Source organism: Polycladidibacter hongkongensis, from assembly GCF_001561995.1.
In the GTDB taxonomy this organism is placed as follows: domain Bacteria; phylum Pseudomonadota; class Alphaproteobacteria; order Rhizobiales; family Stappiaceae; genus Pseudovibrio; species Pseudovibrio hongkongensis.
This window is the reverse complement of the sequence record NZ_LLWC01000010.1, coordinates 1-115,343: the sequence shown is the minus strand read 5'-3', so window position 1 is coordinate 115,343 and position 115,343 is coordinate 1. Positions and strand designations below refer to the sequence as shown.

Below are 115,343 nucleotides of genomic sequence, written 5' to 3'. Positions count from 1 at the left end.
TCAAACACCGCTTGCTCGCTGTCCGCTTCTGCGCGGGGCTCCAACGCTCCCAAGCGCATCACCAGCTCGCCATTGGCCTCTAGTACCGCGGTAACCTCCGCAACCTTGTCTGCACGAACAGCGACAACCATGCCAACACCGCAGTTAAAGGTGCGCAGCATTTCGCTTTGCGCGACACCGCCTGCTTGAGCCAGCCAGCCAAACACTGGCGGGCAAGAGATCTGGGCAAGGTCGATCCGCGCTTGCAATCCCTCGGGCAGCACACGGGGCAAGTTTTCAGGCAGGCCGCCGCCGGTGATGTGCGCCAGCGCCTTAACTGCTCCGGTTTCGCGGATCGCCGCCAGCAATGGCTTGACGTAAATTCGGGTCGGCGTCATTAGCGCTGCACCCAAAGTTGTCTCGCTTGCAAACGGCGCTTTGCAGTCAAACCCAAGGCCTGCATGCTCGATAATCTTACGCACCAAGGAAAAGCCGTTGGAATGCACGCCGCTGGATGCAAGACCAAGCAGTACATCCCCTTCGCTCAGTGCCGCACTTGGCAGGAGTTCGCCCCGTTCTGCCGCGCCAACGGCAAAACCGGCCAGATCATAATCACCCTTGGCATACATGCCCGGCATCTCGGCGGTTTCCCCGCCAATCAGTGCACATCCGGAAATTTGACAGCCTTCAGCGATGCCAGAAACAACGGATGTTGCTTCCTCCACATCCAGCGCACCGCAGGCGTAGTAATCGAGGAAGAACAGCGGTTCCGCCCCTTGCACAACCAGATCATTGACGCACATGGCCACCAGATCGATGCCCACGCCGCCGTGTACACCGGTTTCGATCGCGATTTTTAGCTTGGTGCCAACGCCGTCATTGGCGGCCACTAGAATAGGGTCTTTAAAGCCGGCACCTTTCAAATCAAACAGCCCGCCAAAGCCGCCAATCTCGCTGTCAGCACCCGGACGACGGGTGGCTTTCACCAAAGGGCTGATGTTCTTCACAAGCGCGTTGCCCGCATCAATATCAACACCGGCCGCAGCATAGGTCAGGCCGTTTTGGTTTTGCTCGCTCATGAGGGGGGAAACTCCTGTCCGCTGATCGCCAACCGGCTTGCATGCCCAAAATGGTTCCGCCGGATTTGTCGGCATAGAACCCAAAACCCCTGTAAAAAGCAAGCGTGACTGCTCACAAATACCAAGGTTTTCATTGGGATATAGAGAATTCGTCTTGCGCAATACCAAAACAATCAGATGAGATACCCAAAAGACAACATTTAACCTATAAACATACTCAGAGCTTGCATTTTTTTTCGCCATTACCTCGTGCAAAAGACAACTCCGCCGTGCTTTCTTGATATTGGCAACTTCCTTCGCTCGTCGCCGCTGCTATAAAGGGCAAAACACCCCCCAAAGCAGGAGAATATGGGGCTAGAGCGCTTCGTATTATCTCCGCTAAACTCCGGGGCAATCGATCATTCACCTGCAAAAGCTGCGTAGGAGCCCATGACTTTACAGCGACGTATTTCCTTCTGGTTGATTTCATTTGCCGTTTTTGTCGCGTTCCTGTTCCTGTTTCGCGACATCTTGCTGCCCTTTGTAGCTGGCATGGCACTGGCTTATCTACTGGATCCTATTGCCGACCGCTTGGAGGCAATGGGGCTGAACCGGCTGCTGTCTACAGTAACCATTCTGCTGTTGTTCCTGATTCTCTTTGTCGCGGCCCTCCTGGTGTTGATACCGGTTTTGTCCAGCCAATTGCGCTCGCTCATTGTAGAGCTGCCTACCTATGTCGGCTCCTTGCAAACCATCTTGATAGAGTTCATTTCGCCGCATCTGGATAAAGTCGGGGTGCAAGGCATCGATTTAAAAGGCAACCTTGGTGACTTGATGGGACAAGCTGCCGGCTGGGCCGGAACGTTGCTCACCTCGATTTGGAATGGGGGACAGGCACTGGTCTCAATTGCCTCTTTGATGGTGGTGACCCCCGTGGTTGCGTTCTACATGCTGCTCGATTGGGACAACATGACCGCCAAAATCGACAGTTGGTTGCCGCGCCAGCAACGGCCAACGATTCACCGGCTCGCGTCTGAAATGGACGCCGCCGTTGCCGGATTTGTGCGCGGACAGGTGATGATGTGCCTTGTTCTTAGTATTTATTACGCAGCTACCCTGTTGATTGTGGGGCTAAAATTCGGATTATTGATTGGTATAGTAGCGGGCTTGATTAGTTTTATACCATATGTAGGCGCCTTAGTTGGCTTCTTCCTCTCCATTGGGGTCGCTGTTGTGCAGTTTTGGCCGGATCCGGTCATGATCGGCATTGTCCTTGCCATTTTCGCGCTGGGGCAGTTCCTAGAGGGCAACGTTCTGCAGCCTAAACTGGTGGGCAAAAGCGTTGGTCTGCATCCGGTTTGGTTGATGTTCGCGCTGTTTGCGTTTGCCAGTCTGCTGGGTTTTGTCGGAATGCTGATTGCGATCCCCGCCGCTGCCGTTGTTGGTGTGTTGGCTCGCTTTGCTTTGCAACAGTATTTGGGCAGCCAGATCTACTGCACTGGCGACTTCGACGCGGAAGATGACGACTAGATCATTTGGGTACTCCCGGCCATTTATGGCTGGCAAAGCGATTAGAACAACAGGAAGTGTGGCATGAATTCACCGGCGCAGCCGCAACAGTTACCTCTGGTGCTGCCCCATGAAGAGGCACTGGGGGCCGATGATTATCTGGTCAGCCAGACCAACAAGGCTGCCTTCCTGCTTGTCAACCAATGGCCGGAATGGCCTTCACCCGTCATTGTTCTAACCGGCCCGCAAGGCGCGGGCAAAACCCACCTTGTCAATGCATGGCACGAGCGCTCCGGCGCTGCAATCTGCAAGGCAAAAGATCTTACCGAGGCCAAAGTTGCGGAATTGGTGGCAAATGGCCCGGTAGCAATCGAGGACCTGCACCATGGGTTTGACGAGCGTGCGGTGTTTCATCTGTTTAACGCGGTGCGCCAGATTGGCAGCTTCATGCTGATGACCACCCGCACGCCGCCCGCAAGCTTTGAGCTGCAAGTGCCCGACCTTGTCTCCCGTTTTCGCGCTGCAACCCCTGTAGAGGTGCAGGAGCCGGACGATATGCTGCTTCGCCTTGTAATGACCAAGCTGTTTGCTGACCGGCAGGTGGTGGTCGATCCAACCTTGATCGACTTTCTCGTGGTGCGCATCGAACGCTCACTCAGCGCGGTACAAAATGTGGTGGAAGCGCTGGACAGACAGGCTCTGGCCAACGGCACCAAGATTTCCCGCGTCATGGCCGCTCGCCTATTAGAAAACTTGGGTGAATAATTCTCAGTGTGTTATGGTTGTGAAACAACAAGGGACGACTACATCTATTAACTCCAATCAGATATTTCTAAAAAGGATTTTGGAGCTGAACCTTTAAGGAGAGGGCGCCGATGAATGACGTGATAGCAGACAACTCCAGTGAAGCGGCCGACGAACTGGACGCTATTCGCCGGCAGGGCGCGGCCCTCATGAGCAAACCCGAACGTTTCGTCAATCGCGAGTTGTCTTGGTTGCAGTTCAATCGGAGGGTTCTGGAAGAATCTATGAACCCGGCCCACCCCCTGCTCGAACGTCTGCGCTTCTTGTCGATCTCCGCCAATAACCTCGACGAGTTTTTCATGGTCCGCGTGGCTGGCCTGCGCGCCCAGCACCGCGCCAATGTGAGCAAACTTTCCGCAGATGGCTTAACCCCCGCAGAGCAGCTGGAGAAAATCTCCCTTGCAGTAAGCCGCTTGCAAACCGAGCAACAAGCCATCTTTCGCCAGTTACGCGGCGAGCTGACCGAAGTTGGTATCGCCATCACCTCACTTGATGAGCTGAGCGCTGCTGAGCGTGAATGGCTGGAAGGCTATTTCCTCAATCATATTTTCCCGGTGCTTACCCCACTTGCCATCGATCCGGCGCATCCGTTTCCGTTTATTCCGAATTTCGGCTTCTCGCTGATTCTCGATATGGTGCCTGCGTCCGGCGGTCCCGGTCTGACTGCACTGCTGCGCCTGCCCAGCCAGATTGGCCGGTTTGTGGTGTTGCCACGTCCAAAGGGCAGCGACAGAAACAACACCCGCTTTATCCCGATCGAAGTCATCGTATCTATGTTTATTGGCCGCTTGTTTCCCGGCTATAAAGTGCGAGGCTCGGGGGCGTTCCGGGTACTGCGCGATTCAGACCTTGAGATCGAGGAGGAAGCGGAAGATCTGGTGCGCGAATTTGAAACCGCGCTGAAGCGCCGCCGCCGTGGTCAGGTTATCCGCTTGGAAATCGAACAGGAAACACCGGAGCTTCTGCGCGAGTTGGTCGCCGGTGAATTGGAAGTGGAAGAGGATGAAATATTTCTCGTTAATGGCCTGCTCGCCCTGAATGATCTTTCCCAAGCCGTCGGGCTGGACCGGCCAGAGCTGAAGTTCAGCCGCTATGCCCCGCGCTATCCAGAGCGCGTGCGAGAGCATTCCGGCGACTGCTTTGCTGCCATCCAGCAAAAAGACATTCTTGTTCACCATCCCTATGAGAGCTTTGATGTTGTGGTGCAGTTCCTGCGCCAAGCCGCGCAAGATCCGGACGTGGTCGCCATCAAGCAGACCCTGTACCGCACCTCCAACAACTCGCCCATTGTCACCGCACTGGCCGAAGCTGCCGAGGCTGGTAAATCCGTCACCGCGCTGGTCGAGCTTAAGGCACGGTTCGACGAAGAGGCCAACATCCGTTGGGCCCGCGATCTGGAACGGGCAGGGGTGCAGGTGGTCTTTGGCTTCATGGAACTAAAAACCCACGCCAAAGTGTCGATGGTTGTGCGCCGCGAGCAAAAGGGCCTGCGCACTTACTGCCACTTTGGCACCGGCAACTACCACCCCATTACAGCCAAAATCTACACCGACCTTTCCTACTTCACCGCTGATCCAGCCTACGCCCGTGATGCCACCAAAATCTTTAATTATATAACGGGTTATGCTGAGCCCGGAGAGCTGGAAAAGCTATCCATATCACCCACGTCACTGCGCAAGCGCATCCTGAAATGCACCGAGGAAGAAATCGCCCATGCCAAAGCAGGGCGGCCGGCGCAGATCTGGTTGAAGATGAACTCGCTCGTTGATCCGGGAATCATTGATGCTCTCTACCGCGCCTCGCAAACCGGTGTGCAGATTGATCTGGTGGTGCGCGGGATTTGTTGTTTGCGCCCTGGTGTGCCGGGGCTGTCCGACAACATTCGCGTGAAATCAATTGTGGGCCGTTTTCTCGAACACAGCCGCATTTACTGCTTTGGCAATGGTCAGGGCTTGCCCTCACCAGAGGCAAAAGTCTATATCTCCTCTGCCGATTTGATGCCAAGAAATCTGGATCGTCGTGTTGAAACGCTGGTGCCTGTCGAGACACCCTCTGTGCACGCGCAGATCTTGGATCAGATAATGGTCGCAAACTTGGAAGACAACCAACAGAGCTGGCGTCTGCTCCCAGATGGCTCGCATGAAAGAATAATCGCAGCACCGGACGAGGATCCCTTCAACGTGCATCAGTATTTCATGACAAACCCATCGCTCTCCGGCCGCGGCGACGCGTTGCAGATAGACAGCCCGACACTTTTTGTGGATCGCTCGGATAGTGCCTGACTTACTAAGTGGTAACGAGCCCCGTGGACGCTTCACCGCGGACGGGGCTTTTGCAGTCATCGATATTGGTTCCAACTCCGTACGCCTTGTGGTGTACGAGCGCGAGGCGCGCGCTCCAACCGCGCTGTTCAACGAGAAAGTTCTCGCAGGCCTTGGGCGAGGTTTGGCCGAAACCGGCCGTTTGTGCGATGAAAATGTAAAGCGCGCACTTGCCGCGTTACACCGCTTTCGCGCCATCTGCGATCATATCGGGGTTGGCAAAATTGCTATTCTCGCCACCGCCGCCGCTCGCGAAGCGGAAAACGGGCCGGAATTTATTGCCCACGTTGAGGAGATTTGCCGCGAACAGGTAAAAATCCTCTCCGGTGCGGACGAGGCCTACTACTCGGCAATGGGGGTCATCTCCGGATTTTGGCAACCCGATGGCTTGGTGGGCGACCTTGGCGGCGGCTCATTGGAGCTGGTTGATCTTAAGAACGCCCAGCTGGGCGAGGGGCACACTTTCCCCCTTGGCGGCATTCGCCTGCAGGAGGCTTCAAGGCGTAACCTGCAAGAAGCAATGCACATTGCCTCTGATTCCCTTGCCACGGCAGATTGGCTAACCGGCGCTGAAGGGCGCAAGTTCTACGCCATTGGCGGCACATGGCGTTCGCTTGGCCGTCTACACCTGTTTCAAGAGCGTTACCCGCTCCACGTCATGCATGAATACACGATCCCGGCAGAGGTCGCGCTGGAGTTTTGCGAGCGTGTTGCCCGCGGCGAGATAACCGACCAACCCAAAATCGGCGTTGTTTCCAAGGCCCGCCGTTCGTTGCTGCCCTACGGTGCTGTGGTTATGCGCGAGGTTATCCATCGCTCCAAAGTGGACCAGGTGGTGTTCTCATCGCTCGGTGTGCGCGAGGGGTTGCTCTACTCCATTCTTTCTCCGCAGCGCCAGCAAAAAGACCCGCTCCTCACCGCTTCGCGTGAGCTTGGCCTGCTACGGGCTCGCTGCCCCGCTTATTCTGATGAGCTGGCGCAGTGGAGCGGTAAAGCACTCTCTGACTTGGGGATTGTTGAGAACCCGCAGGAAGAGCGTCTCCGTCTCGCCGCCTGCAACCTTGCCGACATCGGCTGGCGAGCCCACCCTGATTATCGCGGCAAACAATCGCTGAATGTCATTTCCAACATGGGGTTCGTCGGTGTTGATCACGCCGGGCGCGCCTATCTCGCTTTAACGGTGTTCTATCGCCATGAGGGCTTGATAGATGATGCGGTCTCTCCAAAGATTCGCAGCTTGTGCAGTCCGCGGTTGATGCAACTGGCCCGTGCGCTCGGCGCTGTTATGCGGCTTGCCAGCCTAATCAGCGCGTCGATCTCCGGCATGTTGCCGCGTACAAGGCTTGAGGTTTCATCCAGCGCAATCATCCTGCACTTGCCAGAGGACGTCGCAGCAATCGACGGTGAGCGCTTGCGCAAACGCCTCAATCAACTTGGAAAACTGTTCTCACGTACTGTTGAATTGCGGATCGAGGACTAGGGCGCCCATTCCAGAAACGATTGCAATAAAAAACCCGGCCGAGTTGCCGGGTTTCCATTTATCTTTTTGGGGGAAGGTACGCTAACCAAGCTCTTTATTAGGGCGGCGGCTGCGGCCTCTGCGCGGCGCGCGCTCCACTGGCTCACCTTGGTTGCAGACAACCACCTTCTTCCCATCGAACGCCAGCGAAACCTCGCCGCGTTTCAGCTTCAATGCCGTTTCGCCAAACAACTCGCGGCGCCAGCCTTGTAGCGCAGCCACGTCCGCCTCATCATCCGCTGCAATCTTCTCCAGATCATCAACGGTCGCAATGAGTTTGGCTGCAACACCTGTAGTCTCGCTTGTCAGCTTTAGCAGCACCTTGAGCAGATCCACCGCTGCCCCCGCGCCATCTGGGGCAGGGCGCCCTTTGGGAACGACGGGCAAATCTTCCTTGGGAATTTGCAGTGCGCTATTCACCGCTGCAAGAATGCCTTCTGCCGCTTTCGAACGCTCAAAACCACGCGGGATCGTGCGCAAATGCCCCAGAGCTTGTGCGCTCGTTGGTTGCTGCATGCTGATCTCGTAAATGGCATCGTCCTTCAGCACCCGGCTGCGCGGTGTGTTGCGCTCTTGCGCCTCTCGTTCTCGCCAAGCGCTGACCTGCTGCAGTACCGCCAGCTCGATCGGCTTGCGTACCCGCAATTTCATCCGTTGCCATGCTTTTTCTGGGTCCGCCCGGTAAGTGTCTTCCGAGCGCAGCGTGTTCATCTCGTCCTCAACCCAGTGTGTGCGCTGCTTCTGCGCCAACTGTTCCCGCAGGAACTCGTAGACATCACGCAAATGCGTCACGTCGGCCAGCGCATAACTGAGCTGCTTGTCGGAAAGTGGGCGACGCGACCAATCCGTAAAACGCGAACTTTTGTCCAAGCGTTGTCCGGTTACCTTGCTGACCAATTGATCATAGGAAACAGAATCGCCAAAGCCACACACCATGGCTGCCACTTGCGAGTCGAACAAGGGCGCTGGGACAAATCCGCCCAAATGATAGACAATCTCGATATCCTGCCTAGCCGCATGGAAAACTTTCAACACAGCGGGGTTGCGCATCAGCTCAAAGAACGGCTCCAGCGAGAGCCCCTCCGCGAGCGCATCCACCAGCACCGCATCCTCGCGCGAAGCGATCTGGATAACGCAGAGCTTGGGCCAAAAAGTGGTTTCCCGCAGGAACTCGGTGTCGACGGTGACATAGTCGTGTTGCGCCAGCCGCGCACAGGCGTGCGCCAACGCTTCAGTTGTTTCAATCATCTTCATGGTGGCAAAGCTATAGCCCAGCCAGCGCCAGTTGTCTTGCAAAAAACGCCGCTTTCCTTGCGGCAAAACCACCAAATAGGCACGCGTTGATTAGTGTGTGCGGTGCATTTGAATGCAGATAACAGCTTTTGCCCCGGAACCTTATCATCATGCGGCTTTCTCAAAGCGCGCGCTTGAGCGCCGCGACAAGAGGAAGAGGCATGGCCGCGCGCGGCGGCAGGCGCCAGCTTGTGCCGCGCTGAACAACTTGGGGAACACCCTTGCCACAACGCAGCGAAACTGGCAAAAGGCTGCCTGTTAACAGGAATTGCCTGCAAAGCCTGCGGTTTATTGCGCGCACAAGAGCATGCTTGCTTGACAATGCGCGCTGCCCATGGCTTTTGCAGCAAGTTCGCCTTTTTTACTTGGGGTGCACCGCCTTTTTCGGCGCGTTTGCAACCGGTGACGAGGCGCCACATGACAACAGAACAATTGCTTTTTGACACTACCAAGGCTGAGGACGCTATGCATCGCTATCGGAGCCACACCTGCGGAGAATTGCGGGCAACAAATGAAGGTGAAACAGCACGCCTGTCCGGTTGGGTACATCGTGTACGCGATCATGGCGGTTTGCTCTTTATCGACCTGCGGGATCACTATGGCATGACCCAATGTGTGGTTGACCCTGATTCCCCGGCGTTTAAACTCGCTGAAACCGTGCGCGCCGAATGGTGCTTGCGCATTGATGGCGAAGTAAAGCCGCGCTCTGCTGAAACCAAAAACGAAAACCTTGATACCGGCGACATCGAGGTTTTTATCCGCGATCTGGAAGTGCTGGGTTCTTCCAAAGAACTGCCGCTGCCGATTTTTGGCGAGCCGGAATATCCTGAGGATATCCGCCTTAAATACCGCTTCCTGGATCTGCGCCGCGAGACGCTGCACAACAACCTGGTAAAGCGCACTAAGATCATTAACTCCATGCGCCAGCGCATGAACACCATCGGGTTTAATGAATTCCAGACCCCGATCCTGACCGCATCTTCCCCAGAAGGTGCCCGTGACTTTTTGGTGCCATCGCGTATCCATCCTGGTAAATTCTATGCATTGCCGCAGGCGCCACAGCAATTCAAGCAGTTGCTGATGATGTCCGGTTTTGATCGCTATTTTCAGATCGCCCCTTGCTTCCGTGATGAAGACCCACGTGCTGATCGCCTGCCGGGCGAATTCTACCAGCTCGACGTGGAAATGAGCTTCGTCACCCAAGAAGACGTGCTGGAGACCATGGAGCCGGTTATTCGCGGCGTATTCGAAGAGTTCGCAGAAGGCAAAGCTGTCACCAAAGAATTCCCGCGCATCGCCTATGCTGACGCCATCCGCAAATACGGCTCCGACAAGCCGGATCTGCGTAACCCGATTGAAATGCAGGCTGTAACCGAGCATTTCGCCGGTTCCGGCTTTAAAGTCTTCGCCCGCATGATCGAGAGCGACCCGAAAGTTGAAGTCTGGGCAATACCGGCTCCAAAGGGTGGTTCACGTGCGTTCTGTGATCGCATGAACTCTTGGGCGCAGAGCGAAGGCCAGCCGGGCATGGGCTACATCTTCTTCCGTGAAGAAGAAGGCGCTACAGTTGGCGCTGGCCCTGTTGCTAAAAATATCGGCGCTGAGCGCACCGAGGCATTGCGTATCCAGCTGGGGCTGGAGCAGGGCGATGCGGTCTTCTTTGCCGCAGGCGATCCGAAGAAATTCGCCGACTTTGCCGGTAAAGCCCGCACCCGCGTTGGTGAAGAGCTGAACCTCATCAACGAAGACGCTTTCGAGCTTTGCTGGATTGTCGACTTCCCGATGTTTGAATGGGACGAGGAAGAAAAGAAGGTCGACTTCTGCCACAACCCGTTCTCCATGCCTGAAGGTGGTCTGGAAGGCCTGAATACCAAAGACCCGCTGGAGCTGAATGCCTACCAGTATGATGTGGTTTGTAACGGCTTTGAAATCGGTTCCGGTGCGATCCGTAACCACTCTCCAGAGGTCATGAAAAAAGCCTTTGAGATTGCAGGCTACGAAATGGAAACGCTGGAAGAGAAATTCGGCGGCATGCTGCGCGCATTTGAATATGGCGCACCACCGCACGGCGGCATGGCAGCTGGTGTGGATCGTATCGTAATGCTGCTCGTTGGCGCGAAAAACCTGCGCGAAGTGACCTTGTTCCCGATGAACCAGCAGGCACAGGATCTCCTCATGGGTGCGCCAAGCGATGTCTTCCCGGCACAACTGCGCGATCTGCATGTCCGCTTGAACCTGCCCGAAGCATAAGGCTTGGGTTTACCCGCTGTAGCTGCACAATGCGCATGCTGACAAGGTATCGCCAAGTTGCGCAAACACATTAAAGCAATTAAACAGGCGGTCATGGTGCATGGCCGCCTGTTTTGCGTTGATCTTGCGTTGCTATCCACGGCGCAAGGTTGCTCACATGCCTCGTTAGTCAAGGACTTCACGTGCTTAAATTCTTGAAGAAGCGTTTCCTGTCCGACCCGGATGCGGCGCTCTCGCTCATCGTGCGATTGTTAAAAGAAAACTTCGCCAATTATCGCGTCCAATATGCCCTGGCGTTCTTGCTCATGGCATGTGCTGCGGGCGCCAGTGCGGCCAGTGCCAAGATCATGAAGGATATCATCAACGAGGTGTTTATCGCCAAGGATGCACAGATGGTCTATATCATCTCAGCAAGTGTCCTTGCGATTTTTACGATCAAGGGACTGGCAACCTACGGGCAAATGGTCATCTTGTCCCGCGTGGGCAATGCCATTGTGGCCAAGCTGCAAAAGCGTATGTTCGACAAGGTCTTGCGCCTTGGGATTGATTACTTTGACCGCACAAGCTTTGGGGATCTAGCCACCCGTTTTGGCCAGAATACCAGCGCGGCTCGCGCGGTGATGGATTTGGTTATTCTTACCCTCGGGCGCGATATCATGACCATCATTGGTCTTGTCTCTGTAATGATCTATCAAAGCCCAATGCTGAGTTTCTTTGCGTTTTTTATCATGCCGCCGGCAGTTTTCGCAGTGGCGCAACTGGTGCGCCGCGTCAAACGCATCGCAAAATCGCAATTTGTCTCGCAAACCAAGATCTTGTCGCAAGTCAAGGAAATGGCGCAGGGCATTCGCATTATTAAAGCCTTCTCCTACGAAAAGCACATGTCCGACCAGATGCGTACGGCAATTTCTGAGGTTGAGGGCCATGCCAACAACATCGCCCGCCTCACGGCGCGAACCTCGCCGCTGATGGAAAGCCTCGGCGGTGTTGCCATTGCACTCATCATTCTCTACGGCGGCTATTCTGTCATCAATCTGGATCAGGATCCCGGCTCGTTTTTCTCGTTCATTACCGCCTTGTTGCTTGCCTACGACCCAATCAAACGCTTGGCACGCCTGCAGGTAAACTTGAACACCCAGTTGGTTGGCGTGCGTTTGATGTACGAATTGCTCGATACAAAAGAGCCGAGCGACGAAGCCACCAACTTACCACCGCTAAAGGTCAAGGGCGGTGATATTCGCTTTGATCATGTGTCCTTCGCCTATGCCGATAAACCGGCATTGAACGGCCTAAGCCTGCACGCCAAGCAAGGCGAGATGACAGCCCTTGTCGGGGCATCAGGCGCCGGCAAGTCGACCTTGTTCTCCCTTCTGGAGCGCTTCTACGAGATCAGCAGTGGTACCATCACCATTGATGGACAGGATGTTGCCAAGCACGACACGGCCTCGCTGCGAAAACAAATCGCCATCGTGACCCAAGATACCTATTTGTTTGACCGCTCAATCGCGCAAAACATTGCACTTTCAAATCCCGATGCCGACCGCGAGGCAATCATTAATGCGGCCAAACAGGCACATGCCCATCAGTTCATTGAGGAGCTGCCGCAGGGCTATGATACGCTCGTGGGTGAAGGCGGCGGGCGGCTCTCGGGTGGTCAGCGCCAGCGGATCGCTATTGCCAGAGCCATGCTTGCCAATGCGCCAATCCTGCTCCTCGATGAAGCAACATCTGCATTAGATGCCGCGTCCGAAGCGCATGTGCAAGCCGCGCTTGCCAATCTGATGCAGGGTCGCACCACATTGGTTATTGCCCATCGCCTCTCGACAGTACGCGATGCGGCGCAAATCATCGTAATGGACAAGGGCAGGGTGGTTGAAACGGGTACCCATCAACAGCTCTATCAAGCCGATGGCACCTATCGTCGTCTGTGTGAGCTACAGTTCACCAGTGACACGTGACCGGATCCTGCGAGCAAGCGGACAAAGAAAAAGGCGGGATCATTTGATTCCGCCTTTTCTTTGACTTTGTCACGAGCGATGGGGGCAAAGCCCCCACGCCGATAAAATCGCGCGGGGCATTAGCTAGGCAGGCAAAAGAACCATTCACCCGCCAAGCTGTTGAAGTGCCTACTGCCCCACAGCGACCGAGCCGCCTGTCACGCTCTGCAATTGATCTGGAGCAACCATTGCGGTGGTTGCCAGCTGGATCAAAGGCAGCGGCTGCGCTGGAGAGAACTTCAGTTCGAACTGGTCTGGAACCTGCGCAAAATCCGTAAGCGCGGCAACCACATCCTTGCCAAACTGCGTTTGCCCAAGCGGCCCCATAGAAGCGCTCAGCCCGGCGGCAACCTCATCAACATAAGCTTCAAAGCTTACACCACGATCCTTGGCACCGTTCTCCAGCATCTCACGCAGCATAGGCGCATCTTTGAGTCGCAAATAACCGCCGTCAAAAGTCGCAAGCATCAGCTTGTCACCGGCCCCATCAGGATCAACCAGCAACTCGGCAGGAACCGACCCGAGGGTGAATGATACTTCCGCAAACAAACCATCGGCAATCTCAAAATCAAGATTGGTCAATGTAATCTGCCCGGCAGCAACGTCCCAGCTCACATCCAGATTGTGCTGGAAGGTTTCCGTATCCAGCGAAACCGAACCAAACGGCGTGTCATAGCTGGCTATGCCGAGCATCGGCATGTTGACTGACAGGTTCTTCAGCGCGGTGCTAAGCTGTGTCGGAATGGCCTCTTGATAATTTGCTGCTTTGCTTTCCATGCTCTCCAGCGTAACCAGCGGTGCGGTGCCGCCGGAATAGTCCACCAGAAGGTCCACAAGCCGTAGGACACCGACCTGCGGCATCAGCTTGCGTTGCTTTTCGTCTTCGCTCAAACTGTCGTCTTCCATCGTGGCGATGAGTTTGGTCAGCGAAGGCCAGACAATATCCTGAAGCGCAAAAGCGCCCATTTCCACCTCAGGGCTTTGCGGTGTCGCAGCCACATAGAACTCGTTGAGCTGGATGTCACCAAGCCCCGTGTTCGTCAGTGCATTCATCTCAAATCCGCCAAGGCGAGCGTTGATCTCCGGCACGGTTGCATCCAGCCCCGACAAGCCTTCATGCACTTTCACCGAGATATCGTTGATCTGCAGTTTATCAACGGTAAAGTCTGCCTGTTCGCTTGCGATCGCCGTAGGATCGACGCCCTGCAAAGCGGTTTCCTCGTTTTCCAACACCAACTTATCGAGCAAGGCAAGTAGGTTGGCCGCATTGCCGCCTTGTAGGCGCACACCTGATACCGACTGCTCGCCAATCGAAAAGTCGGCGATTTGTTTTTCAGCGTCGCCTTCAGCGCCTTTAGCTCTAGCGATGACTTCGATAGTGACTGCGCCAGCTTCGCTAGAGTTCAACAAAAGCCCACTCGGGCTTTGTGTTCCCGTCAAATAAGCTCGCAAAGGTCGCAGATCCAGCCCCGTAAGCGAGCTTGGTCCTTGCTCGATACGTGCCTCCAAATCCGCGTCTATTGCAAATGCGCCCTGCGTATCTTCAGGGCTGATAAACGTAACGCCTTTGCCCGCACCATACTCAACAAATTCGGTGACACCGCCTCTGGAATTTTTCGCAAGCGTGGAGCTAACTTCACTCCAGCTGGTCCTTACGCCATCTTCAAAGTTAAGCGTAGAGAGCGGGCCAGCACTGGCTTTGTCATAACCAACTTCAAGCAATTGCAAAACCAGTGGCACATAGCGGCTTACCGGCTGCTTTGTTTTGTCTGCAAGCTCCGGAGCGGTTGGGATGTGCAGCGCATCGATAACAGTGTTTTTGCTGATGAGTTCATAGCGAAAATCATCTTCGCCTTTACCATCATCCAGCACCATCACAATTTTTTGCTGCGGGGCTTCAAGTTTTGCAAAACGGTAGCCTTCGGCATTTTCCGAATAACCCGAAAGAACAAGCTCATCAAAAGATACAGTTAGGTCAACTTTGGTGGTCTCGTGATCGATCTTGAATTCATCGCCAAAATGAAATGAGTAGTCCCGCAAAACAACAGCATCGCCGCGCTCTTCAACTGAGCCGACTTGCACCTTGTCAAAGCCGGAAGCCTCCAGATAGGCGTTGAAACGCAGCACAGCGTCTTTTTCTGCTCCCGCAAGTGCAGGGCTGGCAACGCCAAGAAAAAGGGCACCTGCAGTCCACAGTGCAACAGTCTTAAATTGAATCATATCCTCACCAATGAATAGAGGGGTAAAACGTGGGTAGGTAGCGCAGAACGCGCTTCTTTACCCAAGGTAGTATGCCTTTGTGAATTTGCCCATAACATGACTAAAAAGAAAAGCTCCCCAGAAATGGGGAGCTTCAAATGCGTTATTCACTCTTGCCCTTAGAAGCCCTCTGGCTTCAACGTGGATTCAGAGTACGCAGCTTGTGCAATGCGAATGTCATCCTGATCCGGAAGCGAAGATTCGTTGCCCAGATGCTGAATCGCATGTGCAGAAGCAGCGCGCGCCAGCTTAAAATGGTCTTCCCAGTCGCCAGCTGGATTCGCCAGATAAGCGTAGACATATGCACCGTGGAACGTGTCACCGGCACCGTTGGTGTCCAGAACTTTTTCCTTTGGAATGTTGAGCGCTGGCAGGTGGCGGGTTGGGCCGAAATTATCGTACCACAAGACACCATACTCACCCTTGGTGATTGCGCCCACTTTTACGCCTTTGTCGCGCAAATACTGCAAGGTTCCCTCTTCGCCAAGGCCGAGCTGCTCGCAGAACAGGTCAGAGACCACAGCGACGTCGATGTAGTTAAGAACTTCTTCGGTGTTCTCACGCACAGCGCCGCCATCAAGCGAGGTCATGATACCAGCTTCACGGCAAGCTTTGGCATAATGCAAGGCTGCATCTGGAATGTGGCCATCGATATGCAATGCCTGACATCCATCAAGGTTAAGCGAGGGGAACGGATGCAGGAAGTTGTTGTCACGACAGCGCACAATCGCACGCTTGCCATCTTTAGGCATAATAAAGGAAAGCGAGCTTTCCGCCACCTTACGGCTATGGATTGGAATAGAGTACTTGGCTGCCATATCACGGAACATCCGCGCCAGCCAGTCATCCGCCATGGTGCAAAGCAAATCAGGGGCGATACCCAACTTGGCACAGGCAAAAGCCGCTGTCACCGCGTTGCCACCAAAGCTAACGGCGTAATCGTTTGCAATGGTTTTGTCGTCGCCCGTTGGCATGCTGTCGGCCAGAAAAGTGACATCGATGTAAGTTTGCCCGATAAATAGTGCTTTCAATTTCATACACTCCCTGTTCACTTCTTACTTCAATAGTATGACTTGAATAACTTGACAAGATGAGGCGAGCAGGGTTTGCCTGCGACGAATTAGTATACTATCAATAGTTTACGTGGACGCCGCCACGCAGCTGTGTCACTCTGTCTCAAAAATAAGCACATCAAAGCACTCAGGTTATTACGTTGTCTCATCGTTATGCGTTGTTTCTAAAAGCGGTATGTGTCGCTTTGATAATGGCACTGGGCCCTTTGGTCACAGCCAATGTCGTTTTGAACAACTTTGCCGAGCATCGTGCCCGCTCTGATTTGCAAGCCACCACACAGCAGTATATTTCCCGTGCAGAAACCGTCTTGAATGATGCAGTCGCCCTGCTACGGCACTTGGCCAATCGGGGAATTTCCTCCTGTGCTATGGATAGTCGCCGACAATTCGGCAAAATGCTGGTGGCAAATGGCAAATATGTGCAGATCGGCGTCGCAGATGCGCAAGGTTTCCCCATGTGCTTGGTACCCGAGCGCCCGTTGATAGGAGTGCCGATCCTGCCAAAACTGGAGACCGTGTCTCCGCGTATCGCCATTTCCCTAGCTCCGCAGATTGATCAGGGCGTGCGTAGCGCACTTGTGAGTTGGCGCTTGTCCGATGACCGTCGCCTTTTTGTCCAGCTTAGCCCGGCAGTTATGGAGCTGGGTGCTGGCGCTCATTACTTGGCCAAAGACAGCCGCATCGAACTTGCTCTATCTGGACAAGAATTATGGGTGGAAAAGGGGAGGTTACAGATCTCAAAAGGTGCCAGTGTGCCTTTGCCCTCGCAAAGCACGCGAAACATGAGCGATACGCTGATCGAGCAACTGGATTCTGGTTTTTATCCGCTCTCTGTAACTGTAACCACCTCAAGAAATGCCGTAAATGCGCTGGTGGCAGAGCTTAAGGTCGTTGCCGCCATCGCCTGTGCCATCGGCGCGATCGTCATGGTTGGAATTGGCATCTGGTTCGCTTGGCGCCCCGCCAGTGAGGCGGAAGACGAATTTGTCAAAGCGATTAAGAATGACGAGTTTATTCCCTATTATCAGCCGGTAATCGACATTTTTTCGGGCGAACTAAAAGGCTGCGAAGTACTGATGCGCTGGCGTCAGGCCGATGGTTCCATGGTGCCACCTGGCCAATTCATGACCTATGCAGAAGCATCCGGCCATATTTTCGAGATGACCCGGCGTATGATGCGCCTTGTTGCTTCAGAAGTTGCCGATTTATACAGCTCCAATCCGGATCTTAAGCTCTCCATCAACCTGTTTGCTGGTCACTTTAAGGATGATAAAATCCTGAAAGATGTGCTTGAGGTGTTTGAACCAAGCAAAATAGAGCTTTCGCAGGTTGTGCTTGAGGTGACTGAGCGGCAACCACTCGAAGACATCGACCTGGCGCGCAAGCTCATAGCGTCATTCCAAGCACGTAATATCCGTGTTGCACTGGATGATGTGGGTACCGGCCATGGTGGCTTGGCTTACCTGCAAAAGCTGGGCATGGACATTTTGAAAATCGATAAGATGTTTATCGATCCTATGGGCTCCGATGACAATACAGCCGGGATCGTCGACATTATCGTCGAGTTAGGTGACAACCTTGGCATGGGAATCATCGCTGAAGGTGTTGAGAACTACAATCAGATCCTCTACCTGCGTAACTTAGGTGTAACCTCGGCGCAGGGCTATGTGTTCTCCCGGCCTATACCTGCCTCTGAATTCATCCAGTATGCGCGCGATATTGAGACCGGGATCATGAATCCGATTAAGCATCTCGACGAGAAATACGCCCCGGAATCTGCCGGTAACAAAGACGCAGAGCAGGGCGCCGCCTAACACCATTCTCCGCAAATTTACATCGACATGCACAGCATTGGCACGCCATGGCGCCAGCTGCGTCGCGCGCTTTATCCCCCTCCAGTCATTTGCTGCAATGATGAGATCGTGCAAGTGCATAGTTTCAAATAATTCATAATAATTCCATAACTACTTAGGAGGATAACATTTCGCTATTCGGCTCAAGTGGCGGGTAATTCAAAAACCAATCTTTCTCCCATCTATATCCCTGCATCGAAGCAAAAGAGCTGCGATCTACGCGAAAGGTGAGGGCGCTTGCGGTGCCAAACCACTCTAAAAGCTGGGGCTGCGACCTATTGTCGTAGCTATCAAAGAAAACACTTAAATATCGAGCTTTTCTAAAAAAACGGCCCGTTAGCCAGTTTCATTCCGAGCTTTTCTAATAGTTGTCTTAGGCTTAGAATGAATTTCCCCAAACCCTTAGATGCACATAAGTGCAGGGTCTGGCAATTTTTGTCGCTTGCGTTAAAACCTGTTCCAACATCAAACCATGTCGCGACGTTGGAGTTGCAATCTATGAATGTCCCTATGAAAGGCGAGGAAGTGGCCGACGCCATCCCTGCAAATGTTTTTGCCGAAAAGGTAACTGAGGTTCAGCACTATACTGACCGTCTTTTCCGTTTTCGCATCACCCGCCCATCGAGCTTCCGGTTCCGCTCTGGCGAATTCGTCATGATCGGCTTGATGATCAACGGTAAGCCGCTTTACCGCGCTTACTCCATTGCAAGTCCCTCATGGGACGAAGAAATCGAGTTCTTCTCTATCAAAGTACCGGATGGGCCGCTTACCCAGCATCTGCAAAAGATCGAAGTTGGCGACACGGTGCTGATGAAGAAGAAACCAACCGGCACATTGGTGCATGACGCCTTGCTGCCCGGCAAACGGCTTTACATGTTCTCCACCGGCACCGGCATCGCCCCGTTCGCCTCGATCATTCGTGATCCGGAGACCTACGAAAAGTTTGATGACGTCATCCTCACGCACACGTGCCGCGAGGTTGCGGAGTTGCAATATGGTGAAGACCTTGTGGCGCAGATCAAAGATGACCCGCTCATTGGCGAAATTGCAGCTGGAAAACTGCGTTTGTTTAATTCTGTAACGCGTGAAGACTACCCCCGCCAAGGTCGGATTACCGATCTGATCGAAAGCGGCGAGCTCTTCAAGCACCTTGGGGTTGAGCCTCTGAACCCGGAAGTAGACCGCGGCATGATTTGTGGTTCCATGCAGATGATCAACGACACCAAAGACCTGCTCGAAAAGGCCGGTCTGCGCGAGGGGGCAAACAATAAGCCGCTCGAATTTGTCGTAGAGCGCGCCTTCGTTGGCTAAACCGTCACGTAGTTGGCAATTTAGAGTGTAAGAAAGAGCAGCGTGGCGCGAAAAATAACGAGTGACTATCTGTTTCGCGCCGCGCTGTTCTACTTAGAGCGTTATGCTTCTTCGCGTCGTAATCTAGAACGGGTGCTGACCCGCAAAATACGCCGAAGAGCCGCCGAGAACGACGTTCTCGCAGAGGACTATTTTCATCTTATCCCTGAAGCAATCGCCAGCTGCGCTGAGCTTGGCTTGCTCGATGATGAAAGCTACAGCCGCCTAAAGCTGCGTTCTGGCGAGCGCAAAGGTCAATCACGGCGTAAAGTCGGGGCGTTGCTTTCAAGCAAAGGCGTAGATAGCGTCACGCAGGCAACCGCTGAAGCTGAACAGGGTTATAACGAGCACAAAGCCATTGCTATCTATATGCGCAAACGCCGCCTAGGCGCCTTCCGCTTACAAGCCAAACGTGGCCTCAGCCCGCAAGAGCAACGCCTCAAGGACCTTCAGTCTTTGGCAAGGGCAGGGTTTCCCCAGTCGCTTGCCCGCTCTGCCTTGGGCGCGAGCATTGAAGAGTTGGAAGCGCTCATCTATGGCCAAAGCGAGAGCCTTTAAGCTGCCAGAACCGCTAAAATCCGGCGGATTATCCTAAGCCTTTTCGCAAGCTTCCCGACTATAACCAGTGCAATGCCTTTTTGGAGGATCACGTTGCGCTGCAAAATAACATTGTGCTTTGATTTCGCACGGCAAGCAAGGATTGCACGGCGGACAATAAAAAACTCTGCCCAGCGCGCTCTGCAAGGCGCGGTGTTGATGCTCTGCGTGGTTTTCCCTATCAGCGGCGCGGCACTTTCGCAAACCGCGCCAAGCCTGGCCAAGTCTCCCATACCTCCAAACTGTACCCCACTGCGCGATGATTTCACGAGTTTTCCAAACTACGAGGTCTGGGACAAACCCAGATTGCAAGGGCAAACGGCGTACCATACCGAGGACAAAGTGGTCCGCGAAGGCACGCGCGCATTGGCCATAACTGTTAGTGGTGGCGATGAGCTGGACGTTGAAGGCAACCTCAAGCACGAGCTTTGGGAAAACCGCCATAAATGGTGCCGTTTTGGCGAGGAAGTTTATTATGCTTTTTCCTTCCGCATACACTCAAATACGCGCCCGGCAGGCAGCACCCGTTGGGTAATCGGGCAGTGGAAGGAGCAATCCGGCGGCAGTCCGTTTCTTGCGCAGCGCTTTGATAATGGTGTCTTTCATATCACGGTTCAGCACAATGACACGCGTTTGCTGGTTGCGAAAGCCAGCGGCGATTACCAGCGAGACTTCAAACAGTTCGTCAATGAGCTTAAACAGCTTTTATTGCTTGATCAGCATGGCTTTCGCCGCCGTGATGACAATAAACGCAACTCAGACGAAGCGCTCACACCAGGTCTCACTTTGAATGAGCTAAAAGAGGCAATCGCCAAGCAAGACACCAACAAGTTTCCGTTTTTGACCGAACCGCAGAGTTTTGCTGCCACCGAAGCGGTTAAAATTGAGCTATCCGATACACCAGACCTACCAAACCCGGCGAAAGGCTGGGTCGATATGGTCTACCGTATTCGCGGGGGCACGGATGGCAGTGGCCTCATCGAGATTTGGGCCAACGGTGTCTTTATCGCTCGGGTTAGCGGAGCAATCGGCAATGTGGCGAAAGATGGTGTGCGCCAGTACTTCAAATTTGGCCATTACCGCGATTTTGATCGCAAAGATCTGGATGCAACCCTCTACCTAGATCGTTTTCGCCGCACGACCGACCCCACAGAGCTGTTTGTGAAACCCACCGCGCCCTGACAGCATTTGCTTTCCATATTTCTCTGGAGTGCATAAGGTGCAGTTTCTGTCTACCTGCGAATCTTTCTGGTCTTTATGAGCATTCTTTCCCAAACCTATATTTATGAAATAGCAGCGCTATTGGCTGCCACGTGCTGGGCCTTCGGCGGGCTTGTCTCTTCAGCTCCTTCGGCTGCGCTCGGCGCCATAGGTTTTAACTGTGTGCGTATGTGGTGCGTCTCCGCCATGTTTTTCCTTTATGTGATGCTCACCGGTACGTGGTCGACATTGGACGTGGCACAAGCCCCGGCATTGTTCATCTCCGGCTTTATTGGTATTTTCCTTGGAGATACCGCGCTGTTTCTCACGCTGAACCGAATGGGGCCGCGCCGCACCGCAATCCTGTTTTCCCTAAATGCTCCAGCTTCCGTATTGCTTGGCTGGCTCTTTCTGGGCGAAGAACTGGCGCTGATCCAAGTGCTTGGAGTTTCCTTGACGTTTGCCGGGGTGCTGCTGGCAATTGCATTTGGCAAGCGTAAAACACAGCTGCACCACTGGGAAAACGTTAAGGGCGCGCTTTGGCTTGGCGTTCTGCTCGGTCTTGTTGCGGCGCTGAGCCAGTCGGTTGGCTCCATCTTTATTCGCCCAGTAATGCAGGCAGGGGCAGACCCCGTTGCCGTCGCGCTGGTGCGCTGCTCCATTGCGGCGCTAAGCCTGACCGCACTTTTGCAATTGCCACATAAGCAATTCAGCTTTGCCTCGCCCCTTTCTGGCAAAACGATCGCCCAATCTGCATTCTCAGCATTTCTGGGCATGGGCGTTGGCATGACCCTGTTGTTGTTTGCCTTGCGCGGTGGGGAAGTGGGGATCGTCTCGACGCTTTCGGCAACCACACCGGCTATTCTGCTGCCGCTGCTATGGTGGCGAACCAAAGAAATTCCTGCGCTGGGAGCTTGGGCCGGCGCTTGTCTTGTGGTTATTGGCTGCGCCCTCATTTTCGCCAGTTAGGCAGCTAAGCGGAAAATTTCTGTCACAGGACAGAAATTTACTTTTTTCCCCTGCCTGTCAGACGCGGCTTTGCGCGCTGAACGGCAGGGTTAACGCCCCGTAGAGCAGTAAAAACGCTAGAGAAAAAGCAGCTGTGTGGAAAATACAAAAAACTAGTTGCATCCCCCCCGTGAAATCCTTAGAAGACCTCTCACAGGCGCTGCAATACAGCGCCTCTTCTCTTGAAAGAGAAGAGCCCGTAGCTCAGCTGGTAGAGCAACTGACTTTTAATCAGTAGGTCCACGGTTCGAACCCGTGCGGGCTCACCACTTTCCTCATGGTGTAAAAATGAGGTTCAAAGGCCCCATTATGGGGCTTTTTTGCTTTTAGCGCGTTAAGCTCGTGTTGTCGCCTGCCTTCAATTCAACAACCCTTGCGATCTTTACCAAGTGAATTGCTGCGCCTGCACCTTGTCTTTTGTGGGTGCATTCGCGTTCGGCATTGTAAGCTCAATAAAAAGCCGGGAAGAGGCTTCCCGGCTCATGACAGTGGCTCAATGAGAGAAGAACGCGCTAACCAACGTCAGCGCGCGCTTAGAAGTGTAAGGAGCCTCTGCCCCTAGAAATGCACCGAGCGGCTATCCAGCGGCTTTTGCAATGGCGGGGCAAACTTGGTCAGGTCAATGCCCTTCACCGCAGCCTTGTACTCTTCAAGAGTTGGTGTGCGCCCAAGGATGGCCGAGAGCACCACAACAGGTGTGGATGCGAGCAGTGACTCGCCTTTTTTCTGCGCGGAATCCTCCACGACGCGGCCTTTAAACAGACGCGTTGAAGTGGCAAGCACTGTGTCACCCTTCGCGGCTTTCTCTTGGTTGCCCATGCATAGGTTACATCCCGGACGCTCCAGATAGAGAATGTTCTCGTATTCGGTGCGCGCGGTGTTTTTCGGGGCAGCATCGTCGAATTCGAAGCCGGAGTACTTCTGCAAGATGCTCCAGTCGCCTTCTTCCTTCAGCTCGTCAATGATGTTGTAGGTTGGCGCTGCAACGACGAGCGGGGCCTTGAACTCCACCTTGTCGGTTTGCTCTTCCAGATTTTTCAGCATTTGGGCCACAATTTTCATGTCGCCTTTGTGCACCATGCAAGAGCCAACAAAGCCCAGATCAACCTTCTTGTCGCCGCCATAGTAGGAAACCGGACGGATGGTATCGTGGGTGTACCGCTTGGACACGTCGTCATTGTTGACATCCGGATCGGCGATCATCGGTTCATCAATCTGATCCAGATCCACCACAACCTCGGCGAAGTACTTGGCATTATCATCCGGGGTGAGGGCGGATTTCTCGCCAGATTTGATTTCAGCAATGCGCCTGTCGGCTTTGGCGATCAGGCCAGCCAGCACCTTGGCGTCATTGTCCATGCCTTTGTCGATCATGATCTGGATGCGGCTTTTGGCCAGCAGCAGGGAACCGATAAGCGCATCATCATTGGAAATACAGATGGAGGCCTTGGCCTTCATTTCTGCCGTCCAGTCGGTGAAGGTAAAGGCTTGGTCGGCCAGCAGGGTGCCGATATGCACTTCGATGATTCGGCCTTGGAAGACGTTATCACCGTGCTGCTGCAGCATTTGCGCCTGGGTTGCGTGCACCACATCGCGGAAATCCATATGGTCTTTCATGGTGCCTTTAAAGGTCACCTTGACGGACTCTGGAATTGGCATGGTGGCTTCGCCAGTGGCCAGTGCCAGCGCAACGGTGCCGGAATCAGCACCAAAGGCCACACCTTTTGACATGCGGGTGTGACTGTCACCGCCGATGATGATGTCCCAATCATCCACAGTGATGTCGTTAAGCACCTTGTGGATCACGTCGGTCATGGCGTGATAGACGCCTTTTGGATCACGCGCGGTGATCAGACCGAACTTGTTCATAAACTTCATCAGTTTCGGAATGTTGGCCTGCGCCTTCAAATCCCAAACAGATGCGGTGTGACAGCCAGACTGGTAAGCGCCATCAACAGTTGGAGAGATGACAGTAGCCGCCATGGACTCCAGCTCTTGCGAGGTCATTAGGCCAGTGGTGTCCTGCGAACCGACAATGTTGACCTTAACGCGCACATCAGAGCCGGCGTGCAGCGTTGCACCCGGCGTGGTGCCAACTGCGTTGCGGTTGAAGATCTTCTCGACAGCGGTCAAGCCCTGACCATCAATGGAGATCTCTTTGGAAGGCGCAAAAGCGGATTTCAGCTCAATGCCCAGAGTTTCAGAGGCAAATGTCTGCAGCTTCTTGCCAAACACCACAGCATAGGAGCCGCCAGCTTTCATGAACTCAACTTTTTGAGGAGTGAAAGCAGAGGCGACATCAACAAGCTCTGTGTCACCGTCATACAGCTTTTTAGTCTTGGTGTTGATGGTCAAAATCTTGCCGGTTTCAACGGAGTAGGCTTGTTCCAGCTCAGGATCGCCATTCTCGTCCAGCACCGGATTGCCCTCTGCATCCAGCTTCTTGACCCAGTTTTTCAGATCAAGGCCGATACCGCCGGTCACACCAACAGTTGTCAGGAAGATTGGCGAAATGCCGTTGGTGCCTGCAACAACCGGTGCAATATTGACAAAAGGAACGTAGGGGCTGGCCTGTTTGCCGGCCCAAAGGGCAACGTTGTTCACGCCGGACATGCGCGAAGAGCCAACACCCATGGTGCCTTTTTCTGCAATCAGCATCACGCGGGCATCTGGGTTTGCTTTTTGCAGCTCCTGAATTTCTGCTTGTGCTTCAGGCGAAATCATGCACTTGCCGTGTAGCTCGCGGTCAGAGCGGGAATGCGCCTGATTGCCCGGAGAAAGCAGGTCGGTAGAGATATCACCTTCACCAGCGATGAAGGTAACAACCTTAATCTCTTCTTCTACGTCTGGAAGCTTGGTGAAGAACTCGGCTTTTGCGTAACTTTCCAAAATGTCTTTGGCAACTGCGTTGCCTGCTTTAAACGCCGCAGCAAGACGATCCGTGTCAGCATCGTACAAGAACACTTGCGTCTTCAATACGTCAGCAGCCTTGGCAGCAATCGCGGCATCATCTCCAAGCGCCAGATCAAGTAGAACCTCAACAGATGGACCACCCTTCATGTGTGAAAGCAATTCTAAAGCAAAATCAGCGGTGATTTCGCTTAGGTTAGCTTGACCCAAAATGATCTCTTTAAGGAACTGCGCCTTCACGCCTGCAGCGCTGGTGGTGCCGGGCAGGGTGTTGTAGATAAAAAAGTTTAGCGAGCTTTCGCGGTGCTCATTGCCCGTATCTTTAATCTGCGCAATCAGTTCACCAACCAACGCCCCATCTTCAATTGGTTTCGGGTGCAGGCCATCTGCCTTGCGGGTTTCGATTTCTTCTAGGTAGTCTGTATATAAGCTCATGATTTACCTGGCGATTTTGTGTTGTATGCAGCTGTTTGACCTGCAACGCAATACATTCAAACATTGCAGGTCTTGTTTGTTGTATGCGGTTGTATACCAAACGGCATCGACTCGCAAGATTTTTTAAAACAAGGGATTGCGGCTTGTGCTGAAATCAGGTGCAGTGTCCAGTATAACTCATTGGAATAAGGCTGGAAAACAAAAAGCCGCTTGGCAACGCCGCGCGCTAAAAAACGCCCGTAAAATCTGGCAGCAAAAAGTAGGTGACAGTGAAACGGCAAAACCCCGGGCCAAAGCCCCGGGGCTTTTCATTATTAGCGCCCCTGACGAGCGCCCCTGAAGAGCGCGCCCTTGCAGTGGCGCTGCTCTTGGGGCGAGGAGTGGGCTTAGCTGCAGCCGCTGGTGGAGCCGCAGGTGTCGCATTTTAGGCAGGTGCCATTGCGCACCATGGTGAAGTTGCCGCACTCCGAGCAGCTCTCACCCTCATAGCCCTTCATCCTTGCCTGTGCGACCTGGGTCGACACAGATTGTTTGGCTACAACTTCGGCGCTGCCCATTTGTACCACTGTGTCTTGTGGGGCAGCGGCTGAATGACTACCTGCCTGAGCACGAACCTCGCCAGCCACCAGCGAGACCTCATTATCTGCAACCACTCGGAAGCGCTCGGTTTGGCCGCGCACCAAGCCGTGCGACACCATTGCCGGCCCCTCGTTGGAACCATCCTCAGCTGGAGCGCGCGCGGGGGAAGTTGACGTGGTGTTACCAAGTGCCTCTGGAGGAACATGCGCAAGATCATGGCGTCCAAGATAGGAAACAGCTAGCTCGCGGAAGATGTAATCAAGAATGGACGTGGCGTTCTTGATGGCATCATTGCCCATAACCATGCCAGCTGGCTCAAAGCGGGTGAATGTGAAGGCATCCACATACTCTTCCAGTGGCACGCCATATTGCAGGCCAAGGGAAATGGCGATGGCAAAGTTGTTCATCAACGAACGGAAAGCCGCGCCTTCCTTGTGCATATCAATGAAAATTTCGCCGATGCGGCCATCCTGATATTCGCCGGTGGTCAGATACACCTTGTGGCCACCAACAGATGCTTTTTGCGTGTAGCCTTTGCGCCGGTTAGGCAGTTTTTCGCGAGTGCGAATTGCGCGCTCCACCACCCGTTCCACAATGCGCTCCGCTACAGCTTCCGCACGCGCGGCCTGTGGCTGCGCGGCCAGCGTCTCGGCAGCGCTATCCAGCTCGCCATCGTCTTCATCTTCAAGCAGCTGTGCATTCAATGGCTGCGAGAGTTTGGAGCCATCACGGTAAAGCGCATTAGCTTTCAGGCCGAGTTTCCAAGACAGCATATAAGCGTCTTTACAATCTTCGGTGCTGGCATCATTCGGCATATTGATAGTTTTGGATATCGCACCGGAGATAAACGGCTGAGCTGCCGCCATCATGCGGATGTGGCTGTCAACAGACAGATACCGCTTGCCAAGGCGGCCACACGGGTTGGCGCAGTCAAACACCGGATAGTGTTCTTCTTTTAAGTGTGGTGCGCCTTCCAGTGTCATCGCACCGCAAACATGGGTGTTGGCAGCCTCGATCTCACCTTTGCTAAAGCCCAGATGGGCCAGCAGGTTAAACTCCATATCTTCCAGCTGTTCGGCAGAAACACCGAGCTTCTCGGTAAGCAGCGCATCGCCAAGGGTCCAGCGGTTGAACACAAACTTGATATCAAAAGCAGAGCCCAAGCTGGCTTTCAGTTTAGCGAAGGCCTCATCATCCAAGCCTTTCGCCCGCAAAGAGCCGGGATTGATCGCCGGAGCCTGATCTAGCGAGCCGTGACCCACCGCATAAGCCTCGATCTCCGCAATCTCACTAGCGCTATAGCCAAGCTTTTCCAAGGCTTCAGGTACGGCGCGGTTGATGATTTTGAAGTAACCGCCGCCCGCCAGCTTTTTGAATTTCACCAGCGCAAAATCAGGCTCGATGCCGGTGGTGTCGCAGTCCATCACCAGCCCGATGGTGCCAGTTGGCGCAATCACGCTTACCTGCGCATTGCGATAGCCATGTTGTTCACCAAGGCTGAGCGCGGCATCCCATGCAGTACGCGCCCGTTCAACGAGAATGGGCTCTGGGCAATTGTCAGCATCCAAGGCAACCGGCAGGGTAGAGAGGGCTTCATAGCCCTCGCGTTCACTGCGAGCAGCGCGGCGGTGATTGCGGATCACCCGCAGCATATGCGCTGCGTTTTCCTCATATAGCGGGAAGGGGCCAAGCTCGCCGGCCATCTCAGCCGATGTGGCATAGCAAACACCGGTCATAATTGCGGTAATGGCACCACAAAGGGCGCGACCCTCGTCGCTATCATAGGAGATACCAGAGGTCATCAGTAAGCCTCCAATATTGGCATAGCCAAGGCCCAAGGTGCGGTAATCGTAGGAGCGCTGTGCGATCTGCTTGGAAGGGAACTGCGCCATCAGCACCGAGATTTCCAGCACCACCGTCCATAGGCGAGTGGCGTGCTCGAAGCGCTCGAAATCGAAGCTCTTGTCGTCATTGCGGAACTGCAACAGATTAAGGGAAGCAAGATTACACGCCGTATCATCAAGGAACATGTATTCCGAACAAGGGTTGGAGGCGCGGATTTCGCCCCCTTCCGGGCAGGTGTGCCAATCGTTGATGGTGGTGTGATACTGCAAGCCCGGATCGGCAGAGGCCCACGCGGCATACCCGATCTGCTCCCACAAATCGCGGGCCTTGACGGTTTTTGCCGTTTTCCCAGTGGTGCGGGCAATCAAATCCCAGTCACTGTCATTGCTGACTGCTTCCAAGAAGCCATCGGTGACACGAACGGAGTTGTTAGAGTTTTGGCCGGCGACAGTAATGTAAGCCTCAGAATCCCAATCAGTATTATAGACGGGGAACTCGATGCTCTTGTATCCTTGACGGGCAAACTGCACAACGCGCTGGATGTAATTGTCGGGAATAAGAGCCTTTTTCGCCGTGCGCATTTCGCGCTTGAGCGCCGGGTTTTTCGTGGGATCGAAGCAATCATCACCAGAGCCTTCGCAATTGACACAGGCCTTCATCACCGCCTGCAAATGCTTCTGGCAAATCTTCGAGCCGGTCACCAGCGCCGCAACCTTTTGCTCCTCGGTCACTTTCCAAGTGACAAATTCTTCAACGTCCGGATGGTCGATATCAACCACCACCATTTTAGCAGCGCGGCGGGTGGTGCCGCCGGATTTAATCGCACCGGCTGCCCGGTCACCAATTTTCAAGAAGCTCATCAGGCCGGAGGATTTGCCGCCGCCCGCCAAACGCTCGCCCGAGGCGCGCAAAGAAGAAAAGTTGGTGCCCGTACCCGAACCGTACTTGAACAGACGGGCTTCGCGCACCCACAAGTCCATAATGCCGTTGTCGTTTACCAGATCATCATCGACCGACTGAATAAAGCAGGCATGTGGCTGCGGGTGGGTGTAGGCGGTGGCAGAGCGCACCAGTTCACCGCTTTCAAAATCGACATAATAATGCCCCTGACCGGGGCCGTCGATGCCATAGGCCCAGTTGAGACCGGTGTTGAACCATTGTGGTGAGTTAGGCGCAACTTTTTGTGTCGCCAACATGTAGCGAAGTTCGTCAAAGAAAGCTCTGGCGTCTTCCTCGCCGTCAAAATAGCCACCTTTCCAGCCCCAGTAGGTCCAAGTGCCAGCCAGACGATCAAAAACTTGGCGCGAGTCATCCTCGGAGCCGAAGCGTTCGCTTTCATCCATGTCAGCTAAGGCTGCATCATCTGGAACCGAGCGCCAGAGCCAGCTGGGAACGCTGTTTTCTTCTACCGGCTTTAGTTTGGCAGGGACGCCCGCCTTGCGGAAGTACTTTTGTGCCAGAATATCAGAGGCAACTTGGGAAAACTGCTTTGGGGCCGCAAAATCCTCAAGACGAAACACAACAGAGCCATCCGGATTGCGAATCTCGCTGGTCCGGCGGTTAAACTCGATGTCTGCGTAGGGGGATTGCCCCTCGCTGGTGTAACGCCGTTCGAATTTCATCGTCAATGCCCCCTTCGCATCTGGGTGGGGCCGGGCCCCATAGAAGAATAACCTGCGCAAACAGCATAGGGGAACCGGCGCCGCCGCAGCGCCAGAACCTGAATGTTTACACGAGGATCGCGTCGTCTATTGCATGGCTTCAACTTCATCACAATAGCACCAAACCATCAAGATTTGGTATATCTGCACTCTTGCAACACCATATATAGGACCATAAGGCCGAAAAAAAAGCGCTGCCGCAACAATGCATGGTGCAAAGTACGGACATACGCATTACAAATATGGGTTTGTTACGTGACGAGAGTGGAAGCAGTCTGCTTGCCAAGCGCAATGCGCCGCGAACGAGCTCAAACTAGTGTGAATCGCAGGTGCCCGTCAAGCGCATGAACTGCTACAAATTGGTTCTGTGAATACCGAAACCCCACCAAATGTAGTGGGTCTGAAGCGCTCGGCACCCCACAAATTGAAGGGGTGAGCGCTGCTGCTGCCACGATATTGCCGGAATTGCGCCAATGGCACGGTTTTTGCGCCACATCTTGCCTGAGCGGGATTAATTGATTTCCTGCCTCTGGGTTCCTGTGAAAAGCAGGGATGATATGCTTTTTTTTGATAAACCTGTGTGTATCTCGTCGACGCTTAGTAAGTCTCCCCTAGGGCTTTTCCCGTGAAAGTGGTAGAACATATGAACTCAGCTTACGAAAACAAGAAAAACAGATCCCCCGTGTCTGGTGCGAGCGTGGCCAAACTTTGGTTCCATGATCGCAACAAGTGCTGAGTCGCAAAGCCTTTGTCGAGCGGGCAGGAGAGCGTAGTACCGTGAATCACGTTGCCCTTGGGAAACAGGTCAGTGAACTGGATGTGGTTGTCGTTGAAGACTCGCGCGCCGTCCAGTCCATCATGCGCACATTGCTAAATTCGCTCGGTGTGAAACGGGTGCGGGTGTTCGATGGCCCAGAACCTGCAATCACTGCTATGATGAGCGAAGCGCCGGATTTAATTCTGTCCGATTGGGAGATGTCTCCTTTGAGCGGGCTTGACATGATCCATGCAATTCGAACCACTAAGATGGCTCCGCTTTGCTATGTGCCCGTGGTATTTGTGACCGCTCATGGCACACGCGAGAATGTCACTAAGGCAATGCGGGCAGGGGCGCACCATCTGCTGGTAAAACCGATTTCTGCTGTAGCGCTAAAAAAATGTTTGGATTGGGTCTGCTTGGATCGCCGTGAAATGGTGATGAATGCAACCGGCTCGCTAGTGCTGGAGGGCATCGAGCGACGCTTGCAGCAAAATGAATCCAAATACAATGCGATAAAAAAGGCCGAGCTGATGAGTAGCGAGTCGCGTCGCCGTCTTGACGAGATAGCTGATCGCGCCAGTTCCCCCAAAGAGCGCGCAAACTCTCCCGCTTATCCCGATTCAAAAGCCTCGCAGATCCAGCATCCAACTAAAGTAACTAAAACGACAGAATTTGAGGCTCAGCCCGCAAAAGCGGAAGTTCTGGTTGGTAAATCTCAACGGCCCTACGGCTACACCCGCGGCTATAACAAGGACACTAAGGATGCGCCTCGCACTCCACTTGAAGCGGCGTTTGAACTACGGCGCAGCTTGAAAACGAAAAAGCGCTAGGCGGTTAAAGGGTAGTGTGCGGCAGCAATCCGCACAATTTCATAGAAAAGGGCTGGACACTGCGGCGCGATGTCGCCATATTCCCGCCCAATTACCGATTAAGCGATAGGGCGAAGGAGCGGTCCCGATGAAAAACTTTGTTCTGCAACTTTTTACATGGTGGAACAGCCAGACTCTCGGTACGCGTTTTTTCACATGGCGCAAGGGCGAGAAGGTCGGCGAAGACCAGTTTGGCAATGTCTACTATCAGGAAAAAGGTGGCAAGCGCCGCTGGGTGATCTACAAAGATTTAACCGAGGCCTCGCTTATTCCTGCTGGCTGGCACGGCTGGATGCACCATCGCACTGATGAAGTGCCCGCTGCCGGAAACCCCGCACACTACGAGTGGGAAAAGCCATTCCAGCCCAATTATACCGGCACTGATATGGCCTACCGCCCGAAAGGCTCGCTCTTGGCAGATGGCCAGCGCCCGCAAGTCACCGGAGATTATGAGGCATGGTCTCCGACCGACTAGGTTAAAAAACTCAGCAAAACAAAAAGCCCGGCAACTACGCCGGGCTTTTTTAATGCATTTATCACACCGTCGACTACTCGCTTGGCGGCAGCATCCCAAGACGCTTGTCCAGATAACCGGCGCAATTGTCGATCAGGCCATCCACGTTGTTTTCAAAGAAGTGGTTGGCACCTGGCATCACTTCATGATCGATAACGATGCCCTTTTGGGTTTTCAGCTTGTCCACCAGTGCCTGCACATCCTTTTGCGGGACAACTTTGTCTTGATCCCCGTGAATAATCAGGCCCGAAGACGGGCAGGGGGCGAGGAAGGAAAAGTCATGCAGGTTTGCAGGTGGCGCAATGGAGATGAAGCCCTCCACTTCAGGCCGGCGCATCAACAGCTGCATGCCGATCCATGCGCCAAAGGAAAATCCGGCGATCCAGCAAGAGCGTGCATCGGGATGAATGGATTGTACCCAGTCAAGTGCAGCTGCTGCATCCGACAGCTCGCCTTGCCCATGGTCAAACTGCCCTTGCGAGCGGCCCACACCGCGGAAGTTGAAGCGAAGCACCGCAAATCCACGCTGCGCAAACATATAATACATCTGGTAGATGATCTGGTTGTTCATCGTGCCGCCAAATTGCGGGTGCAGGTGCAGCAGCAGCGCAATCGGTGCATTACGCTTTTTGGCAGGATGGAAGCGGCCTTCCAGTCGGCCCGCCGGGCCGTTAAAGATCACCTCAGGCATAAGCGATCGCAATCCTTTTCTATCTGTGATATTTCCTGGCTATGCCTAGGGGAAATACCTAGTATGCGTAGAATCAAACTTGACTGCGCATAGCAAGTTTTATAAAACCCAGTTTAGAATTATTCGAAACAGCTTGCTCCAAATCGGGCAAAGACGGCGGTTTTTATGCCGATGCCACGCTATTTGGACAGGCGATTCTCGAATTTCAAGTGCTCCTTATCGTCACTACAGTGGAAAATAGCAAGGTTTGCATTTCAACTGGTGAAGGATTAGGGCAAAAAATAACCGCAAGTTTCAGTGTTACACCATGACCATCGGCGCAAAAACAACATATCTAGATTATAATGCCAGCGCCCCACTGCGTCCGCAGGCACGTACGGTCTTGCTTGAAGCACTCGAGTGCGAGGGCAATGCGTCCTCTATTCACGCCTTTGGTCGCAAAGCCAGCGGCGTTATAGAGGCCGCACGCAAAGATATTGCGGCGCTCGTTGATGCGCTGCCTGCAAATGTTGCCTTTACCAGCGGCGGCACCGAGGCGAATGTCACCGCGCTGTCGCCAATCTGGCTTAGAAACGGTCAGCCGTTTACCCTTTCCAAACTGTTTGTTAGCGCCGTTGAGCACCCTTCTGTGCTGGCTGGTGGTCGTTTTTCCGCCGAGCAGGTGGAGCAGTTGCCGGTCGATGCAAATGGCCTGCTAAACCTTGAGATACTGCGCGAAAAACTTGGCGCTTTGCCTGAAGGCGAGACCGCACTTGTCGCTGTTATGGCCGCAAACAGCGAAACCGGCGTTTTGCAGCCGCTGCAGGAAATTGGCGTCATCGTGGAAGATGCCGGCCATCTGCTGCATGTGGATGCGGTGCAGGCCGCCGGACGTATTGCCTTGTCACAGCCTATGATTGCGTCGCACAGCATGGCGGTCTCCTCCCATAAAATTGGCGGCCCGCAAGGGGTGGGCGCCCTTATTATGGGTAAGGGCGATCTGCGCCCCGCACCGCTGCTCACCGGCGGCGGGCAGGAGAGCTGGCGCCGCGCCGGCACGCATAACACCGCAGGCATTGCCGCATTTGCCGCTGCCGCGCGGGCGGCTCTGGCAGAAATCCCAAGTTTGGAAACTCAGGCGCTACGTGATCAACTGGAGCAGGAATTGCGCCTTGAACAGCCCGATTTGGTGGTCTTTGGCGCAGATGCGCCGCGCTTGCCCGGCACAACATGTCTGACCGTACCCGGCGTGGTCGCCGAAACAGCCTTGATTGCCTTTGATCTTGCAGGTATTGCGGTGTCGTCAGGGTCCGCCTGTTCATCAGGCAAGGTTGGTGCGTCCCATGTGTTGCTTGCCATGGGCTGCGAAGAAGATCTGGCGCGCGGTGCCCTACGTATATCAATGGGATGGAACACCAGCGCAGACGAGATGCAAAAGTTCAAGCGCGAGTTTCTGCGTATCGCCGCAAGGCTTCAAAAAAAGGATAGGGCCCGGGCAGCCAGCTAGCGCAAGCCGCCCAGTTTCAACCGAATTTCCCACAATGGCGAAGAGCTTTGCGGGAGTAGCGGGGCGCCAAGCCCCATCGCGGCGAGCCAATCGCCAATGGAGAAAACAAAATGGCTGCAGTGCAGGAGACGATCGATCAGGTGAAATCGATCGACGTGGATCAATATAAATACGGTTTTGTTACCGATATTGAATCCGAACTGGCGCCCAAAGGGCTGAACGAAGACATTATCCGCTTCATCTCCGCCAAGAAAGATGAGCCGGAGTGGATGTTGAATTGGCGTCTGGATGCATTCCAGCGCTGGAAAACCATGGAAGAGCCAGAGTGGGCCCGTGTCGATTATCCAAAAATCGACTTTGAAGACCTGCACTACTACGCAGCCCCGAAAACCCAAGAGGGGCCAAAGAGCCTTGATGAGGTCGATCCGGAACTGCTGGAAACCTACAAGAAACTTGGTATTCCGCTGTCCGAGCAGGAAGTTCTTGCCGGTATCGCGCCCGAAAACCGTGTCGCCGTTGATGCGGTGTTCGACAGTGTTTCCGTTGCCACAACCTTTAAAGAGGAACTGGCCAAGGCTGGCGTGATCTTCTGCCCGATTTCCGAGGCAATCCGCGAGCACCCAGAGCTGGTGCAAAAGTACCTCGGCTCCGTTGTGCCGGTTTCTGACAACTTTTATGCCACGCTGAATTCGGCGGTATTTTCTGACGGATCGTTTGTTTACATCCCTGAAGGGGTGCGCTGCCCGATGGAGCTGTCTACCTACTTCCGCATTAACGAGCGCAACACCGGCCAGTTCGAGCGGACGCTGATTATTGCCGAAAAAGGCTCTTACGTGTCTTATCTGGAAGGCTGTACCGCGCCGCAGCGTGATGAAAACCAGCTACACGCCGCTGTGGTGGAACTGGTGGCCCACGAGGACGCGGAGATCAAATACTCCACCGTGCAAAACTGGTTCCCCGGTGACAGCGAAGGCAAAGGCGGTATCTACAACTTCGTCACCAAGCGCGGCGATTGCCGCGGTGCCAATTCCAAAATCGCATGGACGCAGGTTGAAACCGGCTCGGCGATCACATGGAAATACCCAAGCTGCATCTTGCGCGGAGACAATTCCGTGGGCGAGTTCTACTCCATCGCCATTTCCAATGGCCACCAGCAGGTGGACAGCGGTACCAAGATGATCCACCTTGGCAAGAACACCTCCTCACGTATCATCTCCAAAGGCATTTCCGCTGGTGTGTCGCAAAACACCTACCGCGGTCAGGTCTCGGCGCATCGCAAGGCGAAAAATGCCCGTAACTTCACCCAGTGTGACAGTTTGTTGATCGGCGACAAATGCGGCGCTCACACCGTGCCTTATATCGAGAGCAAGAACGCCACGGCCGTTTTCGAGCACGAGGCGACAACCTCGAAGATTTCGGATGATCAAATGTTCTATTGCCAAGCACGCGGGTTGGACGAAGAAGCGGCCGTCGCCCTTATCGTCAATGGCTTTGTGCGTGATGTCATTCAGCAATTGCCAATGGAATTCGCGGTAGAAGCGCAAAAACTGATCAATATCTCGCTGGAAGGCTCTGTGGGCTAATTCTCCACCCTTTGAGCTAGGAAACAGCACCAAGCGGCCAGCTAACAGAGCTGGCGCAAGACACGAATTTAAGGACGACATCTCATGCTTGAGATCAAAAATCTGCACGCCGAAGTGGAAGGCAACAAAATCCTGCGCGGTATCGATCTAACCGTGAAGCCGGGTGAAATTCACGCCATCATGGGCCCCAATGGTTCTGGTAAATCTACGCTCTCCTACATTCTTGCGGGCAAGGAAGACTACGAGATCACTGAAGGCTCGATCACCTATAACGGCGAAGATATGCTGGAGCTGGGCGCGGACGAGCGCGCGGCGGCGGGGATGTTCCTTGCGTTCCAATACCCGATCGAGATTCCAGGTGTTGCCACCATGACCTTCTTGAAAACCGCTTTGAATGCGCAGCGTGCGGCTCGCGGTGAGGAAGAGCTCTCCACCCCGGACTTTATGAAGCTGGTGCGCGAGAAAGCCGCTGATCTGAAGGTCACCCCTGAAATGCTACGCCGTCCGCTCAATGTGGGCTTCTCCGGTGGTGAGAAGAAGCGTGCCGAAATCCTGCAGATGGCTCTGCTGGAGCCAACCCTTTGTATTCTTGATGAGACCGACAGTGGCCTTGATATCGATGCGCTTCGCATAGTCTCCGAAGGCGTTAACAAGCTGCGCTCTCCTGAGCGGGGCATGATTGTTATTACCCACTACCAGCGCTTGCTGGATCACATTGTTCCTGATGTGGTGCATGTGCTTTCCAAAGGTAAAATTGTCAAGACCGGCGGCAAAGAGCTGGCACTTGAACTGGAAGCAAACGGCTATGCCGATTATGTAGGTGAAGAAGCGTAGGGCACGCTGGTAAGGGGAGTGAACTCTATGACCGCACAAAACCAGCGGGTGCTGAGTGCCGCAGAAACAGGGTTTGAGGAGGCGTTTGCCGCCACTCACGGTAAGCAAAGCGACGGCCTTGGTGAGGCGCGCCGCGCCGCCATGGCTCGCTTTGAAGCAACCGGCCTGCCGCACCGCCGCATTGAAGAATACCACTACACTGATTTGAAGGCCAAGCTGCGCAGCGCCTTCGCGCTTTCTGCAAAGGCTGAGATTGTAGCCCCTGGCGCTGTGGGCGAGGTGGAGACACAAGGCCGTCTTGTTTTTGTCAATGGCCGGTTTGATGCCGCCCTGTCAAATGTTGAGGCGCTGGCGGGCAAGATCAGCGTATCTGCATGGGCAGAAGAGATGGGGGCAGAAAAGGCGGAGGTGCAAGCCCATGGCGCGGCTGCCTTCCCGCGTGCTGATGCACTGGTTGATCTGAACACGGCGTTTGTCCAAGGCGGGGCAACCATCACGGTTGCTGGTGGCGAAAAGCTTGAAAAAGCGCTGGAAATCGTGCATGTGGCCAAGGGTGAGGGCGCCAGCTTCTCGCGCATTGATCTGGTGGTCGAGGCCGGTGCTGATGTTTTGGTGCTGGAGAGCTATCAGGGCGACAGCGGCGCTTACCTGCGCAATACACTGACCACACTTGAGGTGGGCGATAATGCCAAGCTTACTTGGGTCAAGTTGCAAGAGGAAGCGGAAAGCGCGACCCATCTGGCCTCTGCTACGGCAAATCTTGGCAAGGGTGCTGAGCTGAGCCAGTTCCTGCTAGACGCGGGCAGCGGGTTGTCTCGCAGCCAGTTTGCCGTTGCCTTCAACGGTGAGGGCTCTAACGCTGCACTGCGCGGGGTTTCGCTGCTTAAGGGCGACAGCCACGCGGATATCACGCTGAGCGTTGATCACAAGGTGCCGGAATGCAATTCCCGCGAATACTTCAAGGCGATTGTCGATGACAAGGCGCGCTCTGTATTTCAGGGGCAAATTCTTGTGAAGCCGGATGCGCAGAAAACCGATGGCCAGATGATGGTGCAGTCTTTACTGCTCTCGGAAAGCGCCGAGGTTAATGTGAAACCGGAGCTGGAGATTTTCGCCGATGACGTGCAGTGTGCCCACGGCTCGACCACGGGCGAGATCGACGAAGACTTGCTGTTCTACCTGCGAGCCCGCGGTATTCCGGAAAAGGAAGCGCGCAAGATTCTTATTCTTGCTTTCCTTGGCGAAGTCATTGACGAGCTGGATGACGAGCGCGTTGGCCCCTTGCTTACCAGCCGTATCAGCAACTGGTTGCACGTTTAGCACCTAGAAGGAGTACGCCATGACCCTGCCTGCTACAGAGGTGCAGCCTCAAAGCCAGTCTTTTGATGTGGCGGCCGTGCGCAAGGAGTTTCCCATCCTGTCGCGGCAGGTCCACGGCAAACCGCTGGTGTTTCTGGATAGCGGCGCGTCGGCGCAAAAGCCGCAAGCGGTAATTGATGCGGTGAACGCGGCGTATAGCGGCGAATACGCCAATGTGCACCGCGGCTTGCATTATCTCTCCAACGCCACCACCGACAAGTTCGAGGGCGCGCGGGAGAGTGTGCGCAAGTTTCTTGGAGCGCCAAGTGCGGAGCAGATCGTCTTTACCCGCTCGACAACAGAGGCCATTAATTTGGTCTCCTACGGGCTGGAAGAGCAGATCGAACCGGGCGATGAAATCATCATTTCCATTTTGGAGCACCACTCCAACATTGTTCCGTGGCACTTTCTGCGCGAGCGCAAGGGCGCGGTGATAAAGTGGGCGCCGGTGGCCGAGGATGGCTCTTTCTTGTTGGAAGAGTTTGAAAAGCTGCTTAGCCCGCGTACCAAGCTGGTTGCCATGACGCAGATGTCCAACGTGACAGGCACTGTGGTGCCGGTTGCAGAGGTAACGCGCAAGGCGCATGCGGTCGGGGCGAAGGTGCTGATTGATGGTTCGCAAGGTGCGGTACATATGCCCGTCGATGTGCAGGCTATTGATGCTGATTACTACGTCTTTACCGGGCACAAGCTTTATGGTCCCTCCGGTATTGGCGTGCTTTATGGCAAAGCGGCGGCTCTAGAGGAATTGCGCCCGTTTAACGGCGGCGGCGAGATGATCAAGGATGTAACACTGGATGGTGTGACCTATGCCGATATCCCGCATCGCTTTGAGGCGGGCACTCCGCCAATCGTGCAGGCCATTGGCCTTGGAGCGGCGCTGGAGTTTGTCATGCAGCTGGGCCGTGATAATATCGCGGTGCATGAAGCGGCCCTGCGTGATTATGCGCAAACCCGCCTTGGGGATATGGATGGCCTGCGCCTTATTGGCACTGCCAAAGGCAAGGGGGCAATCTTCTCCTTCGAGATGGAGGGCATCCACGCCCACGATGTTTCGATGATTATTGATCGCGAGGGCGTTGCTGTGCGGGCAGGCACCCACTGTGCCCAGCCTCTGTTGCAGCGCTTTGGTGTTACCAGCACCTGCCGTGCCAGCTTTGCCATGTACAACTGCGTGGAAGAAGTAGACGCTCTCGTAGCGGCTCTCGAAAAAGCCCGCAAGATGTTTGGATAGTCCTATGAGCGAGAATGTAAACCGTAGCGAATTCTCCGGTGAGGAGATCGCAGAGACGCAGATTAACCAGAGCTCTGCAATCCCGCAGGAAGAGCTGGAACAGCTCACATCTGATATCATTGCGGCCCTGAAAACCGTTTATGACCCCGAAATTCCGGTAGATATTTATGAGCTTGGTCTCATTTATAAGGTTGATATCGAAGATGACCGCACCGTTAAAGTTGACATGACGCTAACCGCGCCTGGTTGCCCGGTGGCCGGGGAAATGCCGATCTGGGTGCAAAACGCCATCGGTTCGGTGCAAGGCGTTGGTCATGTGGAAGTTGAAATGGTGTTTGATCCGCCATGGGATACATCGCGCATGTCGGACGAGGCGCGCGTTGCGCTTAACTTTTTCTAGGGCGGGCGGCTTTAAACAAGGAGACAGGAAATGACATCACGTTTTGCCCCTGTGTCTGTGACGCAAGAAGCAGCGGACTACATTGCCGCGTTGCTTGCTGCTCAGGAGGAGCCAGCGCTTGGCCTGCGTATCTCTATCAAGAAAGGTGGGTGCGCAGGTATGGAATATGCCATGGAGCTGGCCAGCGAGGAAAAGCCCGGAGACGATATGGTCGAAGCTCATGGCGTACGTGTCTATATTGATCCTTCGGCCATGCTCTATCTTTTGGGTACAGAAATCGGCTTTGAAACCACCAAGTTTCGCTCCGGTTTTACCTTCAAGAACCCAAATGAACTTTCGGCATGTGGCTGCGGCGAAAGCGTAGAGCTTGGCCGCGCAGATCTCGAAAACTTTCTTAAAGGGGCCCCTGAGGGCGACACCCCGCAGGAAGCTTAAATAGTCATTGATGTTGTAATCGGGGAGGGCGCTTGCTCTCCCCTTTCATGTTTTCAGGTGCAGTTTTTCTGCCGAGGAGGAATATCTTGCGTTTTTTTGAAAAACTAAAACAGGCATGCACAGAGGATTGGCACGCCTACACTCACCATGCATTTACCGAGGGCATGGGTGACGGTTCTTTGCCATTGCCAGCCTTCAAAAACTATCTGGTACAGGATTACCTGTTTCTTATCGAGTTTGCCCGCGCTTACGCTCTTGCCATTTACAAGGGCGAAAACCTATCCGATATGCGCAAAGCCCTTGCCTCGGTGCAAGGAATTCTAGATGTGGAGATGGATCTGCATACCAAGCTGTGCGCGCAATGGGGCCTATCGCTTGAGCAAATGGAGGCAACGCCAGAGGCATCGCAAACACTGGCTTACACTCGCTACGTGTTGGATACTGGTATGCGCGGCAACCTCCTGGAGCTGAAAATCGCTCTGGCGCCATGTGTTATTGGTTATGCGGAGATTGGCGCGCGTCTTGCAGCCAGTGCAAGCGGCCTTGCAGAAGATAACCCCTACAAGGTCTGGATCTCTGAATATGCAGGGGAAGAGTATCAACAATTGGCCGAGGCGGCCATTGAAGAGCTTGATGATCTTTATAATCGTTATGGTTCGCAGCAGGGCTTTGATCGCTATGCGCAAATTTTTGCCAATGCGACAAAGCTAGAGGCCGATTTCTGGCAGATGTCGCTTTAACATGCCCTAAAGAACGATGCGGGCGCAGCCCGCATCGTTCTTTAGGTTAGTCTTAAGTGTAAAGCATGTTTGGTAGGTTACATTCATATCGCATGCTTATTATACTAAAAACATGGGAATTAATATTCATGCACCATAAAATTATATAGACACATAACTATAGGTAGAGGATAGAAATAGGCAATTACCCCTAGTTAGTAAAACAGGGGTGCCCAGCTTCTTATTCGGAGTATCCCTGTGCCTTCGGTCTTTGCCCATATAACAGGTCAAGTTGTGTTGCTGATCTGTATTTTAGTTTCATCAAATATTTCGAATGCGCAGGCACAAGACCTCGCAGCGCTTAAGGAACTATATAAGCGTCCGTTGGAAATTCCATTTCCCAGCAATGCAGTATACACCCCCCAGCGCGCCACACTGGGTAAGATGTTGTTCTTCGATCCGCGCCTGTCAGGTGCAAAGAACATGAATTGCGTCAGTTGCCACAACCCCTCGTTTGGCTATGAGGTGCCCGTAGAAACCGCCGTCGGCAGTGCCAATGTTGCCTTGAAGCGACAAGCTCCCACAGTGCTGAACGCGGCTTGGGTGACTACGATGTTCTGGGATGGGCGCGCTGCGACACTGGAGGAGCAGGCAGAAGGGCCTATTACTGCACCAGTGGAAATGAACGGCAAGTTTGAGGACATCATCGGCATTCTGGAGGAAATCCCGGAATATGCTGAGTGGTTTGCAGCCGCGTTCCCGACTAAGGGTATCACCAAGTCCACAATTCTCACAGCGATCGCCACCTATGAGCGCACCGTCGTAAGCGGTTGGGCGCCATTTGATCGCTGGGTCGAGGGGCAGGACCGCGCCATTTCGCAGTCTGCCATTCGCGGGTTTAAACTGTTTAACGGCAAGGCAAAATGCGATAAGTGTCACACAGGCTGGAACTTCACAGACAACAAATTCCATGATGTTGGATTGTTCGGTGATGATCTTGGGCGCGGTGCATTGGAGCCTGATAACTCCAAGATGCAATTTGCCTTTAAAACCCCCGGCCTTCGTAACCTCAGCTATCGTGCCCCGTTCATGCATGACGGCAGCCTGCCAGACTTGGACGCCGTGATGGCGCATTACAATTCCGGCGGCATGGAGCGCCCCTCTCGTTCTGAACACGTTCATCCTCTGGAGTTAAACAACGAAGAGCTGGAGGATCTTAAAGCCTTCATGCTCTCGTTAACAGCCGAGCAAACACAAACCCCTATGCCGACTTTGCCAAACTGAGGCTCCAATGAACATCACCAGTAAAATTCTTGCACCCGTTGTGGTGTTACTTGCCTTGGCTGTGGCGCTCATCAGTGCGCTCGTGTGGCAAGAAGCGCAAAAGCGCCAACAGATGGAAGAGATTGCCTTGCGTGCTTTGGCCGCGCAGCGTAACGCGTTTGCTCTGGTTAACGAGCTGCACTCTGCCGAGCAGTTGGTTGCCCGTGCTTTGGACATGACCCAGTTTACCACGCAGCAGGAATACAAGCGCTTGTTCTCCCAAGTAGAGACAAACCTTGGCGGGCGCTTACATCAGACGCTCGAACTGTCACTTGATGAAAGCATGACCAAAGCGATCAAGGCCGCGCAAGCCTCGTACACCGCTTGGCACAACGACACAGCCATTCTTTTAGGGCTCGCTCCGGCACCGGCCATACCAACCAAAGAGAAGATGTCGCGTCGCAACGCGGCATTGAACAGTTCGATCGCCGCCATCGCACGCACCACACAAAACGAAAGCAAGAGAGTTCTGCACGACAAAATCGAGCAGGCCAAAGCGGCGGACATCATCGCCCTTACCGTTTTGTCCGTATTTGGCATTGTCGGCGTGCTGGCCTCCCTTTGGACGGCAAAAAGCGTCGCCCGCCCATTGGTTGCTCTTTCCGGGCGCATGAACGCTTTGGCCCGCGGTGAATTGGGAGAGCCGCTTGTGCTGCGCGCACGCGGCGACGAGATTGGCCAAATGCAGCAATCAGTTGTTGTCTTTCGTGAAAACGCCATCACCAAGCGGCAGCTTGAAGCGCAAACCAACGAGCAGCGCCAGCAAGAGCAAGAAACACAGGCGCGCAAGCAAGCCGCAATTGATGCTTTCCGCAGTGCAGTTGCCCAAGAAATGGCAGAGTTGTCCAACCAATCCTCAGGAATGCAAAGCTCAGCGGAAAGCTTGCACCACTTGGCAGACAGCGCCAAGCGAGAGGCTGGCAATGCCGGTGAAGCGGCCAACAATGCCTGCGACAACGTTCAGCGTGTCGCCAGCGCTGCCGAACAATTGTCAGTCGCGATCAGTTCAATCAGCAGTCAATCAAGGCGGGCAAATGAGTTGGTGAGCGCAACGGTTGAGACCGCGGCGCAAACAGATGTAAAGGTTGCGGATCTTTCGCTAGCGGCGGAGAAAATCGGCGAGGTCCTCAATCTTATTCGCGACATTGCTGAAAAAACCAACCTTCTTGCGCTCAATGCCACCATTGAAGCCGCGCGGGCCGGCGAGATGGGGCGTGGATTTGCGGTCGTCGCCACCGAGGTTAAGTCGCTCGCCGGACAAACCGCAGCAGCAACAGAAGAGATTACCGATCATATCGCCGAGGTGCAGCGCTCAACCACCGGAACCGTTGAGGCAATTTCCACAATTAGCAATGCGGTACTAGAGGTCAGCCAGCTCACCATTGCAATCGGTGAAGGCGTTGGCGAGCAGCAGGCGGCAACCAGCGATATCGCCGGCGCGGCGCAAGCTGCCTTTGCCCAATCACAAAACGCTCTGCAAAGCTCGGCAGCAGCGACAACCGCCATCGAGCAAACCTCCAATGAAGCCGGTGCGGTTAACAGCTCTTCCCAAAAGCTCACTAAAGTGACAGCAAGCCTCACAGGAGAGGTGGACCAATTCCTGCGCAGTGTTTCGCACTCATAGTGGGTATGGGCAATTTACATAGCTGGCAACTCACACCTTTTCGGTGCGTGCTCGGCAGTATAGCTCCGGCCTAACCCACTTCAATCGTAGCTATTAAGAATGTAAGGCAGTGGATCCGCATCCAATCCCGTACTCTGATATTGGTATCGAAGATTTAAGCTCTAGCAACCCTAGTAGGATTGGTGAGGGCGCCTTGAGGCCTCGGTAACAGCAGAGGGTGGTAACGGTTTGGATGTTTACCAGCCAACGCGTAAGGGGTTAGGTCAATACAATTCCATGCTGGAACCGCGTGAGCTGCGGTGACAAGTGAACCGCTGCAATGAACAGATTGGTGTGTTGACATCAAAGGCGATGTGCAGGAAAGGTGACTGCGCACACCTCCAACGCACTTTAAGGAACCTTGGTCATGGCAGGATTACTGGATCACGGCAGCCTCAAGTTCCTTGACTTGCTCAGCCCAAAGAGCAAAGCGGCTTTTGCTGCTGCTGAGCATCGTCACACCTATCAAGATGGCCGTACGATCTTCTCACCCGGCGATGATGGGGATCGCCTGCTCATTGTGCGCTCAGGGGCGGTTAAAATGGGGCGCTTTAGCCCAAGCGGCAGAGAAACGATTCTCGCCGTACTTGGTGAGGGGCACTTCATTGGCATCATGGGTGTTCTAACTGATCGCAAACGCTCGCAAAATGCAGTTGCAGTTGGCAAAACGACAATTGGTTATGTTCACAAAGCAGATATACTCGCGCTAATGGACAGTTGCCCCGAAATCGCCCAGGCGATTTTGCCAGCAACATTGAGCCGTTTAAATGTAGCGCTGAACATGTTGGACGATCTCCGCTTGCTACCCTTGCCTGCTTATACAGCAGTGTTTTTGCAAAATATGCTCGAAGCCTCAGAAGTGCCGGGGTTGCTTAACTGGAACCAGTCGGAGTTGGCGGTCGCTGTAGGCACCTCACGTGTTTCCATGGGTAAAGCGCTCAAACAGCTGGAAAAAAATGGACTAATCGTCTTGAAATACGGCGCAATCGCTATTCCTGACAAGCAAGCGCTGTCGGATTGGATTGACGCAGCGAGAGCCGAGCATATTTCTTTTTGATGTGTAAGCAGCTCCGCCAGCTGCACTAATATAAGTAAATGTTGAAATTGCTAAATTCTTAGCATTCTTTACGCGACTGTCTACGTACAATTCCTCGGTAAAACTAACCAATAAAATATCAGGTGTCGGCATGTTGACTGCTGCCACAGGTATTCAAGTGCGCTCTGGCGATTGGCTAGGAAGCGTAATCTGTAGCAGCGTTGCTTTGAGGGGGGCTTCATACATGCAAACAAAACAACTTCGAGCCAGCCAGAGACTGCCTATTTGATAGGTGGCATGAAGTCCGGGCGCTATTCGCTGTATGGCGCGGTGCGCCCGCTTGCATCTGCGTTTTGTATGTTGGTGATGAAGAAGCGTCTGAGAACGGAAGCGTTCTCCTCAACGCAAACTATCCCAATTCTCCACGGCTCGATGCTTTAGGTTCAGGAGCTTATTGCCGCTCAACCAACGCCTCGTTGAGGAGTGCATTTTGCTTTGGGCTGACCAGCACTCACTTAGAATATGTGTAGATTGAGGAATTGAATGTTCCAAAATGATTTTGGTTTGCAGGCTTTTCGAAAGAGAGAAAGGCCGTTTCCAGCGTTGCGTTTTCCTGTGAACGCTTTTCTGGCCTTAAACTTGGCAGCCGTCAGCCGGTCTGTTCTGGCGATGCCCATAGCGAGCCTCTCTTTCCGATCCGGTGACAGGGGCCTAGGTGCCTCGCAAAAGCCAGATCCATGTCGACCCTCAACTGGTTGTGACCTCAATCCTACTTTTCCGCATCCGCCATTAATTGCGCAGTTGCGCCGCCAGCAAACACGACGGACTTGGACTGCTGTCTGATCCCACTTTGGTTTTGCTTTTCCGATTTTTTTACTCTTCAGGGATAAACGCAGATGCGACGCTTGATCTTTGCATACAAAAACACATCAGCCTTAGTTTCGCATAGGCTTGCCATACTAGTCATTGCAGGCGCACTAACGGCAACGCCCCAGATTAGTCAGGCAGATGTTGTCTTTACCGGTAAAAAACGCGGCTCTTTTGGTGGTAGTTATTTGTACTTAGGCTATGGGGGAGTTGGAACACTTACAATCTCAGGCGAAGACGACGAAGGCGTAAAAGAAGATAAAACTATTGTCGGCGATTTGAATCTTGGCTACCGCAGTTCTATCGATAGCGGGATTGCCCGCGGTGAGCTTAACGTGCTTGACGGCGCGCACGTGACTGTAAACCGCGATATAGCTCTTGGTCATTATTTCCATAGCACGCCAACACCTGCAGAAGGAGGTCGTATTCTTGTTTCGGGTAAAGGGTCTATACTATCAACTTTAAGCCAACTAGATTTCCGATATGGAACGAGCGTACTCACCGTTGCGAATGGCGGTACTTTTTCCGCACCCTATTGGATCAGGTTTGGTGACGCTGTTGGAATGGGCAAGTATAGCCGTTTTTCCCTCAATATCGGTGCCGCGAAAGATGAAGCTGCGCAGGCCCCGGGCATACTGGATATTCCAAGCATCTATTTTCGGTATGCCAAGAGCGAGCTGAATTTCAATCACACGGATGATGCTTATATTTTTGATGTCGACATCGGATCGGTATTAGCCTCTGCGGGATCTAACCACACAATCAATCATTTGGCAGGCACAACGATCTGGACCGGCGGTGTGGGTACATTCTTTGGCTATAGCCAAAGATTTGCTGGCACGACGAATATCACTGGCGGTGCGTTGATCGTCAATGGCGAGTTGCCTGGGCAGATCAAATTGACGGGTGGCGCGCTGGGGGGCACGGGCACTGTCGGCAATGTCGAGGCGACAGATGGTACGCTCTCTCCAGGCCAGAAGGGAACCGGCAGTTTAACGATCGGCGGCAATCTCGTGTTGGGCGAAAGCACGAAGCTCGCTTTTGGCCTTGGCGCGCCCGATGGCACTTCGGGAGTAGATAGCGACCTGATCACCGTTGGCGGCGACCTGACGTTGGATGGTACAATTGATGTTACCGACGCTGGAGCGTTTGGTGCAGGCGTATATTCATTAATCACCTATGGCGGCACCCTGACAGATAATGGCCTCACACTCGGGCTTTCCCCGCTTGGTTATGACTATGCCCTGAGCACCACTGCAACGCCCGGTACGGTGTCGCTCTTGGCCTCGGAGCAGGATTTATTGTTTTGGAACGGCACCTCGGCCGCCGACGGCACCGTACATGGCGGCACAGGCACATGGAATACGACAAGCCAGAACTGGACCAATTCCGCCAGCTTCACAGATCTTGCCTATGATCCTAACAGCTCTCTTGTTTTTCAAGGCACTGGTGGGACTGTCACCGTGGATAGCGTCGGGATCTCGGTTTCATCTGGCCTACAGTTTGCCGCAGATGGCTATCAAGTCACAGGTGGCGATCTTAACCTCAACGGTGCGACCTCGGTCCGTGTTGGTGAAGGATCAAATGCTGGAGCGGACTTCTCTGCGACCATCGCCTCTGACATAAGAGGAGCAGGCTCTCTGAATAAAACCGATTTGGGCACACTTATTCTCAACGGCAACAATAGCTATTCAGGTGGCACAACCCTGACAGCGGGTAAGCTGCTTGTTAATGGCTCCATTGGTGATGTCACAGTCCATGGCGGCAGCCTTGGAGGTTCAGGTGCTGTCAGGGCTGCCGCGTTGAATTCAGGTGCTGTGGTAACGCCTGGAAACTCCATCGGGACATTGAACGCGGCTTCTCTTGTTTTCAATAGTGGGTCAACCTATGAGGTTGAGTTGAACGATGGCGGCGATGTGGCGGGCACCAACAACGACCTGCTTGCCGCCAGCGGTGCGGCGACGATCAATGGTGGTACGGTGCACGTTAAGCCGGAGAATGAAACCGATAACGGGTCAACCTATACCGCCGGCACAGTTTATACGATTATCAGTGCTGCTGGGGGCGTCTCCGGTACATTTGATGGATCAACCCCGACGGATGACTTCGCCTTTCTTGACTTTGAGCTCTCTTATGATGCCAACAGTGTTTATCTAGGTTCCAAATCGGTATCGAGCACGTTCTGTTTGGATGGTATGAGCGCTAACCAATGTGCGACGGGGGAGGGCGTTTACTCAACCGGCAGCGGAAGCCTATTCGCTGCTACTCAAAATCTTTCCAACGCGGCAGCCCCGACTGCTCTTGACCAGCTTTCAGGCGAAGCCCACGCCTCAATGAAAACCGCTCTGATTGAAGATAGCCATTTTACCCGCGAGGCGGTACTCAACCGAATGCGCACTGTACTGGATGCAGATGCCGATAGTGATCAGCAACAAGCGACGAAGCACGTCAGCGACAGCTTAACGTTTTGGGGGCAGGGCTTTGGTGCCTTCGGAAGCTGGGAGCACAGTCACAATGCAGCCGGAATGGACCGTAAAACCGCCGGTTTCCTTTTAGGAGGGGACGTTAGCATCGCGGAAAGTTCCCGCATCGGTATGTTTGGCGGCTACAGCAATTCTAATATGGATATTGATGGTAGATCATCCTTTGCGTCGCTGGGGGCGCTGCATCTTGGTGCCTATGGCGCAACAGAGCTAGGCCCGGTAGGGCTGCGCGCCGGAGCGAGCTATACATGGCATGATATCGACAAAACCCGTTCCGTTACCTTTACCGGCCTTGCTGAGACCTTGTCAGGGTCCTATACGGCGCAAACCGCTCAGCTTTTTGGTGAGGCAGGCTATCGTTTTGACTTTGGCGTCAGCAGTCTGGAGCCTTTTGCCAATTTGACTTACCTCCACCTAACCAGTGGCGCCTATTCAGAGGTCGGTGGAACAGCGGCATTGACAGCGGTGCAGCAAGGTATGGACAACACCTTTACCAGCATTGGGCTACGCGCGACGACAGAGGTAAACTTTGGAAACGCCACCGCGGATCTTTTTGCACAAGCCGCTTGGCAACATACCTTCAGCACAATAACTCCCACGGCTCGGCATGCCTTTGCAACAGGGGACGCGTTTTCTGTGTCCGGTGTACCGGTTTCTAAAGACACCTTTCTGCTCAATATGGGGATATCGGCAGAATTGGGGGAAAACTCGACATTGAGTGTGCTCTACGATGGCCGATTTGCCTCAGGCTTCATCGATCAAGGGCTCAAGGCAACACTTGCCCTAAGATTTTAAGAATAAAATCACATCTGCGATTCTTGCAATGCAAGATAGGGAGCGAGTTTGAGATGACTAGGGGCAAGCATTAGGGTCTTCAACGCGCAAGAGCTCTAAGCTTGTGCCGATAAAAATGCAAAAAGCTCCCCAATAGGGAGCTTTGCACAACCTCTTCATATACCATGAGGTAAATGGTGAGCCCGCACGGGTTCGAACCGTGGACCTACTGATTAAAAGTCAGTTGCTCTACCAGCTGAGCTACGGGCTCTCGCCACGTTCACATTTGGTATAAGTCCTTCAAGATTAACTCTTTTTGAACTTTAACCTCCCGCGATCCGCGTCGTTGAGAGGGTGTTTAGTCGGTTGAGATGAGTTGCGCAAGCTAAAAGTTGACCCAATCGCAAATTTTCCAAATTCACTGTGTGAAACCTTAGCGAGCACTCGGTAAATATCGCAAGCCTGTGGGAAACAGGGGGTGCACTGAAACTGCAAAAACTGCCAAGATAAATTCAATGCGGTGGATGGTGTAACGCCTTGTCTGTTTCAAGCATTCTGCCCATCGAGGAATGGTGCGACATGGCTTTTCAGGAATGGATGTTGCATTTCTAATTTTTACCCTGCGGCAGATAGGTATTCATTATCTGTGCAGCAATCTGGAGGCTCTGGTGCAGCTATCGGGAAACACGTAAAAGTTTAGAGCTGCTCCTAGAGAGAAAGAATATTCTGATATAGGAATATACTGAAATAACACTTCTAACGCTCCCGCTTTTAGGGGTGGGTTTACCCTATCTACGGGAATTTACGAAAGAAGTTGTGTATATCAGTTTTTTTCACTACCGGGCCCTTAGGCTGTTGGGTAGGTAACCTTGCGCTTGGGACGCTCATGCGCAGCACTGTCATTTCTTGGGATGTACGCTGCTGTATACTAGAGGTAAGTGCCAAGCAGAGGGGGAGTGGTGTCACACGTGATGCCAAGTGGCGGCTTTGTACCAACACTTCAAAGCCCCTGAAATATAAAGACCCGTAAAGGGTCTCGCAAACTGGAGGATCCTAATGAGAATTACAAGCATTGCACTCGGTGCAGCATTGGCTATTTCCGGCGCGTCCACTGCGCTGGCTGAGCAGACATTCGTTTCAATTGGTACCGGTGGCGTCACCGGCGTTTACTACCCAACCGGTGGCGCTATCTGTCGTCTGGTTAACAAAACCCGCAAAGACCACGGTATTCGTTGCTCTGTAGAGTCTACCGGTGGTTCTGTATACAACATCAACACTATTCAGGCTGGTGAGCTGGAATTCGGCGTTGCCCAGTCTGACGTTCAGGCTAATGCATACGAAGGCCGTGCTCAGTGGGATGGCAAGCCTTTTGAAGGTGTTCGTGCAGTATTTTCCGTACACCCAGAGCCGGTAACAATGCTTGCTGGCAAAGATGCTGGCATCAGCAACTACACCGATCTCAAAGGTAAAAAAGTCAACATCGGCAACCCAGGTTCCGGTCAGTACGCCACATGGCAGCTGCTGGAAAAAGAGGGCATCGTTAAAACTGACGATCTCGCTCTGGCAACCGAGTTGAAATCTGCAGAAGCTGGTGCTGCTCTGTGTGATGGCAAAATCGATGCCTACTACTGGCTCGTTGGTCACCCATCCGCTGCAACCCAGGAAACCGTATCCACCTGTGACGCACAGCTGGTTAACGTAGAAGGTCCTGCAATCGACGCACTGTTGGACAAGTACTCCTTCTACCGTAAGGCGACCATCCCTGCTGGCATGTACAACAACGACAAAGACATCAACACCTTTGGCGTTGGCGCAACCATCGTCACTTCCGATAAGGTTTCCGATGATGTTGTTTACACCGTTGTTAAGTCCGTATTCGAAAACTTCGACGACTTCAAAAAGCTGCACCCTGCCTTCGCAAACCTGAAGCCAGAAGAAATGATCAAGGATTCCTTGACCGCTCCTCTGCACCCAGGTGCTGTGAAGTACTACAAAGAAAAAGGCTGGATGTAATTGAAATGGCTCGCTATTTGCTAGCGTAGCTGACATCTGTCTAAGGAAGGCCCGCAAAAACCCTCGGTTTTTTGCGGGTTTTCGCCATCAAATAATCAAAATAGTAATCATGCCTCGACTTGGGGGCGAAACTTAGGGGTGGGCGATGAGTGCAGAGAAGCACAAGGCGCAGGTGGATGCCACCGAACTGGTCGCGCAGACCGACACCGGCGCGCGAAATCTATCAGGTTCACTAGGAACACTGGTTGCCGCAATTGCGTTTTCTTGGTCATTGTTTCAACTATATGTGGCATCCAGCGTGCCGTTCTGGCTGCATGATGTTACCGGTCTAAAGCTGATCTTTAATAACTCCGAAGTCCGTTTCATACACCTAGCTTTTGGTATGGTATTGGCCGGATTCGCTTATCCTTTGTTTGCAAATAGTCCGCGCTATCGCTTGCCGTGGTATGACTGGTTGCTGATCGCAGCTGCTGCGGTCTCCTGCCTTTATCTGGTGGTTATGCGCGAAGCGATTGCCGAGCGCGCGGGGCTGCCAACGGATGTCGATCTGGTCATATCCAGCGTCGGTCTGATCGTTCTGGCGATCTCGGTCTATCGCACCCTTGGCCTGCCACTGGTTATTGTTGCAGGTGTTTTCCTGCTCTACGCGTTCTTTGGCAATCAGCCATTCCTGCCAGAAGCTATCCAGTGGCGCGGTGCCTCTTTTGGTAAGGCAATGTGGCACTACTGGATGCAGCTGGAAGGCGTGTTCGGTGTCGCTGTCGGCGTCTCCGCCTCGATGATCTTCTTGTTCGTGCTGTTCGGTTCTCTCTTGGAGAAGGCCGGGGCAGGGAACTATTTCATCAAATCCGCTTTCGCGCTGCTTGGTCACTTGCGTGGTGGACCAGCAAAAGCCGCGGTTGTCGCCTCGGCCATGAGCGGCCTTTACTCCGGCTCCTCCATCGCCAATGTGGTCACCACCGGCACTTTCACCATCCCACTTATGAAGCGGACGGGTTTTCCCGCGGAAAAGTCCGGCGCTGTTGAGGTTGCCTCTTCGGTTAATGGCCAGTTGATGCCCCCGGTAATGGGCGCAGCGGCGTTCCTCATTGCCGAGTTTACGGGTGTCGGCTATCACGAGGTGGTGAAGCATGCATTTGTCCCTGCCGTCATTTCTTACATCGCTCTGGTGTACATTGTGCATTTGGAAGCGTTGAAAATGAACCTCAAGGGTCTGCCCAAGCCACCTGCGCGGGTCACTCTGATGCAGCGACTCATTGGCGTGCTCACCGGCTTTATCGGCATCTCACTGCTTGGTATGGCAGTTTACTACGTCCTTGGCTTCTTTAAGGCGAACATCCCGGGCCTAACCTTCCCGGTGGTGATGGCAATATTTGCGGTGATTTATGTCTTCCTCGTCCGCATCGCATCCAAGATGCCAGATCTGGAAGTTGACGATCCAAACGCGCCGATTAAAGAATTGCCGCTCGCCTCTGATGTGGGCAAAACCGGCTACTACTTCATCCTGCCGATCGTGGTGTTGATCTGGTGTATCTTGTTGGAGCGTTTCTCGCCTTCGCTTTCTGCCTTCTATGCAACGATGGCGATGATCTTCATCGTTCTGACCCAGCATCCGCTTAAAGCTTTTTTCCGCGCACAGGACATCGCCGGCACGTTCAAGCGTGGTTTCAATGACTTCGTTGAGGGAATGATTGGTGGCGCACGCAATATGATCGGTATTGCTGTTGCAACCGCGGCAGCTGGGGTGATTGTTGGCACCGTATCGATCACCGGCGCACACCAGATGATTGGTGAGTTGGTAGAATACCTGTCGGGCGGCAATCTGTTGCTTATGCTGGTGCTGGTCGCCATAATGAGTCTAATCCTAGGCATGGGCTTGCCAACCACTGCAAACTACCTTGTGGTGTCTTCCCTTATGGCGCAGGTCATCGTCGATCTGGGGGCGCAGAACGGTTTTGTTGTGCCAATTATCGCAGTGCACTTCTTTGTGTTCTACTTTGGCATTTTGGCTGATGTCACACCGCCGGTCGGGCTTGCGGCCTTCGCCGCCGCTGCGATCAGCCGTGGCGATCCGATCAAAACAGGTGTGCAGGGCTTCATTTACTCCATCCGTACAGCCCTGTTGCCGTTCCTGTTCATTTTCAACACAGACCTGTTGCTGATTGATGTGACTTTCAATCACGCGATTTTCGTCTTTGCTGTGGCTGTTGTCGCGATGATGCTGTTTGCCGCTGCAACGCAGGGCTACTTCTTTGCCCGCTCCAAAATGTGGGAGTCTCTCACGCTGCTGTTAATTGCATTCACTCTGTTCCGTCCGGGCTTCTGGCTCGACATGGTGGAGCCGCCATTCCATCAGGCAACAGGGACAGCAACTATGCAGATGCTGAGTGAAGCGCCAAAAGAAGAAGAGGTTCGTCTTCGCTTGCAGGGACCGGATTTTGATAATCCGGACAAAACAATCACGTGGACACTGCCACTTACCGTGGCTGAAGGGGATGCGGAGGCGCGCCTTGCAGCCGCAGGCCTGTCTGTCTTTGAGGAAGACGGTGTGATGGTGTTTGAAGAGCCATTCCCAGGTACACAGCATGCGGAAGAGTTACAGGTCTTCGATTTTTACGGGGATACCCCTGTGACACTTGCGCGTACTGAGGTGAAGGCTCAGCGTATGGCTCGGGAATTGTTCTATATTCCTGCACTACTGTTGTTGGCGTTGGTCATTATGGTTCAGCGTCGGCGGCAAACGCAGCCAGCCTTCTAAGCAAAGGAACGGGAACAGATATGTTCAAAAAGATCCTACTTCCTCTTGATTTAAATGAGGAAACCGTGTGCAAGCGGGCGTTGCCTGTCGCGCTTGATATGGCAAAAAACTACGAGGCGCAGCTGCACATCGTGGCAGTCGTCCCAAGTTTTGGTAAGGCGCTGGTTGGCGGGTACTTTGGGAAGGAGTTTGAAGCAAAGGCTCTTGAACGTACCCGGCAGGCACTGGAAGAACTGCTTGATGCTGAGTTACCCGAAGAAGGTATGGATGTGCAGGGGCATGTGGCTCACGGGACGATTTACGAGGAGATCATTAACGCAGCAGATAAGCTTGCGTGCGATCTGATCGTATTGTCCTCGCACCGGCCCGAGCTTAAGGACTATCTACTCGGGCCGAACGCTGCCCGAGTAGTCCGGCATGCGAAGCAATCGGTCATGGTGGTTCGCGAAGAAACCTAACCGCAAGAACGAAGGCCCGGCATCTAGTCGGGCCTTTTTCATTGTTTCAGCATTGTTTGTACCCGCTAGCAACTGTTCCCCTTAGTTTCCAGCGAGCCATGGTCATTGCGCGTTCGCAAAGATGTGAGTGTAAAGCGTATTCACGCGCTTGCTGCTCTGTTGCTTTTCTCTGTGAAGCCCGTGTCTTTTTTGTTATAGAGCTTTCAAGCTAGAGGCATCGCGGTGCCTTGCAAGAGGATGCGAAAAAACAATTATGCTTGAGCAAGTCAGTCTATTTGGAGCCTTTTTAGGCGGGGTGTTATCTTTTATTTCCCCTTGTGTCTTACCACTTGTCCCACCTTACCTTGGTTATGTTGCGGGCCTTTCTGCGGAAGACATGCAGGCCGATACGCGCAGTGCCGGCACCAGTGCCAAGGTGTTTATGGCAGCACTTGTATTTGTTCTGGGCTTTTCAACGGTCTTTGTGTCTCTAGGCGCCACGGCCTCTGTTATCGGTCAAAGCCTGCTTGCCTATTCTGATGTTCTGGCGAAGGTCGCTGGGGTGTTCATAATCGTAATGGGGCTGCATTTTCTTGGTGTCTTCCGCATTGGTTTGTTCTACCGCGAAGCGCGCCTGCAAGTCTCCAGCCGTGGCAATTTGCTGGGTGCCTACGCCATGGGGCTGGCGTTCGGCTTTGGGTGGACGCCCTGCATCGGGCCGGTCTTGTCATCGGTGCTGTTTGTTGCCGGGGCGAAAGAGACTGTAGGGCAGGGGGCAATACTGCTTTCCGCATATTCATTGGGTATTGGCCTGCCGTTCCTGCTTGCAGCACTGTTCGCGCGCGCATTTCTTGGCTTTATGGTCCGTTTTCGCCGTCATTTGGAAACCGTTGAGAAGGTTATGGGCGGCGTCCTCGTGCTTACGGGAATTGCCTTTTTGACGGGAGCCATTCAATGGCTGTCTTTTCAGTTACTTGAATGGTTCCCGGCGCTATCTCAGGTGGGGTAGTTTGGGCTTGCTTAGTGCCTAAAAAAACGTGCTGGTAACGTGGCAAGCAGCAGCCCTATCATCACCCCGGCAAAACCTGCAAGGTGATAGGCGTGCGCTTGCTCCTCAAGAAATATAAGTGACATGCCAACGCCATAAGGTGGCATGAGGTACATAAACAATCCCGCAACTGACGCTCCAACCTGTTTAATTCCGTACTGGTAGCTTAAAAATGCCAACACAGAGGCAAACAACGCCAGCGCACTGATTGAAATCCAAACACTTGGCGAAGATGGCAAGGGCACGTGCATCGCACTTGTTGGGACGAATGCCTCATAAAGCATAAATGGGGCCAGCAAGACAACGCCAAATGAAGCCACAGCAAAAAAAACGGATGTGGTGGCTGCGCTACCCAGCTCGCTGCCTTTAAGGCGAATGGAATAAAGAGCCCAACAAACTGTTGCCAAAACGATAAGCGCATCGCCGCCCCCCAAACGTAGTTGCAGCAAAGCCCCTAACTCACCTTTTGCAACGATGATGGTTACACCCAATAGCGCTGCAACAATGCCAATCCCTTCACGCAGCTTGATAGCACGTCTGTTTATCAGCCAATCGAGAAACAAAATGGCCACCGGCGCGCTGGAATAGATCAATGTTGCGTTGGTTGCCGTGGTGCGGGCAAGGCCCACATAAACCAGTGCCCCACAAATCCACATTGCCAAAAATCCGAGGAAAAGCAGTTCCCCCCAATTTCGTAGCAACAGCGCCCAATCGCGTTTCAAGTCGCCGATGATAAATGGTGCGAGAATGATTAGGGCAAACAGCCAGCGAAAAAAGGCAAGAGCAAACGGGCCGGTGGCCTCAACCGCAGCGCGACCAACGACGAGGTTGCTGCTCATAAACAAAGGCATAACGAGCAAAATTGGCAAGGTTCGCAAGAATGGCGATTGTGCGGCGATCATTAGACTAAGCTTTCTATCTGATTTAGTAGCAGCAGCATACGTTGCAATGGCTTGATGCGACTACTGTGGAATAATCAACTTCAAGATCGTTGTATAATCAGGATAAACCCTGAAAAGTGCAATAGAGGCAATATGTTGCCGTACGTGTGCCTCTAAAAAGAAAGAGCCATATAATTGAGTAATATTGAAATGATGTGGAGTGGATAAAATGAAGTGTACCACCAAGTCAAAAAGCTGTTGGCTTGCAATCCTCACCGCTTTTGCCAAGCGTCGCGCACAGCAATGCAGCATCTGCCGCGTTGTAAAGTGGCCCTGCCACCAGCCGATAGCCGGGACTGCCTTCAAAGGCGCCTAATGGGCGAGCATCCAATGCTAGATCGCTAAGCATTTCTGCATGCAGCTGCTGTAGCTTGTTCCAGTGCAGTTGCAGAGCCTTGAGATTTGTAAAGGTCCCGAGATCAAGCGCGAAGCGCGTCCGCTTGATTTTTGTGGCTCCAAGAGCAACCTGACTGCTTGAGGCAGCGGGTTTAAAGCTTGCCAGCGTCAGCAAATTGCTGTTCGTCATGCTGCTTTTTGCTGCGCGACCGACGCCGCTCCCTTCATCCACTTGTGCCGGTGGTGTGGGGCTGAGGCTCTGTCCGCGTTGGCTCGATTGTGAAAGCGCGCCGCTTTCCGCCGGCTGCCTTGTTTTATCTTGCAATTGTGAGGAGAGCTGCTGGTTTTGCTGTTGCAACTGCTCGATCTCAAGCCGAAGGTTCACCAAGGCAAACCGCAGCGCTTCAACTTCAGCTGAAAACTGCTCTGCCCCGGAAGGTACTGCGCCTGCTGGCGCCGCATGTGTTAACCCGATGCTTGCCGCGCGCGCCGCTGTTGTCTCGGGTATGAAATCGTCCGTGGGGGCGACGCCGCCTGTGATGTGAACGTCTCCGGCAGCAGGCAGGGTAACCACCGCAGCCGCACGAGGGGCGCGTTCAAGAGGCTGTGTCTGAGTTGAACTTGAATACGCAATGATCAGCAAGCAAGTCAAACCGCAACAAGCCGCTCCAGCTCCCCATCCGGCAACAACCGGTTGGTGCTTGGCGAAGTCTTGAAGACCGCGCAGAAGGGTGACAAACCTATCCGAAATCACGCTTGTGACTGCTTTCCAACGAATACTCAATCCACCAGCCTCTTTATCCTGACAACAAGTCAGCTGCACTCAGGATAACGAGCGATGCCAAATCCACACTGCCAACCGAGAGCCTCTTAGAAACTGTATCATCTCAAGAATCTCTAGGTATGGTTAACGGCCTATTGGTATCCTGTTTTTAATCGGTGGTAAACCAGAAGGAGCGCGCAGAAAGCCGCCTGCTGCTAGATTTACCGAGATAATACAGTGAAAAAAGTGAGAGTACGGCCTCTCAGGCAATTAGGAATGCACTGCAAACACTGGTATGTAGACCAATATTTGCTAAGAAGATCATCAAGGCTCCAGCTGACTCGTGAGCTCCCTCAGCATAAGATTTAGAAAGACCTGATCATGGCGCAAAAACCGCATTGCCTCGCTGTTGTATTAGCCGCCGGGCTTGGCACTCGAATGAAATCCGAGCTGCCAAAAGTACTCCACGAAATTGGCGGCTTACCACTTGTTGGTCATGTTATGCAGGCGGTCAATGCGGCAGGGGCAGATAGAACAGCAGTTGTTGTGGGCCCGGATATGCCGCAGCTTGAGGCTGTGGTTGCCCAGATGGATCATGCAGCCTCTACCTATGTGCAGGTCAACCGGCAAGGCACCGCCGATGCTTTACGCGCGGCAGAGCCTGCGTTTAGCGGGTTTCAGGGCGATGTCCTTGTTGTTTTTGGCGATACGCCCTTGGTGCAGGCACAGAGCTTTGCTTTGCTGCGGGAAAAGCTGAGTCAAGGCGCAGCGCTTGCCGTACTGGGGTTTGAGGCAAAAGACCCAACCGGCTATGGCCGCCTTCTTATGCAAGGCGATGAGCTGGTTGCCATTCGTGAGCACAAGGACGCCAGTGAAGCAGAGCGCCAAGTCACCCTCTGTAATGCGGGAATCATGGCCTTTAAGGCAGAGCACTTGCAAAAACTGCTGGCCATGATCACCAATGACAACGCCAATGAAGAGTTTTACCTCACAGACGCGGTAGAGCACGCGGTCAATCTTGGGCTATCCGTTGTCGTCGCCACAGCACCGGAAGAGGAGGTGCAGGGCATCAATAACCGCGCACAGCTTGCCGCCTGTGAAGCTGTCTTCCAAACGCGCAAACGAACTGCAGCCATGCTTGGTGGCGTCACCTTGCAAGCGCCAGAGACGGTCTATTTCTCATATGATACGCAGCTCGCCCCGGATGTCCTAGTAGAGCCGAATGTGGTGTTTGGTCCTGCCGTAGAGGTGGCCAGCGGCGCTTCGATCCGTGCATTCTCACATCTAGAACACTGCAACGTCGCTGCGCAGGCGACCATCGGCCCTTATGCACGCCTGCGTCCCGGCGCAAACATCGGAGAAGGTGCGCGCATCGGTAATTTTGTCGAGATCAAGAACGCCGAGATTGCACAAGGAGCCAAAGTCAATCACCTCTCGTATATCGGTGATGCGAGTATTGGCAGTAAGACCAATATTGGTGCCGGCACAATCACCTGCAACTATGATGGCTATCTGAAACACAAAACCCAGATAGGCGAGAATTGCTTTATCGGCTCTAACTCGATTTTGGTAGCGCCGTTAAGCATCGGTGATGGCGTAACCTCCGCAGCTGGCTCTACGCTAACCCGCAATGTTCCACAGGATGCTTTGGCAATCGCCCGCCCGCAGCAAGAGAACAAAGAGGGGGCCGCCCCGCGCATTCGCGCAAGGCTTGAGGCAAAAAAGCGCGCAAAAACAAAATAATAACACGGAAAGCGGACTCTATAGCAAAGCATGAACAAGGCGCCTGATATGGCGCTTTGTTGCTTCTGTAAGAAACCGCAAGATTGATTGATTAGCTTTGTGCAAAGACCTGCACTAACAAAAAACAAAATTGGTCTTATGGCGCGAGCCGACGCGCTTTATTTTAGTTGGAGCTTCCTATGTGCGGAATTATTGGTATTCTTGGGCAAACCCTCGTCGCCCCATTGCTGGTCGATGCGCTCAAACGTTTGGAATATCGCGGCTATGATTCAGCCGGTATCGCCACTTTGGAGACCGGGCAGCTCAAGCGCCTGCGCGCAAAAGGAAAACTGCGTAATCTTCAAGCTGTGCTTGAAGGTGACCCATGTGCTGGCAAAAGCGGCATTGGCCACACCCGTTGGGCCACCCATGGCGCCCCGTCCGTGGAAAACGCCCATCCGCACATGGCTGATGGCGTTGCCTTGGTTCACAACGGCATTATCGAAAACTATCTTGAGTTGCGCGCTGAGGTGTTGGCTGCCGGTGCGCAATTGAGCAGTGATACTGATACCGAAGTGGTGGTGCACTTGATTGCGGCCGAGCGCGCAGCCGGAAAAACGCCACAAGCGGCGGTGGAAAGCGTTCTTGCCCGTCTCAAAGGCGCGTTCTCGCTGGCAATCCTGTTTGAAGGGGAAGACAATCTATTGATTGGTGCCCGGCGCGGCTCGCCACTGGCAGTGGGCTATGGCGAGGGGGAAATGTTCCTCGGTTCCGATGCAATCGCGTTGTCTCCCTTTACCGACAAGGTCTGCTACCTTGAAGAAGGGGATTATGCCGTGCTGACGCGGGCAGGCGCGCAGATCTATAATGCCGCTGGCCAGCAGGTTGCGCGTGCAGTGCAAACGTCCATGGTCTCGGCCTCAATGATGGACAAAGGCAATTATCGCCACTTTATGGCCAAGGAAATCCACGAGCAGCCCGAGGTCATTGGTCATTCGCTGACCGCCTATGTGGATTTTGCCAGCAAATCCACAAAGCTTCCAGAAGGCACATCCTTTGACTTTGCCGCGATCGACCGGCTTGTCATTTGTGCATGCGGCACAGCCTATTATGCAGGCCTGACAGCAAAATACTGGTTCGAAAAATACGCAAGGCTGCCCGTTGATATCGATATCGCCTCCGAATTCCGCTACCGTGAAATGCCACTAAAGGCAGGTGATCTGGCGCTTTTCGTTTCCCAATCCGGGGAAACAGCGGACACGCTGGCCTCGCTGCGCTACTGCAAGCAAGAAGGCATGCAAATCGGCGCGGTTGTCAACGTGCCAGAATCCACCATTGCCCGCGAAGCGAATGTGGTGTTTCCAACCATCGCAGGTCCAGAGATCGGTGTTGCTTCCACCAAGGCATTCACCTGCCAGCTTACCGTTCTTGCAGCGCTCGCCATCCATGCCGGGCGTCAGCGCGGCGTACTGAGCCAAGAAGAGGAACAGAAGCTGGTCGCCCAGCTTATCGAAGCGCCAACCTTGTGTTTGCAAGCGCTGAAGAGTGAAGCCGCAATCGAGAAACTGGCGCAGGCCATGTCTAAGGCGAAAAATGCGCTTTATCTTGGCCGCGGCACCAACTACCCCTTGGCGCTGGAGGGCGCGATAAAGCTAAAAGAGATTTCTTATATCCATGCGGAAGGTTACGCTGCCGGTGAGCTAAAGCACGGGCCGATCGCACTCATCGATGAGGATATGCCAGTTATTGTCGTCGCACCGCATGATGGCATCTACGACAAGACTGTGTCGAACATGCAGGAGGTCGCCGCGCGCGGTGGGCGCATTTTGTTGCTTACAGACGAGGCGGGTGCTGCGGCTTCTGGCTTGGAACAGGGAGAAGTGATCTCGATGCCGTCCATGGGAGAGCTTGTCAGCCCCATAGCCTACGCGATCCCGCTCCAGCTGCTGTCCTATCATACAGCTGTCTTCATGGGCACTGATGTCGACCAGCCCCGAAATCTGGCAAAATCCGTAACTGTGGAGTAGCGCATTGCCTTTCGCATGTTGCGCGGTGTTGTGAATGCTGCGCACCCTGTGAGCTTTCAGTTCGCAGGGCTTGACCTCAGATAGGTTTTCCATGAGAGCTAGGCTGTCCTAAAGTCATCGCCTGAAAAATATTAAAAGGGGTAACGCGGCCATATGTCTGAGAACTTGTTTGTCTACGGATCGCTTGCTCCCGGCGCATCCATGGGCCGTCTTTTGGAACAAGTCGGCGGCACTTGGCAAAAGGCTCAGATGCGTGGCACCTATTATGATCGTGGCTGGTCAAATGGCGAGGGCTATCCGGGTGTTATTCCCGGCGAGAGTGGGGAGGTTGTGCAAGGAATGCTGCTTACCTCCAGCAACCTATCGCCATTCTGGGCCGAAATCGATGCCTATGAAGGTGAAGACTACGAGCGCAAGCTTGTGAATGTGGCATTAGAAAATGGTTCTATCGTGCCAGCATATGTTTATGCGCTTGTCGCGAAACCGCTTACTTGAAGCGCTCCGAAATAAAAAGTGCGTCAAAGTAAAACCCAACGCCAGAGCAGAACACCACAGCGCGCGAAGCCGCGCACTGCGGCGTACTCACTCATCTATTGTGCCAACACGCAAACAACCGGTATATTTGGCTGCTCGCGCGAAGCATTGTTGTCGCCAAGAGCAAGGTACAAAACATTTTTTCGTATGTTAGCGTTCCTATCTGTGTCCGCAATAAAGCATAGATACATGTTTTCGCCGCGCTTCATGCCAAAACTCGCTTTTGCAGTTGCGTTCACCGCAAATGGTTCATAGCCGGCAATGGCAAGATCAGAGAGGAACTTAAAGCTTGAAGTACCCACTTCAAGTGCGGATGCAGGAAGCGCCGCGATGACAAAAAGGAAGGCGTAAAGGCTTTTTACAATATTCATACAAGTCTCCATTAAGAAATCATTTGGACATATGCTACAATGCACATCCATCGTTTCTTGTATATGGAACTTCAATTCTATAGTTCGGATAGATTGGCGCTGTGTTCATTCGGACGGCTGCTGACATAGTAGGCACATAAGAGCAGCACACAGGCCACAACAATCGCCAGTAACGGGCCCGGTGACGCAGAAAACCAGAACAGCACATAACCCATCGCCATGCCACTGCAGGCAACCTGCTTTGATCGGCGCGAAATTGCCCGGTGCTGTCGCCAGAGCCGAACATGTTTCCCAAAGGTTTTATGCTGCAAAATCCAGCGCTCGAATTTCTCGTTTGATTTTGCAAAACAGCCCGCCGCCGCGATGAAAAAAATTGTGGTGGGCAGAAGGGGCAGCACGGCACCAACAAGTCCGATACCCACCAATAGAAAACCCAAAATGCTATAAAAATGTCGGCGCATTGTTCTTACTGCCTGTTGTCGGCCTACGACAAATCAACGAAAAATACGCCCTCAAGCGCTTGCGATTTTTTGGTGATCCACTAACTAATAGACATCGAATCCTGCTATTGCGACTTGTGGGTCACTCCCCTTTATACTGGAACCCGCTTTTTACTGGAATATGTAATGTCTGATCCTGAAAAACGTGAAGAGGCGCCTATACCATTGGTCGCACCGCAAAAACGTGGGCCGATGACACGGCTGCGCAACTACTTTTTTACCGGTCTTGTCATTACCGGGCCCATCGGCATCACTGTATATCTGAGCTGGACTTTAATTCAGCTTGTCGATGGATGGGTCAAGCCATTTCTACCGGAAATGTACAATCCCGACACCTACGTCCATATGGAAGTTCCAGGTGTTGGTCTCATTGTTGCGCTACTGGCAGTAACGCTAATCGGATTTTTGACAGCCAACATTGCCGGGCGCAGTCTGTTGGGCATTGGCGAAGCGTTCGTCGCCAGAATGCCGCTGGTGCGCAATGTTTATTCCGCCTTGAAGCAGATATTTGAGACGGTACTAAACGAAAAAGGGCAAACCTTCACCAAGGCGGGTCTGATCGAATACCCGCGCAGAGGACTCTGGGCGATAGTGTTCCTTGCAACCAACACCAAGGGCGAGGTAGCGGCCAAACTGCACACGGGCGAAGAAATGGCCTCTGTGTTTTTGCCTACAACACCAAACCCGACCTCTGGTTTCCTCCTGTTTGTGCCGAAATCTCAGATAATAGAACTTGAGATGGGCGTTGAAGATGCCGCAAAGCTTGTTATTTCAGCAGGGCTCGTAAACCCTGAATACCCAAAGAAATTGGGCGTTGAAAGGAAAGCAAAGGCGCTCGAAAGCCAGAGCGTTGATGCCGAGTAACCCCTAGAGAAACACCACCCTTTGTGAACTCCCCAGTTTAAACTAGGAGCTTTCTGGGGTCTTTGTGATGGGGGGGGGCAAGTGCCCGCTCGCATTGTATATGTTTCAGCCCGCAGTCATTTGTTGACCTGGGAGACCAAGGATCGATTGCAAGGCGTGTTCATGTTAGCCTGCGCGCAAAAGCTGAATAGCTGCGTCGCGGCCAAATAGATAAAGCAACAGGCGCAGCGCTTCACCGCGCGGGCCGCTAAGCTGCGCGCCGCCGCTTTGCGCTTCAGCATTTGCCAGCACAAGGCGGGCATCATCGCGCGCTGCGGCCATCAAATCTCCATGCGCCTCAAGCGATGCCAGCCGGAACCCGGGCGTACCAGACTGCCGCGTGCCGAGCAGCTCGCCTTCGCCGCGCAGCCGCAAATCTTCTTCTGCAATGAGGAAACCATCATTGGTTTGGCGCAGAATATTTAGCCGTGCGGCCCCGCTTTCAGACAATGGCCCTTTATACAACAACACACAAGAGGAGGCGCCGTCGCCGCGGCCAACCCGCCCACGCAACTGGTGTAACTGGGCAAGGCCAAAGCGCTCTGCATGCTCGATAACGATAATCGTTGCATCGGGCACATCAACGCCCACCTCGATAACCGTGGTGGCCACCAGCACTCTGGTGCGACCTTCTTTAAAGTCGGTCATCGCGGATTGTTTCTCATCAGCGCTTTGGCGCCCATGTACCAGCGACACTACCGGCCCCAGCGAGTGAACCAAATCGCCAAAGCGTTCCTCAGCTGCTGCCAAGTCGATCTTTTCAGATTCCTCGACCAGCGGGCACACCCAATAGACTTTTTGCCCCTGCGCCACCGCAGCTTTAATCCGCCCGACAATCTCGCCAATCCTGTCAAGCGAGACACTGACGGTTTTAATCGGTTGTCGGCCGGCGGGTTTACCCAGCAATCGCGAGACATCCATATCGCCAAAGTAAGAGAGTACCAGCGTGCGCGGGATCGGCGTTGCTGTCATCACCAGCACATCTACCCCTTGGCCCTTTTGCGAAAGGGCGAGCCGTTGATGCACCCCAAATCGATGCTGCTCATCCACCACCACTAGCCCAAGGAGGGCGAATTCCACTGTGCTTTGAAACAGGGCATGGGTGCCAACAATCACATCAATCTCGCCGCTTGCCAGTGCAGCGCCTATCTCCCGTTTTGTCTTGGCGGTGTCTTTGCCAGAGAGTACGGCAATACGCAGGCCAGCTGCTTCGCAAAGCGGCAGCATGGAGGCGTAGTGCTGCCGCGCGAGAATGTCTGTGGGCGCCATAAGTGCGCTTTGCCCGCCAGATTCGGCAACTTGTGCCATGGCCATCAGCGCCACAATGGTTTTGCCCGCGCCCACATCCCCTTGCAACAGGCGAAGCATCTTCTTGTCGCTGGCAAGGTCGGCGCCGATTTCGTCAAGCGCGGTATTTTGCGCTTCTGTCAGCTCAAAGGGCAGGGCAGCGAGAATCTTCTGTCGCAGATCACCTGTGCCGGGCCGGGAGATACCGCCATGGTCGCGGATAGAGGCGCGGACCAATGCCAGCGCCAATTGGTTGGCCAGAAATTCATCATAGGCGAGCCGTTGTCGGGCCTTTCCCTCTAGCGCCCCGTCTTCTGCCGTTTCCGGGTAGTGCAGCGCGTGTAGCGCCTCTGTAAAGCTGGCAAACCTCTGCTGCTGAACAAACGCGCCGTCCTGCCATTCGGGTAAGGTGGGCAGCAGCTTGAGCGCTGCCTTCATCGCTTTGCGCAAGGTTTTGGGCGACAGTCCGGCTGTTAGTGGATACACCGGCTCGACAGCCGGCAGGCCTTGCGCATCTTCGGGCGAGACCACATAATCGGGATGCACCATTTGTGCCCGCTCGTTGAACCACTCCACCTTGCCAGAAACTAGCCGCATCTCCCCAAGGGGGAGGGTGCGCGCAAGAAAGTCACCGCGGGCGCGGAAAAACACCAGCTCGATAATACCGCTCTCGTCATGGGCAAGGATCTTATAGGGCGCACGGGAGTTGCGCGGCGGCGGCCGGTGTTCATCAATCACCAATTCCAACGTGACAATGGCGCCATCAGGTGCACGGGCGATGCCGGGTCGCAACCGCCGGTCGATCACCGAAGAAGGCGCATGCATCAACAAGTCCACCACCCGCGCCTCGCGCTCCTGCGTTCCGGTCAGGAGACCGGAAAGCAACTTGGCGATTTTCGGGCCGATTCCCGGCAGAGCCGACACCGGCATAAAAAGACTATCAAGGCGGGTAGGGCGCATGGCAGTGATTGTGGCAATCGGTTGGACTGAAACAAGAACATTCCCCAAGAGATTTGGCACACTCGCGCAAATTGTGCAAGTCTCAGCAGATAAAACACTGACACAAGCCGCATGAACAGGTATATGGGCCAGAACATTTGTATAGGTGCGCAAGGCAAGGGCACGCCCAGTGCTGTGAGCGCATGGTTTTCAGGAGCAAGGCGCATGGGCCAAAACGTGAACGAAGAGCTGCAAACCCGTCGTAAACGCATGATTTACCGGTGTGAGCACCGCGGAATGAAAGAAATGGACCTGCTTATGGGGCGCTACGCCCGCGCACATCTTGATAAGATGACAGCGACGGAGCTGGACCGGTTCGAGGCTTTCATGAGCCTGCAGGATCAGGATCTATATGCATGGTTCATCGGTTCAAAGCCGGTGCCGGAAGAGCACAATTCCCCGTTGTTTAAGGAAATTCTGGCGTTTTACCGCTCCACGCTGGACGTTTAAGGCAAGCGTTCAATCCTTCGACCACAACAAAACGAGCAAAAATCAAGGATGCGTTCCCCCGTGTTTGATCCTCTGCTGCGCCAACACGCCAATCTGACAATCGCCTCCGTACCAGATGGAGCCGAGGCACTTGCCATTGCCAAGCTTGTGGATGATGTGAAGGACGGAGGGCTAGCCTGTTGTTATGTCGTCCGTGATGCGGCGCGCATGGCAGCGATTGCCGAGGGGCTCAGCTTCTTCGCGCCGCAAGTGAAGGTCATTCAGCTGCCAGGATGGGATTGCCTACCTTACGATCGTGTATCGCCAAATCCGGCGATTGTCGCCCGCCGTCTCGCCACTTTGCGCCGCCTTGCCAAAGGCCTGAACAACGAGCGCAAATGGGTGTTGTTGACCACGGTGAACGCGGCAACACAAAAGTTGCCGTCGCGCGCGTGGGTTAAAGCCAATTCCATAAACCTTGTGCCCGGCAATCGTCGCGATCTCAAGAGGATCATCAATTGGCTGGAGATAAACGGCTTTGCCCGCACACCGACGGTGCGCGAAACCGGCGAGTACGCTGTCCGCGGTGGTATTGTTGACCTGTTTGCCCCCGGCGCCAATGAACCTGTTCGTCTTGATTTCTTCGGCGATACCCTTGAGTCCGTACGTACCTTTGACCGCGATAACCAGCGCACCCTTGCACAGAAAAAAGGGCTCACCTTGCTGCCTATGAGCGAGGTAACGCTGGATGAGGACAGCATCTCCCGCTTTCGCCGCAACTACGTCACCACCTTTGGCGCGACGGATCGCGATGATGTGCTGTATCAATCCATCTCTGAGGGGCGCCGCTATGCGGGCATGGAGCATTGGCTGCCGCTGTTCCATGATGATCTGGAGACGTTGTTCGAGTTTATTGGCGAGGCGCCCTTACTGCTTGATCCGCAGGTAGACGACGCCGCCAGCGAACGTATTTCGCAAGTGCAAGATCACTTCAAATCACGCGAGGAAGCGCTCACCAGCAAGGCCATCAGTTCTGGCGTGCCTTACAAACCGGTGAAACCATCGGCGCAGTATCTCACGCCAAACGAGTGGCGCGACCGGCTTGCAGACCGCGCCTGCGCCCGCATCTCACCCTTCGCAGTACCGCCGGGCTCGGGCCAGCAGGAGGCGGATTTGGGTGGACGGGTTGGCCGCAACTTTGCCGCCGAACGGTCCGCAGGCACCATCAATATTTTTGATGCCTTGGCCGCGCATGTGGCAGATCTACGCAAGCAAGAAAAGCGAGCGGTTATTTGCTGCTGGTCGGAAGGTTCACGCGATCGCTTGGCGCAGGTGCTGGCCGATCACGGCTTGGAACAGACCGGCTTTGCAGGCAATGCGCTTGAACTTGCGCAGGTGCCAGCGCACCTCACCACGCTTGTGCTATTGGGGCTGGAGCATGGCTTCGAGGTAGAAGGCACCGCCTTCATTGGCGAGCAGGATATTCTCGGTGATCGCTTGGTGCGTCAGCGCCGCAAATCCTCCAAAGGCAAAAACGTTCTCACCGAAGCCTCCAGCCTGTCGCCCGGCGATCTGGTCGTCCATGTGGAGCACGGCATTGGCCGTTTTATCGGCCTGAAATCAATCGAGGCCATGGGGGCGCCCCATGACTGCCTTGAGCTACAATATGCCGGATCCGACAAGCTGTACTTGCCGGTAGAGAATATCGAGCTGCTCACCCGCTACGGCTCTGCAGACCAAGAGGCCCAGCTCGACAAATTGGGCGGCGGGGCATGGCAGGCGCGCAAAGCCAAGATGAAGAAACGCATCTTGGAGATCGCCGACGGGTTGATAAAAACCGCTGCGGCACGCGCCCTGCGCACCGCTCCGGCGGTCACAGTGCCCGATGGGGTTTACGACGAATTCTCCGCCCGCTTTGCCTATGATGAAACAGAGGATCAGCTCACCGCCATTGATGCAGTGTTTGCAGATCTGGCGTCGGGCCAGCCGATGGACCGGCTTGTTTGCGGTGATGTGGGTTTTGGTAAAACCGAGGTTGCCTTGCGGGCTGCCTTCCTCGCCGCTATGAGTGGCCGTCAGGTGGCGGTGGTTGTCCCCACAACGCTGCTTGCCCGCCAGCATTACCGCACCTTTGCCGAGCGGTTTCAGGGCCTGCCTGTAAACATCCGTCAAGCCTCCCGCCTTGTCAGTGGCAAGGAGCTTTCGCAAACCAAGCAGGGCTTGAAAGATGGTTCGGTTGATATTGTTGTGGGCACCCACGCGCTGCTTGGCAAAACCATCGGCTTTCGCGATCTTGGACTGCTGATTATCGATGAGGAGCAGCATTTCGGCGTGAAGCACAAAGAGCGCCTTAAAGAGCTGAAAAGCGATGTGCATGTGCTCACACTGTCGGCAACACCAATCCCGCGAACCTTGCAATTGGCGCTCACCGGCGTGCGGGAGCTTTCGCTGATCACCACAGCGCCAGTGGACCGGCTTGCCGTTCGTACATTTATTTCGCCCTTTGATGCCATGGTGGTGCGCGAAACTCTGCTGCGCGAGCATTATCGTGGCGGCCAGAGCTTTTACGTTTGCCCCCGCCTTGCCGATCTGGCCGAAGTCAAACGCTTTTTGGAAGAGCAGGTGCCTGAGGTCAAGGTGGTTGCCGCGCATGGGCAAATGCCCGCAGGCGAGCTGGACGACATCATGAACGCCTTTTACGAGGGCAAATATGATGTGCTGTTGGCCACCACCATTGTGGAATCCGGGCTTGATATCCCCAATGCCAACACGTTGGTGGTGCACCGTGCCGAGATGTTCGGCCTTGCCCAGCTCTACCAGATCCGTGGCCGGGTTGGCCGCTCAAAAACCCGCGCCTATGCGCTGTTTACCACCCCGGCGAATAAAACCCTGACACCCACGGCACAGCGCCGCTTGAAGGTGTTGCAATCTCTTGAAAATTTGGGGGCCGGCTTCCAGCTTGCCAGCCATGATCTGGATATTCGCGGCGCGGGCAATCTGCTTGGGGAGGAGCAGTCCGGCCACATCAAGGAAGTTGGCTATGAGCTTTACCAGCAAATGCTGGAGGAAGCTGTGGCGCAGCTGAAAGCAGGCGGGGATGAGGAGATTGAGGAGCAGTGGTCGCCGCAGATTACTGTGGGAACGCCGGTACTGATCCCTGAAGGCTATGTGCCAGATCTACAGCTACGCTTGGAGCTCTACCGCCGCTTGGCTGATCTGGATGCCGCCGCCGAGATTGATGCCTTTGGCGCGGAGCTGATCGATCGCTTCGGGCCGCTGCCGCAGGAAGTGACGCACCTTCTCAAGATCGTCTACATTAAGTCACTTTGCCGCAAAGCCAATGTGGAGAAGATCGACGCTGGCCCGAAGGGCGCGGTAGTCGCATTCCGCGACAACACCTTTTCCAATCCGGCAGGGCTGATGGCCTACATCGCCGAGCAAACCATCCTCGCCAAGGTGCGCCCGGATCAAAAGATTGTGCTTACCCGCGATTGGCCAACGGCGGAAGAACGCTTGAAAGGCACTGCCGCCATATTGCTAAAACTTGCGAAGATGGCAGAGGCGGCTTAACCCGTTCCAAAACAAATAGCGGGCTGGCGCAAAGCCGACCCGCTATCGCACGTTACATAAAGAAGTCGAGCAGGTAACCCGCGCCAACCGCCATGGTGAAAATCACTAGTAGGAAAGCGAGGATTAACCGCGATTTAAAGATCGAACGCAGCAGGATCACTTCTGTGAGGCTCGCCCCGGCACTACCGATAATCAGAGCCATAACAGCGCCAAGTCCCATACCTTTGGCCATCAAGGCACTGCTAATAGGAATGACAGCTTCGGCGCGGATGTACAGCGGCACACCAATCACCGCAGCAATGGGAATGGCTGCAGGATTGTCCGCTCCGGCGTACCGGGCGATAAAATCGGCAGGCAGGAAACCATAGATCAGCGAGCCAATGGATATGCCAAGCGCCAGATAAGGCAATACCTGCTTGAAATCCTTCCAACTCTGCTGCCATGCCTCGCGCACAACGTGCAGCCGCTCTGATCCGTTGGCGGCCTTGGTGGATGTTGCCGAACCACAGCAGGTTGTTGCCTTGCTTTGAACAGGCTTGGCAGTCTCGCAGCACGATGAAGAGGCGGGGGCCTCCTTTTCGGCTACTGGTGCTGGCGCGCCGCAACAACTGGATTGCGGCTCATGAGCCGAACCGGAGCAACTCGCCCCGCCGCAGTTTGTTTTTGCTGTGGCGCTCTCGCTGCGGACATAACGTTCAAACCCCAGCTTTTCGAGGGTGAAACCGGCAAGAACTGATACAACCATAGCCACGCAGAAATAGTAGAGCGCGATCTTCCAGCCAAAGGTCACGGCAAATAGGCCGATGATAATCGGGTTCAACAACGGCGAGGCGAACAAAAATACCAAGATGGTACCAAATCCGGCCTTGGCGCGCATCAATCCCTTAAGAAAGGGAATGGTCGAGCAAGAGCAAAACGGAGTGATGGCCCCCAATAACGCAGCGATCACATAGCCGTGCTTGTATTTGGAGGAGAGCAGCCGCTCTATTTTCTCAGGCGGGATATAGTGCTGCAACAGCGCGACGACAAAGCTGATCGCAAGAAAGAGCAGCGTCAGCTCGACAAACAGAAATGCGAACATCTCGAAAAAGGCGATCAAGGGTGCGGGCATTGGTGCCTCCTTTTTGTTATTGATCGCTAAAGTACGATTATATAGTAATATGTCAACAAGATTCGACATATTGCTTCTTCTCTTTATGTCGAGTGTTCAGCGGGGAAAAGCAGCAGTGCGGCACGGGTAACTCGAACTAATCAAGATGCGGAAACACACTATTAAGCAAAATCGGCGATAGTGCGCTTCCAAGGAAACTGAAGTAGATGCAAAATGGCTCTACGCAGTGCAAAGGTGATTGTTTGTTTTGAGTAGCGCCCGCACCCGCCAACGGCGGCAAACCTCTTTTATCAAAACCTTTATCGGACCGACATTGACGTTGGCTTCGATTGTCTATTTTGGCTTTCAGGCCCTCAACGGGCAATTCGGTCTGGTAGGCAAGGCGCAGATTGAAAAAGAAATCATGCGCCTGGAGTTGGAAAGAGATCGCTTGCATGCGGAACGGGTCACGTTGCAGCGTCGCGTGCAGCTGCTCTCACCAGATAGCCTCGACCCTGACTTGGTGGACGAGCGTGCACGCGCATCGCTTAATCTGGCGCACCCCAATGAAGTGGCCATCATCATCCATCGTGAACAAGCCGCCAAAACGACACCTTAAAAACTATAGGCACACATTAATCGCCCTGTAGCACACTGCCGCTATCTTGGTTCCACCGCAACCTGTGCTTTGGAGCTTTTGCATGATCACGCCCTATCCTCGCAGCTTTTCCCATATTGGCATTTCCGTGCGCGATGTCGCCGCCGCGGTAGAGTTCTACCACAAGGTTCTAGGTTGGTACGTCATAATGCCAGCGACAAAGGTCGTCGAGGATGACAGTGCCATCGGTCAAATGTGCAAGGATGTTTTCGGCACAGGCTGGGGGCATTTTCATATTGCACATCTCTCCACCGGCGATCGGATCGGCGTGGAACTGTTCCAGTTTGCCAATCAACAAGACCGCGAAGACAATTTTGAATATTGGAAGAGCGGCATCTTTCACTTTTGTATTCAAGACCCCAATCTGGAAGATTTGGTGGAACGGATCGTCGAAGCCGGCGGCAAAAAACGCATGCCAGAGCCGCGCTATTACTATCCGGGGGAAAAACCCTACCGCATGATCTACATGGAGGATCCATTCGGAAACATTCTAGAGCTATATAGCCATAGCTACGAGCTTCACTATTCAAGCGGCGCCTATTCATGACGCAAGACGTGCCGAACAGCGCCTTGACATAGCCGGACAAGGCGCGCACCTGATGTTGTTTTGTTGGTCACTTTTTTCTGGACCACCTTTTTGATAGGCAGGGGCCGTGCTTTGCGTTAAACAGCGCGGCAAACACATCACTAGGATTAGCCCGTGCCCCGCTATGCGCTTCTTGTCCATCCCGGACACAATCGAATTTACTTTGAAACCGCCCTTGCCATTTCCCAGCTGGAGCTGACTGCCCTATTGCAAGCTGCGGGCCAAGCCCCGCAGGGCATGGAAATCGTTGCACAAGCGGGCATTCCAACTACGCTACGGTTTTCATTGGAAGGCGAGGCAATGGCCCAGACGCTTGCGGCCATCGCGTGCTCTTCGTCCTGCCTTGGCCTGTTTCAAGTGATCGAGCAAGACTTGCTGCGCCCGGTTGCCTTGCCTCAGATCGGCACCTTCCCTGAAGGCATGAACCAGATTCTTCGCTATTCAGGTAAAACCAACGAGCAGTTTACCCGGCTCATGGTCAACCTTGCCAAAAGCGCATGTCTGAGTGAAGGCGCACAAAAAACACTGCTCGACCCCATGTGCGGCAAGGGCACAACCTTGCTTGAAGGTCTGATCCGCGGAGACAATGTCGTTGGCGTTGAGATCAACGACAAATGGCTCACCGATATGCAGGCCTATTTAATCCGCTACTTAAAAACCGGACGTTTTAAGCATCGCATTAAGAAAGAGAAACGCTCAGATGAGAGAGGGCGTAAGTTGGCGGATGGTTTCCTTATCGAAACCGCAGCAACCCGTGATGACTTTGTCGCCGATGCGCGCCAGAAGCTGCAGGTCTTTGCCAGTGATACCCGCAATTGTGATCGGCTGCTGCGCAAACAAAGCTGTGATATGATCGTCTCGGATCTGCCCTATGGCGTTCAGCATGGCAGCAAGACCGCAGCAAAAGCAACACCGGCTAAAGGCACGATCACGCGCCGACCCGATGAGCTGCTTGCCGAAGCCTTGCCAGGCTGGGTACGCGCAATGAAGCCCGGTGCCTCGCTGGTGATCTCTTTTAATGCCTTTACATTGAAAACGGATAGGGCAGCTGAACTGTGCACACAGGCAGGGCTGCAAGTACTGACAGAGGCACCCTTTGCCGGCTACGCCCACCGCGTTGACCAATCGATCAACCGTGACCTAGTCGTCGCCCGTTTGCCCCTCTAGGCAAGATAAATTCAAGTCCGGCAGGCATGGTTGCACTTAACTGTCGCCGCCGGACCTCCCAATTTTATTAAACCGGAATAGGGCACACGTGGCGCCGGTTTAAACGTGATGAGCCAACAAGTGCGCAGCACTTTAATGCGCTCTTTGCGCACGAATCAAACGTAGTGTTGTAAAGCACTGCCAATGCAACTAAATGCAGCAAGACAAGCGTCGGCTCGCCAAAAAAGCAAGCGACAGAAGGCAACAGACACCGCCTCTGCCACTTGTATTATCAGCAGAACTGGCAAGAATATTGACGTTTTATTGACCCTGACCATCGCCGCCGCTTGATCCGGTAGAGCCCTCTCGCCTACAAGCCCAGTAGTAAACCTCCAAGCTTGTGGGCTGATTAAATTAGATCGACCTAATGCAGTGGTGCGGTAGAATCTGCCAAAATCGTTTTCTATGCGGAGGTCGAAAAGCAAAATATCATCTTAAATTAACTTGATATGTGTTAAATTATACAAATTAACTGAAAATAGGTTAAATTCAATATATTAATAAATACAATTAGTTATCTGATTAACTTCGTAGTTTTGCGCGGCTTGGCATCTATTGTCGCACAGAGTAGTGTCAGGCCTTGAGTATAACGTCAAAAGAGACGAGAGCATATGGCTGGAACACAATCTAAGTCTTCTGGTGGTCGCTCCAAGGGACCGTCCAAGGCAGCAGGCGCGTTGAAGAACGTACCGAAGACCGTCGAGTTCACCAAAGAGGAAGAACTCAAAGCCTACCGCGAAATGCTAATGATCCGCCGCTTTGAAGAAAAAGCTGGGCAGCTCTACGGCATGGGCCTGATCGGCGGCTTCTGCCACCTCTACATCGGTCAGGAAGCCGTTGTTGTTGGTATGGAAATGGCGAAAGAGCAGGGCGATCAGATGATCACCTCCTATCGCGACCACGGCCATATGCTGGCATGTGGCATGGATCCTAACGGCGTGATGGCCGAACTCACTGGCCGTCAGGGCGGGCTGTCCAAAGGTAAGGGCGGTTCCATGCACATGTTCTCTAAAGAAAAAGAGTTTTACGGTGGTCATGGTATCGTTGGCGCACAGGTGGCGCTGGGAACCGGGCTTGCCTTCGCCAACCGTTATAAAGAAAACGGCAAAGTCTCCATGGCCTTCTTTGGCGATGGCGCCGCAAACCAAGGTCAGGTTTACGAGAGCTTCAACATGGCAAAGCTCTGGGATTTGCCTGTGATCTACGTGATTGAAAACAACAAGTATGGCATGGGCACCTCTATCGAGCGCGCCTCTTCCACCACCGATTTGTCTCAGCGCGGTGCCTCCTTCGGCATCCCGGGCGTTCAGGTTGATGGCATGGACGTGCGCGCGGTTAAGGCTGCGACCGACTACGCCATGAAGTGGTGCCGTGAAGGCAACGGTCCTTACATCCTAGAGATGATTACCTACCGCTACCGTGGCCACTCCATGTCCGACCCGGCCAAGTACCGCTCTAAAGATGAAGTGCAGAAAATGCGCTCCGAGCATGATCCGATCGAACAGGTTCGCGCCCGCCTGCTGGAGCAGAGCTGGGCCTCTGAGGAAGACCTCAAAGCCATCGATAAAGAGGTTCGCGCTGTTGTGGCAGCTTCCGCCGAGTTTGCCCAAACCGATCCAGAGCCGGATGCTTCCGAGCTCTACACAGATATCATTCTATAAGGCGGGGACAGGTAACTCATGGCTATCCAGATTTTGATGCCGGCTCTTTCGCCAACCATGGAAGAGGGCAACCTTTCCAAGTGGGTCAAGCAAGAAGGCGATGCCGTCTCTGCCGGCGACGTGATTGCAGAAATCGAAACCGATAAAGCGACCATGGAAGTGGAAGCGGTTGACGAGGGCATTCTTGGCAAAATCCTCATTGCCGAAGGCACCGAGGAAGTAAAGGTCAACACCCCGATTGCAGTTCTGCTGGAAGAAGGCGAAGACGCCTCTGCCGCAGATAGCGCTGGCAGTGCCCCAGTCGCAGCACCAGCTGCTGAAGCGCCAGTGACCGCAGAAGCCGCACCAACGGCACCTGCTGCCCCTAAAGCGCCGGTTGAAGTTGTCAAGTTGGCTGATCCGGAAATTCCGGCGGGCACCGAGATGCGCCAGACCACCGTGCGTGAAGCACTGCGTGATGCTATGGCCGAAGAAATGCGCCGCGACGAGACCGTGTTCCTCATGGGTGAGGAAGTGGCCCAGTACCAAGGCGCCTACAAGATCTCGCAGGGCCTTTTAGACGAATTCGGCGACAAGCGTGTGATTGACACCCCGATCACCGAGCACGGCTTTACCGGCCTTGGCGTTGGGGCGGCGATGGCAGGTCTGCGCCCGATTGTTGAATATATGACCTTCAACTTTGCCATGCAGGCAATTGACCATATCATCAACTCCGCAGCCAAAACCCTTTACATGTCTGGCGGCCAGATGGGTGCGCCGATGGTGTTCCGTGGGGCAAACGGTGCAGCAGCGCGTGTGGGTGCGCAGCACTCGCAAGACTATGCTGCATGGTACGCCTCCATTCCGGGCCTGAAGGTTGTTCAGCCTTACTCCGCAGCCGATGCAAAAGGCCTGCTGAAAGCCGCGATCCGCGATGATAACCCGGTTATCTTCCTTGAGAACGAGATTCTCTACGGCCAAAGCTTCGACGTGCCGGTTATGGACGACTACATCGTGCCGATTGGCAAGGCGAAAGTTGTGCGTGAGGGCACCGATGTAACCATGGTTTCTTGGAGCATCGGTATGACCTACGCCACCAAGGCAGCCGATGAGTTGGCAGCCCAGGGCATTTCTGTTGAGCTGATTGATCTGCGCACCATTCGCCCGCTTGATATGGAAACGATCCTTAAATCGGTTCGCAAAACCGGACGTTTGGTAACCGTTGAAGAAGCTTTCCCGATCTGTTCGGTGTCTTCTGAAATCGCCTTCCAGGTGCAGCGCGATGCCTTCGATTACCTTGATGCGCCTATTCTGCGGATTACCGGTAAAGACGTGCCAATGCCATACGCTGCCAACCTTGAAAAGCTGGCGCTGCCAAATGTTGGCGAAGTCATCGACGCGGTGAAAGCCGTGACCTACACCGCTTAAGGCAAGGAAGAGAAATCAATGGCTATTCAAATTTTGATGCCAGCGCTTTCCCCAACCATGGAAGAGGGCAACCTTGCCAAGTGGCTGGTGAAAGAGGGCGATACGGTTTCTGCCGGTGATGTGATTGCTGAAATCGAAACCGATAAAGCAACCATGGAAGTTGAAAGCATCGACGAGGGTGTTGTTGGCAAGATCCTCGTTGCTGAAGGGACGCAGGGCGTAAAAGTGAACGAGCTGATCGCCGTGCTTCTGGAAGATGGCGAAGACGCATCTGCTGCAGACAATGTGGGCAGTGCGCCGGCACCTGCGGCAGCGGCTGCACCCGCACCAGTCGCAGAAGCTCCTGCTGCAACGCCAGCAGCAGCGCCTGCTGCGGCAACTCCGGCAGCAACTGGTGAGCGCGTGTTCTCCTCTCCTTTGGCCCGCCGTATTGCCAAGCAAAACGGTTTGGATGTGGCGCTGATTTCCGGCTCCGGCCCTAAAGGCCGTGTTGTCAAGCGAGATGTTGAGGCTGCGCTTGCAGCTGGCACTGGCAAGCCTGCCGCTGCTCCTGCTGCGCAGGCACCAGAAGCTGCGGAAGCACCAAAGGCGGTTGCCCCTGCTGGTCAGTCTGACGAAGCGATCCTCAAGCTGTTTGACGAAGGCTCCTATGAGCTTGTGCCCCATGATGGCATGCGCAAGGTCATCGCCAAGCGCCTGACCGAATCCAAGCAAACAGTGCCGCATTTCTACCTCACTGTAGAGTGCCAGCTCGATGCTTTGCTCGCCCTGCGCGCGCAGCTCAACAAATCCGCACCAGTGGATAAAGACGGCAAGCCAGCCTACAAGCTCTCGGTCAATGACATGGTCATCAAAGCCCATGCCTTGGCGCTGAAAGCGGTACCGGCGGCCAACGCGTCTTGGACAGATGGCGGTATGCTGTTGCACAAACATGCGGATGTGGGTGTTGCGGTTTCCATCGATGGTGGCTTGATTACGCCAATCGTGCGCCGCGCAGAGGAAAAGACCCTCTCCACCATCTCCATCGAGATGAAGGACTTGGCCAAGCGGGCGCGTGAGCGCAAACTGGCACCGCAAGAGTTCCAAGGCGGCACCACTGCGGTTTCCAACCTTGGCATGTTCGGCGTGAAGAACTTCTCTGCCATTGTGAACCCCCCGCATGCAACCATTCTGGCCGTTGGCGCTGGCGTCAAGCAGCCGGTTGTGAATGCCGAGGGCGAGATTGTGCCTGCCACCGTGATGTCTGTGACCATATCAACAGATCACCGCGCGGTAGACGGTGCATTGGGCGCAGAGCTGCTGCAGGCCTTTAAAGGCTACATCGAAAACCCGATGTCCATGCTGGTCTAATCCAGACAAGAGCAGGGGGCCCGCGCCCCCTGTTTTGCATAGAACCAAGCCGGTTGAGCGCCCGTTTCTCCCGGCACCTTGAACAACACCGGTGGCGCCTGCAAAGAGCCTGCCCACCGTATTTGAGGATAGCATGATGAGTGGCACCAATTACGACGTCATCATTATCGGCTCTGGCCCGGGCGGTTATGTCACCGCCATTCGCGCTTCCCAGCTGGGCCTGAAAACCGCGATTGTCGAGCGCGAGCACATGGGCGGCATCTGCCTCAACTGGGGCTGTATCCCGACAAAGGCTCTGCTGCGCTCTGCCGAAGTCTACCATAATATGGCGCACGCAAAGAACTACGGCCTGTCTGCGGAAAATATCAGCTTTGATGCCGCAGCCGTGGTGAAACGCTCCCGCGGTGTGTCTGGCCAGCTCAATGGCGGCATTGGCTTCTTGATGAAGAAGAACAAGGTCGACATTATCTGGGGTGAAGCGAAAATCACCAAGCCGGGCGAGATCTCTGTTGGTGCTCCGTCACGCGCAGCCTACCAGCCGCAGCACCCGGCGCCAAAGGGCACCAAAGGGCATGGCACCTATTCTGCCAAGCACATTATCATTGCCACCGGCGCCAAGCCGCGCGTTATTCCGGGCATTGAGCCAGATAAAGAAAACATCTGGACCTACTTTGAAGCCATGGTTCCGGAAAAAATGCCAAAATCCCTGATCGTCATGGGGTCCGGCGCCATTGGTATTGAGTTTGCGTCCTTCTACAACACCATGGGTGTTGATGTGACCGTCATCGAAATGATGAAGAACATCATGCCAGTGGAAGATGTCGAAATCTCCGCTATTGCTAAAAAGCAGATGGAAAAGCAGGGCATCAAATTCATTACCGAGGCAAAAGTCTCCAAGGTGGTGAAGGGCGGCGGTAAAGTTACCGCTGCTGTTGAAACCAAAGACGGCAAAACCCAGCAGCTGGAAGCGGAAAAGCTGATTTCTGCTGTGGGTGTTGTCGGCAATATCGAAAACATCGGGCTTGAAAATGTTGGCGTGAAAACTGACCGTGGCTGCGTTGTCATTGATGGCTTTGGCCGCACCAATGTACCGGGCATCTACGCCATTGGTGATGTGGCGGGGCCGCCAATGTTGGCGCACAAAGCCGAGCATGAAGGCGTGATCTGTGTTGAAAAAATTGCCGGTCTTGATGCCCATCCAATGAAAAAAGAGCAAATCCCGGGCTGCACCTACTGTAACCCGCAGGTAGCTTCTGTTGGCCTCACTGAACAAAAAGCGAAAGATGCGGGCTATGAAATCCGCGTAGGTCGCTTCCCGTTCATGGGCAATGGCAAGGCAATTGCGCTTGGTGAGCCGGAGGGTCTTGTCAAAACCATTTTCGACAAGAAAACTGGTCAGCTTTTGGGTGCCCATATGGTTGGCGCTGAAGTAACCGAGCTTATTCAGGGCTTTGTGGTTGCGATGGGTCTTGAGACCACCGAGGAAGAGCTCATGCACACGGTCTTCCCGCATCCAACTCTTTCTGAAATGATGAAGGAAAGCGTGCTCGATGCCTATGACCGTGCACTGAACATGTAGGCAAATAGGGGTGCAGCCTGCGGGCTGTACCCTATCCTTTTTGGGCAATATCGCTGTTGTATTTGCTTTTTGGATGCAACTGCCATACTGCTTGGCAAAACATAAAGTGTCGCAGGCAAGCACCGGGCAGCGCCCGAAACTTGATTTATCGATACAAAGCTCCATGTGGACCAAATGGTTACAATCGTAAACACACTCAATCGCCCAAAAGATCTTGTGAGTGCAGCCGCAGCCGCTGCCCCGGCCACGCCGCCACCTGCGGCGGAGCCAATTGCGGAGAAGGCACGTCCGCGCCATCCCGAAAAAGCCCATCGTCCGGATCAGCAAGTGGCCCGCAAGCCGAAATGGATCCGCGTTAAGGCACCAACTTCGCCGGTTTACAAAGAAACCCACGAAGTGGTTCGCCAGAACAATCTGGTTACCGTTTGTGAAGAGGCGGGCTGCCCCAACATCGGGGAATGCTGGTCGAAGAAACACGCCAGCTTTATGATCCTTGGAGATACCTGTACCCGTGCCTGCGCTTTTTGTAATGTACGCACCGGGATGCCCGGGCCAGTTGATCAAAATGAACCCGGCGGCATTGCAGAGGCCGTAGCCGCCATGGGCTTGGAGCACGTCGTGATAACCTCCGTGGATCGTGATGATCTTGAGGATGGCGGCGCCACCCACTTTGCCAATGTCATCAAGGCGATCCGCGAAAAATCACCAAGTACCACCATTGAGGTACTAACCCCAGATTTCCTGCGGAAAGAGGGCGCGCTTGAGATTGTCGTTAAGGCCAAGCCGGATGTGTTCAACCACAATATGGAAACCGTGCCATCCAATTACCTGAAGGTGCGTCCGGGTGCGCGTTACTTCCACTCAATCCGCCTGTTGCAGCAGGTGAAGGAAATCGACCCGGACATGTTCACTAAGTCGGGTATCATGGTTGGCTTGGGTGAGGAGCGTAACGAAGTCCTGCAGTTGATGGATGACTTACGCACAGCTGATGTGGATTTCCTAACCATTGGTCAGTATCTACAGCCAACCAAGAAACACCATCCCGTGATGAACTTCCCTACACCGGAAGAGTTCAAGGCCTATGAGCGTATCGCCTATACCAAAGGCTTCCTCAAAGTGTCCTCGAGCCCGCTCACGCGCTCCTCGCATCACGCGGGAGACGATTTCAATGATCTGAAAAAGGCCCGTGCGGCCAAAATGGGGCAGGTCGCCTAATCTATTGGCATACTGAATATAAAAGGCCGGAGCAAATGCCCCGGCCTTTCTTGTTTTGCAATCACCCCATTAGAAATGGTAGGCGACGCCGACACCGTAGGTGTGCTGACCGGTATCATCCTTCACGGTCTTGTTAACTATGTCGCGGTTTAGATGATACGATCCCTTGTTGTATTTCTTATACTGGTATTCGCCGCGAATAGAGACATTATCTGTCACTTTCCACTCAACACCACCGCCAACGCCGTAGTAGAACTTATTATAGGTCTTATCCAGTTTAAAATAGTTCTGGCGCACATTTACGCGCTCCATACCAAAGCTTGCTTTGGCAAATGGCATAAAGTCGCCAACGGCAACACCAACACGCAGCCCAACATCACCGCCAAAGCGGTTTTGTACGCCAAAGTCTACATTATCGCCTTTCATAGCCTTTTTGGCTGAGGTGTTGTTGACGGAAAATGTGGTTTCCAGGCCTGTCACCAAGTAGTCGTTGAAGACGTGGTTATAACCGGCGTAAAGGCTACCGCTAAAGTAGCTTTTCGTTCCCTTTAGGGTGCCTTCGTCTCTCACAACCTCTGGCAATTTGGTGGTCATATTGTTGTAGTCGGCTTTTACACCAACGTAGGAGCCCTGCCATTTTTCAGCGGCAGTAGAGCCTTCATTCGCCAAGACAGCACTGGTTGCGGCAATGGAGAGCGCCGCGGCAATAGCGAGTGTTTTCACAGTGGTAATTCCTTATAGTAACTAACGTAGGGTTGATTAGTTGCTACAGGAAAATCCAATTGTGCCCTACGGCACTTTGTAAAGAACTGAAAATATACGCAATATCTAACCTGAGGTAATTTAGGGGCGAGCGGCGCTGTTTTTGCCACGGGTTGTACAGATTTATGTTACGCGCTTGCCAGACTGCAACCAAGTGTCATCAACGACTGGACATATAAAGGCTTGCGCACTAAAACCAGCGGATAATTGAAAGTGCAGGGAATTAAATGCCGTCCTTTGAGAACACCCGCCGCGTCGCTCATAACGCGCAAGATATGTTTCGTCTTGTGGCTGATGTGGAGAATTATCCGCACTTCGTACCGTTGTGTCAGGCGCTGGTGGTGCGGGGGCGAAAGCCCTTAACCGACGGTCGTGAGGTGCTGGTTGCAGATATGACCGCAGCCTATAAAGTATTCAAGGAGACGTTCTCCAGCCGCGTTCTGCTAGATCCAGAAAGCAGTAAGATACTGGTAGAATATCTGGATGGTCCATTTAAACACTTAGAAAACCACTGGCAATTTATTGAGGTTGGTGAAAAAGCGTGTGACGTGCACTTCTACATAAACTACGAGTTTAAAAGCCGCACCTTGGGGGCGATGATGGGCGCCATGTTTGATCGCGCTTTTGCTAAGTTCTCCGAGGCATTTGAAGCGCGTGCAAACCTAATATACAAACCTGCAATGGGTACCTCTTAAGGCAGCTACTCGGCGCTTTCAGCCGGTGGAAGTAAGCCTCGTAACGGCTTTTCTTTGCGGAACAGGCTAAGCAAGCCAGTTTCCTCATTACGTTTATTGAATGTTTCGCGAATTTGGTCAAAGCGGCGCGCCATCGTCTGGCTTTGCTTCGGTCCTTCGATGGCTTCCTGCAGGGTGGTTTTAATGCCGACTTGCCGCAATGTGACTTGGCGATTTGGAAACGCGCAGACTTCGATCCAGCCATCCGCGCTATTGCGTTCCACTGCGGTGTGATAGCCTTTTATATCCAGATCTTTTGCCCAGACGACCGAGCGAGGTCGCACATAGTAGCTTTTGCCGCAGAACTGTACATAACGGAAGCCGATTTTTGCGTGGCTTTGCAGCTGGTGCCCCTCAAAAAAACCACCATTTCGATCCCGTGCAACCAGATAAAAATCTTGCGCAGCAACAGAGCCGGGCAAAAGCAGAAGCAAAGCGGCAAGGCTGATGGCATTCATTGCTCCCCCCAATAGGCTCTCGCGCAAAAGATTTTACGGCGCGTGTTTGCAACTTTATCTAGAACTATCAGAGTTTTGTGGGAGGAGCTAGCCTTATGTATGCCCTATAGTCCGCAACATCTCCAGCGCAGTGAAGATCGCTGCTTCGCGCACTCCGTTGCGGTCTAGATTTGTGTTGCAAATACGCTTTGAAAACAAGAGGCCGCTGGTTGTTGCTGCGCAAAGATGTACTGTGCCAACCGGTTTGATTGTGCTGCCTCCACCGGGTCCGGCGATACCTGTTATGGACAAGGCAGCTTCTACCGGCGCATGCGCGAGTGCCCCGCGGGCCATCGCCATTGCAACAGGGGCACTTACAGCGCCGTAACTTGCTAACAGCCACTCCGGCACGCCCAGCATTTCTGCCTTTGATTGATTGGTGTAAGTGACAAAGCCACGCTCAACCACGGCAGAGGAGCCGGAAATATCGGTCAAAAGGCCGCAAAGAGCTCCGCCAGTGCAACTCTCCGCTGTCGCAAGGTGCCAGCCCCGTGCCTTGTAGATGTCAAGTAAAGCCGAAGCGCGGTCAGTCAATTCCTGTGAAAACATAGTGGCCTCCAAGGCGTTCAGCGTAGTTCGTCTTCAAAGGGCAGCCGCAGCGTTGCGCTTGCCATGGCAGCAATACCTTCTTCTCTGCCGGTAAAGCCAAGGCGCTCGGAAGTGGTCGCCTTCACGGCAACTCTGCCAAGGGGCACATCGCAAATCTTGGCGATGCTTTGGCGCATGGCTTCGCGGTGCGGGCCAACTTTAGGGGCCTCGCAGATCAGGGTAACATCCAGATGGGCGATGCGTCCGCCCCGTGCGCGCACCTTGTCGGTAGCATAGCGCAGGAACTGGTCGGAGGCAGCGCCCCTCCACTGCGGATCAGAGGGCGGGAAATGACTGCCAATATCCCCGTCCGCTAAAGCGGCAAAAATGGCATCGGTAAGCGCATGCAAACCAACATCCGCATCAGAATGCCCTTTGAGCGTTTGCGTGTGGGGCACTTTCACGCCGCACAGCATCGCATGGTCGCCGTCTTCAAAGGCATGCACGTCATAGCCGGTGCCCACCCGCACATCCGCCTGGGCGAGAAGTGTTTCTCTCTCAACTTTCATTCGGGCGCGCTCCAGATCTGCGTATTGCGTAATTTTGACATTCTCCGCTGATCCCTCTACCAGCCGAACCATACCTCCGTTCCACTCGATGAGCGCGGTATCATCGGTAAAATCGAAGCGCTGCGCCTCGGCGGCCCGCTCATGGGCGCGCAAAATCGCCGCAAAAGAAAAGCCTTGCGGCGTTTGTGCGGCAAAGAGCCCATCACGCGCAACGCTTTCCTGTACGTGATGGTCTGGCCCGGCGCGCTTCAGGCTATCGCTGATTGCAATCGCCGGTAATGCCGCCTGAGCGCCGTCATTAAGTGCTTTCAGCACCGCCTTGCAAACGGCGGCGTCAACAAACGGGCGTACCCCATCATGAATAAGGACAAGGCGTGGCGTGCTTCTGTTTTGTAGGGCCCGCAAACCATTCAAGACAGATTGTTGGCGTGTCGCACCGCCGACAACTGGCGTGCGCAGTGCCGGTAATTCTAACTCTGCTATTGCTGAGGCGTAAAGCGCTGTGTCGTCGCCGTGAATCACTGGTGTCAGCGTAGCGCCGGGTAGGGCCTTTGCCAGCGCTGCCAGCGTATGATGTAAAACTGGTTTTCCCCCAAGATCTTTGTATTGCTTGGGGCCGCGGTTCGCCGGGTCTACCAAGCGCTCCCCGCGCCCTGCGGCAACAACCAAAACCGCAACGTCAGTGTAAGGGGCTGGGTCAATAGGGGGGGCGTGCATCGCTCACTCTTTTACTGGCCAAAGATGGAGGTTCAGCGCTGTTGTAATCTTATCCGACACGGTCTCACAAGCAAATGCCGTGCTTTTCCCGCAATATTTGCTTGCGGGCGCTGGTATAATGACTAGTATATAGGCAAGAAATTTTATGCCTAAGTTTAAGGCAGATATATCGCGAGTGACCCAGAAGATGTTATCAATCGGCCCCGTGCCGCTGCGCAATAAAGTTATTCTCGCCCCCATGTCCGGGGTGACGGACCTGCCGTTTCGTCGTTTGGCGCTGCGTTTCGGCGCCGGGCTGGTGGTCAGCGAGATGGTTGCCAGCGACGCTTTGGTGACGGGCCACCCTGAAAGCCTGATGCGCGCAGAAGGTGAGGGCATCAAACCACATGTCATCCAGCTTGCCGGTAAGGACGCCCAGTGGATGGCAGAGGGCGCAAGGATTGCCCAAAGCGCTGGCGCGGATGTGATCGATATCAATATGGGCTGTCCGGCTAAAAAGGTGACCTCCGGCTATTCCGGCTCCGCACTCATGAAAGATCTGGATCACGCCCTGACCTTGATCGAGGCAACAATTGGCGCTGTGAGTGTGCCGGTTACCCTAAAAATGCGTCTTGGCTGGGATGAAACCTCGATCAATGCCCCGGAGCTTGCGCAGCGCGCCGAGGCTGCCGGAGTGCAGATGATTACCGTACATGGCCGGACCCGTAGCCAGTTCTACAAAGGCAAAGCGGACTGGCAGGCCATCAAGGCCGTGCGTGACGTGGTCACTGTGCCTTTGGTCGCCAATGGTGATTTGACCGATTTTGGCGATGCAGATGCCATGATCGCCGCCTCTGGGGCTGATCTGGTGATGGTCGGACGCGGGGCTTATGGCCGCCCTTGGTTACCCGGCCACATCGCCCACTATCTGGCAACAGGTGAAAAACTTGCTGCGCCCAAGGGGGCGCAGCTCGGCGAGCTGATCTGCGAGCACTACGAGGCCATGCTGGCCCATTACGGCTTAGATGTTGGCCTGAAAGCGGCGCGCAAGCACATTGGCTGGTATCTGGAGGCAAGTGGTACCCTGCAACATGCGCCCGATGGGTTTATGCGCAAACTGCAAACCTCGCTGGAGCCGAAGGTTGTCACCACAACCATCCGCGAGTGGTTTCAAGGTGATGGCGCCGCCGATTAACGCAAGCAATTCGTTTATTTAAATAAAGGAGCAAGATCGATGACAATCAACGCAAGTGGAGAGGGGCAACTGGTGCTGGATTCTTTGCCCCACCCGGTGATTGTCATCGGCGCTGATAATCATATTATTGCTGCCAACAGCGCTGCGGAGAACTTCTTCCAAGCCAGCTTTCAGGTCATGCGGCGACATGTCTTGTCGTGGTTTGTACCCTTTGGTAGCCCGCTGCTTTCCTTGCTGGAACAGGTGCGCCAGCGCGGCGGCGCGGTAAACGAATACAAAATTGATATTTCCTCCCCGCGCATCGGTCAGGAAAAGCTCGTGGATGTACACGCATCGCCCATGAGTGAGCGCCCCGACGCCGTCGTGCTGCTGTTTCAAGAGCGCTCCATTGCGGAAAAACTGGATAAACAACTCACCTCACGCGGGGCTGCGCGCACCGTCACTGGCCTTGCTGCCATGTTGGCCCACGAGATCAAAAATCCGCTTTCCGGCATACGCGGTGCTGCACAACTTTTAGAAACAGAGGCTAGCGATGAAGATCGCGCGCTAACCCGCCTTATTATGGAGGAAACTGACCGCATCGTGAAGCTCGTCGATCGCATGGAAGTGTTTTCCGACGAGCGCCCCATAGACCGCGACCCAGTTAATATTCACGGTGTGCTGGATCATGTAAAACGGCTGGCGGAAAACGGCTTTGCCCGCCATATCAAGATCAAAGAGCAATACGACCCCTCCCTGCCGCCAGTCTACGCCAATCGCGACCAGCTCATTCAGGTGTTTCTCAATCTGGTGAAGAATGCAGCCGAGGCACTGGAGGGGCACGCCGCGCCACAAATCACCTTGACGACCGCCTTCCGGCCCGGAGTTCGCCTTTCCGTACCCGGTGCTCAAGAGCGTGTCACGCTGCCGCTGGAGTTTTGTATCTGCGACAATGGTCCGGGGGTACCCGATGATCTGCTGCCGCATTTGTTTGAACCTTTTATTACCACCAAGACCAATGGCTCGGGCCTTGGTCTTGCGCTGGTCGCCAAAATTGTTGGCGACCATGGCGGCGTGATTGAGTGCGACAGCACGCCAAACGCCACCACTTTCCGTGTTTTGATGCCTGCCTCCCCCCGCAGTGAGGCCCTAGAGCAAAAGGGTGTTGATGATGCCTAATGGAACCATACTTATTGCCGATGATGATGCCGCCATCCGCACCGTTCTCAATCAGGCGCTCTCCCGCGCTGGATTTACCGTGCGCCTCACGTCCAACGCCGCTACTCTGTGGCGCTGGGTCTCTTCAGGCGAAGGGGATCTGGTGATCACCGATGTGATCATGCCCGATGAAAATGCCTTTGATGTCATCCCCCGCATTCGCAATCTGCGCCCCGATCTTCCAATCGTGGTGATGAGCGCGCAAAACACCTTCATGACCGCCATCAAAGCGTCGGAGCTTGGCGCCTATGAATACCTGCCAAAACCGTTTGACCTAAAAGAGGTGGTTGGCATCGCCGGCCGCGCCGTTTCTGAAAAGCAGGCGCGGCAAATCACCGGTGCACAAGAAGGCGCGGACAACATCCCCCTCGTTGGCCGCTCACCTGCCATGCAAGAGGTTTACCGCATTCTTGCCCGGTTGATGCAGACCGATCTCACAGTGATGATCAACGGGGAAAGCGGCACCGGCAAAGAGCTGGTGGCAAGAGCGCTGCATGACTTTGGCAAACGGCGCAACGGACCCTTCGTCGCCGTGAATATGGCCGCAATCCCTCGTGATCTTATCGAGTCTGAGTTGTTCGGCCACGAAAAAGGGGCTTTTACAGGCGCACAGGCGCGCATGTCCGGCCGTTTTGAACAGGCCGATGGTGGCACGTTGTTCTTGGACGAGATCGGCGACATGCCCATGGAGGCCCAAACCCGTCTGCTACGGGTGTTGCAGCAGGGGGAATACACAACTGTGGGCGGCCGCAATCCCATCAAAACCGATGTGCGCATCATCGCCGCAACTCACAAGGATCTGCGTCAGGCCATCAATCAGGGCTTGTTCCGCGAAGATTTGTACTTCCGCCTTAACGTGGTGCCCATTCGCTTGCCGCCGCTGCGCGAACGCACAGAGGATATTCCGGATCTGGTGCGGCACTTTTTCGCGCAGGCCGAAAAGGAAGGCTTGCCTGCCAAGCAAATCGAACCAGCGGCTCTTGATCGCCTGCGGCGTTATCGCTGGAGTGGCAACGTGCGCGAGCTGGAAAACATGGTGCGCCGCCTTACCGCGCTTTATCCGCAAGAAGTCATTACCGCAAATCTAATAGAAATGGAGCTGTCCCAGCCCGCCGCAGATCAGGCCGTTGCCGCTAGCGAGGGGAACGGAACGGGAGAAATCCCAAGCATCAGCGAGGCGATGGAGCACAACTTGTCCTCTTACTTTTCAGAGTTTGGTGATGATCTACCGCCCCCCGGCCTGTATCACCGCATTCTGCGAGAGGTCGAACTACCCCTTATCAGTGCAAGCCTAGCGGCCACCCGTGGCAACCAGATCAAAGCGGCTGAGCTGCTTGGCCTAAATCGCAACACCTTGCGCAAGAAAATCCGCGATCTGGAAATCCCCGTGTTCCGTTCTTCGCGCTAACAGGGCTTCCCTTCTCGCCATAAACCCATAGGAACCCGGCGTCACCTTGTGCGGTGTGGCTGGGTTTTGCTCTATAAAACCCTAGTCTATGGGTTTTCTCGGTTTTCCGCAGTTGCAAAACCTCCTAAAATTGTTTGTGGCATGATTGCAACAAGGTGTGCTAAGACTGCAACGCTTCACACCAAGTGCTTTGTTGATTTGGACCAACCAGATGATTTCAAAAACCGGTAAAGCTGCGCCAGCAGGCCCGCGTGGCCTTCTGGCAGCTCTGCAAAACCACCGCTCCCGTGTCCTTGGTTTTCTTGTGGTGCTGCTGTCACTGGTCTCTATCGTTGTCTCCTTTGTTATTTTGATGGGGCTCTCTCCCATTCAGCCCACACAAGACGTTGTCTACACGGCGCTGGCTATCAACTCCGGCTTTGTGCTTCTTCTTCTGGGTCTGATCCTCTGGGAGTTTCATAAGCTTTTAAAAGCCCGCCGTAAGGGGCGCGCAGCAGCTCGCCTGCATGTGCGGATTGTGGCGCTGTTCTCCATTGTTGCAGCGGTACCTGCCATTTTGGTTGCGGTTGCCGCCACCATTACCCTTGATCAGGGCCTTGATCGCTGGTTTGAAAAGCGCACCCGCCAGATTATCTCCAATGCGCAATCCGTCGCCGCTGCCTATGTGCAAGAGCACGGCAATATCCTGCGCTCCGGCCTGATTGCCATGGCCAAAGATGTCAATTCCAACCGCAATTCCTACTATTACGACCCAACCCGCTTTGACCGTTTCTTCGAGACACAGACATGGATCCGCGGTTTCTTAGGGGCATATATACTCAAGCGTGATGGCACGGTGGTTATGCGTGTGCTGCGCGATCCGGATGTGGAGCCGCTGCTCCCACCGGAAATTGCCATGCGCCAAGCGGAGGAGGGCACAGCAGTCCTCATCGCGCCGGGGGTGTCCAACCTTGTTGGCGGCGTAACCAAACTGACCGATTTTGACGAATTGTATCTCTACGTTTCGCGCGCGCTGGATCCGCGCGTCGTGGAGTACCAGCGACTTGCAGAAGCAGGGGTAAGCGAATATGCCGAGTTGGAGCGCCGCCGCGTTGGCGTACAGCTCGCTTTTGCCATTGTCTATGTAGGTGTTGCCCTTGTGCTGCTGCTTTCTGCCATGTGGGGTGGCTTTGGCTTTGCCAACCAGTTGGTGCGCCCCATTCGAAACCTCATTGGCGCAGCTGATCAAGTCTCAAAGGGAAATTATTATGTGGAGGTTGAGGTCGACAAAGCCAGTGGTGATCTCGGTAATCTTGGTCAAACCTTCAACAACATGACCGGCCAGCTGCGCGGCCAACGTGACGCACTGCTGGCCGCCAACGACCAGATCGACCGCCGCCGCCGCTTTACCGAGGCAGTTTTGTCTGGCGTATCTTCCGGTGTTATCGGCCTTGATGACGATGGCGAAATTTCGCTAGTAAACCGGTATGCGACCGAAATGCTTGGAAGCTCAGCAGAGGTGCTCCATGGACAGAGCATCTATCATGCCATCCCCGAACTCAGTGAACTTGTGAAAAAGGCACTCCAGCAAGGTGCTTTGGACGGCAGTGAAGGGCAGGTAACCCTGCAGCGGCGCGGGCGTGAACGCACCATCAATGTGCGTGTGACCACCGAAGAGGCGAACAGAACCGAGCACGGCTTTGTGGTCACGCTGGATGATATCACAGATCTGGTGGCAGCACAGCGCAACTCCGCATGGGCTGACGTTGCCCGGCGGATCGCACATGAAATCAAGAATCCATTGACCCCAATTCAGCTTTCTGCCGAGCGTATTCGCCGCCGCTATGGCAAGCGCATCGATGCGGACGACAAGGAAGTCTTTGACCGCTGCGTCGACACCATCGTCCGTCAAGTGGGCGACATTGGCCGCATGGTTGACGAGTTTTCCTCGTTTGCCCGCATGCCCAAGCCGCGCAAAGAACAGGGCGACCTGCGAGACACAGTAAAGGAAGTTGCCTTTATGCGCGCTGTCACCTCCGAAGCGGTGAAAATCAGTTGCAACCTGCCTGATGAGCCGGTTGAAGTGCTGTACGACAGCCGCCTTGTGGGGCAGGCGCTTGGCAACACCATTAAAAACGCAGGTGAAGCAGTGGAAGCCTATCTGGCAGCCAATGGCGGCGGTGAGGGGACCATTCAGGTCAACCTGCATCGCTACGGCGCCAATATCCAGCTTGATGTGATTGACAGCGGCGTAGGCCTGCCCAAGGAAAACCGTCAGCGCCTGCTGGAACCTTACATGACAACGCGAGAGAAGGGCACAGGCCTTGGTCTGGCCATTGTGCGCAAGATAATGGAGGATCATGGCGGCGGTATCGAGCTGCTCGATAGCCCGGCCGTTGCCGAAGGCGGCCACGGTGCATTGGTTCGCCTGATCCTGCGTGATACACGCGCTCCTATTGAAGAAAATGCCTCTGCAAACGATGAGGGACTTGAACGTGGCAAGTGATATTCTGGTAATTGATGATGAAGCCGACATCCGCGAATTGATCTCCGGCATCTTGGAGGACGAGGGCTACGACACCCGTATGGCGGGGGACAGCGACACCGCACTGGCCGCCATCGCCGATCGCCGCCCATCGTTGGTGGTGTTGGATATCTGGCTGCAAGGCTCCAAGCTGGATGGTCTGGAATTGTTGGAGATAATCCGCGAACAAAACCCAGACGTACCAGTGGTGATTATCTCTGGCCACGGCAATATTGAAACCGCCGTCGCCGCGATCAAAAAGGGCGCCTACGAATACATCGAAAAGCCATTCAACGCCGACAAGCTGGTTCTGGTGGTGGATCGGGCGCTGGAATCCTCGTCTCTGAAAAGGGAAATCAAGGACCTCAAGCAGCGCTCTGCCGATGCGGAACAACTGGTGGGCTCCTCAAGCGCCATGAACCAGCTACGCCTATCGCTGGAACGCATCTGCCTGACAAACTCGCGCGTGTTGATCACCGGTCCCTCCGGCTCTGGTAAGGAGTTGGTGGCACGGACAATTCACGATAATTCCCCGCGCGCCAAGTCGCCCTTTGTGGTGCTCTCGGCGGCCACCATCACCCCCGAGCGCATGGAAGAGGCGCTCTTTGGTATTGAGGGTAACGAAAAGGAGCCGCGCAAAATCGGGGCGTTGGAAGAAGCTCACGGCGGCACGCTTTATCTCGATGAAATCGCCGATATGCCTCGCGAAACCCAGAACAAAATCCTGCGGGTGCTGGTGGATCAGGCGTTTAATCGCGTGGGCGGCGGCACAAGAGTGAAGGTGGATGTGCGCATTCTCTCCTCCTCTGCCCGCAATCTGGAGCAGGAGGTCGCGCTTGGCAATCTGCGCGAGGATCTGTACCACCGCCTCGGCGTGGTGCCGATCCGAGTACCGGCCTTGGAGGAACGGCGTGAGGATATTCCGCAGCTTATCCACTACTTCATGCAGCAAATCTCCACCGCCTCCGGCCTGCCAATGCGCCGCATCGGGGAAGACGCCATGGCGATCCTGCAAACCCATGATTGGCCGGGCAATCTGCGCCAGTTGCGCAACAATGTGGAACGCTTGATGATCCTCACCAGAGGAGATCAGGAGGCTGTGATCACGGCTGATCTGTTGCCCGCAGAAGTTGCGTCCACAATTCCCAATATGCCCGGTGCAGGTGGCGGCGAAGAGCTCATGAGCCTGCCGCTGCGCGAAGCGCGCGAGCAATTCGAGCGTGAATACCTGAAAGCGCAGGTTAAGCGCTTTGGTGGCAATATCTCCCGTACAGCGGAATTCGTAGGTATGGAGCGTTCGGCGCTGCACCGTAAGCTGAAATCACTGGGCCTGAACTAAGCAGGCAGCACTAAGAAATCCGAGAGCAAGGGTGGCTTGACTATGATGTCAAGCGCCAAAGAAAAAGGATCGAACCGATGAAAGTTGTCATCTGCGGCGCAGGTAAAGTGGGCTATGGCATTGCCGAGCAACTCGCCGCCGAACAGCACGATGTTTCCGTGCTTGACACCTCGGCGGAACTGATCAAGCAAATTCAGGACCAACTGGACGTTCGCGGCTTTGTCGGCCACGGGGCCCACCCCGATGTACTGCGTGATGCGGGGTGCGATACGGCGGATATGATTATCGCGGTCACCTTGCATGACGAAATCAACATGATCGCCTGCCAGATCGCCCACCAGCTGTTCCAAACCCCGACAAAAATCGCAAGGGTACGCGCGCAAAGCTACCTGTCTGAATCGGTCAAACACCTTTATTCCAAAGAGGGTATTCCGATCGATGTGGTGATTTCGCCCGAGATCGAGGTTGGCGAAATGATTTTGCGCCGCCTTTCTTTGCCTGGCGCTATGGAAACCATCCGCTTTGCCGATGATGAAGTGGTGCTCGTCGGCATTCACTGTGATGAAAATTGCCCGGTGCTGAACACGCCTTTGCGCCAGCTTACTGAGTTGTTTCCCGATCTGTCAGCCGTTGTTGTCGGTGTGCTGCGAGAAGGCGTAATGCTGGTGCCTCGCAGTGCCGACACATTGAGGGAAGGGGATCTTGCCTATATCTGCGCCAAACGCGGTCAGGTTAAGCGTACCCTCGGTATTTTCGGTCATGAAGAACCAGAGGCTCGCCGCATTCTCATCGCCGGTGGTGGCAACATTGGCCTATATGTGGCCCGCCGCTTGGAGCAACAAGGCAGTCGTTCCAATGTTGTGATCGTCGAGCAGAAGCGTGATCGGGCGATGAAGATCGCCGAAGAGCTTACCGGCACAGTGGTGCTGAACGGCAACGCGCTGGATCAAGGAATTTTGCGCGAGGCGGACGTCTCCGACACGGATATCATGGTGGCACTGACCAATGATGACGAGGTTAATATTCTGTCGTCGGTGATGGCTAAACAGCTTGGGTGTCAACGGAATTTGACGCTGCTGAACAATGCCAGCTATCCCGGCTTTGCCCGTTCACTGGGCATAGATAGTTTTGTAAACCCGCGTCAGGTCACGGTATCCAAAGTCTTGCAGCAACTGCGCCGCGGTCGTATTCGGCAGGTCCATACGCTGCAAAACGGCATGGCGGAAATTTTTGAGGCGGAAATTTTGGAAACATCTCCGCTGCTTGGGCGCACGCTGCGCGAGGTCGAGATTGCTGATGGAGTGCGCGTCGGGGCTATCTATCGGCGCGGCGAAGCGATCACGCCAAAAGGCGACGATGTCTTTCAACTCAATGACCGGGTTGTTGTCTTTGCCCTTGCCAAGGACGTGCAGCAAATCGGCCGCCTGTTCCGTGTTTCGCTAGAGTTCTTCTGATAGCAATTCAAAGCTACAAACGAAAACAAAGAGGCACCAGATAAAGTGCCCTAACATCACTTCTAAGGAGATGTCTATGAGCCGCATAGCCTATGTAAATGGCCAGTATGTGCCGCACGCAAGGGCTGCTGTCCACATTGAGGATCGAGGCTACCAGTTCGCCGATGCGATCTACGAGGTCTGCGAGATCAAAGAGGGTTACATTATTGATATGGGCCCGCACTTGGATCGTTTGGACCGGTCCCTACATGAGTTACGCATCACCGCCCCAATGGCGCGTATGCCGCTCATCCGCATCCTGCGTGAAGTGGCAAACTTGAACCGAGTACGTAATGGGCTTGTGTACATACAGATCAGTCGCGGTGTAGCCGCGCGCGAGCACTATTTCCCAAGCAAGCCGGTGCGCGCCTCGATCGTCGTCACCGCAAAGCGCATAGACCCGCGCACACTTGAAGCAAAAGCTGATAACGGTATCAAGGTCATTTCGGTGCCGGAGAATCGTTGGGAACGCGTAGATATCAAGACTGTAGGTCTTCTTCCCAACGTACTGGCTAAGCAAGCCGCCCGTGAAGCCGGGGCTACCGAAGCATGGTTTGTGGATAATTCCGGTATGGTAACCGAAGGTGGCTCAACAAATGCCTGGATCCTGACCAAGGACAATCGCTTGGTCACACGGCAGGCAGACTGCGGCATTTTGCGCGGGATCACCCGTGAAGGTGTCTTGCAAGTTGCCCAGAAACGTCAGATTATCGTTGAGGAACGGTCATTTTCAATTCGCGAGGCGCAAGAGGCAGTCGAGGCATTTGTCACCAGCGCGTCCGCCTTGGTTATGCCAGTAGTTGAAATAGACAAAGTGCTAATTGGGGATGGGCGTCCAGGTCATTTATCTAGAGAATTGCGAAAAGAATTTCATGAAAGGGCAGAACGAACTAAACTGTAGGTTGCTCGATTGTAAGGGATCGGTAGAATGCAGTTTGAGAATTGTTTTGTCGCTTCCCAAGTAGTTGCAGTGCCTGCTCTCGCAAACGGTGCTGCCAATTGTAAGACAACACTTAATCAAACACGGTTGGATGCCGCGGCCGCGTCCACGAAAACAGGAAAAAAACAGTTATGGCTGACCGCGCTCAAAATCTTCAAGATACATTTTTAAACCACCTGCGCAAAAACAAGATTCCACTCACGATTTTCCTCATTAATGGGGTCAAGCTGCAAGGCGTCGTGACTTGGTTTGACAATTTCTGCGTGTTGCTGCGCCGCGATGGCCACTCCCAACTGGTTTATAAACATGCAATTTCCACTATTATGCCAAATGGCCCGGTGCAGCTGTTTGAGCCACAAGAACAAGAAACAGAAAAAACAGGAAGCTGATTGAAGCCCCAAGACGAAAAATCCACTGGTCTCAAGAAAGACGAACTCGACGCCAATCTTGAGGCCGGTGAAATTGAGGTGACCCGGGGAACCCGGTCCCTTGTCATAGTTCCAATAATCTCGGCAAGAGCTTTGTCCCGCGCCAACACTGGCGGTGAGCGGGCATTTGCCGCTGAGCGGAGCGACAATGCGCGCATGGAAGAGGCCATTGGCCTTGCTGCTGCCATCGAGCTTGATATCATCGGCTCACAACTTGTCCGCCTCAACACCATCAAGCCCGGCACCCTGTTCGGCTCTGGTAAAGTGGAGGAAATTGCCGCTCGTGTGGAGGGCGAGGACATCGAGCTTGTGGTGGTTGATCATGCACTGACCCCCATCCAGCAACGCAACTTGGAGCGTGACTGGAAGTGTAAGGTTATCGATCGCACCGGCCTTATTCTGGAAATCTTCGGTGAACGGGCACAAACCCGCGAAGGCCGCTTGCAAGTGGAACTTGCGCACCTGACGTGGCAGAAAAGCCGTCTGGTTCGCTCATGGACGCACCTTGAGCGTCAGCGTGGCGGGCTTGGATTTGTCGGCGGTCCCGGTGAAACCCAGATCGAGGCGGACCGCCGCATCATTCAAGATCGCATATCTCGCGTGCGTGGCATGTTGGAGCAGGTGCAGCGCACCCGCGCGTTGCATCGCAAGCAACGCAAGAAGGTCCCCCATCCGGTCATCGCGTTTGTAGGCTATACAAATGCGGGCAAATCCACATTGTTTAACCGGCTGACAAATTCCGAAGTCTTTGCCAAGGATCTCTTGTTCGCCACTCTCGACCCCACATTGCGGCGGCTAAAACTGCCCCATGGCCGCGAGGTCATCCTCTCCGATACGGTGGGCTTTGTCTCTGATCTGCCACACAATCTGGTGGCTGCATTCCGTGCAACGCTTGAAGAGGTGATCGGGGCCGACATTATCCTGCATGTGCGCGACATCTCTCATGAAGACACCAAGGCACAAGCTGCGGATGTTGATGACACCTTGCAGCTGCTTGGCCTAAAGGTCTCTGAAAGTGATCGGGTGATCGAGGTTTGGAACAAGATTGACCGGCTGGAAGACGGCTACCGTGAAAAGCTGCTTGGTGATAACCGCCCAGATGAAGGGCCAATTGCCCTTTCTGCAATGAGCGGTGAGGGGCTTGAGGCGCTGCTTGAACGCATCGAAACCCGCCTTGCAGAAAAGCTGGATGCTGTGCGCTTGTTGTTGCCGCTTGAAGCCGGCGCCGAGTTGGCCTGGCTTTATCAGCATTGCGAGGTACTCGAACGTCTTGATGGCGAGGAAGGCATCACCATGCAAGTGCGCGTTCCTGATAGCCTGCGCGAACCGGTGCGTCAGCGCTTTGGTAAGTTTTTTATCGAGGGGGAAACGCTCAGCTCATCCACCCGATCGGCGAATGACGAGGATGCGCCAGACATTGGCGGCTACTCGCCAATTTAAATTTCAGTACAACTAGAATTATTCAGCCTCGCTCAAGCTTTGAGCGGGGCTTGTTTTTTATATGAAATTAAAACTCACGCCGCCAAATCTTTCATCTTTGCGATAGGCTTCTCGCTGTATACTTTCTAAATCAACATTTATTTAAACAAATGTGGAAATATAATGAGATTTACAGCAGTTTTTGCATTGATCTTCACGCTCTTTGCTTTGAATGCCCCCCTCTACGCAGCGCCAAAGCTAAAGCCGGCTGTTCTGGGGCTCATTCTTAAAGCGCAAAAGGGTGATCTGATCGCGCAAAACAATCTGGGGCACCGCTATGCTGTTGGCGATGGCGTCGCAGTTGACTACGAGAAGTCTATCAAGTGGCTTTCGCGCGCGGCAGATAAGGGCTTTGCCCCTGCACAGTTCAACCTTGCCAATATGTACCAAGACGGCAAGGGCGTTAAGCGCGACTATGCCAAGGCGAGGGAGCTGATGCTTAAGGCCTATAAACAAGGGGATTCTAGCGCACCCAATGGTCTTGGTGTTCTTTACGAGAACGGTCTGGGTGTCAAAAAGGATATGAAGAAAGCCTTCACCTACTTTATGGAGGGTGCCGATAAGGGGGATGATATGGCCCGCCTAAACGCGGGTATGATGCTGATCAATGGTGCTGGCATAGAGCCGGATCATAAGGCGGCATTCCGCTTGCTTAAAACAGCGGCAGACAATGGCGAACCGACAGCAATGCGTGTTGTTGGCATAATGTATGCCAATGGGGTCGGTGCGAAACAAAACTATAAGGCGGCGAAAACCTATTTGCAGGATGCGTGCGAGGAAGGCATTAGCGAAGCGTGCCCCGAGCTAAAAACCATCACTGACGCCGGATATTAACAAAACGTTAATTTTGCGTCGGACTTACTTAATCTAAGTAGGTTCTGACGCAAATTTCGCAACAAACGAGCAATGCTCCGTCGGTCGATTATCGTTTATGCGCTTGCCGTTTGGGGTCAAAGGCTTTTGCCGCTTGCCAGTAGGCTTCCATTTCCTCAAGGCTAAGGTCATCAAGAGGGCGTCCCTCCTGCTGCGCACCTGCTTCTATATGCGCAAAGCGACGGCGGAACTTATCATTGGTGCGCTTCAGCGCCGCCTCGGGTAAAATGTCCAGATGTCGGGCGAGGTTGGCCACTGCAAACAACACGTCGCCAAGCTCGTCCTCCATCGCTTCACGCGCGATCTCCCCAGCATGCAGCTCTGCCTCCAGCTCGCTAATTTCCTCTTTTATCTTCGCCAAAACAGGCGCCGCGGCACCCCAGTCAAAGCCAACCCGTGCTGCCTGCCTTTGCAGCTTCTCAGCTTCCAGCAGCGCCGGAAAACTTGCCGGAACATCATCAAGAAACTGCTTCTCAGGTGCAGGAATGCCAAGCGCCAGCCGCTCGGCGGCCTTCTGGGCTTTTTCAGCGGATTTTATCCGGTCCCAAGCGCCTTTCTCCAAGCCCCGCGTGCGTTCCTCCGCACTGCCAAACACATGCGGGTGCCGGCCAATCATTTTGCGAGTGATCGCCTCAACCACATCGCCAAAATCAAAGGAACCTTCCTCTTGTGCCATTTGCGCATGATAAACCACTTGCAGCAACAAGTCGCCCAGCTCCTCCTTCAGCTCAACCTTGTCACCAATGCGGATCGCCTCGGCCACCTCGTAGGCCTCTTCGATGGTGTAGGGTACGATCGAAGCAAAGTCTTGCTCTAGATCCCACGGACAGCCGGTAACAGGGGTACGCAGCGCCTCCATAATTCTTAGCAGTTCTGTAATATCCTTGCTTGGCTTGGGGGCGATCTGGCTCATGCGTGTCTCTCAGGTGAATGTCGGGAACAGCGAAAAATCTCAAGCAAACCCTTGCGTTGTGAAGGTGCCCGTGCTTTTAAATGTCTCGTGTTTCTTAAGGGTGTCAGCACTCTGCTGCAAGCGCCAATCCATCATTTTCATTATGCAGGTTAGTCAGGGAGGCGGGCAATGGAATTACCAAAACACATTCACGTGCAAGGCGCTGTGTACCTGCCAAAAGAGGATTTGCGCGAAGATTTCGTGCGCGCCACGGGCCCGGGTGGCCAGAATGTCAATAAGGTATCAAGTGCAGTGCAACTACGCTTCGCCTTGGAACGAAATACCAGCCTACCGGAACACGCCAAAACCAAACTGGTGAAGATCGCAGGCTCCCGCCTCACCAAAGGCGGCGAGGTGGTCCTGTTCGCAGATCGCTTTCGCACCCAAGAGCGCAATCGGCAAGACGCACTGGAACGGCTGCTTGCTATGCTGCGCGAGGCGCTTTTCGTGCCCAAAACCCGCCGAGCAACAAAACCAACTAAGGCATCGCAGCGCCGCCGCTTAGATACCAAGAAAAAGCACGGACAAAACAAGAAGCTGCGCGCACAGCGCAGCTTCGATTAGCCTGAGCCTGTCTTACCCTTCTTGGTCCAGAATATCCGCAAGCGCATCAATCGCGAGCATATAGCCTGTGGTGCCCAGCCCGCAGATCGTGCCTGTTGCTACCTTGGAAATGTAGGAATGGTGCCGAAACCGCTCCCGCGCATGGATATTGGAAAGGTGCACCTCGATAAGGGGACGCTCAACCGAGGCAATGGCATCCATGATCGCCACGGAAGTATGCGAGTAGGCGCCAGCATTTAACACAATGCCGTTTTTCGTGCCGCGCATCTCGTGCAGCCAGTCAATCAGCGTTCCCTCGCAATTAGACTGGCGGCAATCCACCTCAAAGCCCAGTGTAGCCCCATGCACACGGCAATGCTCGTCCAGTTCGGCAAGCGAGGTGTCACCGTAAACCTCCGGCTGGCGCATGCCTAGCAAATTGAGGTTTGGTCCATTCAAAATCAGGATCTTTTTGCTCATGCCACAACCATCCGTTTTTATGAGTATTTGCATCGGCTGGAACACTGTATGCATTACCAGCGAAAAAGAGTCGCAGCCTTCGCTTTGAAAGCGAAAAAACTACAAATCTATAATGGGCAATGCAAGCTGACAGAGCAAGCCAGTGCCCCTGCCAATCCCGTTGATAAACTGCGGTTCCCGGCAAGTGAGCGTGCCCTACTTTAGCACTAGAAAAAGCTAGAACCTATGAAATATCATCTGTTCTTTTGCCAAGAATATGGCTAGAGCATCAAAGATGGGCGACGAAAGGTCGCGCCAACTACCTTACAAACCAGTTCGGATCAAGCCGATGAGCAACGTATTTCCCCGCCACTGCGCAGCCAACCTCCCAACCGCCGTTAAAGGTGAGGGCTGCTACATCATCGATAGCGAAGGCAAACGCTACCTAGATGCCTGTGGCGGCGCCGCCGTATCCTGCCTTGGGCATTCAAACGAGGCGGTGCTGACTGCCATGCAAACGCAAATGAATGCGATCGCTTTCGCTCATACCGGCTTCTTTACCTCCCAGCCCGCAGAAGATCTTGCCGCCGCGCTAATCGAAAAGGCTCCGGAAGGTCTGGAGCGTGTATACCTTGTCTCTGGTGGCAGCGAAGCCACGGAAGCCGCACTAAAACTTGCCCGCCAGTATCATGTGGAGCGAGGCGAGCCCAGCCGCAAGCACATTATAGCCCGCCTACAAAGCTACCATGGCAACACCCTTGGCGCGCTCTCCGCTGGCGGGAACATGTGGCGCCGGGAACCATTCGAGCCGTTGCTCATCGAGATGTCACACATCGAACCGTGCTACGCCTACCGCCATCAACGCGAAGAGGAAAGCATCGAGGCCTACGCCTTGCGCGCGGCACAGTCATTGGAGGACGAAATCCTGCGCCTTGGCGCTGAAAATGTGGCCGCCTTCATCGCTGAGCCCGTCGTCGGCGCAACTATGGGTGCCGTTCCTGCTGAAGCTGGCTACTACAAAAGAATCCGCGAGATCTGCAATAAGTACGGCGTGCTGCTTATTCTTGATGAAGTCATGTGCGGCATGGGCCGCACCGGCCACCTTTTCGCATGCGAGGCCGATGGAATCTCACCGGATATTCTTTGCATTGCCAAAGGTCTAGGTGCCGGTTACCAGCCAATTGGAGCTATGTTGGCATCGGGTAAAATCTACGAGACTATCAAGAACGGCAGCGGCTTCTTTCAGCACGGTCATACCTATATCGGGCATCCGACAGCCGCCGCAGCCGCACTTGCCGTCCTGCAACAAATCAGCACACCGGAACGCTTGCAACATATAAGTATCATGGGTGAAAAGCTGCGCAGTGCGTTGGATAAACGATTTGGCCAACATCCATTTGTCGGCGACATCCGCGGGCGCGGTCTGTTTATTGGCCTTGAATTGGTTGAGGATCGCAGCTGCAAAAAGCCATTTAACCCTGCGCTAAAACTCAATGCACTTGTGAAAAAGCAGGCCATGGCGGCGGGGCTGATGTGCTACCCCATGGGCGGAACGCTTGATGGCAAGCACGGCGATCACGTGCTGCTTGCACCACCTTTTATCATCGAAGAGGAGCAAGTAACAGAGATCGTAGACAAGCTCGACATGGCGCTCATCGCTGCCTTGCAACAAGCGGGGATTAACACCGATGTCTGAGAGTTTACCGCGCATTCTCATGAGTGCCCCCAACGGCGCTCGTCGGGGCAAGGCGGATCACGCCGCGCTGCCGGTTAGCATTGCCGAGACTGTCGAATGCGCCGCGCAGGTGCGAGCAGCAGGAGCGGATGCGCTGCACGCCCACGTGCGCGACGCAAATGGCGAACATGTGTTGGATGCCGGACTTTATGGCGAGCTTTTACAAGAGCTTTCGCAGCAGCAAAAAGACTTGGTAGTGCAGATCACCACCGAGGCCGTGGGCCGCTATACCCCGCAGCAGCAAGCGGAATTGGTGCAAGCTGTTATGCCGCGCGCTGTGTCTGTCGCCCTGCGTGAAATGCTGCCAGAAGGCGGTGATGCGGACGTCGGCAAGCGCTTTTATGCCTTCGCCAAGGAGGCGGGTATTGCCTTGCAGCATATCCTTTATGCCCCTGAAGACTTCGCCCGCCTGCAACACTTGCAGGCGACCGGCCAACTGCCCGCCAACTATGGCTCCCATCTTTATGTGCTGGGGCGCTATGCCAAGGATCAACAAAGTGACCCAGCTGATCTGGTGGGCTTTTTGCATCAGCGCAGTGTTCAGGCCGATGCGCCTGCATTCATGACCTGCGCTTTCGGCACGATGGAGACGGCAAGTATCGCCGCCACGATGGCTGTTGGCGGACATGGGCGCATAGGCTTTGAAAACAGCCTGTGGAACGGCGATGGCGAACGCGCGCGCGATAATGCCCAGCGCATAGCCGAGGTTGCCCAGCTGCGCCGCACCATGGGTTTCAGCGCTGCCTATAGCGCCGAACAAGTCCTCACCATACTTGGCAAACCGGTGTAACGAGTTTCAGCTTCCCGGCGCGAAGCTAGGTGGCCACCATTTTCGGCGGCCACCAGTATTTTCCATTAAAGGCTTAGGCGGCATTGTGTGCTGCCAGCTTACGATGTGCTGCCAGCCGCGCTTTTTCTGCAACCGGATCGGGAATCGGCACCGAGGCAATCAACTCTTTGGTGTAAGCATGTTGCGGCGTGTCGATCACTTGCGCGCTGCTGCCACACTCCACCATTTTCCCGTGGTTCATGACAAGTATACGCTGGCTGATATGGCGAACCACTGCCAAATCATGCGCCACGAACAACATGGCAATGCCCCGTTCTTTCTGCAGGTCCATCAGCAAGTTAACCACTTGCGCCTGCACCGAAACATCCAGTGCGGACACCGGTTCATCGCAGAGCAACAAATCCGGCTCGCTGATCAGCGCCCTTGCGATGCCAATGCGCTGGCATTGCCCCCCGGAAAACTCGTGGGGATATCGGTTGATCATCGTGGCCGACAACCCGACCCGCTCCAGCAGCTCCGCCACCTTGCGGCGGATATCCCCGCGCCGCCCGCGCGGCCAATGCGTCCGGGCAGGTTCTGCGATGATCTGGCCAGCGGTGAGCCGTGGATTGAGTGAGGCAAGGGGATCTTGAAACACCATTTGCATTTTGGCGCGCAGCTTTTGCATATCGCGGGGCGACAGGAGGTGGATATCGCGTCCCTGCCAAAACACCTGCCCGCTGTGCAGCGGTTGCATGCGCGTCACCGCCCGCAACAGGGTTGACTTGCCAGAGCCACTTTCCCCTACAATCCCAAGGGTTTCACCAGCGCCAAGCTGTAGCGAAATCCCGTCAACGGCCTTGAGCACGGCCGCGGGCGCCCATGGCGCCGCACCGGCGACACTATGACGAAAGCGCACCTCAATATCGCGCAGTTCAAGCAATGGTGTGCTCATGACGACACCTCCTCAAGCCGAATGGCCGACTGGTCAAGCCGCGGCACCGCGGCAAGAAGCTTTTGCGTATAGGGGTGCTGTGGTTTGGCAAACAGCTGCTCAGTCGCCGCGGTCTCCACCATTTCGCCATGGCGCATCACCAAGGTACGGGCGCAGCTACCAGCCACCACGCCAAGATTGTGAGTAATAAACACCACCGCCATGCCCATGTTTTGTTGCAGTTCCAGTAGCAAATCCATAATGCGGGCCTGAACGGTTACATCTAACGCCGTGGTGGGTTCATCAGCGATCAGCAGCTTGGGCCGGCACAGCAACGCCATGGCAATCATCACCCGTTGGCGCATCCCTCCGGAAAACTGGTGGGGATAGTGGTTGAACCGCTGTGCCGCATCCTTGATATGCACGGCTTCCAGCATGGCGATCACCTGATCGCGGATCTGTCGGCGCGACAACCGCTTGCCCTGCGGCGGGTGATAGTGCAGCACCTCCGCCATTTGCGTTCCTATGCGCAAATAAGGGTTAAGGCTGGTCATGGGATCTTGGAAAATCATGGCAATCTCGCGCGATCGCAACCGCGCTATCTGCTCTTCCTTCATGCCCAACAGCTCGTGCCCCTCATAGGTCACGGTGCCGCTCACCTTGGCGTTTTCCGGCAAAAGGCCCATTATGGCAAAGGCACTTTGGCTTTTACCGGAGCCGCTTTCGCCAACGATCGCCAGTGTTTCACCTTCGCTTAGCACAAAGGACAGGTCTTTCACCGCATGTACGCGCCCATCTGGCAGGTCGTAATGCACGGCAAGATTAGAGACTTGCAACAAGCTCATGCGTCTCTCCTAACGTTCTTTCGGGTCCAGCGCATCGCGCAGACCATCGCCGATAAAAAAGAAGCTGAACAGCGTCACCACAAAGAAAAACAGCGGGAAACCAAGCTGCCAATACATTCCGTATTGCAAAGTCGAAGCACCCTCACTGATGAGCGCCCCCCAACTGGTGTTGGGCTCCTGCACACCCAGACCCAAGAAGGATATAAAGCTCTCCGCCAAGATCATATTCGGAATTAACAAAGTTGCGTAAACCATTGTTATGCCGATTAAGTTTGGGACGATGTGGCGAAAAACGATAATTAGCCCCGGCACGCCGGTTGTCTTGGCAGCCTCGATAAACTCTTTGTTCTTTAAAGATAATGTTTGCCCGCGCACGATACGCGCCATATCCAACCATGATATCAGCCCGATGCCCACAAACAGCATGGCGATGGAACGTCCAAACACAACCAGCAGCAGGATCAATACAAACATATAGGGAATAGCTTGCAGGATATCGACGATGCGCATCAACAGATTGTCGATCCGCCCCCCCGCATAGCCGGAGATCGCCCCGTAAATGGTGCCGACGATAACGGCAATCGCCGCGCCAACCACGCCGACCATGAGTGACACTGTGGTCCCTTGCACGGTACGGGCAAACAAATCCCGCCCCAATTCATCAACACCGAAATAATGCCCGTTAGCCAGTGACGGCGCGCCATGCTCTGCGGTTACGCCGATCAAATCCCAATCGATTGTCTCGTTGTCCCAAACGGCCAATACACTGCCAAACAACGCAAAGGCAAGCACTGCAAGGAGTACAATCACGGAAACCATCGCCGCCTTGTTGGCAAAAAACCGCGCGCGCGCATCAGCGTAGAGCGAACGCCCGGCCACAGCCTCCGCCGCCCGCCCGGCGGCGGTATGATGGCCGGGATCTTCTGTAATCTTTGATCTATCAAGATGAACTGACATCCCGCCCTCCTAATATCGGATCTTTGGGTCAATCCATGCATAAGCAAGATCAACCAGCAGGTTAAACAGGATGGTCAATCCACCCATCAAGATCGTGACGCCCATCATCACCGCGTAGTCGCGATTTAGCGCGGAGTTCACAAAGGCGATGCCAATACCACCGGTGCTGAAGTAGTAATCGATCACCACCGAGCCGGTAATCATGGACACAAAGATCGGTCCCAAATAGGAAAATAATGGCAATAGGGCGGGTTTGAGCGCGTGCTTAAAGATTATCACCCGTTTAGGCAGGCCTTTGGCGCGCGCTGTGCGGATAAAATCGGAGTGCAGCACCTCTAGCATGGAAGAACGGGTGAGGCGGGTGATCGACGCCATATAACTTGTCGATAGTGCAATGACCGGCAGCACCAGATTTTGCCACTGCCCCCCGTTCCAGCCACCGCCGGGCAACAGGTTGAGCCACAAAACAAAAATCAGCACCAGAATTGGACCCATGACAAAATTTGGCAGGACCTGCGCCCCGATCGAAAGGCCAACAGCAAAGTAGTCAAGCCAGCTGTTTCGGTGGATCGCAGCGGTGATGCCAAGCAGCCCGCCCAACAGCACCGCGACAATAAAGGACAGCGTCCCGTAAGTCAGCGTCACCGGAAATCCTGTGGCAATAATCTCGTTGACTGCGCGGTCTTTGTATTGAAACGACGGACCGAAATCAAAATGCGCCACAAGCCCATATATGTATTCCAGCATTTGCATATATATCGGCTGATCAAGGCCGTACTTCGCCTCGATATTGGCCAGCACCTGTGGCGGCAATTCGCGCTCCGCCGTAAACGGCCCGCCCGGCGCCATGTGCATCAGTAAAAAGGAAAACACGATAAGCAGCGTCAACGTCGGCAAGGCGATCGCGAGGCGCCTTATAATGTAAAAGAGCATGCAAACTGTCCAAACCTGACAAGATCAAAAAAAAGCCACGCCAACGCTGGCATTTGAGCCAAAGCGAAAGGGGAGTCTAGGAAAGCAGCCACCCCACCCGCAAAGCGGGCAGAGTGACAGGTTTTGCATGGTTATTCTGCGGTCTTGTAGAGATTACGCGAATACCAGTTTTGCTCTGCATTGTTGATCGGCCAATTTTTTAAATTGGCGCGCAACATATAGACATTCGTGTAGTGATAAATCGGGATGATTGGCATCTCATCCGCGATGATTTCTTCAATACGGGTGTAGTTAGCCTGCGGATTTTCAGCGGTTTTGGCCTCACTCAGTAGCTTGTCCACCTCCTCATTGACGTATTTGCCATCATTGTAGCTGGATTGGCTATGCATCAGATCGAGGAAAGTGGAGGCCTCGTTGTAATCACCACACCAACCATTGCGGGAAACGTCAAACTGCTGGGCGCGTTTGCGCGTTAGGAACGTTTTCCATTCAAGATTTTCCAGCGTTACCTTGGCCCCGAGCTTCTGCTTCCACATCTGTGAAGCGGCAATGGCGATCTTCTTATGACCTTCAGAGGTATTGTAAACAATAGTAAACTCAAGCGGATTTTCCGCGCCATAACCGGCCTCGGCCAACAGATCCTTGGCCTTTGCATCCCGCTCTTTTTGGCTCATCTGTCCAAATGGCACTTCAGGCACTTCAAATCCTGCAGTCACCGCAGGAGTGAATGTGTAAGCTGGGAATTGACCGCCTTGCATGATGCGATCAGTAATGACGTTGCGATCAAGCGCAAAGGATAATGCTTGGCGCACACGCTTGTCATTAAACGCCTCTGGTCCACTATCTGAGTGATTGAACCAATAGTAATAGCTGCAGAGCCTCGGGAATGACACAGCTTCTTCTGGGTGTGACTTCTTATAGGAAGGATATTGGCCCGAGGGAATTTCTGTTCGATCGAGTTCGCCTGCAAGATAGCGCGTCAACGCCGCGTTTTCGTCATTAATGACCAGCGTCACCACTTTCTCGATGATTGTCTCCTCATTATTCCAGTAGTTTGCGTTACGGACGCGCACAGAACGTTCGCTGGGAACATGCTCGGCCAGCACATAGGCACCGTTGGAAACCATATTCTCCGGCTTGGTCCACGCATCGCCATGGGCCTCAATGGCCCATTGGGGGCTCGGGAATGTCGTCGCATGGGTCGTCATCAGCGGGAAATAGGGAAGCGGCGCAGAAAGGGTAACTTCAAAGCGGTGGTCATCCAGCGCTTTAACGCCAAGATCACTTGGTGACATGTCACCTGCAACGATTTTCTTGGCGTTTTTAAGCGACATCAACTCGACAAACCATGCATAGGGTGAGGCTGTTTTGGGATCTGCCGCCCTTTGCCACGCAAACACAAAGTCATGGGCCGTGACAGGTTTGCCATCAGACCACCGTGCCTCGGGACGCAAGTGGAAGGTATAGACGGTTTTGTCCTCGCTTAAGTCGTGATGGGTGGCCACACCCGGCTCCAGATTGCCGTCATTATCCTGATTATAAAGCCCCTCGAACAAATCCCGCATCAGTTCTGAACCTGTCACATCCTCCACGATCTGCGGATCAAGCGAGGAATGCTCGTCCAAAATGCGATAGGTAAACACCTGCTCATCGGCCAATTTTTCCCCTGTCTCCGGATGCAAATTGGCCGCAAGAGCTGATGTGCTGAGCAAAGAAAAAGCTAATGCACCGCCAATAAAAGCACTCTTTACCATGATAATTCTCCCCCTAGAATAAGAGCAGGATCAATGTCGCAGTGACAACCTTAATCACGATGCTCAAAAGACAAAAATGACTATTTCAAACGACATATAGTCTATTAGGGTATGCAAGAAATTATTCTCCTGCAAACGATTAAATCTATGCTTTTGACGAGTATTTCACCAAAAATTCGATACCTTATCTAAGGGAGTTTAGAAATTTCTAATCTTTTGGTTTTATTGGCGCAACTTTTTACAGTTGCGATCTGTTTGGAATGAAATTCAATAATTTTCGCCAGATAAAAGAAAATTCGTTCTTTGCGGTGAATCAAACCATAGCAGCAGAAGCAGGAGTAGGCTTTGAAATATCACCGCTCAGGTGTTTCACATCCATCGCATGTCTCTTGAAAGGCGGGAGGCTGCGAGGCATGCAAAATCCTTTTCTGCGATCCAGGAGTTTGAGATGACCAGCTGTTTCTTTATTCCAAGTGTCAATATGATGGGCGCGGGATGCCTGAAGGAGGCTGTCACCCATACCAAAGGCCTCGGCCACAAAAGCGGCCTAATTGTTTGCGGTCCAGTGCTTAAGAAAATGGGCGTTGTCGATGCGGTCGCCGCGCTATTTGCAGACAGCGGCATCGCCACCTATGTGTTCTCCGGAGTGCAGCCCAACCCGACCATTGCCAATGTTGAGGCGGGTGTCGCGCTGCTAAAGCAGCACGACTGTGATTTTGTTATTGCTTTGGGCGGTGGGTCTCCCATCGATTGTGCCAAGGGCATCGCACTGGTGGCCACCAATGGGGGTTCGATTGCCGATTATGAGGGCGTTGACCAATCGGCAAAACCGCAATTGCCGCTGGTTGCTATTAACACGACCGCCGGAACCGCCTCAGAGATGACCCGGTTTTGCATCATCACCGATGAGAGCCGCCATATTAAAATGGCAATTGTCGACAAGAACACCACCCCAGTGCTTTCAGTCAACGACCCCGAGTTAATGTTGGCCAAACCGCCAGCGCTCACCGCGGCAACCGGCATGGACGCGCTGACCCATGCAATTGAGGCTTATGTCTCCACCGCGGCAACGCCGATTACTGACGCTGTGGCCATTAAGGCGATTGAGTTGATTTCCAGACATTTGCGCGCAGCAGTGCGCGATGGCAAAAACATTCATGCGCGCGAACAAATGGCCTACGCGCAGTTCATGGCTGGCATGGCGTTCAATAATGCCTCACTTGGTTATGTGCATGCCATGGCACACCAACTGGGTGGCTTCTATGATCTGCCCCATGGTGTGTGCAATGCCATATTACTGCCGCATGTGGAACGCTTCAACGCCGCGGTCTGTCCAAAACGTCTAAAAGATGTGGCCGCAGCCATGGGCGTTGATGTGGTGCATATGAGCGCTGGCGAGGGCGCCGAGGCTGCCTTGGTCGCCATTCGTCAACTATCCCAAGATGTAGGTATACCAGCAGGCCTTCGGGAGCTGGATGTGAAAGAGGATGACCTGCCAACGCTTGCCAAGAATGCCATGATGGACGCGTGCGGTCTAACAAATCCAAAGCAGCCGCTGTTTGAAGAGGTTGTCGGGATCTATCAAGCTGCAATGTAAACACCAAAGCGCGTACCTAGGAAGATAAGCGGGCCGGCGCATGGAGCGCGCCGGTCTTTGTCCTGTCTTTGGCCTCATCTGCGATGAGGCACGCAGACTGGTTTACCCTTGCCCTTACTGCGGACGGTGTAAATCAAAGCGATCCAAATTCATCACTTTTTCCCAGGCCTTTCCAAAGTCTCTCAGGAACTTGTCGTTGCCATCATCTGCGGCATAGACCTCGCATATGGCGCGCAACTGCGAGTTTGAAGCGAGGGCAAGATCCACCCGAGAAGCTTCATGACGTACCGCGGGATTTTCTGGGTCTTGTGCGGAGAACATGCCTGATTGCGCCGTCCTTTCATGCCACACCAGCCGTGTATCGAGCAGCTTACACAGCACCTCATTGCTCAGTTGGCCGGTTTGTGTGCTGAGAAGCCCGAGGCGGGTGCCCTCGCGGGTGATGCCAAGTGAACGCAAACCAGCCACAAGCACCACCATCTCTGGTGCGCTCAGACACAAGAGTTGCGCCCTGTCGATAAGCATATGTTCCGCCGCAACCGCAAGGCCATCCTCGTGATAATTGCGAAAACCGTCGCTTTGCGGTTGCAGCATATCAAAGGAGTGGATGTCCGTTTGTGCTTGCGTGGCATCGACGCGGCCGGGCGTAAACGCAATAGTGATTGCCTCATCACTGGCAGCTTCCACCGCTACACCGCCGGCAAACACAACCATATCGGCAAGTGAAAGATGACAGTCAGTGTTCAGTTTATTGAAGGCGTTTTGCAAGCGCTCCAGCTTATCAAGTACCACCCCTAACTGTGCGGGTCGGTTCACGCGCCAGTTGTTCTGCGGTGAAAGGCGCACGCGTGCGCCATTGGCCCCGCCGCGCAAATCCGATCCGCGGAAGGTGGAGGCCGACGCCCATGCCGTCTCGACAAGCTCTGTAAGGCTACAGCCGCACGCTAGAATGTCCTGCCTGAGGCCTGCAAGCGCGCTGGCCTCAGGCGCCGGAGCAGGGGTTGTGGGTAGGGGGTCTTGCCAGATCAAATCCTCATCGGGCACGTCTGTCCCCAGATACAGGCAGCGCGGCCCCATATCCCTATGGGTTAACTTAAACCATGCCCGCGAAAAGCGATCAGCAAACTCCTCTGGATCCTGATGATAGCGCCTTGAGATCCGTTCATACTCAGGATCCATGCGCATAGCCATATCAGCTGTGGTCATAATTGTGGTGACACGCTGTCCCGAGCCATCCACTTGCGGTGCCAAATCGGCTGGTTTCACCCCAATCGGTACCCATTGATACGCACCGGCGGGGCTTTTGCTCAGCTCCCATTCGTAGCCGAACAGCATGTCAAAATACCCCATATCCCATTGGGTCGGTTGCGGCGTCCACGCCCCTTCAATCCCCGAGCTGATCGTATCAACCCCATGGCCGCTTTTATAGCTCGAGGCCCACCCAAAGCCCATCGCCTCAAGTGGCGCGGCTTCTGGCTCTCGCCCCACCAGTGCCGCATCTCCCGCCCCGTGGCATTTGCCAAATGTGTGCCCGCCAGCGGTGAGTGCCACGGTCTCCTCATCATCCATGGCCATGCGAGCGAATGTCTCGCGAATATCACGGGCGGAAGCAAGCGGATCGGGAACGCCGTTCGGCCCCTCCGGATTGACGTAGATAAGCCCCATCTGCACCGCCGCAAGCGGACCTTCCAGCTCACGGTCGCCAGAATAGCGGCCATCCTCAAGCCAGACGGATTCCGACCCCCAGTAAATGTCCTGCTGAGGTTCGTAGGTATCAGCACGCCCCCCGCCGAAGCCAAAAGGCTTAAGCCCCATGGATTGAAGCGCGCAGTTGCCCGCCAGAATAAACAGATCGGCCCATGACAATGCCGCACCATATTTGCGCTTCACTGGCCACAGCAATCGCCGGGCCTTGTCTAGATTGACATTGTCGGGCCACGAGTTCAGCGGTGCAAATCGTTGAGCCCCGCTGCGAGCGCCGCCGCGACCATCTGCGGTGCGATACGTCCCCGCGCTGTGCCAAGCCATGCGAATAAAAAACGGACCGTAATGGCCATAATCTGCTGGCCACCAGTCTTGACTGTCGCTCATCAGGGCGATCAGATCCTGCTTTACAGCCTCCAGATCAAGGTGCTGAAACGCCGCGGCATAATCGAACTGCGCGCCCATAGGGTTTCCCGCCGGATTATGCTGATGCAAAATGCTTAAGTTTAACTGCTCGGGCCACCATTTCTGGTTGGTCATCCCGCCACCCGCGGCGTGTTTCGCCGCGGCTCCGCTCACTGGGCAACCTCCGGTTTGCATTTTGCTGTCCTCCCTCTGACAAACGCACGTAATGCCTCAGGGTAAGCTGCATTGGAGCCGCTTAAAAACCGGTGAAATCACTTGGACAAACCTTAAGGGTTTTGCGCAAACCCCGATGGGTCAAGGGCACAGGTAAATTGGCTCTACACCTATTGGACACGCGGCAGGTGCGGGCGTGTTGCGCTATCATCCTCCGCAGAATGCAACGCAAAAGGAGGATGAAGACGTGTTGGCAAATGCAACCACAGGGATTATCCTCTTTACACAGAATCTGGAGCGCTGCTGCGGTTTCTACGAGGATGTGCTGGGCATGACCTGCATTGAGCGCACGCAGGAGTTGGCCAGTTATCAGTTTGGCGGCGCCTATTTGATGCTCGAGTTCCGCCCCTCTGAAACACCCCAATCCGCTCGTCAGCATTATGTCCTTCGGCTCAACACGGACGATCTCGCTGAAATCTGCGACACCTTGAAATCCCGGGGGTTATCGCCGCTGACCCATGTGTTTGAATGGGGGACGATTGCCGCTGTTTTTGATCCTGATGGCAATCGCATCGAGTTTAAATCGCCCGCTGCTGTTGCTTAGGTCGCAGTTGTTGTTAGGACTTGAAATCCTCAGTGTAAATGCCAGTAAGCAAGAGCGGGGGCAAACGGGCAGGACGTCATGAACGAAAAGAACTGTTGGGCCTGCAAGGAGCCCTTTGCGCATGAAGGTCAGCGTTTTTGTACCAATTGCAATCATTGGCAGGGACGGGGCCAGCGTCTGGTTGCCCCATATGCGGGCCTGTTCTCAGTGTTCAGCGGCTTGATAGGTATTCTAGTCGGGGGGCTGGCGCTTTACGCAGGCTATTTTGAACTCTCCACAACCCTGCATGAACTGGAGAAAAAACAGGAAATTCGCGCGAGTTTTTCAAACCTGCGTCGCAGTGGGCAGGAGGGGCAACTCTCGTTTGTGGTGCGCAATGCCGGTGATGGTGAAATCACACTTCGCCGCTTTATGACCTGCCAAATCAATGGAGAGCGCCACCAGTATCAGGTCGCTGCCAACTCATTAAAAGTTGCGCCCTTTAGCGCCAATGATCAAGCCTACATTGTCCCCGCATTGGGCGCCAATATCACGTTGATTGCGCGGCGCCCCAGCCCGGCAATCTGCGTGTTCGAGGTGGAAAACAAACACGGATACAGCAAAAAGTTCACGTTAGATGGCTAGCGCGAGGTCTAGCTCGAACCAGAAGACTTTAGCAGGCGGCCACCATAAACAAGCAAAAATCCAAAGAATGCTGCAAGCCAGAATACGGCAGAGATCTCGTAGAACCTCAGCGCATGCTCCGGAAAGTATCCAGCAACAAACCGTAAGGTTACGCTGGCGAACATGGACAGATAAAGTGCGACAGTTCCCTTGCTTGCCACAAGGGCTCCGCCGCTGTGGCCGAGTGTGGCCCGGCTCATCACCGCCAGCGTAATCATACCCATCACGCCGCTCATGGCCAAGTGCTGCGCGGCAACGGCATCAATCAAATCAGGCAGCAGCAAACTCACCCCCATGGCAGCCAGTCCTAAGGGCAAAAAGCAATAGCTCACATGCAACACAAACAGTAAAGGCTCTGCAAGGGTTTGTAAGCCGCACCAGCGCGAGAGCCGACCCAAATGTAGGACGCTCGAAAGCAGCAGGCCGACGGCAACCAGGCTCTGAGATCCATCAGCTACCCACAAGATCAAACTGAGTAACAACACAAGCAGGCTGAGCTTGTCATAGCCTTGCATTGGCGCTGTCGGTAACTTGCCTGCACCGCGTTTTGTCAGCCAGTTGCGGGTAAACGCGGGAATAATGCGTCCGCCAATCAGCCCCACCATGAGCAGCATGGCGGCAATCCCGAGCCGCTGACCCACTCCTTGTGCGGCGTACTCATCGGCAAACAAGTTCGCAAGATACATGGCGTCCGCCAACAACAGCAGCGCTATCAACCCGGCAACCACCAGATTACGCCAGTTGCGCGCCTTGATTACCTCGTGCAAACAGAAGGCGAGCAGAGCAAGTGGCATGGAAAGCTCAAGTGCTGCCAGTTGCCAAAGACTTATGTACTGCGAGAGCAAAAACCCTAGACGGCCGCAAAGCCACAGCGCAAACAGCCCCGCAAGGGGAAGGCCATGCAGGGCAGGGCGCCCGGTCCAGTTTGGCATGGCTGTGAGTAGAAAACCGGCAAGCACCGCATAAAGATAGCCAAACAAGAAAGCATGCGCATGCCACGACACCGCATCCATAGCAAGTGGCAGGCTGATATGGCCGGAAACCAGCGGGATCCAAAGCAACATGGCCAAAACCGCCCAAACAGCGGCGCTAAAAAAGAAGCACTTAAACCCGGCCTGAAAAAAGCCTGTGTACCAAACGCGAGGTGTCATCGTGTGCATGTCAGCCATGGGGCACTTCCCTTTTATGATTTATGCCGACTATGCCGCAGCTTAAACGCCTTAGTTTGCGAAAAGTCAAATTCAATTAAGAATGAATTGCAGGTGGTGTCGGATGGGTGAGCGATCATTTCTCCGTTGAGCTGTAGCAGCTGCTCATTCGGTAGCCGCCTGCACCTAAAGTGCGAAGGCGCACTAAACTTCTCCCTGGAGGTGATAAAGCGCACAGCATTGCGCTTCTACTCAGGTTTAAAATCGTCAAGCTCAGAACCACATTTCATGAAAAATTGTGCGATATAAACCGCGCAAAACAATGGCAATGATCTAAAGTTTTCGTCAGGTTTGCTGCCTTAGCATGGTCTTATGGGTGTGGAATGATCGCCAAGAAGCGGTGAGATCAAGCGGACCAAACAAAGAATACCTGTTGGTAATCTGTTGGCACTTTCTGACAAGAATCCCCAATAGAGTTGTAAAATCACCCAAACCTGCCATGGTTTGTTCTTTATCAAACAACAAAAAAGCCCACTTGAAAGCGGGCTATCTTTGTTTACTATCAATAGGATAGTGGCGGTGGGAACGGACCTGATGTCGAACCTTCTCCAACATAAAGGACTTTGAAAATATAGAGTTTTATTTGTTTTTTGCGGTTATCCTCAGCGCTAGTTCTGTTCGAGAACACGGTGATCGATGAGTTGCTCCCTTAAAAAGGCAACGTTGAGTGCAAGTCCGGGCAGCAGCCAATAGAACAGGCGGACGACGGCCAAGACTTCTTCGCAGGTGTAATCTGCCGCGGCAGCCTCGCGAAGCGCGTCGCTCGAAAGCCCAGTGGGGTTCGGAAGACCCGCGGCCATTACGACGGTCCTGTCGTGGACTCGGGCAACGTGACGCTCGTAGTCATCGCTTACCACGGCACGTTTCAGGTCGGCTCAGGCAGGGGCGAAGTAACTCTGCCAGCGGGCGACGGCACCAACGGGCCATTCAACACCCTCTAGGACCAAGCGCGCGAGAGACGCCATGAGAAGATATGGCATGTTTCCGGCCGAGAAGATCTCATTGCGGGCTTGGATCTGCTCGAATTCATGCTGATCGTAGCCTATTTCGTCGAGCTGTCTCAGGATTGACGGCGGCGAAAGTGCGACCGCCTCCCGTTCGGCCTGATCGCGCAGGTCGTGGCACGCGCGGGTGAAAGCATCCGAGCCGACAAGTGGCTTCAGGGCCGACCAGAGCGTCTCGTAAAATCGCGGATAGTGGGCGAAGGCCATTGCAACAACACCCATCCAGAGAACCCCGAGGTCCTCCTTGGTCCGCTCGTAGTCCTCCGCCAGATCCCCCATTGCGGCGTATTCCAGTACCGGATGAATGGCCGGAATCGGGTCGGATTTCAGACACGGCAGTTTAAACATCGGAGATATGCTTGGGCAGGTTTTCGCTCCATTTCCTGAGTTCGTCGAGGAACCCGAGCGCCGTGCAGCCCAATTCGGTGATCTGGTACTGCACTGAGACCGGCGCGGTATCCATGACTTCACGAGTCATCAGGCCTTGCACTTCCAACTGGCGCAGCCGTTCGGTGATCATCTTCTTCAACTCGTTCCTCCACGGCATGTCCCTCCTGATCTGGCTCGATTCGACGCCCACCTCGAAACCGTTTTCGCCGAGGCCTCCCATGTCGCAGCCTGACATCCATCTCTAAACCGCGGCGCGATCCTGTGGCATCTGGCCGAGAAATACGGAAGGTTCCTGTCGGACGATCTGGTCGAACGCTCCGAGACGCTGCAACGATTGTTTTTCCAGGTTGGCCATGTCGGACTCATTATGGGGCAAGCGATGTATTTCCAACGCATCGCCGCGCCAAACGGCCATGAGGAGCCGTTCTCGATCAAGCGATACGTGGATGAGAGCCGTCGTCTCATGGAGGTGCTCAACATCCGGCTTGAGGGACGCGACTTCCTTGTCGGAGACTACTCGATCGCGGATATGGCGACGTATCCATGGGCACGCGCCTATGTCTGGGCGAAGGTAGAGGTCGACGACCTGCCGCATCTCAAGACGTGGTTCGACCGCATCGACGCCCGCCCTGCGGTGCAAAAGGCCCTGACCATCCCCAAGGCGCAAACGTAATTTTGGGACGCCAAGGCCGATGACAGGGCTATTGCTGCCGAAAACGCCGCCCGCTTTGCAAGCGACGTCAAGAAAGGGTGATGGGATGGCGATCACACGCGTCGGCTATCCGGTGTCGCCCTTCGTGCGGAAGGTTCGCGTGGCGCTCGAGGCGAAGGGGATCGGGTATGCGCTAGATCCCGTCGTGCCTTACTCCGACCGCAAGGGGGGGGCTGGTGGTATACTCGGCCGGAATCGTGCCTGTTTTGCTGTCTGGCGGCGACGCGGCGCCCATCACGGAAAGTGCTGATATTGTCGCCTGGGCCGATAACCAAGTGCCCGAGCCCGCCCTGCTCCCCGCAAACGGCGCAGGTGGAGGCGCAGGCCGAGGCGCTGGAGAACCGGCATAAAGACTATAAAAACAGGCAGGGGCTGCCAGCTGCAGCTGGCACCTATAAGAACAGAATATCTAAAACAATTGATGATGACGGAAAAGCGGC

92 protein-coding genes and 2 tRNA genes (1 of these 94 running past the window's edge) are annotated in these 115,343 nt (G+C 54.3%); 64 read left to right on the top strand and 30 right to left on the bottom strand.

Annotation, left to right across the window (positions count from 1 at the left end):
- A protein-coding gene (gene purM / locus AYK82_RS05405) for a phosphoribosylformylglycinamidine cyclo-ligase (RefSeq protein WP_068312532.1) crosses the window boundary here: on the bottom strand, nt 1-1,058 show its 5' portion. 31 nt of this gene lie to the left of the window's left edge; 1,058 of the gene's 1,089 nt are visible here — the first part of the coding sequence; the start codon lies at nt 1,056-1,058; its stop codon lies off the left edge, out of view.
- Nucleotides 1,059-1,487: 429 nt separating this feature from the next.
- Here purM and AYK82_RS18290 point away from each other — a divergent pair, with 429 nt between their 5' ends.
- The 4 genes from AYK82_RS18290 (at nt 1,488) to ppx (ending at nt 7,151) form a co-directional block, all read left to right on the top strand.
- Entirely contained in the window at nt 1,488-2,567 is a 1,080-nt protein-coding gene (locus AYK82_RS18290) for an AI-2E family transporter (RefSeq protein ID WP_068312293.1), read from the top strand.
- Nucleotides 2,568-2,630: 63 nt separating this feature from the next.
- On the top strand, nt 2,631-3,311 hold the full coding sequence (locus tag AYK82_RS18285) for a P-loop NTPase family protein (RefSeq protein ID WP_068312290.1): 681 nt from the start codon (nt 2,631-2,633) through the stop codon (nt 3,309-3,311).
- A gap of 110 nt (nt 3,312-3,421) precedes the next feature.
- Entirely contained in the window at nt 3,422-5,632 is a 2,211-nt protein-coding gene (locus AYK82_RS05390) for an RNA degradosome polyphosphate kinase (protein ID WP_068312287.1), read from the top strand.
- Nucleotides 5,625-7,151, top strand: coding sequence for an exopolyphosphatase (gene ppx / locus AYK82_RS05385; RefSeq protein ID WP_068312285.1), 1,527 nt, complete (start codon nt 5,625-5,627; stop codon nt 7,149-7,151). The genes AYK82_RS05390 and ppx overlap by 8 nt, the downstream gene beginning before the upstream one ends.
- An 81-nt stretch (nt 7,152-7,232) precedes the next feature.
- Here ppx and rnd read toward each other — a convergent pair whose 3' ends face one another.
- Complete coding sequence (rnd, locus tag AYK82_RS05380) at nt 7,233-8,444, bottom strand: ribonuclease D (protein WP_068312282.1); 1,212 nt, start codon at nt 8,442-8,444, stop codon at nt 7,233-7,235.
- Between the two features lie 504 nt (nt 8,445-8,948).
- Between rnd and aspS the strand changes: the two genes are divergently transcribed.
- Together aspS and AYK82_RS05365 are read left to right on the top strand one after the other, a co-directional pair.
- Nucleotides 8,949-10,733: an aspartate--tRNA ligase gene (aspS, locus tag AYK82_RS05370; RefSeq protein ID WP_068312529.1), complete on the top strand. Its 1,785-nt coding sequence runs from the start codon at nt 8,949-8,951 to the stop codon at nt 10,731-10,733.
- A 182-nt stretch (nt 10,734-10,915) separates the two neighbouring features.
- The gene (locus AYK82_RS05365) at nt 10,916-12,691 is read left to right on the top strand and encodes an ABC transporter ATP-binding protein (protein ID WP_068312277.1); all 1,776 of its coding nucleotides are present in this window, start codon (nt 10,916-10,918) and stop codon (nt 12,689-12,691) included.
- Between the two features lie 168 nt (nt 12,692-12,859).
- Here the strand turns inward: AYK82_RS05365 and AYK82_RS05360 are convergent, their stop codons facing one another.
- Entirely contained in the window at nt 12,860-14,950 is a 2,091-nt protein-coding gene (locus tag AYK82_RS05360; protein WP_068312274.1) for a YwiB family protein, read from the bottom strand.
- A 158-nt stretch (nt 14,951-15,108) separates the two neighbouring features.
- Complete coding sequence (locus AYK82_RS05355) at nt 15,109-16,020, bottom strand: sugar kinase (RefSeq protein ID WP_082733777.1); 912 nt, start codon at nt 16,018-16,020, stop codon at nt 15,109-15,111.
- A 182-nt stretch (nt 16,021-16,202) separates the two neighbouring features.
- Between AYK82_RS05355 and AYK82_RS05350 the strand changes: the two genes are divergently transcribed.
- The 6 genes from AYK82_RS05350 (at nt 16,203) to AYK82_RS05320 (ending at nt 22,339) form a co-directional block, all read left to right on the top strand.
- A complete protein-coding gene (locus tag AYK82_RS05350; protein WP_068312268.1) occupies nt 16,203-17,876 on the top strand; it encodes an EAL domain-containing protein in 1,674 nt (557 codons plus the stop codon).
- A gap of 537 nt (nt 17,877-18,413) precedes the next feature.
- On the top strand, nt 18,414-19,226 hold the full coding sequence (locus AYK82_RS05345) for a ferredoxin--NADP reductase (protein WP_068312265.1): 813 nt from the start codon (nt 18,414-18,416) through the stop codon (nt 19,224-19,226).
- Nucleotides 19,227-19,268: 42 nt separating this feature from the next.
- Nucleotides 19,269-19,823 (top strand): regulatory protein RecX, encoded by a 555-nt coding sequence (locus AYK82_RS05340; RefSeq protein ID WP_068312261.1) that lies wholly within the window; start codon nt 19,269-19,271, stop codon nt 19,821-19,823.
- 198 nt (nt 19,824-20,021) lie between these two features.
- Nucleotides 20,022-21,044 carry a heparin lyase I family protein gene (locus AYK82_RS05330; RefSeq protein ID WP_172795190.1) on the top strand — a complete coding sequence of 341 codons (1,023 nt, stop codon included), beginning with the start codon at nt 20,022-20,024 and terminating at the stop codon, nt 21,042-21,044.
- A gap of 75 nt (nt 21,045-21,119) precedes the next feature.
- Entirely contained in the window at nt 21,120-22,031 is a 912-nt protein-coding gene (locus tag AYK82_RS05325) for a DMT family transporter (protein WP_068312250.1), read from the top strand.
- A 232-nt stretch (nt 22,032-22,263) separates the two neighbouring features.
- Nucleotides 22,264-22,339, top strand: a tRNA-Lys gene (locus AYK82_RS05320).
- Nucleotides 22,340-22,628: 289 nt separating this feature from the next.
- Here the strand turns inward: AYK82_RS05320 and AYK82_RS05315 are convergent.
- Complete coding sequence (locus AYK82_RS05315) at nt 22,629-25,415, bottom strand: bifunctional aconitate hydratase 2/2-methylisocitrate dehydratase (RefSeq protein ID WP_068312247.1); 2,787 nt, start codon at nt 25,413-25,415, stop codon at nt 22,629-22,631.
- 386 nt (nt 25,416-25,801) lie between these two features.
- Entirely contained in the window at nt 25,802-29,461 is a 3,660-nt protein-coding gene (locus AYK82_RS05305) for a vitamin B12-dependent ribonucleotide reductase (RefSeq protein ID WP_068312241.1), read from the bottom strand.
- A 768-nt stretch (nt 29,462-30,229) separates the two neighbouring features.
- Here AYK82_RS05305 and AYK82_RS05300 point away from each other — a divergent pair.
- Both AYK82_RS05300 and AYK82_RS05295 read left to right on the top strand, forming a co-directional pair.
- Complete coding sequence (locus AYK82_RS05300; protein WP_208976404.1) at nt 30,230-31,090, top strand: response regulator; 861 nt, start codon at nt 30,230-30,232, stop codon at nt 31,088-31,090.
- Nucleotides 31,091-31,217: 127 nt separating this feature from the next.
- Nucleotides 31,218-31,604 carry an NADH:ubiquinone oxidoreductase subunit NDUFA12 gene (locus tag AYK82_RS05295; protein ID WP_068312235.1) on the top strand — a complete coding sequence of 129 codons (387 nt, stop codon included), beginning with the start codon at nt 31,218-31,220 and terminating at the stop codon, nt 31,602-31,604.
- Nucleotides 31,605-31,677: 73 nt separating this feature from the next.
- Here the strand turns inward: AYK82_RS05295 and AYK82_RS05290 are convergent, their stop codons facing one another.
- Nucleotides 31,678-32,334: an alpha/beta hydrolase gene (locus AYK82_RS05290; RefSeq protein WP_068312232.1), complete on the bottom strand. Its 657-nt coding sequence runs from the start codon at nt 32,332-32,334 to the stop codon at nt 31,678-31,680.
- A 307-nt stretch (nt 32,335-32,641) separates the two neighbouring features.
- Between AYK82_RS05290 and AYK82_RS05285 the strand changes: the two genes are divergently transcribed.
- The 12 genes from AYK82_RS05285 to AYK82_RS05230 all read left to right on the top strand — a co-directional run bounded on the left by AYK82_RS05285 (nt 32,642) and on the right by AYK82_RS05230 (nt 48,551).
- The gene (locus AYK82_RS05285; RefSeq protein WP_172795189.1) at nt 32,642-33,820 is read left to right on the top strand and encodes a cysteine desulfurase family protein; all 1,179 of its coding nucleotides are present in this window, start codon (nt 32,642-32,644) and stop codon (nt 33,818-33,820) included.
- A gap of 110 nt (nt 33,821-33,930) precedes the next feature.
- Nucleotides 33,931-35,403 (top strand): Fe-S cluster assembly protein SufB, encoded by a 1,473-nt coding sequence (gene sufB, locus AYK82_RS05280; protein WP_068312229.1) that lies wholly within the window; start codon nt 33,931-33,933, stop codon nt 35,401-35,403.
- A gap of 84 nt (nt 35,404-35,487) precedes the next feature.
- The gene (gene sufC / locus AYK82_RS05275; RefSeq protein ID WP_068312226.1) at nt 35,488-36,237 is read left to right on the top strand and encodes a Fe-S cluster assembly ATPase SufC; all 750 of its coding nucleotides are present in this window, start codon (nt 35,488-35,490) and stop codon (nt 36,235-36,237) included.
- Nucleotides 36,238-36,264: 27 nt separating this feature from the next.
- Nucleotides 36,265-37,557: a Fe-S cluster assembly protein SufD gene (sufD, locus tag AYK82_RS05270; protein ID WP_068312222.1), complete on the top strand. Its 1,293-nt coding sequence runs from the start codon at nt 36,265-36,267 to the stop codon at nt 37,555-37,557.
- Nucleotides 37,558-37,576: 19 nt separating this feature from the next.
- On the top strand, nt 37,577-38,830 hold the full coding sequence (locus AYK82_RS05265) for an aminotransferase class V-fold PLP-dependent enzyme (RefSeq protein ID WP_068312219.1): 1,254 nt from the start codon (nt 37,577-37,579) through the stop codon (nt 38,828-38,830).
- Between the two features lie 4 nt (nt 38,831-38,834).
- On the top strand, nt 38,835-39,230 hold the full coding sequence (locus AYK82_RS05260) for an SUF system Fe-S cluster assembly protein (RefSeq protein ID WP_068312216.1): 396 nt from the start codon (nt 38,835-38,837) through the stop codon (nt 39,228-39,230).
- Between the two features lie 30 nt (nt 39,231-39,260).
- Complete coding sequence (locus AYK82_RS05255; protein WP_068312213.1) at nt 39,261-39,665, top strand: HesB/IscA family protein; 405 nt, start codon at nt 39,261-39,263, stop codon at nt 39,663-39,665.
- An 86-nt stretch (nt 39,666-39,751) separates the two neighbouring features.
- Nucleotides 39,752-40,405, top strand: coding sequence for a thiaminase II (gene tenA, locus AYK82_RS05250; RefSeq protein ID WP_068312210.1), 654 nt, complete (start codon nt 39,752-39,754; stop codon nt 40,403-40,405).
- Between the two features lie 279 nt (nt 40,406-40,684).
- The gene (locus AYK82_RS05245; RefSeq protein WP_068312523.1) at nt 40,685-41,668 is read left to right on the top strand and encodes a cytochrome-c peroxidase; all 984 of its coding nucleotides are present in this window, start codon (nt 40,685-40,687) and stop codon (nt 41,666-41,668) included.
- Nucleotides 41,669-41,675: 7 nt separating this feature from the next.
- The gene (locus tag AYK82_RS05240; protein ID WP_068312207.1) at nt 41,676-43,331 is read left to right on the top strand and encodes a methyl-accepting chemotaxis protein; all 1,656 of its coding nucleotides are present in this window, start codon (nt 41,676-41,678) and stop codon (nt 43,329-43,331) included.
- 406 nt (nt 43,332-43,737) lie between these two features.
- Nucleotides 43,738-44,427, top strand: a complete 690-nt coding sequence (locus AYK82_RS05235; RefSeq protein WP_068312204.1) for a Crp/Fnr family transcriptional regulator — start codon at nt 43,738-43,740, stop codon at nt 44,425-44,427.
- An 875-nt stretch (nt 44,428-45,302) separates the two neighbouring features.
- A complete protein-coding gene (locus tag AYK82_RS05230; protein ID WP_208976403.1) occupies nt 45,303-48,551 on the top strand; it encodes an autotransporter outer membrane beta-barrel domain-containing protein in 3,249 nt (1,082 codons plus the stop codon).
- 174 nt (nt 48,552-48,725) lie between these two features.
- Here the strand turns inward: AYK82_RS05230 and AYK82_RS05225 are convergent.
- A tRNA-Lys gene (locus AYK82_RS05225) sits at nt 48,726-48,801 on the bottom strand.
- 785 nt (nt 48,802-49,586) lie between these two features.
- Between AYK82_RS05225 and AYK82_RS05220 the strand changes: the two genes are divergently transcribed.
- From AYK82_RS05220 to AYK82_RS05205, 4 genes are all read left to right on the top strand, one after another.
- The gene (locus AYK82_RS05220) at nt 49,587-50,543 is read left to right on the top strand and encodes a TAXI family TRAP transporter solute-binding subunit (protein WP_068312201.1); all 957 of its coding nucleotides are present in this window, start codon (nt 49,587-49,589) and stop codon (nt 50,541-50,543) included.
- Nucleotides 50,544-50,688: 145 nt separating this feature from the next.
- On the top strand, nt 50,689-53,301 hold the full coding sequence (locus AYK82_RS05215; RefSeq protein WP_068312198.1) for a TRAP transporter permease: 2,613 nt from the start codon (nt 50,689-50,691) through the stop codon (nt 53,299-53,301).
- Nucleotides 53,302-53,321: 20 nt separating this feature from the next.
- Nucleotides 53,322-53,759 (top strand): universal stress protein, encoded by a 438-nt coding sequence (locus AYK82_RS05210; RefSeq protein WP_068312195.1) that lies wholly within the window; start codon nt 53,322-53,324, stop codon nt 53,757-53,759.
- 253 nt (nt 53,760-54,012) lie between these two features.
- Nucleotides 54,013-54,747 (top strand): cytochrome c biogenesis CcdA family protein, encoded by a 735-nt coding sequence (locus AYK82_RS05205; RefSeq protein ID WP_068312192.1) that lies wholly within the window; start codon nt 54,013-54,015, stop codon nt 54,745-54,747.
- An 11-nt stretch (nt 54,748-54,758) separates the two neighbouring features.
- Here the strand turns inward: AYK82_RS05205 and AYK82_RS05200 are convergent, their stop codons facing one another.
- Both AYK82_RS05200 and AYK82_RS05195 read right to left on the bottom strand, forming a co-directional pair.
- A complete protein-coding gene (locus tag AYK82_RS05200) occupies nt 54,759-55,688 on the bottom strand; it encodes a DMT family transporter (RefSeq protein WP_208976402.1) in 930 nt (309 codons plus the stop codon).
- 226 nt (nt 55,689-55,914) lie between these two features.
- Nucleotides 55,915-56,847 (bottom strand): hypothetical protein, encoded by a 933-nt coding sequence (locus tag AYK82_RS05195; RefSeq protein WP_156453263.1) that lies wholly within the window; start codon nt 56,845-56,847, stop codon nt 55,915-55,917.
- Between the two features lie 360 nt (nt 56,848-57,207).
- Here AYK82_RS05195 and glmU point away from each other — a divergent pair, with 360 nt between their 5' ends.
- The 3 genes from glmU to AYK82_RS05180 all read left to right on the top strand — a co-directional run bounded on the left by glmU (nt 57,208) and on the right by AYK82_RS05180 (nt 61,070).
- A complete protein-coding gene (gene glmU, locus AYK82_RS05190) occupies nt 57,208-58,569 on the top strand; it encodes a bifunctional UDP-N-acetylglucosamine diphosphorylase/glucosamine-1-phosphate N-acetyltransferase GlmU (protein WP_068312187.1) in 1,362 nt (453 codons plus the stop codon).
- Nucleotides 58,570-58,748: 179 nt separating this feature from the next.
- The gene (gene glmS / locus AYK82_RS05185) at nt 58,749-60,575 is read left to right on the top strand and encodes a glutamine--fructose-6-phosphate transaminase (isomerizing) (RefSeq protein WP_068312184.1); all 1,827 of its coding nucleotides are present in this window, start codon (nt 58,749-58,751) and stop codon (nt 60,573-60,575) included.
- 153 nt (nt 60,576-60,728) lie between these two features.
- Nucleotides 60,729-61,070 carry a gamma-glutamylcyclotransferase family protein gene (locus AYK82_RS05180; RefSeq protein ID WP_068312181.1) on the top strand — a complete coding sequence of 114 codons (342 nt, stop codon included), beginning with the start codon at nt 60,729-60,731 and terminating at the stop codon, nt 61,068-61,070.
- A gap of 95 nt (nt 61,071-61,165) precedes the next feature.
- Here the strand turns inward: AYK82_RS05180 and AYK82_RS05175 are convergent, their stop codons facing one another.
- Together AYK82_RS05175 and AYK82_RS05170 are read right to left on the bottom strand one after the other, a co-directional pair.
- Nucleotides 61,166-61,480: a hypothetical protein gene (locus AYK82_RS05175; protein ID WP_068312178.1), complete on the bottom strand. Its 315-nt coding sequence runs from the start codon at nt 61,478-61,480 to the stop codon at nt 61,166-61,168.
- Nucleotides 61,481-61,557: 77 nt separating this feature from the next.
- Nucleotides 61,558-61,941 carry a YbaN family protein gene (locus AYK82_RS05170; RefSeq protein ID WP_068312175.1) on the bottom strand — a complete coding sequence of 128 codons (384 nt, stop codon included), beginning with the start codon at nt 61,939-61,941 and terminating at the stop codon, nt 61,558-61,560.
- A 231-nt stretch (nt 61,942-62,172) separates the two neighbouring features.
- On the opposite strand from AYK82_RS05170, the gene AYK82_RS05165 reads away from it, so the two are divergent.
- The gene (locus AYK82_RS05165; protein ID WP_082733776.1) at nt 62,173-62,844 is read left to right on the top strand and encodes a DUF502 domain-containing protein; all 672 of its coding nucleotides are present in this window, start codon (nt 62,173-62,175) and stop codon (nt 62,842-62,844) included.
- 165 nt (nt 62,845-63,009) lie between these two features.
- Here AYK82_RS05165 and recG read toward each other — a convergent pair whose 3' ends face one another.
- Complete coding sequence (gene recG, locus AYK82_RS05160) at nt 63,010-65,130, bottom strand: ATP-dependent DNA helicase RecG (protein WP_068312169.1); 2,121 nt, start codon at nt 65,128-65,130, stop codon at nt 63,010-63,012.
- Between the two features lie 204 nt (nt 65,131-65,334).
- On the opposite strand from recG, the gene AYK82_RS05155 reads away from it, so the two are divergent.
- Both AYK82_RS05155 and mfd read left to right on the top strand, forming a co-directional pair.
- Complete coding sequence (locus AYK82_RS05155; protein ID WP_068312514.1) at nt 65,335-65,619, top strand: FAD assembly factor SdhE; 285 nt, start codon at nt 65,335-65,337, stop codon at nt 65,617-65,619.
- Between the two features lie 48 nt (nt 65,620-65,667).
- Nucleotides 65,668-69,168 (top strand): transcription-repair coupling factor, encoded by a 3,501-nt coding sequence (gene mfd, locus AYK82_RS05150; protein ID WP_208976401.1) that lies wholly within the window; start codon nt 65,668-65,670, stop codon nt 69,166-69,168.
- Between the two features lie 52 nt (nt 69,169-69,220).
- On the opposite strand, the gene AYK82_RS05145 is transcribed toward mfd, so the two are convergent.
- Entirely contained in the window at nt 69,221-70,279 is a 1,059-nt protein-coding gene (locus AYK82_RS05145; RefSeq protein WP_068312166.1) for a permease, read from the bottom strand.
- 247 nt (nt 70,280-70,526) lie between these two features.
- Here AYK82_RS05145 and AYK82_RS05140 point away from each other — a divergent pair, with 247 nt between their 5' ends.
- From AYK82_RS05140 to lipA, 8 genes are all read left to right on the top strand, one after another.
- Nucleotides 70,527-70,877, top strand: coding sequence for an FtsB family cell division protein (locus AYK82_RS05140; protein WP_172795188.1), 351 nt, complete (start codon nt 70,527-70,529; stop codon nt 70,875-70,877).
- A gap of 82 nt (nt 70,878-70,959) precedes the next feature.
- Complete coding sequence (locus AYK82_RS05135) at nt 70,960-71,463, top strand: lactoylglutathione lyase family protein (protein ID WP_068312163.1); 504 nt, start codon at nt 70,960-70,962, stop codon at nt 71,461-71,463.
- A 153-nt stretch (nt 71,464-71,616) separates the two neighbouring features.
- On the top strand, nt 71,617-72,669 hold the full coding sequence (locus tag AYK82_RS05130) for a TRM11 family SAM-dependent methyltransferase (RefSeq protein WP_068312160.1): 1,053 nt from the start codon (nt 71,617-71,619) through the stop codon (nt 72,667-72,669).
- A 650-nt stretch (nt 72,670-73,319) separates the two neighbouring features.
- Nucleotides 73,320-74,369, top strand: a complete 1,050-nt coding sequence (pdhA, locus tag AYK82_RS05125) for a pyruvate dehydrogenase (acetyl-transferring) E1 component subunit alpha (protein ID WP_068312158.1) — start codon at nt 73,320-73,322, stop codon at nt 74,367-74,369.
- A gap of 18 nt (nt 74,370-74,387) precedes the next feature.
- Nucleotides 74,388-75,776, top strand: coding sequence for a pyruvate dehydrogenase complex E1 component subunit beta (locus tag AYK82_RS05120; RefSeq protein ID WP_068312155.1), 1,389 nt, complete (start codon nt 74,388-74,390; stop codon nt 75,774-75,776).
- 18 nt (nt 75,777-75,794) lie between these two features.
- Complete coding sequence (locus tag AYK82_RS05115; protein ID WP_068312152.1) at nt 75,795-77,126, top strand: pyruvate dehydrogenase complex dihydrolipoamide acetyltransferase; 1,332 nt, start codon at nt 75,795-75,797, stop codon at nt 77,124-77,126.
- 136 nt (nt 77,127-77,262) lie between these two features.
- Nucleotides 77,263-78,705 carry a dihydrolipoyl dehydrogenase gene (gene lpdA / locus AYK82_RS05110; protein ID WP_068312506.1) on the top strand — a complete coding sequence of 481 codons (1,443 nt, stop codon included), beginning with the start codon at nt 77,263-77,265 and terminating at the stop codon, nt 78,703-78,705.
- 174 nt (nt 78,706-78,879) lie between these two features.
- Complete coding sequence (gene lipA, locus AYK82_RS05105) at nt 78,880-79,920, top strand: lipoyl synthase (protein ID WP_082733764.1); 1,041 nt, start codon at nt 78,880-78,882, stop codon at nt 79,918-79,920.
- Nucleotides 79,921-79,989: 69 nt separating this feature from the next.
- On the opposite strand, the gene AYK82_RS05100 is transcribed toward lipA, so the two are convergent.
- Nucleotides 79,990-80,643: an outer membrane protein gene (locus AYK82_RS05100; RefSeq protein ID WP_068312149.1), complete on the bottom strand. Its 654-nt coding sequence runs from the start codon at nt 80,641-80,643 to the stop codon at nt 79,990-79,992.
- Between the two features lie 266 nt (nt 80,644-80,909).
- On the opposite strand from AYK82_RS05100, the gene AYK82_RS05095 reads away from it, so the two are divergent.
- Nucleotides 80,910-81,377 carry a type II toxin-antitoxin system RatA family toxin gene (locus AYK82_RS05095; protein ID WP_082733762.1) on the top strand — a complete coding sequence of 156 codons (468 nt, stop codon included), beginning with the start codon at nt 80,910-80,912 and terminating at the stop codon, nt 81,375-81,377.
- A 5-nt stretch (nt 81,378-81,382) separates the two neighbouring features.
- Here the strand turns inward: AYK82_RS05095 and AYK82_RS05090 are convergent, their stop codons facing one another.
- From AYK82_RS05090 to AYK82_RS05080, 3 genes are all read right to left on the bottom strand, one after another.
- Nucleotides 81,383-81,874 carry a hypothetical protein gene (locus tag AYK82_RS05090; RefSeq protein WP_068312146.1) on the bottom strand — a complete coding sequence of 164 codons (492 nt, stop codon included), beginning with the start codon at nt 81,872-81,874 and terminating at the stop codon, nt 81,383-81,385.
- 93 nt (nt 81,875-81,967) lie between these two features.
- The gene (locus tag AYK82_RS05085; protein WP_068312143.1) at nt 81,968-82,462 is read right to left on the bottom strand and encodes a CinA family protein; all 495 of its coding nucleotides are present in this window, start codon (nt 82,460-82,462) and stop codon (nt 81,968-81,970) included.
- Nucleotides 82,463-82,479: 17 nt separating this feature from the next.
- On the bottom strand, nt 82,480-83,727 hold the full coding sequence (locus AYK82_RS05080; RefSeq protein ID WP_082733761.1) for a bifunctional 2-C-methyl-D-erythritol 4-phosphate cytidylyltransferase/2-C-methyl-D-erythritol 2,4-cyclodiphosphate synthase: 1,248 nt from the start codon (nt 83,725-83,727) through the stop codon (nt 82,480-82,482).
- A gap of 145 nt (nt 83,728-83,872) precedes the next feature.
- Here AYK82_RS05080 and dusB point away from each other — a divergent pair, with 145 nt between their 5' ends.
- The 10 genes from dusB (at nt 83,873) to AYK82_RS05030 (ending at nt 96,522) form a co-directional block, all read left to right on the top strand.
- Entirely contained in the window at nt 83,873-84,901 is a 1,029-nt protein-coding gene (gene dusB / locus AYK82_RS05075; protein WP_208976400.1) for a tRNA dihydrouridine synthase DusB, read from the top strand.
- A 39-nt stretch (nt 84,902-84,940) separates the two neighbouring features.
- Nucleotides 84,941-86,059 carry a two-component system sensor histidine kinase NtrB gene (locus AYK82_RS05070; RefSeq protein WP_068312139.1) on the top strand — a complete coding sequence of 373 codons (1,119 nt, stop codon included), beginning with the start codon at nt 84,941-84,943 and terminating at the stop codon, nt 86,057-86,059.
- Nucleotides 86,052-87,506 carry a nitrogen regulation protein NR(I) gene (gene ntrC / locus AYK82_RS05065; RefSeq protein WP_068312486.1) on the top strand — a complete coding sequence of 485 codons (1,455 nt, stop codon included), beginning with the start codon at nt 86,052-86,054 and terminating at the stop codon, nt 87,504-87,506. Before AYK82_RS05070 ends, ntrC begins: the two co-directional genes overlap by 8 nt.
- A gap of 211 nt (nt 87,507-87,717) precedes the next feature.
- Nucleotides 87,718-89,991, top strand: coding sequence for a sensor histidine kinase NtrY-like (locus AYK82_RS05060; RefSeq protein WP_082733774.1), 2,274 nt, complete (start codon nt 87,718-87,720; stop codon nt 89,989-89,991).
- Nucleotides 89,981-91,348, top strand: coding sequence for a nitrogen assimilation response regulator NtrX (gene ntrX, locus AYK82_RS05055; RefSeq protein ID WP_068312136.1), 1,368 nt, complete (start codon nt 89,981-89,983; stop codon nt 91,346-91,348). The genes AYK82_RS05060 and ntrX overlap by 11 nt, the downstream gene beginning before the upstream one ends.
- 77 nt (nt 91,349-91,425) lie before the next feature.
- On the top strand, nt 91,426-92,802 hold the full coding sequence (gene trkA / locus AYK82_RS05050) for a Trk system potassium transporter TrkA (RefSeq protein WP_068312134.1): 1,377 nt from the start codon (nt 91,426-91,428) through the stop codon (nt 92,800-92,802).
- A gap of 76 nt (nt 92,803-92,878) precedes the next feature.
- The gene (locus tag AYK82_RS05045) at nt 92,879-93,742 is read left to right on the top strand and encodes a D-amino-acid transaminase (RefSeq protein WP_068312131.1); all 864 of its coding nucleotides are present in this window, start codon (nt 92,879-92,881) and stop codon (nt 93,740-93,742) included.
- A gap of 170 nt (nt 93,743-93,912) precedes the next feature.
- Complete coding sequence (hfq, locus tag AYK82_RS05040) at nt 93,913-94,170, top strand: RNA chaperone Hfq (protein ID WP_068312128.1); 258 nt, start codon at nt 93,913-93,915, stop codon at nt 94,168-94,170.
- Nucleotides 94,171-95,649, top strand: a complete 1,479-nt coding sequence (gene hflX / locus AYK82_RS05035; protein WP_068312126.1) for a GTPase HflX — start codon at nt 94,171-94,173, stop codon at nt 95,647-95,649. It abuts the gene before it with no gap.
- Nucleotides 95,650-95,811: 162 nt separating this feature from the next.
- Nucleotides 95,812-96,522 carry a tetratricopeptide repeat protein gene (locus AYK82_RS05030; RefSeq protein ID WP_068312124.1) on the top strand — a complete coding sequence of 237 codons (711 nt, stop codon included), beginning with the start codon at nt 95,812-95,814 and terminating at the stop codon, nt 96,520-96,522.
- Between the two features lie 88 nt (nt 96,523-96,610).
- On the opposite strand, the gene mazG is transcribed toward AYK82_RS05030, so the two are convergent.
- Entirely contained in the window at nt 96,611-97,474 is an 864-nt protein-coding gene (gene mazG, locus AYK82_RS05025) for a nucleoside triphosphate pyrophosphohydrolase (RefSeq protein ID WP_068312121.1), read from the bottom strand.
- A gap of 168 nt (nt 97,475-97,642) precedes the next feature.
- Here mazG and arfB point away from each other — a divergent pair, with 168 nt between their 5' ends.
- Entirely contained in the window at nt 97,643-98,077 is a 435-nt protein-coding gene (gene arfB, locus AYK82_RS05020; protein ID WP_068312117.1) for an alternative ribosome rescue aminoacyl-tRNA hydrolase ArfB, read from the top strand.
- Between the two features lie 12 nt (nt 98,078-98,089).
- On the opposite strand, the gene aroQ is transcribed toward arfB, so the two are convergent.
- Nucleotides 98,090-98,536, bottom strand: a complete 447-nt coding sequence (aroQ, locus tag AYK82_RS05015; protein WP_068312482.1) for a type II 3-dehydroquinate dehydratase — start codon at nt 98,534-98,536, stop codon at nt 98,090-98,092.
- A gap of 328 nt (nt 98,537-98,864) precedes the next feature.
- Between aroQ and AYK82_RS05010 the strand changes: the two genes are divergently transcribed.
- On the top strand, nt 98,865-100,211 hold the full coding sequence (locus tag AYK82_RS05010) for an aspartate aminotransferase family protein (RefSeq protein ID WP_068312479.1): 1,347 nt from the start codon (nt 98,865-98,867) through the stop codon (nt 100,209-100,211).
- A complete protein-coding gene (locus tag AYK82_RS05005) occupies nt 100,204-101,040 on the top strand; it encodes a beta-keto acid cleavage family enzyme (RefSeq protein WP_068312114.1) in 837 nt (278 codons plus the stop codon). The genes AYK82_RS05010 and AYK82_RS05005 overlap by 8 nt, the downstream gene beginning before the upstream one ends.
- A 73-nt stretch (nt 101,041-101,113) precedes the next feature.
- Here AYK82_RS05005 and AYK82_RS05000 read toward each other — a convergent pair whose 3' ends face one another.
- From AYK82_RS05000 to AYK82_RS04980, 5 genes are all read right to left on the bottom strand, one after another.
- Entirely contained in the window at nt 101,114-101,974 is an 861-nt protein-coding gene (locus AYK82_RS05000; RefSeq protein ID WP_082733760.1) for an ATP-binding cassette domain-containing protein, read from the bottom strand.
- Nucleotides 101,971-102,798: an ABC transporter ATP-binding protein gene (locus AYK82_RS04995; protein WP_082733759.1), complete on the bottom strand. Its 828-nt coding sequence runs from the start codon at nt 102,796-102,798 to the stop codon at nt 101,971-101,973. The genes AYK82_RS05000 and AYK82_RS04995 overlap by 4 nt, the downstream gene beginning before the upstream one ends.
- Before the next feature lie 9 nt (nt 102,799-102,807).
- Entirely contained in the window at nt 102,808-103,755 is a 948-nt protein-coding gene (locus AYK82_RS04990) for an ABC transporter permease subunit (protein ID WP_082733758.1), read from the bottom strand.
- A 9-nt stretch (nt 103,756-103,764) separates the two neighbouring features.
- Nucleotides 103,765-104,688, bottom strand: a complete 924-nt coding sequence (gene oppB / locus AYK82_RS04985; protein ID WP_068312108.1) for an oligopeptide ABC transporter permease OppB — start codon at nt 104,686-104,688, stop codon at nt 103,765-103,767.
- Nucleotides 104,689-104,819: 131 nt separating this feature from the next.
- On the bottom strand, nt 104,820-106,442 hold the full coding sequence (locus AYK82_RS04980) for a peptide ABC transporter substrate-binding protein (protein ID WP_068312105.1): 1,623 nt from the start codon (nt 106,440-106,442) through the stop codon (nt 104,820-104,822).
- Nucleotides 106,443-106,890: 448 nt separating this feature from the next.
- On the opposite strand from AYK82_RS04980, the gene yiaY reads away from it, so the two are divergent.
- Nucleotides 106,891-108,039: an L-threonine dehydrogenase gene (yiaY, locus tag AYK82_RS04975; RefSeq protein WP_068312473.1), complete on the top strand. Its 1,149-nt coding sequence runs from the start codon at nt 106,891-106,893 to the stop codon at nt 108,037-108,039.
- 114 nt (nt 108,040-108,153) lie between these two features.
- On the opposite strand, the gene katG is transcribed toward yiaY, so the two are convergent.
- On the bottom strand, nt 108,154-110,343 hold the full coding sequence (katG, locus tag AYK82_RS04970) for a catalase/peroxidase HPI (protein ID WP_068312102.1): 2,190 nt from the start codon (nt 110,341-110,343) through the stop codon (nt 108,154-108,156).
- Nucleotides 110,344-110,518: 175 nt separating this feature from the next.
- On the opposite strand from katG, the gene AYK82_RS04965 reads away from it, so the two are divergent.
- The gene (locus AYK82_RS04965; RefSeq protein WP_208976399.1) at nt 110,519-110,926 is read left to right on the top strand and encodes a VOC family protein; all 408 of its coding nucleotides are present in this window, start codon (nt 110,519-110,521) and stop codon (nt 110,924-110,926) included.
- Nucleotides 110,927-111,004: 78 nt separating this feature from the next.
- A complete protein-coding gene (locus tag AYK82_RS04960) occupies nt 111,005-111,550 on the top strand; it encodes a hypothetical protein (RefSeq protein ID WP_068312099.1) in 546 nt (181 codons plus the stop codon).
- A gap of 8 nt (nt 111,551-111,558) precedes the next feature.
- Here the strand turns inward: AYK82_RS04960 and AYK82_RS04955 are convergent, their stop codons facing one another.
- From AYK82_RS04955 to AYK82_RS04940, 4 genes are all read right to left on the bottom strand, one after another.
- The gene (locus tag AYK82_RS04955; protein WP_068312096.1) at nt 111,559-112,758 is read right to left on the bottom strand and encodes an NnrS family protein; all 1,200 of its coding nucleotides are present in this window, start codon (nt 112,756-112,758) and stop codon (nt 111,559-111,561) included.
- 647 nt (nt 112,759-113,405) lie between these two features.
- The gene (locus AYK82_RS04950; protein ID WP_156453262.1) at nt 113,406-113,597 is read right to left on the bottom strand and encodes a hypothetical protein; all 192 of its coding nucleotides are present in this window, start codon (nt 113,595-113,597) and stop codon (nt 113,406-113,408) included.
- 75 nt (nt 113,598-113,672) lie between these two features.
- Nucleotides 113,673-114,149 (bottom strand): hypothetical protein, encoded by a 477-nt coding sequence (locus AYK82_RS04945; protein WP_068312090.1) that lies wholly within the window; start codon nt 114,147-114,149, stop codon nt 113,673-113,675.
- Nucleotides 114,142-114,411: a winged helix-turn-helix transcriptional regulator gene (locus AYK82_RS04940; protein WP_208976398.1), complete on the bottom strand. Its 270-nt coding sequence runs from the start codon at nt 114,409-114,411 to the stop codon at nt 114,142-114,144. The genes AYK82_RS04945 and AYK82_RS04940 overlap by 8 nt, the downstream gene beginning before the upstream one ends.
- A 147-nt stretch (nt 114,412-114,558) precedes the next feature.
- On the opposite strand from AYK82_RS04940, the gene AYK82_RS04935 reads away from it, so the two are divergent.
- From AYK82_RS04935 to AYK82_RS18180, 3 genes are all read left to right on the top strand, one after another.
- A complete protein-coding gene (locus tag AYK82_RS04935) occupies nt 114,559-114,864 on the top strand; it encodes a glutathione binding-like protein (protein WP_208976397.1) in 306 nt (101 codons plus the stop codon).
- Nucleotides 114,865-114,883: 19 nt separating this feature from the next.
- Nucleotides 114,884-115,153 (top strand): glutathione S-transferase N-terminal domain-containing protein, encoded by a 270-nt coding sequence (locus AYK82_RS18575; protein ID WP_156453261.1) that lies wholly within the window; start codon nt 114,884-114,886, stop codon nt 115,151-115,153.
- 2 nt (nt 115,154-115,155) lie between these two features.
- Nucleotides 115,156-115,343: hypothetical protein (locus AYK82_RS18180; RefSeq protein WP_208976396.1), on the top strand; the 188-nt coding region annotated here is incomplete at its 3' end.

What these genes read in the sequence shown, in the direction of transcription:
- mazG (WP_068312121.1), bottom strand. Translation starts at nt 97,474, where the DNA reads ATGAGCCAGATCGCCCCCAAGCCAAGCAAGGATATTACAGAACTGCTA.
- AYK82_RS05115 (WP_068312152.1), top strand. Translation starts at nt 75,795, where the DNA reads ATGGCTATTCAAATTTTGATGCCAGCGCTTTCCCCAACCATGGAAGAG.
- sufC (WP_068312226.1), top strand. Translation starts at nt 35,488, where the DNA reads ATGCTTGAGATCAAAAATCTGCACGCCGAAGTGGAAGGCAACAAAATC.
- AYK82_RS05330 (WP_172795190.1), top strand. Translation starts at nt 20,022, where the DNA reads ATGCTCTGCGTGGTTTTCCCTATCAGCGGCGCGGCACTTTCGCAAACC.
- AYK82_RS05210 (WP_068312195.1), top strand. Translation starts at nt 53,322, where the DNA reads ATGTTCAAAAAGATCCTACTTCCTCTTGATTTAAATGAGGAAACCGTG.
- AYK82_RS04940 (WP_208976398.1), bottom strand. Translation starts at nt 114,411, where the DNA reads ATGGGAGGCCTCGGCGAAAACGGTTTCGAGGTGGGCGTCGAATCGAGC.
- mfd (WP_208976401.1), top strand. Translation starts at nt 65,668, where the DNA reads ATGCGTTCCCCCGTGTTTGATCCTCTGCTGCGCCAACACGCCAATCTG.
- AYK82_RS05155 (WP_068312514.1), top strand. Translation starts at nt 65,335, where the DNA reads ATGGGCCAAAACGTGAACGAAGAGCTGCAAACCCGTCGTAAACGCATG.
- AYK82_RS04955 (WP_068312096.1), bottom strand. Translation starts at nt 112,758, where the DNA reads ATGGCTGACATGCACACGATGACACCTCGCGTTTGGTACACAGGCTTT.
- AYK82_RS05290 (WP_068312232.1), bottom strand. Translation starts at nt 32,334, where the DNA reads ATGCCTGAGGTGATCTTTAACGGCCCGGCGGGCCGACTGGAAGGCCGC.
- AYK82_RS04945 (WP_068312090.1), bottom strand. Translation starts at nt 114,149, where the DNA reads ATGTTTAAACTGCCGTGTCTGAAATCCGACCCGATTCCGGCCATTCAT.
- yiaY (WP_068312473.1), top strand. Translation starts at nt 106,891, where the DNA reads ATGACCAGCTGTTTCTTTATTCCAAGTGTCAATATGATGGGCGCGGGA.
- AYK82_RS05200 (WP_208976402.1), bottom strand. Translation starts at nt 55,688, where the DNA reads ATGATCGCCGCACAATCGCCATTCTTGCGAACCTTGCCAATTTTGCTC.
- AYK82_RS04980 (WP_068312105.1), bottom strand. Translation starts at nt 106,442, where the DNA reads ATGGTAAAGAGTGCTTTTATTGGCGGTGCATTAGCTTTTTCTTTGCTC.
- lipA (WP_082733764.1), top strand. Translation starts at nt 78,880, where the DNA reads ATGGTTACAATCGTAAACACACTCAATCGCCCAAAAGATCTTGTGAGT.
- AYK82_RS05180 (WP_068312181.1), top strand. Translation starts at nt 60,729, where the DNA reads ATGTCTGAGAACTTGTTTGTCTACGGATCGCTTGCTCCCGGCGCATCC.
- AYK82_RS05205 (WP_068312192.1), top strand. Translation starts at nt 54,013, where the DNA reads ATGCTTGAGCAAGTCAGTCTATTTGGAGCCTTTTTAGGCGGGGTGTTA.
- AYK82_RS05345 (WP_068312265.1), top strand. Translation starts at nt 18,414, where the DNA reads ATGAATGTCCCTATGAAAGGCGAGGAAGTGGCCGACGCCATCCCTGCA.
- AYK82_RS04960 (WP_068312099.1), top strand. Translation starts at nt 111,005, where the DNA reads ATGAACGAAAAGAACTGTTGGGCCTGCAAGGAGCCCTTTGCGCATGAA.
- AYK82_RS05005 (WP_068312114.1), top strand. Translation starts at nt 100,204, where the DNA reads ATGTCTGAGAGTTTACCGCGCATTCTCATGAGTGCCCCCAACGGCGCT.
- dusB (WP_208976400.1), top strand. Translation starts at nt 83,873, where the DNA reads ATGCCTAAGTTTAAGGCAGATATATCGCGAGTGACCCAGAAGATGTTA.
- AYK82_RS05135 (WP_068312163.1), top strand. Translation starts at nt 70,960, where the DNA reads ATGATCACGCCCTATCCTCGCAGCTTTTCCCATATTGGCATTTCCGTG.
- AYK82_RS05010 (WP_068312479.1), top strand. Translation starts at nt 98,865, where the DNA reads ATGAGCAACGTATTTCCCCGCCACTGCGCAGCCAACCTCCCAACCGCC.
- sufB (WP_068312229.1), top strand. Translation starts at nt 33,931, where the DNA reads ATGGCTGCAGTGCAGGAGACGATCGATCAGGTGAAATCGATCGACGTG.
- AYK82_RS05080 (WP_082733761.1), bottom strand. Translation starts at nt 83,727, where the DNA reads ATGCACGCCCCCCCTATTGACCCAGCCCCTTACACTGACGTTGCGGTT.
- AYK82_RS04995 (WP_082733759.1), bottom strand. Translation starts at nt 102,798, where the DNA reads ATGAGCTTGTTGCAAGTCTCTAATCTTGCCGTGCATTACGACCTGCCA.
- AYK82_RS05175 (WP_068312178.1), bottom strand. Translation starts at nt 61,480, where the DNA reads ATGAATATTGTAAAAAGCCTTTACGCCTTCCTTTTTGTCATCGCGGCG.
- lpdA (WP_068312506.1), top strand. Translation starts at nt 77,263, where the DNA reads ATGAGTGGCACCAATTACGACGTCATCATTATCGGCTCTGGCCCGGGC.
- AYK82_RS05170 (WP_068312175.1), bottom strand. Translation starts at nt 61,941, where the DNA reads ATGCGCCGACATTTTTATAGCATTTTGGGTTTTCTATTGGTGGGTATC.
- AYK82_RS18285 (WP_068312290.1), top strand. Translation starts at nt 2,631, where the DNA reads ATGAATTCACCGGCGCAGCCGCAACAGTTACCTCTGGTGCTGCCCCAT.
- glmS (WP_068312184.1), top strand. Translation starts at nt 58,749, where the DNA reads ATGTGCGGAATTATTGGTATTCTTGGGCAAACCCTCGTCGCCCCATTG.
- AYK82_RS05230 (WP_208976403.1), top strand. Translation starts at nt 45,303, where the DNA reads ATGCGACGCTTGATCTTTGCATACAAAAACACATCAGCCTTAGTTTCG.
- glmU (WP_068312187.1), top strand. Translation starts at nt 57,208, where the DNA reads ATGGCGCAAAAACCGCATTGCCTCGCTGTTGTATTAGCCGCCGGGCTT.
- AYK82_RS05030 (WP_068312124.1), top strand. Translation starts at nt 95,812, where the DNA reads ATGAGATTTACAGCAGTTTTTGCATTGATCTTCACGCTCTTTGCTTTG.
- AYK82_RS05220 (WP_068312201.1), top strand. Translation starts at nt 49,587, where the DNA reads ATGAGAATTACAAGCATTGCACTCGGTGCAGCATTGGCTATTTCCGGC.
- hfq (WP_068312128.1), top strand. Translation starts at nt 93,913, where the DNA reads ATGGCTGACCGCGCTCAAAATCTTCAAGATACATTTTTAAACCACCTG.
- AYK82_RS04950 (WP_156453262.1), bottom strand. Translation starts at nt 113,597, where the DNA reads ATGGCCGCGGGTCTTCCGAACCCCACTGGGCTTTCGAGCGACGCGCTT.
- AYK82_RS05095 (WP_082733762.1), top strand. Translation starts at nt 80,910, where the DNA reads ATGCCGTCCTTTGAGAACACCCGCCGCGTCGCTCATAACGCGCAAGAT.
- AYK82_RS05045 (WP_068312131.1), top strand. Translation starts at nt 92,879, where the DNA reads ATGAGCCGCATAGCCTATGTAAATGGCCAGTATGTGCCGCACGCAAGG.
- AYK82_RS05215 (WP_068312198.1), top strand. Translation starts at nt 50,689, where the DNA reads ATGAGTGCAGAGAAGCACAAGGCGCAGGTGGATGCCACCGAACTGGTC.
- AYK82_RS05260 (WP_068312216.1), top strand. Translation starts at nt 38,835, where the DNA reads ATGAGCGAGAATGTAAACCGTAGCGAATTCTCCGGTGAGGAGATCGCA.
- recG (WP_068312169.1), bottom strand. Translation starts at nt 65,130, where the DNA reads ATGCGCCCTACCCGCCTTGATAGTCTTTTTATGCCGGTGTCGGCTCTG.
- AYK82_RS05085 (WP_068312143.1), bottom strand. Translation starts at nt 82,462, where the DNA reads ATGTTTTCACAGGAATTGACTGACCGCGCTTCGGCTTTACTTGACATC.
- AYK82_RS05360 (WP_068312274.1), bottom strand. Translation starts at nt 14,950, where the DNA reads ATGATTCAATTTAAGACTGTTGCACTGTGGACTGCAGGTGCCCTTTTT.
- arfB (WP_068312117.1), top strand. Translation starts at nt 97,643, where the DNA reads ATGGAATTACCAAAACACATTCACGTGCAAGGCGCTGTGTACCTGCCA.
- AYK82_RS05235 (WP_068312204.1), top strand. Translation starts at nt 43,738, where the DNA reads ATGGCAGGATTACTGGATCACGGCAGCCTCAAGTTCCTTGACTTGCTC.
- AYK82_RS05285 (WP_172795189.1), top strand. Translation starts at nt 32,642, where the DNA reads ATGACCATCGGCGCAAAAACAACATATCTAGATTATAATGCCAGCGCC.
- AYK82_RS05165 (WP_082733776.1), top strand. Translation starts at nt 62,173, where the DNA reads ATGACACGGCTGCGCAACTACTTTTTTACCGGTCTTGTCATTACCGGG.
- AYK82_RS05145 (WP_068312166.1), bottom strand. Translation starts at nt 70,279, where the DNA reads ATGCCCGCACCCTTGATCGCCTTTTTCGAGATGTTCGCATTTCTGTTT.
- AYK82_RS04935 (WP_208976397.1), top strand. Translation starts at nt 114,559, where the DNA reads ATGGGGCAAGCGATGTATTTCCAACGCATCGCCGCGCCAAACGGCCAT.
- pdhA (WP_068312158.1), top strand. Translation starts at nt 73,320, where the DNA reads ATGGCTGGAACACAATCTAAGTCTTCTGGTGGTCGCTCCAAGGGACCG.
- trkA (WP_068312134.1), top strand. Translation starts at nt 91,426, where the DNA reads ATGAAAGTTGTCATCTGCGGCGCAGGTAAAGTGGGCTATGGCATTGCC.
- AYK82_RS05315 (WP_068312247.1), bottom strand. Translation starts at nt 25,415, where the DNA reads ATGAGCTTATATACAGACTACCTAGAAGAAATCGAAACCCGCAAGGCA.
- AYK82_RS05070 (WP_068312139.1), top strand. Translation starts at nt 84,941, where the DNA reads ATGACAATCAACGCAAGTGGAGAGGGGCAACTGGTGCTGGATTCTTTG.
- sufD (WP_068312222.1), top strand. Translation starts at nt 36,265, where the DNA reads ATGACCGCACAAAACCAGCGGGTGCTGAGTGCCGCAGAAACAGGGTTT.
- AYK82_RS04990 (WP_082733758.1), bottom strand. Translation starts at nt 103,755, where the DNA reads ATGTCAGTTCATCTTGATAGATCAAAGATTACAGAAGATCCCGGCCAT.
- ntrC (WP_068312486.1), top strand. Translation starts at nt 86,052, where the DNA reads ATGCCTAATGGAACCATACTTATTGCCGATGATGATGCCGCCATCCGC.
- AYK82_RS05265 (WP_068312219.1), top strand. Translation starts at nt 37,577, where the DNA reads ATGACCCTGCCTGCTACAGAGGTGCAGCCTCAAAGCCAGTCTTTTGAT.
- oppB (WP_068312108.1), bottom strand. Translation starts at nt 104,688, where the DNA reads ATGCTCTTTTACATTATAAGGCGCCTCGCGATCGCCTTGCCGACGTTG.
- AYK82_RS18290 (WP_068312293.1), top strand. Translation starts at nt 1,488, where the DNA reads ATGACTTTACAGCGACGTATTTCCTTCTGGTTGATTTCATTTGCCGTT.
- aroQ (WP_068312482.1), bottom strand. Translation starts at nt 98,536, where the DNA reads ATGAGCAAAAAGATCCTGATTTTGAATGGACCAAACCTCAATTTGCTA.
- AYK82_RS05325 (WP_068312250.1), top strand. Translation starts at nt 21,120, where the DNA reads ATGAGCATTCTTTCCCAAACCTATATTTATGAAATAGCAGCGCTATTG.
- AYK82_RS05000 (WP_082733760.1), bottom strand. Translation starts at nt 101,974, where the DNA reads ATGAGCACACCATTGCTTGAACTGCGCGATATTGAGGTGCGCTTTCGT.
- aspS (WP_068312529.1), top strand. Translation starts at nt 8,949, where the DNA reads ATGCATCGCTATCGGAGCCACACCTGCGGAGAATTGCGGGCAACAAAT.
- AYK82_RS05240 (WP_068312207.1), top strand. Translation starts at nt 41,676, where the DNA reads ATGAACATCACCAGTAAAATTCTTGCACCCGTTGTGGTGTTACTTGCC.
- AYK82_RS05090 (WP_068312146.1), bottom strand. Translation starts at nt 81,874, where the DNA reads ATGAATGCCATCAGCCTTGCCGCTTTGCTTCTGCTTTTGCCCGGCTCT.
- AYK82_RS05255 (WP_068312213.1), top strand. Translation starts at nt 39,261, where the DNA reads ATGACATCACGTTTTGCCCCTGTGTCTGTGACGCAAGAAGCAGCGGAC.
- AYK82_RS05295 (WP_068312235.1), top strand. Translation starts at nt 31,218, where the DNA reads ATGAAAAACTTTGTTCTGCAACTTTTTACATGGTGGAACAGCCAGACT.
- AYK82_RS05060 (WP_082733774.1), top strand. Translation starts at nt 87,718, where the DNA reads ATGATTTCAAAAACCGGTAAAGCTGCGCCAGCAGGCCCGCGTGGCCTT.
- rnd (WP_068312282.1), bottom strand. Translation starts at nt 8,444, where the DNA reads ATGAAGATGATTGAAACAACTGAAGCGTTGGCGCACGCCTGTGCGCGG.
- AYK82_RS18575 (WP_156453261.1), top strand. Translation starts at nt 114,884, where the DNA reads ATGACAGGGCTATTGCTGCCGAAAACGCCGCCCGCTTTGCAAGCGACG.
- katG (WP_068312102.1), bottom strand. Translation starts at nt 110,343, where the DNA reads ATGCAAACCGGAGGTTGCCCAGTGAGCGGAGCCGCGGCGAAACACGCC.
- AYK82_RS05305 (WP_068312241.1), bottom strand. Translation starts at nt 29,461, where the DNA reads ATGAAATTCGAACGGCGTTACACCAGCGAGGGGCAATCCCCCTACGCA.
- AYK82_RS05390 (WP_068312287.1), top strand. Translation starts at nt 3,422, where the DNA reads ATGAATGACGTGATAGCAGACAACTCCAGTGAAGCGGCCGACGAACTG.
- AYK82_RS05120 (WP_068312155.1), top strand. Translation starts at nt 74,388, where the DNA reads ATGGCTATCCAGATTTTGATGCCGGCTCTTTCGCCAACCATGGAAGAG.